At 65.9% G+C, this 110713-nt stretch carries 123 protein-coding genes and 2 tRNA genes (2 of these 125 cut by a window edge); 41 read left to right on the forward strand and 84 right to left on the reverse strand.

Going from position 1 to position 110713, the window contains the following annotated elements; all coding sequences use genetic code 11:
• Together SR882_RS09825 and trpS are read right to left on the reverse strand one after the other, a co-directional pair.
• On the reverse strand, nucleotides 1-919 hold the 5' portion of the coding sequence (locus SR882_RS09825; RefSeq protein ID WP_322521067.1) for an NAD(P)H-hydrate dehydratase. 704 nt of this gene lie to the left of the window's left edge; the window shows 919 of its 1623 coding nt (coding positions 1-919); the start codon lies at nucleotides 917-919; its stop codon lies beyond the left edge, outside the window.
• Between the two features lie 7 nt (nucleotides 920-926).
• Nucleotides 927-1949: a tryptophan--tRNA ligase gene (gene trpS / locus SR882_RS09830; RefSeq protein ID WP_322521068.1), complete on the reverse strand. Its 1023-nt coding sequence runs from the start codon at nucleotides 1947-1949 to the stop codon at nucleotides 927-929.
• Between the two features lie 177 nt (nucleotides 1950-2126).
• On the opposite strand from trpS, the gene SR882_RS09835 reads away from it, so the two are divergent.
• The 5 genes from SR882_RS09835 (at nucleotide 2127) to mutM (ending at nucleotide 6225) form a co-directional block, all read left to right on the forward strand.
• A complete protein-coding gene (locus tag SR882_RS09835; protein ID WP_322521069.1) occupies nucleotides 2127-2912 on the forward strand; it encodes a TIGR01458 family HAD-type hydrolase in 786 nt (261 codons plus the stop codon).
• Nucleotides 2909-4705, forward strand: coding sequence for an SLC13 family permease (locus tag SR882_RS09840; protein WP_322521070.1), 1797 nt, complete (start codon nucleotides 2909-2911; stop codon nucleotides 4703-4705). The genes SR882_RS09835 and SR882_RS09840 overlap by 4 nt, the downstream gene beginning before the upstream one ends.
• Nucleotides 4706-4882: 177 nt before the next feature.
• Nucleotides 4883-5119, forward strand: a complete 237-nt coding sequence (rpmB, locus tag SR882_RS09845; RefSeq protein ID WP_125197716.1) for a 50S ribosomal protein L28 — start codon at nucleotides 4883-4885, stop codon at nucleotides 5117-5119.
• Nucleotides 5120-5157: 38 nt separating this feature from the next.
• Nucleotides 5158-5313, forward strand: coding sequence for a 50S ribosomal protein L33 (gene rpmG, locus SR882_RS09850; RefSeq protein WP_322521071.1), 156 nt, complete (start codon nucleotides 5158-5160; stop codon nucleotides 5311-5313).
• Nucleotides 5314-5400: 87 nt separating this feature from the next.
• On the forward strand, nucleotides 5401-6225 hold the full coding sequence (mutM, locus tag SR882_RS09855; protein ID WP_322521072.1) for a bifunctional DNA-formamidopyrimidine glycosylase/DNA-(apurinic or apyrimidinic site) lyase: 825 nt from the start codon (nucleotides 5401-5403) through the stop codon (nucleotides 6223-6225).
• A gap of 122 nt (nucleotides 6226-6347) precedes the next feature.
• Here mutM and SR882_RS09860 read toward each other — a convergent pair whose 3' ends face one another.
• A complete protein-coding gene (locus SR882_RS09860; protein WP_322521073.1) occupies nucleotides 6348-7634 on the reverse strand; it encodes a TlpA family protein disulfide reductase in 1287 nt (428 codons plus the stop codon).
• A gap of 438 nt (nucleotides 7635-8072) precedes the next feature.
• On the opposite strand from SR882_RS09860, the gene SR882_RS09865 reads away from it, so the two are divergent.
• The 7 genes from SR882_RS09865 to SR882_RS09895 all read left to right on the forward strand — a co-directional run bounded on the left by SR882_RS09865 (nucleotide 8073) and on the right by SR882_RS09895 (nucleotide 15040).
• Complete coding sequence (locus tag SR882_RS09865; protein WP_322521074.1) at nucleotides 8073-8990, forward strand: phosphoribosylaminoimidazolesuccinocarboxamide synthase; 918 nt, start codon at nucleotides 8073-8075, stop codon at nucleotides 8988-8990.
• Entirely contained in the window at nucleotides 8987-9712 is a 726-nt protein-coding gene (gene bioD / locus SR882_RS09870; RefSeq protein WP_322521075.1) for a dethiobiotin synthase, read from the forward strand. The genes SR882_RS09865 and bioD overlap by 4 nt, the downstream gene beginning before the upstream one ends.
• Before the next feature lie 190 nt (nucleotides 9713-9902).
• A complete protein-coding gene (locus tag SR882_RS09875; protein WP_322521076.1) occupies nucleotides 9903-10292 on the forward strand; it encodes a c-type cytochrome in 390 nt (129 codons plus the stop codon).
• 3 nt (nucleotides 10293-10295) lie between these two features.
• The gene (locus SR882_RS09880; protein ID WP_322521077.1) at nucleotides 10296-11648 is read left to right on the forward strand and encodes an NAD(P)/FAD-dependent oxidoreductase; all 1353 of its coding nucleotides are present in this window, start codon (nucleotides 10296-10298) and stop codon (nucleotides 11646-11648) included.
• A gap of 31 nt (nucleotides 11649-11679) precedes the next feature.
• A complete protein-coding gene (locus tag SR882_RS09885; protein WP_322521078.1) occupies nucleotides 11680-13095 on the forward strand; it encodes a cytochrome c in 1416 nt (471 codons plus the stop codon).
• Nucleotides 13095-14318, forward strand: a complete 1224-nt coding sequence (locus tag SR882_RS09890) for a hypothetical protein (protein ID WP_322521079.1) — start codon at nucleotides 13095-13097, stop codon at nucleotides 14316-14318. Before SR882_RS09885 ends, SR882_RS09890 begins: the two co-directional genes overlap by 1 nt.
• Nucleotides 14319-14332: 14 nt before the next feature.
• Nucleotides 14333-15040 (forward strand): c-type cytochrome, encoded by a 708-nt coding sequence (locus SR882_RS09895; RefSeq protein ID WP_322521080.1) that lies wholly within the window; start codon nucleotides 14333-14335, stop codon nucleotides 15038-15040.
• 226 nt (nucleotides 15041-15266) lie between these two features.
• Here SR882_RS09895 and SR882_RS09900 read toward each other — a convergent pair whose 3' ends face one another.
• The 5 genes from SR882_RS09900 to SR882_RS09920 all read right to left on the reverse strand — a co-directional run bounded on the left by SR882_RS09900 (nucleotide 15267) and on the right by SR882_RS09920 (nucleotide 22252).
• Nucleotides 15267-16130 (reverse strand): universal stress protein, encoded by an 864-nt coding sequence (locus tag SR882_RS09900; protein ID WP_322521081.1) that lies wholly within the window; start codon nucleotides 16128-16130, stop codon nucleotides 15267-15269.
• 16 nt (nucleotides 16131-16146) lie between these two features.
• A complete protein-coding gene (locus SR882_RS09905; protein ID WP_322521082.1) occupies nucleotides 16147-17637 on the reverse strand; it encodes a SulP family inorganic anion transporter in 1491 nt (496 codons plus the stop codon).
• Nucleotides 17638-17966: 329 nt separating this feature from the next.
• Complete coding sequence (locus SR882_RS09910) at nucleotides 17967-19880, reverse strand: tetratricopeptide repeat protein (protein ID WP_322521083.1); 1914 nt, start codon at nucleotides 19878-19880, stop codon at nucleotides 17967-17969.
• On the reverse strand, nucleotides 19868-21262 hold the full coding sequence (locus SR882_RS09915) for a glycosyltransferase (protein WP_322521084.1): 1395 nt from the start codon (nucleotides 21260-21262) through the stop codon (nucleotides 19868-19870). Before SR882_RS09915 ends, SR882_RS09910 begins: the two co-directional genes overlap by 13 nt.
• Before the next feature lie 9 nt (nucleotides 21263-21271).
• The gene (locus SR882_RS09920) at nucleotides 21272-22252 is read right to left on the reverse strand and encodes an NAD-dependent epimerase/dehydratase family protein (RefSeq protein WP_322521085.1); all 981 of its coding nucleotides are present in this window, start codon (nucleotides 22250-22252) and stop codon (nucleotides 21272-21274) included.
• A gap of 253 nt (nucleotides 22253-22505) precedes the next feature.
• Between SR882_RS09920 and SR882_RS09925 the strand changes: the two genes are divergently transcribed.
• A complete protein-coding gene (locus SR882_RS09925; protein WP_322521086.1) occupies nucleotides 22506-22967 on the forward strand; it encodes a hypothetical protein in 462 nt (153 codons plus the stop codon).
• A gap of 95 nt (nucleotides 22968-23062) precedes the next feature.
• On the opposite strand, the gene SR882_RS09930 is transcribed toward SR882_RS09925, so the two are convergent.
• From SR882_RS09930 to SR882_RS09945, 4 genes are all read right to left on the reverse strand, one after another.
• Entirely contained in the window at nucleotides 23063-23272 is a 210-nt protein-coding gene (locus tag SR882_RS09930) for an acetyltransferase (protein ID WP_322521087.1), read from the reverse strand.
• Nucleotides 23273-23323: 51 nt separating this feature from the next.
• Entirely contained in the window at nucleotides 23324-23809 is a 486-nt protein-coding gene (locus SR882_RS09935; RefSeq protein WP_322521088.1) for a host attachment protein, read from the reverse strand.
• A 225-nt stretch (nucleotides 23810-24034) separates the two neighbouring features.
• Entirely contained in the window at nucleotides 24035-25030 is a 996-nt protein-coding gene (locus SR882_RS09940; protein ID WP_322521089.1) for a sulfurtransferase, read from the reverse strand.
• A 62-nt stretch (nucleotides 25031-25092) separates the two neighbouring features.
• A complete protein-coding gene (locus SR882_RS09945) occupies nucleotides 25093-25791 on the reverse strand; it encodes a DUF6969 family protein (protein ID WP_322521090.1) in 699 nt (232 codons plus the stop codon).
• A gap of 266 nt (nucleotides 25792-26057) precedes the next feature.
• On the opposite strand from SR882_RS09945, the gene SR882_RS09950 reads away from it, so the two are divergent.
• Complete coding sequence (locus SR882_RS09950) at nucleotides 26058-26267, forward strand: hypothetical protein (protein WP_322521091.1); 210 nt, start codon at nucleotides 26058-26060, stop codon at nucleotides 26265-26267.
• A gap of 67 nt (nucleotides 26268-26334) precedes the next feature.
• Here SR882_RS09950 and SR882_RS09955 read toward each other — a convergent pair whose 3' ends face one another.
• The 3 genes from SR882_RS09955 to SR882_RS09965 form a co-directional block, all read right to left on the reverse strand.
• A complete protein-coding gene (locus SR882_RS09955) occupies nucleotides 26335-27000 on the reverse strand; it encodes a DUF6691 family protein (protein WP_322521092.1) in 666 nt (221 codons plus the stop codon).
• Nucleotides 27000-27512, reverse strand: a complete 513-nt coding sequence (locus SR882_RS09960) for a YeeE/YedE thiosulfate transporter family protein (protein ID WP_322521093.1) — start codon at nucleotides 27510-27512, stop codon at nucleotides 27000-27002. Before SR882_RS09960 ends, SR882_RS09955 begins: the two co-directional genes overlap by 1 nt.
• Before the next feature lie 122 nt (nucleotides 27513-27634).
• A complete protein-coding gene (locus SR882_RS09965) occupies nucleotides 27635-28660 on the reverse strand; it encodes an MBL fold metallo-hydrolase (protein WP_322521094.1) in 1026 nt (341 codons plus the stop codon).
• 247 nt (nucleotides 28661-28907) lie between these two features.
• Here SR882_RS09965 and SR882_RS09970 point away from each other — a divergent pair, with 247 nt between their 5' ends.
• Nucleotides 28908-29369 carry a transcriptional repressor gene (locus SR882_RS09970; protein ID WP_322521095.1) on the forward strand — a complete coding sequence of 154 codons (462 nt, stop codon included), beginning with the start codon at nucleotides 28908-28910 and terminating at the stop codon, nucleotides 29367-29369.
• Nucleotides 29370-29403: 34 nt separating this feature from the next.
• The gene (locus tag SR882_RS09975) at nucleotides 29404-30003 is read left to right on the forward strand and encodes a class I SAM-dependent methyltransferase (RefSeq protein WP_322521096.1); all 600 of its coding nucleotides are present in this window, start codon (nucleotides 29404-29406) and stop codon (nucleotides 30001-30003) included.
• Nucleotides 30004-30063: 60 nt separating this feature from the next.
• Here SR882_RS09975 and metW read toward each other — a convergent pair whose 3' ends face one another.
• The 5 genes from metW to SR882_RS10000 form a co-directional block, all read right to left on the reverse strand.
• Complete coding sequence (metW, locus tag SR882_RS09980; RefSeq protein ID WP_322521097.1) at nucleotides 30064-30669, reverse strand: methionine biosynthesis protein MetW; 606 nt, start codon at nucleotides 30667-30669, stop codon at nucleotides 30064-30066.
• On the reverse strand, nucleotides 30666-31874 hold the full coding sequence (metX, locus tag SR882_RS09985) for a homoserine O-succinyltransferase MetX (RefSeq protein WP_322521098.1): 1209 nt from the start codon (nucleotides 31872-31874) through the stop codon (nucleotides 30666-30668). The genes metW and metX overlap by 4 nt, the downstream gene beginning before the upstream one ends.
• Nucleotides 31875-31900: 26 nt before the next feature.
• Nucleotides 31901-32452 carry a YggT family protein gene (locus tag SR882_RS09990; protein WP_322521099.1) on the reverse strand — a complete coding sequence of 184 codons (552 nt, stop codon included), beginning with the start codon at nucleotides 32450-32452 and terminating at the stop codon, nucleotides 31901-31903.
• Nucleotides 32453-32512: 60 nt separating this feature from the next.
• Nucleotides 32513-33352 (reverse strand): pyrroline-5-carboxylate reductase, encoded by an 840-nt coding sequence (gene proC, locus SR882_RS09995; RefSeq protein WP_322521100.1) that lies wholly within the window; start codon nucleotides 33350-33352, stop codon nucleotides 32513-32515.
• Between the two features lie 75 nt (nucleotides 33353-33427).
• Entirely contained in the window at nucleotides 33428-34090 is a 663-nt protein-coding gene (locus SR882_RS10000) for a YggS family pyridoxal phosphate-dependent enzyme (protein WP_322521101.1), read from the reverse strand.
• Between the two features lie 131 nt (nucleotides 34091-34221).
• Here SR882_RS10000 and SR882_RS10005 point away from each other — a divergent pair, with 131 nt between their 5' ends.
• From SR882_RS10005 to thiO, 5 genes are all read left to right on the forward strand, one after another.
• Nucleotides 34222-35271 (forward strand): type IV pilus twitching motility protein PilT, encoded by a 1050-nt coding sequence (locus tag SR882_RS10005; RefSeq protein ID WP_322521102.1) that lies wholly within the window; start codon nucleotides 34222-34224, stop codon nucleotides 35269-35271.
• Between the two features lie 146 nt (nucleotides 35272-35417).
• A complete protein-coding gene (locus SR882_RS10010) occupies nucleotides 35418-36563 on the forward strand; it encodes a PilT/PilU family type 4a pilus ATPase (protein WP_322521103.1) in 1146 nt (381 codons plus the stop codon).
• A 32-nt stretch (nucleotides 36564-36595) separates the two neighbouring features.
• The gene (locus SR882_RS10015; RefSeq protein WP_322521104.1) at nucleotides 36596-37750 is read left to right on the forward strand and encodes a PilT/PilU family type 4a pilus ATPase; all 1155 of its coding nucleotides are present in this window, start codon (nucleotides 36596-36598) and stop codon (nucleotides 37748-37750) included.
• Between the two features lie 59 nt (nucleotides 37751-37809).
• Nucleotides 37810-37883: transfer RNA gene (locus tag SR882_RS10020), tRNA-Gly, on the forward strand.
• A 136-nt stretch (nucleotides 37884-38019) separates the two neighbouring features.
• A complete protein-coding gene (thiO, locus tag SR882_RS10025; RefSeq protein ID WP_322521105.1) occupies nucleotides 38020-39096 on the forward strand; it encodes a glycine oxidase ThiO in 1077 nt (358 codons plus the stop codon).
• Nucleotides 39097-39123: 27 nt separating this feature from the next.
• Here the strand turns inward: thiO and SR882_RS10030 are convergent, their stop codons facing one another.
• Nucleotides 39124-39462, reverse strand: coding sequence for a P-II family nitrogen regulator (locus tag SR882_RS10030; protein WP_125199332.1), 339 nt, complete (start codon nucleotides 39460-39462; stop codon nucleotides 39124-39126).
• A 116-nt stretch (nucleotides 39463-39578) separates the two neighbouring features.
• On the reverse strand, nucleotides 39579-41825 hold the full coding sequence (locus SR882_RS10035; protein WP_322521106.1) for a primosomal protein N': 2247 nt from the start codon (nucleotides 41823-41825) through the stop codon (nucleotides 39579-39581).
• A gap of 207 nt (nucleotides 41826-42032) precedes the next feature.
• On the opposite strand from SR882_RS10035, the gene rpsT reads away from it, so the two are divergent.
• Complete coding sequence (gene rpsT / locus SR882_RS10040) at nucleotides 42033-42293, forward strand: 30S ribosomal protein S20 (protein WP_322521107.1); 261 nt, start codon at nucleotides 42033-42035, stop codon at nucleotides 42291-42293.
• A gap of 131 nt (nucleotides 42294-42424) precedes the next feature.
• Here rpsT and pyrE read toward each other — a convergent pair whose 3' ends face one another.
• Both pyrE and SR882_RS10050 read right to left on the reverse strand, forming a co-directional pair.
• Nucleotides 42425-43072 carry an orotate phosphoribosyltransferase gene (pyrE, locus tag SR882_RS10045; protein ID WP_322521108.1) on the reverse strand — a complete coding sequence of 216 codons (648 nt, stop codon included), beginning with the start codon at nucleotides 43070-43072 and terminating at the stop codon, nucleotides 42425-42427.
• A gap of 103 nt (nucleotides 43073-43175) precedes the next feature.
• A complete protein-coding gene (locus SR882_RS10050) occupies nucleotides 43176-44162 on the reverse strand; it encodes a TIGR00341 family protein (RefSeq protein WP_322521109.1) in 987 nt (328 codons plus the stop codon).
• 215 nt (nucleotides 44163-44377) lie between these two features.
• Here SR882_RS10050 and SR882_RS10055 point away from each other — a divergent pair, with 215 nt between their 5' ends.
• The 7 genes from SR882_RS10055 (at nucleotide 44378) to SR882_RS10085 (ending at nucleotide 52621) form a co-directional block, all read left to right on the forward strand.
• On the forward strand, nucleotides 44378-45595 hold the full coding sequence (locus SR882_RS10055; RefSeq protein ID WP_322521110.1) for a TolC family protein: 1218 nt from the start codon (nucleotides 44378-44380) through the stop codon (nucleotides 45593-45595).
• A gap of 62 nt (nucleotides 45596-45657) precedes the next feature.
• Nucleotides 45658-46686, forward strand: a complete 1029-nt coding sequence (locus SR882_RS10060) for an efflux RND transporter periplasmic adaptor subunit (protein WP_322521111.1) — start codon at nucleotides 45658-45660, stop codon at nucleotides 46684-46686.
• A 145-nt stretch (nucleotides 46687-46831) separates the two neighbouring features.
• Entirely contained in the window at nucleotides 46832-49930 is a 3099-nt protein-coding gene (locus tag SR882_RS10065) for an efflux RND transporter permease subunit (RefSeq protein ID WP_322521112.1), read from the forward strand.
• Entirely contained in the window at nucleotides 49927-50229 is a 303-nt protein-coding gene (locus tag SR882_RS10070) for a DUF3240 family protein (protein ID WP_322521113.1), read from the forward strand. Before SR882_RS10065 ends, SR882_RS10070 begins: the two co-directional genes overlap by 4 nt.
• A complete protein-coding gene (locus tag SR882_RS10075) occupies nucleotides 50226-50612 on the forward strand; it encodes a PepSY domain-containing protein (RefSeq protein ID WP_322521114.1) in 387 nt (128 codons plus the stop codon). Before SR882_RS10070 ends, SR882_RS10075 begins: the two co-directional genes overlap by 4 nt.
• Nucleotides 50613-50615: 3 nt before the next feature.
• On the forward strand, nucleotides 50616-51293 hold the full coding sequence (locus SR882_RS10080) for a response regulator transcription factor (protein WP_322521115.1): 678 nt from the start codon (nucleotides 50616-50618) through the stop codon (nucleotides 51291-51293).
• Nucleotides 51290-52621 carry a sensor histidine kinase gene (locus SR882_RS10085; protein ID WP_322521116.1) on the forward strand — a complete coding sequence of 444 codons (1332 nt, stop codon included), beginning with the start codon at nucleotides 51290-51292 and terminating at the stop codon, nucleotides 52619-52621. Before SR882_RS10080 ends, SR882_RS10085 begins: the two co-directional genes overlap by 4 nt.
• Before the next feature lie 175 nt (nucleotides 52622-52796).
• Here the strand turns inward: SR882_RS10085 and clpB are convergent, their stop codons facing one another.
• The 7 genes from clpB to rluD form a co-directional block, all read right to left on the reverse strand.
• On the reverse strand, nucleotides 52797-55388 hold the full coding sequence (clpB, locus tag SR882_RS10090) for an ATP-dependent chaperone ClpB (RefSeq protein ID WP_322521117.1): 2592 nt from the start codon (nucleotides 55386-55388) through the stop codon (nucleotides 52797-52799).
• 102 nt (nucleotides 55389-55490) lie between these two features.
• Complete coding sequence (locus tag SR882_RS10095) at nucleotides 55491-56318, reverse strand: UDP-2,3-diacylglucosamine diphosphatase (RefSeq protein WP_322521118.1); 828 nt, start codon at nucleotides 56316-56318, stop codon at nucleotides 55491-55493.
• An 86-nt stretch (nucleotides 56319-56404) separates the two neighbouring features.
• Nucleotides 56405-57265 (reverse strand): DMT family transporter, encoded by an 861-nt coding sequence (locus tag SR882_RS10100; RefSeq protein ID WP_322521119.1) that lies wholly within the window; start codon nucleotides 57263-57265, stop codon nucleotides 56405-56407.
• Nucleotides 57266-57387: 122 nt separating this feature from the next.
• Complete coding sequence (def, locus tag SR882_RS10105) at nucleotides 57388-57879, reverse strand: peptide deformylase (protein ID WP_125199342.1); 492 nt, start codon at nucleotides 57877-57879, stop codon at nucleotides 57388-57390.
• Nucleotides 57880-57881: 2 nt separating this feature from the next.
• Nucleotides 57882-58406 carry a glycine cleavage system protein R gene (locus tag SR882_RS10110; RefSeq protein WP_125199327.1) on the reverse strand — a complete coding sequence of 175 codons (525 nt, stop codon included), beginning with the start codon at nucleotides 58404-58406 and terminating at the stop codon, nucleotides 57882-57884.
• Nucleotides 58407-58422: 16 nt separating this feature from the next.
• Nucleotides 58423-59196: a peptidoglycan editing factor PgeF gene (gene pgeF, locus SR882_RS10115; RefSeq protein ID WP_322521120.1), complete on the reverse strand. Its 774-nt coding sequence runs from the start codon at nucleotides 59194-59196 to the stop codon at nucleotides 58423-58425.
• Complete coding sequence (gene rluD, locus SR882_RS10120) at nucleotides 59177-60169, reverse strand: 23S rRNA pseudouridine(1911/1915/1917) synthase RluD (protein WP_322521121.1); 993 nt, start codon at nucleotides 60167-60169, stop codon at nucleotides 59177-59179. Before rluD ends, pgeF begins: the two co-directional genes overlap by 20 nt.
• A gap of 220 nt (nucleotides 60170-60389) precedes the next feature.
• Here rluD and SR882_RS10125 point away from each other — a divergent pair, with 220 nt between their 5' ends.
• Entirely contained in the window at nucleotides 60390-61211 is an 822-nt protein-coding gene (locus SR882_RS10125; protein ID WP_322521122.1) for an outer membrane protein assembly factor BamD, read from the forward strand.
• Between the two features lie 370 nt (nucleotides 61212-61581).
• Complete coding sequence (locus SR882_RS10130; protein WP_322521123.1) at nucleotides 61582-62871, forward strand: SEL1-like repeat protein; 1290 nt, start codon at nucleotides 61582-61584, stop codon at nucleotides 62869-62871.
• A 400-nt stretch (nucleotides 62872-63271) separates the two neighbouring features.
• Here SR882_RS10130 and rpsI read toward each other — a convergent pair whose 3' ends face one another.
• Together rpsI and rplM are read right to left on the reverse strand one after the other, a co-directional pair.
• On the reverse strand, nucleotides 63272-63664 hold the full coding sequence (gene rpsI, locus SR882_RS10135) for a 30S ribosomal protein S9 (protein WP_322521124.1): 393 nt from the start codon (nucleotides 63662-63664) through the stop codon (nucleotides 63272-63274).
• A gap of 12 nt (nucleotides 63665-63676) precedes the next feature.
• Entirely contained in the window at nucleotides 63677-64105 is a 429-nt protein-coding gene (rplM, locus tag SR882_RS10140; RefSeq protein ID WP_125199321.1) for a 50S ribosomal protein L13, read from the reverse strand.
• A 405-nt stretch (nucleotides 64106-64510) separates the two neighbouring features.
• On the opposite strand from rplM, the gene SR882_RS10145 reads away from it, so the two are divergent.
• Entirely contained in the window at nucleotides 64511-65764 is a 1254-nt protein-coding gene (locus tag SR882_RS10145) for a (Fe-S)-binding protein (RefSeq protein WP_322521125.1), read from the forward strand.
• Between the two features lie 14 nt (nucleotides 65765-65778).
• Here the strand turns inward: SR882_RS10145 and speD are convergent, their stop codons facing one another.
• The 7 genes from speD to SR882_RS10180 form a co-directional block, all read right to left on the reverse strand.
• Nucleotides 65779-66615, reverse strand: a complete 837-nt coding sequence (gene speD, locus SR882_RS10150) for an adenosylmethionine decarboxylase (RefSeq protein ID WP_322521126.1) — start codon at nucleotides 66613-66615, stop codon at nucleotides 65779-65781.
• Between the two features lie 163 nt (nucleotides 66616-66778).
• Nucleotides 66779-67201, reverse strand: a complete 423-nt coding sequence (locus tag SR882_RS10155) for an OsmC family protein (protein WP_322521127.1) — start codon at nucleotides 67199-67201, stop codon at nucleotides 66779-66781.
• Nucleotides 67202-67211: 10 nt separating this feature from the next.
• Entirely contained in the window at nucleotides 67212-68021 is an 810-nt protein-coding gene (trpC, locus tag SR882_RS10160; protein WP_322521128.1) for an indole-3-glycerol phosphate synthase TrpC, read from the reverse strand.
• A gap of 83 nt (nucleotides 68022-68104) precedes the next feature.
• Nucleotides 68105-69127, reverse strand: a complete 1023-nt coding sequence (gene trpD, locus SR882_RS10165; RefSeq protein ID WP_322521129.1) for an anthranilate phosphoribosyltransferase — start codon at nucleotides 69125-69127, stop codon at nucleotides 68105-68107.
• A 196-nt stretch (nucleotides 69128-69323) separates the two neighbouring features.
• Nucleotides 69324-69743, reverse strand: coding sequence for a hypothetical protein (locus tag SR882_RS10170; RefSeq protein WP_322521130.1), 420 nt, complete (start codon nucleotides 69741-69743; stop codon nucleotides 69324-69326).
• A gap of 108 nt (nucleotides 69744-69851) precedes the next feature.
• A complete protein-coding gene (locus SR882_RS10175; RefSeq protein WP_322521131.1) occupies nucleotides 69852-70445 on the reverse strand; it encodes a hypothetical protein in 594 nt (197 codons plus the stop codon).
• Between the two features lie 107 nt (nucleotides 70446-70552).
• Nucleotides 70553-71470: a hypothetical protein gene (locus SR882_RS10180; protein WP_322521132.1), complete on the reverse strand. Its 918-nt coding sequence runs from the start codon at nucleotides 71468-71470 to the stop codon at nucleotides 70553-70555.
• A gap of 627 nt (nucleotides 71471-72097) precedes the next feature.
• Between SR882_RS10180 and glyQ the strand changes: the two genes are divergently transcribed.
• The 6 genes from glyQ (at nucleotide 72098) to SR882_RS10210 (ending at nucleotide 78976) form a co-directional block, all read left to right on the forward strand.
• Nucleotides 72098-73024: a glycine--tRNA ligase subunit alpha gene (glyQ, locus tag SR882_RS10185; RefSeq protein ID WP_322521133.1), complete on the forward strand. Its 927-nt coding sequence runs from the start codon at nucleotides 72098-72100 to the stop codon at nucleotides 73022-73024.
• 73 nt (nucleotides 73025-73097) lie between these two features.
• Entirely contained in the window at nucleotides 73098-75176 is a 2079-nt protein-coding gene (gene glyS / locus SR882_RS10190; RefSeq protein ID WP_322521134.1) for a glycine--tRNA ligase subunit beta, read from the forward strand.
• On the forward strand, nucleotides 75173-75940 hold the full coding sequence (locus SR882_RS10195) for a lysophospholipid acyltransferase family protein (RefSeq protein ID WP_322521135.1): 768 nt from the start codon (nucleotides 75173-75175) through the stop codon (nucleotides 75938-75940). Before glyS ends, SR882_RS10195 begins: the two co-directional genes overlap by 4 nt.
• On the forward strand, nucleotides 75903-76829 hold the full coding sequence (locus SR882_RS10200; RefSeq protein WP_322521136.1) for a fructosamine kinase family protein: 927 nt from the start codon (nucleotides 75903-75905) through the stop codon (nucleotides 76827-76829). The genes SR882_RS10195 and SR882_RS10200 overlap by 38 nt, the downstream gene beginning before the upstream one ends.
• 68 nt (nucleotides 76830-76897) lie before the next feature.
• A complete protein-coding gene (locus tag SR882_RS10205; RefSeq protein ID WP_322521137.1) occupies nucleotides 76898-78214 on the forward strand; it encodes a GGDEF domain-containing protein in 1317 nt (438 codons plus the stop codon).
• 3 nt (nucleotides 78215-78217) lie between these two features.
• The gene (locus SR882_RS10210) at nucleotides 78218-78976 is read left to right on the forward strand and encodes an SDR family NAD(P)-dependent oxidoreductase (protein ID WP_322521138.1); all 759 of its coding nucleotides are present in this window, start codon (nucleotides 78218-78220) and stop codon (nucleotides 78974-78976) included.
• A gap of 334 nt (nucleotides 78977-79310) precedes the next feature.
• On the opposite strand, the gene SR882_RS10215 is transcribed toward SR882_RS10210, so the two are convergent.
• Nucleotides 79311-80075, reverse strand: a complete 765-nt coding sequence (locus SR882_RS10215) for a DNA adenine methylase (RefSeq protein ID WP_322521139.1) — start codon at nucleotides 80073-80075, stop codon at nucleotides 79311-79313.
• A 519-nt stretch (nucleotides 80076-80594) separates the two neighbouring features.
• Here SR882_RS10215 and SR882_RS10220 point away from each other — a divergent pair.
• Together SR882_RS10220 and SR882_RS10225 are read left to right on the forward strand one after the other, a co-directional pair.
• Nucleotides 80595-81116, forward strand: coding sequence for a DUF4124 domain-containing protein (locus tag SR882_RS10220; RefSeq protein WP_322521140.1), 522 nt, complete (start codon nucleotides 80595-80597; stop codon nucleotides 81114-81116).
• Nucleotides 81113-81592, forward strand: a complete 480-nt coding sequence (locus SR882_RS10225) for a hypothetical protein (protein ID WP_322521141.1) — start codon at nucleotides 81113-81115, stop codon at nucleotides 81590-81592. Before SR882_RS10220 ends, SR882_RS10225 begins: the two co-directional genes overlap by 4 nt.
• Here SR882_RS10225 and SR882_RS10230 read toward each other — a convergent pair whose 3' ends face one another.
• From SR882_RS10230 to SR882_RS10325, 20 genes are all read right to left on the reverse strand, one after another.
• Complete coding sequence (locus SR882_RS10230) at nucleotides 81593-83305, reverse strand: hypothetical protein (protein WP_322521142.1); 1713 nt, start codon at nucleotides 83303-83305, stop codon at nucleotides 81593-81595.
• Nucleotides 83302-83631 (reverse strand): hypothetical protein, encoded by a 330-nt coding sequence (locus SR882_RS10235; RefSeq protein ID WP_322521143.1) that lies wholly within the window; start codon nucleotides 83629-83631, stop codon nucleotides 83302-83304. The genes SR882_RS10230 and SR882_RS10235 overlap by 4 nt, the downstream gene beginning before the upstream one ends.
• On the reverse strand, nucleotides 83631-84050 hold the full coding sequence (locus SR882_RS10240; RefSeq protein WP_322521144.1) for a hypothetical protein: 420 nt from the start codon (nucleotides 84048-84050) through the stop codon (nucleotides 83631-83633). The genes SR882_RS10235 and SR882_RS10240 overlap by 1 nt, the downstream gene beginning before the upstream one ends.
• 3 nt (nucleotides 84051-84053) lie before the next feature.
• On the reverse strand, nucleotides 84054-86195 hold the full coding sequence (locus tag SR882_RS10245) for a hypothetical protein (protein ID WP_322521145.1): 2142 nt from the start codon (nucleotides 86193-86195) through the stop codon (nucleotides 84054-84056).
• A 6-nt stretch (nucleotides 86196-86201) separates the two neighbouring features.
• The gene (locus SR882_RS10250; RefSeq protein WP_322521146.1) at nucleotides 86202-86786 is read right to left on the reverse strand and encodes a hypothetical protein; all 585 of its coding nucleotides are present in this window, start codon (nucleotides 86784-86786) and stop codon (nucleotides 86202-86204) included.
• Between the two features lie 93 nt (nucleotides 86787-86879).
• Nucleotides 86880-87191, reverse strand: coding sequence for a hypothetical protein (locus SR882_RS10255; RefSeq protein ID WP_322521147.1), 312 nt, complete (start codon nucleotides 87189-87191; stop codon nucleotides 86880-86882).
• On the reverse strand, nucleotides 87188-87574 hold the full coding sequence (locus tag SR882_RS10260; protein ID WP_322521148.1) for a hypothetical protein: 387 nt from the start codon (nucleotides 87572-87574) through the stop codon (nucleotides 87188-87190). Before SR882_RS10260 ends, SR882_RS10255 begins: the two co-directional genes overlap by 4 nt.
• On the reverse strand, nucleotides 87571-90732 hold the full coding sequence (locus SR882_RS10265; RefSeq protein ID WP_322521149.1) for a phage tail tape measure protein: 3162 nt from the start codon (nucleotides 90730-90732) through the stop codon (nucleotides 87571-87573). Before SR882_RS10265 ends, SR882_RS10260 begins: the two co-directional genes overlap by 4 nt.
• Nucleotides 90733-90866: 134 nt before the next feature.
• Nucleotides 90867-91235 carry a hypothetical protein gene (locus SR882_RS10270; RefSeq protein ID WP_322521150.1) on the reverse strand — a complete coding sequence of 123 codons (369 nt, stop codon included), beginning with the start codon at nucleotides 91233-91235 and terminating at the stop codon, nucleotides 90867-90869.
• Nucleotides 91236-91238: 3 nt separating this feature from the next.
• A complete protein-coding gene (locus SR882_RS10275; RefSeq protein ID WP_322521151.1) occupies nucleotides 91239-92015 on the reverse strand; it encodes a phage tail tube protein in 777 nt (258 codons plus the stop codon).
• Nucleotides 92012-92176 (reverse strand): DUF7210 family protein, encoded by a 165-nt coding sequence (locus SR882_RS10280; protein WP_322521152.1) that lies wholly within the window; start codon nucleotides 92174-92176, stop codon nucleotides 92012-92014. Before SR882_RS10280 ends, SR882_RS10275 begins: the two co-directional genes overlap by 4 nt.
• Complete coding sequence (locus tag SR882_RS10285; RefSeq protein ID WP_322521153.1) at nucleotides 92161-92604, reverse strand: phage tail terminator protein; 444 nt, start codon at nucleotides 92602-92604, stop codon at nucleotides 92161-92163. The genes SR882_RS10280 and SR882_RS10285 overlap by 16 nt, the downstream gene beginning before the upstream one ends.
• Complete coding sequence (locus SR882_RS10290; RefSeq protein ID WP_322521154.1) at nucleotides 92604-93029, reverse strand: gp436 family protein; 426 nt, start codon at nucleotides 93027-93029, stop codon at nucleotides 92604-92606. The genes SR882_RS10285 and SR882_RS10290 overlap by 1 nt, the downstream gene beginning before the upstream one ends.
• Nucleotides 93030-93032: 3 nt before the next feature.
• Complete coding sequence (locus SR882_RS10295; RefSeq protein ID WP_322521155.1) at nucleotides 93033-93455, reverse strand: HI1506-related protein; 423 nt, start codon at nucleotides 93453-93455, stop codon at nucleotides 93033-93035.
• 65 nt (nucleotides 93456-93520) lie between these two features.
• Nucleotides 93521-94423: a Mu-like prophage major head subunit gpT family protein gene (locus SR882_RS10300; protein WP_322521156.1), complete on the reverse strand. Its 903-nt coding sequence runs from the start codon at nucleotides 94421-94423 to the stop codon at nucleotides 93521-93523.
• 48 nt (nucleotides 94424-94471) lie between these two features.
• On the reverse strand, nucleotides 94472-94873 hold the full coding sequence (locus SR882_RS10305; protein ID WP_322521157.1) for a hypothetical protein: 402 nt from the start codon (nucleotides 94871-94873) through the stop codon (nucleotides 94472-94474).
• A gap of 63 nt (nucleotides 94874-94936) precedes the next feature.
• A complete protein-coding gene (locus tag SR882_RS10310) occupies nucleotides 94937-96028 on the reverse strand; it encodes a phage protease (protein ID WP_322521158.1) in 1092 nt (363 codons plus the stop codon).
• Nucleotides 96029-96098: 70 nt separating this feature from the next.
• A complete protein-coding gene (locus SR882_RS10315; RefSeq protein WP_322521159.1) occupies nucleotides 96099-96743 on the reverse strand; it encodes a hypothetical protein in 645 nt (214 codons plus the stop codon).
• A complete protein-coding gene (locus tag SR882_RS10320; protein WP_322521160.1) occupies nucleotides 96704-97699 on the reverse strand; it encodes a hypothetical protein in 996 nt (331 codons plus the stop codon). Before SR882_RS10320 ends, SR882_RS10315 begins: the two co-directional genes overlap by 40 nt.
• Nucleotides 97700-97854: 155 nt before the next feature.
• Nucleotides 97855-98310, reverse strand: coding sequence for a phage virion morphogenesis protein (locus tag SR882_RS10325; protein WP_322521161.1), 456 nt, complete (start codon nucleotides 98308-98310; stop codon nucleotides 97855-97857).
• Between the two features lie 23 nt (nucleotides 98311-98333).
• Here SR882_RS10325 and SR882_RS10330 point away from each other — a divergent pair.
• Nucleotides 98334-98454 (forward strand) — tRNA-OTHER (locus tag SR882_RS10330).
• On the opposite strand, the gene SR882_RS10335 is transcribed toward SR882_RS10330, so the two are convergent.
• The 23 genes from SR882_RS10335 to SR882_RS10445 form a co-directional block, all read right to left on the reverse strand.
• Complete coding sequence (locus SR882_RS10335; RefSeq protein ID WP_322521162.1) at nucleotides 98452-99843, reverse strand: phage head morphogenesis protein; 1392 nt, start codon at nucleotides 99841-99843, stop codon at nucleotides 98452-98454. The two genes, SR882_RS10330 and SR882_RS10335, sit on opposite strands and share 3 nt — an antisense overlap.
• Entirely contained in the window at nucleotides 99836-101428 is a 1593-nt protein-coding gene (locus tag SR882_RS10340) for a DUF935 domain-containing protein (RefSeq protein ID WP_322521163.1), read from the reverse strand. Before SR882_RS10340 ends, SR882_RS10335 begins: the two co-directional genes overlap by 8 nt.
• A complete protein-coding gene (locus SR882_RS10345; protein WP_322521164.1) occupies nucleotides 101403-101690 on the reverse strand; it encodes a hypothetical protein in 288 nt (95 codons plus the stop codon). The genes SR882_RS10340 and SR882_RS10345 overlap by 26 nt, the downstream gene beginning before the upstream one ends.
• On the reverse strand, nucleotides 101690-103180 hold the full coding sequence (locus SR882_RS10350) for a hypothetical protein (protein ID WP_322521165.1): 1491 nt from the start codon (nucleotides 103178-103180) through the stop codon (nucleotides 101690-101692). The genes SR882_RS10345 and SR882_RS10350 overlap by 1 nt, the downstream gene beginning before the upstream one ends.
• Before the next feature lie 93 nt (nucleotides 103181-103273).
• Complete coding sequence (locus SR882_RS10355; protein ID WP_322521166.1) at nucleotides 103274-103822, reverse strand: DUF3486 family protein; 549 nt, start codon at nucleotides 103820-103822, stop codon at nucleotides 103274-103276.
• On the reverse strand, nucleotides 103809-104075 hold the full coding sequence (locus SR882_RS10360) for a hypothetical protein (RefSeq protein ID WP_322521167.1): 267 nt from the start codon (nucleotides 104073-104075) through the stop codon (nucleotides 103809-103811). Before SR882_RS10360 ends, SR882_RS10355 begins: the two co-directional genes overlap by 14 nt.
• Nucleotides 104072-104365 (reverse strand): VpaChn25_0724 family phage protein, encoded by a 294-nt coding sequence (locus SR882_RS10365; protein ID WP_322521168.1) that lies wholly within the window; start codon nucleotides 104363-104365, stop codon nucleotides 104072-104074. The genes SR882_RS10360 and SR882_RS10365 overlap by 4 nt, the downstream gene beginning before the upstream one ends.
• Entirely contained in the window at nucleotides 104366-104698 is a 333-nt protein-coding gene (locus tag SR882_RS10370; protein WP_322521169.1) for a DUF2730 family protein, read from the reverse strand.
• 9 nt (nucleotides 104699-104707) lie between these two features.
• Entirely contained in the window at nucleotides 104708-104911 is a 204-nt protein-coding gene (lysC, locus tag SR882_RS10375; RefSeq protein ID WP_456152243.1) for an Rz1-like lysis system protein LysC, read from the reverse strand.
• Entirely contained in the window at nucleotides 104835-105239 is a 405-nt protein-coding gene (locus tag SR882_RS10380; protein ID WP_322521171.1) for a hypothetical protein, read from the reverse strand. Before SR882_RS10380 ends, lysC begins: the two co-directional genes overlap by 77 nt.
• Nucleotides 105236-105886 carry a lytic transglycosylase domain-containing protein gene (locus SR882_RS10385; RefSeq protein WP_322521172.1) on the reverse strand — a complete coding sequence of 217 codons (651 nt, stop codon included), beginning with the start codon at nucleotides 105884-105886 and terminating at the stop codon, nucleotides 105236-105238. The genes SR882_RS10380 and SR882_RS10385 overlap by 4 nt, the downstream gene beginning before the upstream one ends.
• A gap of 1 nt (nucleotide 105887) precedes the next feature.
• Complete coding sequence (locus SR882_RS10390) at nucleotides 105888-106199, reverse strand: putative holin (RefSeq protein WP_322521173.1); 312 nt, start codon at nucleotides 106197-106199, stop codon at nucleotides 105888-105890.
• A gap of 107 nt (nucleotides 106200-106306) precedes the next feature.
• Nucleotides 106307-106807 (reverse strand): hypothetical protein, encoded by a 501-nt coding sequence (locus SR882_RS10395; protein ID WP_322521174.1) that lies wholly within the window; start codon nucleotides 106805-106807, stop codon nucleotides 106307-106309.
• A 20-nt stretch (nucleotides 106808-106827) separates the two neighbouring features.
• Entirely contained in the window at nucleotides 106828-107253 is a 426-nt protein-coding gene (locus SR882_RS10400) for a Mor transcription activator family protein (protein WP_322521175.1), read from the reverse strand.
• Nucleotides 107246-107611 carry a hypothetical protein gene (locus tag SR882_RS10405; RefSeq protein ID WP_322521176.1) on the reverse strand — a complete coding sequence of 122 codons (366 nt, stop codon included), beginning with the start codon at nucleotides 107609-107611 and terminating at the stop codon, nucleotides 107246-107248. The genes SR882_RS10400 and SR882_RS10405 overlap by 8 nt, the downstream gene beginning before the upstream one ends.
• Nucleotides 107604-108059, reverse strand: a complete 456-nt coding sequence (locus SR882_RS10410) for a zinc ribbon domain-containing protein (protein WP_322521177.1) — start codon at nucleotides 108057-108059, stop codon at nucleotides 107604-107606. The genes SR882_RS10405 and SR882_RS10410 overlap by 8 nt, the downstream gene beginning before the upstream one ends.
• Entirely contained in the window at nucleotides 108059-108271 is a 213-nt protein-coding gene (locus tag SR882_RS10415; protein WP_322521178.1) for a hypothetical protein, read from the reverse strand. The genes SR882_RS10410 and SR882_RS10415 overlap by 1 nt, the downstream gene beginning before the upstream one ends.
• Nucleotides 108272-108306: 35 nt before the next feature.
• Entirely contained in the window at nucleotides 108307-108732 is a 426-nt protein-coding gene (locus tag SR882_RS10420; RefSeq protein WP_322521179.1) for a gp16 family protein, read from the reverse strand.
• Nucleotides 108729-108935 (reverse strand): DUF551 domain-containing protein, encoded by a 207-nt coding sequence (locus tag SR882_RS10425; RefSeq protein WP_322521180.1) that lies wholly within the window; start codon nucleotides 108933-108935, stop codon nucleotides 108729-108731. The genes SR882_RS10420 and SR882_RS10425 overlap by 4 nt, the downstream gene beginning before the upstream one ends.
• A gap of 80 nt (nucleotides 108936-109015) precedes the next feature.
• Complete coding sequence (locus SR882_RS10430; RefSeq protein ID WP_322521181.1) at nucleotides 109016-109201, reverse strand: hypothetical protein; 186 nt, start codon at nucleotides 109199-109201, stop codon at nucleotides 109016-109018.
• The gene (locus tag SR882_RS10435) at nucleotides 109198-109440 is read right to left on the reverse strand and encodes a hypothetical protein (RefSeq protein ID WP_322521182.1); all 243 of its coding nucleotides are present in this window, start codon (nucleotides 109438-109440) and stop codon (nucleotides 109198-109200) included. The genes SR882_RS10430 and SR882_RS10435 overlap by 4 nt, the downstream gene beginning before the upstream one ends.
• A 14-nt stretch (nucleotides 109441-109454) precedes the next feature.
• Nucleotides 109455-110150, reverse strand: coding sequence for a DUF3164 family protein (locus SR882_RS10440; RefSeq protein ID WP_322521183.1), 696 nt, complete (start codon nucleotides 110148-110150; stop codon nucleotides 109455-109457).
• Nucleotides 110147-110713, reverse strand: partial view of a hypothetical protein gene (locus tag SR882_RS10445; RefSeq protein WP_322521184.1) — the 3' portion only. Its footprint extends 144 nt past the window's final position; 567 of the gene's 711 nt are visible here — the last part of the coding sequence; the start codon falls outside the window, past its right edge; the stop codon is at nucleotides 110147-110149. The genes SR882_RS10440 and SR882_RS10445 overlap by 4 nt, the downstream gene beginning before the upstream one ends.

The following is a 110713-nucleotide window of genomic DNA, read 5'->3' on the forward strand; positions in this document are numbered from 1 at the left end:
CGATATTGAGCGTCGCGGCATGATCGGGATGGGTGGCAACGATCACCTTGCCCGCCCCCGCGCGCAGGGCGGCCTCGGCCGCCAGTCGCGCGGCACCGGGCATGCCACGATTGCCGGCGGCAACCAGCACCGTACCGAATCGCCCCTTGTGCCCATCACGAGGGCGGGGCGCGAACCGCAGGCCGCCGTGCAGCAGTTCGATGCTCGTCTCGTCCGCAGCCGGCGGGAAACCGAGATCGGCCAGTACCCGCTCACCACAGGCGGCCACGGCAGGGCCGGTCGTCAATCCATGCTTGATGCCGAGAAAGGTCACGGTGCAGTCGGCCGCCGGGGTGAGCGGATCGACCGCGCCGGTATTCGCATCCACGCCGGAGGGCAGGTCCACCGCCAGCACACCGGGTCGTTCGGCACGCGAGGAGAGCGCCACCTCGAGGCGACGCAGAAACGCCGCTGCCTCCCCCTCGATCGCCCGGGACAGGCCAATGCCGAACAGGGCATCGACCACCACCTCGGCCGCTTGCAGGGCCTCGTCGACGGCCGCCGGCTCGGTCTGCACCTCGACGGCAGGCTCCACTGACGCCAGTGCCGTCCAGGCATGCGCGGCACTGGCCTGGAAGGTCGGGCGAGACCAGCCGAGCAGGTCGACCGTCAGGCCGGCCTGATGTGCCAGACGGGCGATCACCAGCCCGTCACCGCCGTTCTGCCCCGGTCCGACCAGCACGGCGAGGCGCCGGGCCGACGGCCAGCGATCGCGCAATACGGCAAACGCCGCCCCACCGGCCCGCTCCATCAGCCCGTAGGCATCCACGCCCCCCGCAAACAAGGCGCGTTCGTGGGCCTGGATCGCTTCCACCGACCAGGCTCGCGCCAGGCCCGGATCAACGAGGGGACGAATCAGCGCTGGGGCGTTGGTCGGCATGGATCCGTTAACCGAGGATGTCGGGGCGCGGCAGAAAACCGAGTGCGTCAAAGGTGCGCTGGAGCGTCGGCCGAGCCCGCTCGGCGGCGCGCTCGGCGCCCTTGGCGAGGATGGCATCCAGCCCCGCCTCGTCGGCCCGGATCTCGCGGTAGCGGGCCGTGATCGGCTCGAGATGGGCGATGACCGCCTCGCCGGTCTCGACCTTGAGCTTGCCGTAGCCCTCGCCCGACAGGCGACTCTCGATCGACTCGATCGACTCGTCGCCGAAGATCGACAGCAGCGTCATGAGATTCGAGATACCCGGCTTGTTCTCGGGATCGAAGCGGATGTCCATGTCCGAGTCGGTCACCGCCTTCTTGAACTTCTTGAGGATCTTCTTCGGCTCGTCGAGCAGGCCCACGTAGCTGGCCTCGCTGGGATCGGACTTCGACATCTTCGTGGTCGGGTCCTGCAGCGACATCACGCGCGCGCCCGCCTTGGGGATGAACGGCTCGGGCACGGTGAAGACATCGCCGTAGAGCTTGTTGAAGCGCATGGCCAGATCGCGGGTCAGCTCGAGGTGCTGCTTCTGGTCGGCGCCGACCGGCACGTGGGTGGCCTGATAGAGCAGGATATCGGCGGCCATCAGCACGGGGTAGTCGAACAGGCCGGCGTTGATGTTGGCCTGGTGACGCTGCGACTTGTCCTTGAACTGGGTCATGCGCTCGAGCTCACCCATGTAGGTGTAGCAGTTGAGCACCCAGCCGAGCTCGGCATGCGCCGGGACGTGCGACTGGACGAACAGGGTGCTCTTGTCCGGGTCGAGTCCGCAGGCGAGATACAGGGCGAGGAAGTCATAGCAGCGCGAGCGGAACTCGGCCGGATCCTGGCGCACGGTGATCGCATGCAGGTCGACCAGCATGAACAGCGCATCGTGCGTGTCCTGCATGGTCACCCAGTTGCGGATCGCGCCGACGTAGTGACTGATCAGCAACTGGCCGGAGGGCTGGATGCCGGAGAGCACCACCGGCGGCTTGTCGTTCTTGGACATAGATGTGACTTCTTGAATCGGGTGAGTACGGCATGTTCCGGGCCGGAGCGGATGGTTTTCCCCGCCCGGCCGGGCAAAGGCGGGTCATCATAGCAAAGGCCCGGCAAGGGTCATCGGACGCCGCCCCTGCTATACAGAGAGGCAGGCCACGGGCAGAAGACAACGGATAGATCAACGATGCAGGCGATCCTCTTCGACATGGACGGCGTGCTCTACGTCGGCGACCGGCCCATCGACGGCGCGGCCGCGACCCTCGAATGGTGTCGCCGCCGGGCGATTCCGTTCCGTTTCGTCACCAACACCACCTCCCGCCCCCGGGTCGCGCTGGTCGAGAAACTGCAGGGAATGGGCATCGAGGCGAGCGAAGAGGAGATCGTCACGCCACCGATCGTTGCCAGACGTTGGTTGACACAGCAAGCCGACGGGCCGGTCGGTCTGTTCGTCCCCGCGCCCACCGAACAGGATTTTGCCGCACTCAGACACGCCCGCTCGGAGGAGGACCCCGTCTCGGCCGTCGTCCTGGGGGATCTGGGCGATGGCTGGGACTTTGCCACCTACAACCGGGCGTTCCGCTGGCTGAAGAAAAACCCCGACGCGGCGTTGGTGGCACTGGGTATGACACGCTTCTGGGAAGCCGAAGACGGCCCCCGGCTGGACGTCGGCCCGTTCGTGCGCGGGCTCGAATACGCGCTCGACCGGAAGGCGGTGGTGCTGGGCAAGCCCAGCGCCTCGTTCTTTCGGCTGGCCATCGAGGAGATGGGCGCCCGTGTCGATCAGGCAGCGATGATCGGTGACGACATCATGGGTGACATCGACGGCGCCCAGCAGGCCGGGCTGCGAGCAGTGCAGGTGCGTACCGGCAAGTTTCGCCCGCAAGACCTCGAACGAGGCATCTCGCCCGACGGGGTGATCGACTCGATCGCGGACCTGCCAGCGTGGTGGCAGCACGAGTCGAGCCGATGACCGGGGATCAGATACTGCTGTTCGTCATTCTCGGTCTGACGCTGGCCGGTTTCGCGTGGGGGCGGCTGCGTTACGACGTAGTCGCGCTGCTCGCGCTGCTGGCGACCGGGCTGACCGGACTCGTCCCGCCCGGGGCGATGTTCAGCGGGCTCTCCCACCCGGCCGTCGTCACCGTGGCGGCCGTACTCATCCTGAGCCGGGCGCTGCTGAACGCGGGCGTCATCGACGTACTGGCCCGGCGACTGACCCGGGTCGGCGACCGCCCGATGGTCCAGGTGATCACGCTGACCAGCGTCGTCGCCCTGAGCTCGGGCTTTATCAACAACGTTGGCGCCCTGGCGCTGTTTATGCCGGTGGCCGTGTGGATGGCGCGACATGCCGGGCGCTCGCCGTCGTTCCTGCTGATGCCCCTGGCCTTCGGCTCGCTGCTCGGTGGCACCCTGACCCTGATCGGCACCCCACCCAACATCATCATCGCCGCCTACCGGTCCGACACCGGCACGTCGGCCTTCGGCATGTTCGACTTCCTGCCGGTCGGGCTGGCCATCACGCTCGTCGGGGTCGCCTTCATCGCGTTGATCGGCTGGCGCCTGACGCCACGTCGCGACCAGCCGAACGATGGCGACGGCCTGTTCGAGATCGAGAACTACCTGACGGAGCTGCGCGTCCCCGAATCAAGTGCCTACGCGGGGCGTAGCGTGCACGAACTGATCGAATCGGTCGCCGACGACACCGACGTGATGGTCACCGCCCTGCTGCGCGAGGACGAGCGCCGCCGGCTGCCCTCGACCTACGAGGTGCTCAAGCCCGGCGACATCCTGCTGATCGAGGCCGACTCCGACGGACTCGAGGCCCTGATCGAGGTCACCGGGCTGGAGCTCGCCGCCGGCGAATCGAGCGAATCATCGCAGGAAACCGACAAAACGGCCGGCGAGTTGACCATGGCGGAGGCGATCGTCGCCCCCAATTCGCGACTGATTGGCACGTCGGCGGGCGCGCTGGACCTGCGCGAGCGCTACGGGGTGAACGTGCTGGCCGTCGCCCGACAGGGCAAGCGACTGAAACAGCGCATCAGCCATATCCGCTTTCTTCCCGGCGACATCCTGCTGCTGCAGGGGCGCGAGGAGAACCTGCCCGGTGCGATGAGCCGACTCGGCTGCCTGCCGCTGGCCTCGCGCGGCCTGAACATTGCCCGCCCGCGCCGCGTCGCCCTGGGGGCGGGCATCTTCGCGGCCGGCCTGGCGTTGGTCGCCTTCGATCTGCTGCCGGTCACCACCGCGCTCGTCGGCGCGGCCGTGGCGATGGTGATCGCCGGGCTGCTGCCCTCCGACGATGCCTACCGGGCCATCGACATGCCGGTGATCGTGCTGCTCGCCGCCATGCTGCCGGTGGGCCAGGCCCTGGAAACCACCGGCGGCTCGGCCATGATCGCGGCGTCCCTGCTCGGCATGGCCGACCACCTGCCGGCCTTCCTGACGCTCGCCCTGCTCATCATCGCCGTCATGCTGCTCTCGAACATCGTCAACAACGCCGCCGCCGCGGTACTTGCCGCCCCGATCGCCATCCAAGTCGCACAAGGCATGAACGCCTCGGCCGACCCGTTCCTGATGGCGGTGGCCATCGGCGCCTCCTGCGCCTTCCTCACGCCGATCGGCCACCAATCCAATACCCTGGTCATGGCGCCGGGCGGCTACCACTTCGGTGATTACTGGCGTATGGGATTGCCACTGTCGCTACTGGTGGTGATCGTTGCCGTGCCCATGATCCTGTGGGTGTGGCCGCTGGCCGGCTGAAGCAACCGACCGACGCCCCGCCACCACCCCTCTCAAGCCGCGAGCACGGTATTGCATTCGTGCAGGCCTTCACTTATCCTACGCGGCCTTTGAATTGACCCGCCCGCGTGCCGGCCGCCGGAATGGCTCCGATCCCTCGGTACGCGCGCAAACAGACGAGTCGCTCAGGAGACAATCATGGCCCGAGTTTGCCAAGTAACCGGGAAGCGCCCGGCGGTCGGTAACAACGTATCGCACGCGAACAACAAGACCCGGCGTCGCTTCCTGCCGAACCTGCACAAGAAGCGGTTCTGGGTAGAGAGCGAGCAGCGCTTTGTCAGCCTGCGTGTTTCCAGCCACGGCCTGCGCACGATCGACAAGGTCGGCATCGAGACGGTCATCGCCGAGATGCGTGCACGCGGCGAGAAGGTCTGAAACACCGCTCACCACCATATTTCGACAGGTAATACGACATGCGCGACAAGATCCGACTGGTATCCAGTGCCGGCACCGGCCACTTCTATACCACCGACAAGAACAAGCGGAACATGCCGGAAAAGATGCAGATCAAAAAGTATGATCCGGTAGTCCGCAAGCACGTCATGTACAAGGAAGCCAAGATCAAGTAAGGCGCTTGGCCGTCGCCAGACGGCCAGCCCTCTCTTGACGGCCCTTGATGGACCCCGCAGGGATGCCTCGCGGGGTTTCTTCGTGTCATGCCCGAACTCCCTGAAGTCGAGACCACCCGCCGCGGCATCGAGCCGTTCGTCGTTGGTCACCGCATCGCGGGCGTCACCGTGCGCGACCCGCGACTGCGCTGGCCGGTGCGCGAGGATCTGGCCGACTTTCTCAGCGGCCGCCCGATTCAAGCGGTCGAGCGCCGCGCGAAATACCTGCTGCTGCGCCTCGATGACGACGACCGGGTGCTGATCCACCTGGGCATGTCGGGCAGCCTGCGCCTGGATGATCCGAGCAACCCGCCACGCAAGCACGATCACGTTGAATGGCATCTCGACAACGGACGGGTTCTGCGCCTGCATGACCCGCGGCGATTCGGCGCCGTGCTGACCGACCGGGTCGAGGCACCGCACCAGCGTCTGCAAAAACTCGGCCCCGAACCACTCGATCCGGGTTTCGATGGGGACTATCTCGCCACCCGACTCGCCGGCCGGCGCGTAGCCGTCAAGCAGGCCATCATGAACGCCGACATCGTGGTGGGCGTGGGCAACATCTACGCCTCCGAGGCGCTGTTTCTCGCCGGCATTCATCCCATGACCCCGGCGGGCCGCCTCGACCACGACCAGTGCCGCAGCCTTACCGCCGCCATCCGGCAGGTGCTCGCCGCGGCCATCGACCAGGGCGGCACGACGCTGCGCGACTTCCTCGCCCCGTCGGGCAACCCCGGCTACTTCCGCCAGACACTCAATGTCTACGAGCGCACCGGTCAGCCCTGCCGACGCTGCGGCACGCCGGTCGAGCGCATCGTAATGGGCCAGCGATCGACCTGGTTCTGCCCGGCGTGTCAGCCTGAGAGCGAATAGCTGGAAGCAATGGTTGCCGCGACATCGGCGGCCGTGCCCCCCCCCTGCAGCCCTCTTTGAGCCATCGCGGCTTAAGCCGCTCCTACGCACCCTCTTCACGCTTCAAGGGGTCAGCGTCGAACTCATTCCACCTCGATCTCCAGCAGTTCCCGCACGATCGCATCGACCTCTTCGGTATCCCAGATAATGCCCGCGTTCACCGAGTAGTGAATGCGGCCGTCGGCGGCCACCAGGAACGAGGAAGGAAAGGCGAAGGCATCGTATTTCGCCGCCACCTGGCCGTCGGGGTCGACCGGCACCGGAAAGGAAACGTCAAAGTCCTGCATGAACTCGCGCAGGTGATCGGGCGACTGCTTGAACGCGATCGCGTAGATCTTCAGTTGGTCGGGATACCGACTGGCCAGCCGCTCCATCGACGGAATCTCCTCGACGCAGGCCGGACACCAGGTCGCCCAGAAGTTGACGATCTGCACCCCGTCGAAGTCGGGATCGAGGCCCTGGGGGTTGCCCTCGAGATCGGTTAGCTCGAAATCCGGCGCCTCCTGCGGCTCGACCGGCTGCAACCCGGTCTGGCGATCCACGGGCGTGGTCCGTTCGGGGTCGATCGGACGCACCGTGCTCGGATGATCGGCCCCCGCCAGCAGGGGTATCGACCGCAGGATGTCGCCGGGCAGTGCCTGGACGGCACGGGCCTCGGCCGGGTCCTCCATGACCGTCGCGAGCTGATCGAGCGAATCAAGCTGCGGCTGCTCGAGGTGCATGTGGTAGTAGTCCCGCACGCCCGGGATCACCTGGACGAACAGATCGCTGCCCGCCTGGAGGAAGCGTTCACGCAGGTCGAGCAACCGATGCCGATACACCCCCCGCTCCGGCTGGAACAGCATCACCGGCAGGTTGGTGGCATCGATGATCGAGAACAGCTCCGGCTCCTCACCGGCCACCGGCGCCCCTCGATACAGGCTGGGGAAGATCAGCACGGCGCCCGCGAGCGCGTCGGGATCATGCGTGCGCTCCTGCCACCAGCGCATCCCGCGCAGGGTCGGCACGGCCATCCGGTCGGCCGCCACCACCACGGTGGGACGGTCTTCCTCAATGGCCCGTTGAATCAGGGACCCGACCGGTTTGCCATCGACGTTACGGACGTTGACGTCCGTGCGCGGCAGGAATAGCGAATCCATCACATCCACCATCCAGACGGTCGCGCCGCGCCGCGCCAGGGCATGGGCGACGCTGTCGGGGCCGGCCATGTCGCCGTACTGGTTGACGACCCAGAGCACCAGCGGGCCGTCGGCGGAGACGCCCTCGGGCGGCTCGATCACCCGCACGTCCAGCTGGTCGCCGCTCTCGCCCAGGGGGATCGCCAGCTCTGCCCGAGCCATGCCGGCCAACGCCAGCAACAGGGCAGCCAAAAGCCCGCCTTGCCACCACCCTGCCCACCACAGGCGAACACCCCACCTCATACTCGTACTCCAGGTCATTGCGCATCGCATCGTGCGGCGCGCTCTCGTACAATAAGGAACCTCTGCACAAATAGTAATACCGCTCTGCGCGCCTTGAGCCGGGCAGATGCAAGGCGCTCGTCCGCCGCGGAAGGGCGACTCCCTTTCCAAGGACGACAACGCCGCAGATGCCCGGCTCAAGGCGCGCCCGGCGGGGGCTTGCCGAGTCGTCCGCCCTCCGCGTTGCGCTGTCTTGACGTGGCCACCGGCACGCCGGCAACAGCGCGCCTTGATGGCGGACGACTCGGCAAGCCAGAGTGGCATTACTATTTGTGCAGAGGTTCCATAACCAACTGCCCGAAAACCTACCGGGCGGCAAATCCTTAGCATGCTAGCAGTTGAACGCCCATGACACACTCGGCCCCCGCCGTTTTCGAAACGCAAATCGACGCCCTGGAACTGATCCATCGCGGCAAGGTGCGTGACCTCTACCGCATCGACGACGAGCGGATGCTGATCGTCACCACCGACCGGGTTTCGGCCTTCGACGTGATCCTGCCCACGCCGATTCCCGACAAGGGCCGGGTGCTGACCGAGATCTCGCGCTTCTGGTTCGAGAAGAGCCGCGACCTGGTACCCAACCATCTCTGCGAGGCACAGGACCTCGCCGCGATCGTGCCGGACGAGGCGCAACGCGCGCAGCTCGAGGGCCGCAGCGTGATCGTGCGCAATCTCAAGGCCCTGCCGATCGAGGCGGTGGTGCGCGGCTACCTGATCGGCTCGGGCTACAAGGACTACCAGGCGACCGGCTCGGTCTGCGGCATCAAGCTGCCCGAAGGGCTGCAACTGGCCGACAAGCTGCCCGAGGCGATCTATACCCCGGCGACCAAGGCCGATGTCGGCGACCACGACGAGAACATCGATTTCGCCGAGACCGAGCGCCTGATCGGCCCGGACATGGCCGCCCAGGTGCGCGACACCGCCATGCGGTTGTATCGCCTGGCGGCGGACTATGCCGCCCGACGCGGCATCATCATCGCCGACACCAAGTTCGAGTTCGGCCTGGACGAGTACGGCACGCTGCACCTGATCGACGAGGCGCTCACCCCGGATTCCTCGCGCTTCTGGCCGGCGGACGAATACCGTCCGGGCATCAGCCCGCCGTCGTTCGACAAGCAGTTCATCCGCGACTGGCTGGAAACGCTCGACTGGGACAAGACCGCCCCCGGACCGGCCATTCCCGACGAGATCATCGCCCAGACCCGTGAGCGCTACCTGACCGCCTACCGTCGCCTGACCGGCGAGGACCTGCCCGGTATCGCATGAACCACGGGAACGCTCGGACGCCAGGGCACGACGCGCGCGGCTGGGTGGTGCTTGCCACCGACACCGGTGTGGGCAAGACCGTGGTTTCCTGCGCGCTCGCCCGCCTTCTGATCGACCATGGGCTGCTGCCGCGCGTGCGCAAGCCCGTGGAAACCGGTTGCAAGATCGTCCATGGCGAGCGACTGCCGGCAGACGGCATTGCCCTGCGCGAGGCCGCCGACGGGCGCGAATCCCTCGAGGCGATCTGCCCGATACGCTACCTGACCCCGGTTGCCGCCCCGGAGGCCGCCCGACGCGAGGGCGAGACACTGAGCTTCAAGCGCGACCTGGCCCCGATTCTCGACCGGTCGCTGGCCGACCTTCCCGCCCGGGAACGCGTGATTATCGAGAGTGCCGGCGGCCTGCTCTCGCCACTGGCAGACGATGCGCTGAATGTGCGCCTGGCCGAGTACGCCGACCTGCCGTCGATCCTGGTCACCCCCGATCGGCTCGGCACCCTCTCTTCTACGCTGACCGCCGTGGAATCGCTGCACCAGCGCCAACTTCCCATCGCCGCGATCATCCTCAACCGCCGCCCGAACGACCCCACAGGTCCGGATTGCCCGGACAACGCCGCCTCACTACGTGAGTGGCTCCCCCGCCTTGTCCCCACGCCCCCGCCGGTCATCGCCTTCCACGACCCGCAGCGCCCTGACGCCCTGCTTCCCCTGCTCGACCACTGACCCCCCCCGCTCGGCCGACACGGAAGCGATCGCAAGCCCCTCCCCCCCTGGATCAACGGCCCGAGCTTGTCATAAGCAGGGTTTATGTTGCATATTGCCAATGTGATAAGTACATTTAATCCCGCTATTACCCGGGAGCGAGTGCATTACTGCCTGCGCCAGGAAGGCAGCCGATCGAGGGGGAGACACCATGAACAGACAAATCAGCAAGGGCGCGATGGTCGCCCTAATGGTCGGTGGCACGGCCATGACCCTGCCGCTGTACGCGGAAACGACGACCACGGCCGATCCGAAGGGGCTGATGGCCGCGCAGACCTGTGCCGGCTGTCACGGCACCAAGGGTTACATCGAGGATTCGGCCTACGTGCCGCTTGCCGGCATGCCGCGCGAACGGTTCATCACGGCCATGGAATCGTTCGCGGACGGCTCACGGCCATCGACCCTGATGGGGCCGCTGGCCCGCGCCTTCACCGACGAAGAAATCGCCGCCATGGCCGACTACTTCGCCGCCCAGCCGAAGGGGCGTGCCCAGGCAATTGGCCAGGCAAAAGGTCAGACCGTCGAGCAGGGGGAGGACTGAGCCATGAATCGTCGCGACTTTCTCAAGATCCTCGGCGCCAGCGCCGCCGGCACATCCACACTGACCGCCCCGCTGGCACGTGCCGAACGCGCGCCTCGGGTGGTCATCATCGGCGGCGGTGTGGGTGGGGCCACCACCGCCAAGTACCTGAAGCTCTACGCCCCACAGACCCACGTCACCATCATCGAGCCCAAGCGCGAATACCAGCGCCCCTACGGCTCGTCCGAGGTGATCACCGGGCAGATCGAGCTCGAGGACATCGTCATCTCCTACGACGACCTCCAGACCCGGCATGGCGTGGAATTCGTCCATGAGGCGGTCGAGTCGATCGACTATGACGCCAGGCAGGTGCAGACGAACGGCGGCACGCGTCTCGACTACGACCGGCTGGTGGTCTCGCCGGGCGTATCGTTCGACTTCGACGCGATCGAGGGGCTGACCGCCGAGCTCGCCGAGACCAAGCTCCCGCATGCCTGGGATGCCGGCGATCAGCTGCTGGTGCTCAAGGAGCAGCTCGAGTCCCTGCCCGAGAACCCGACGGTGGTCATCGGGCCGCCGCCCAATCCCTACCGCTGCCCGCCGGGACCCTACGAGCGCGCCGGGCTGATCGCCCAGTGGCTGCTCGACCGCGGCGACACCGAGGCACGCGTGGTGATCCTCGACCCGAAGAACGGCTTTACCACCGACTACACCATGCTGCACGCCTGGAACGACCTCTACGACTTCAACCTGCCCGAACCGGCCCGTTCGAAGTACAGCGACGAGGAGTGGGCGCAGTTGACGGTCCACGAGAAGACCGGCCCGATCGAGTGGGTCATGGGCGAGCTGGGCGGACGCATCCTCTCCGTGGATGCCGAGGCCATGACCGTCGAGGCCGAGGCCGGCACCTTCAAGGCGGACATGATCAACATCATCCCGCCACTGAAGGCCGGCCAGATTGCCATCGACCAGGGCCTGGCCGACGACTCGGGCTGGTGCCCGGTCGATCAGCGCACCTTCGAGTCCACCCGTCACGCGAATGTCCACGTGATCGGCGACTCGTGCATCGCTGGCGCCATGCCCAAATCGGGTTACGCGGCCAACAGCCAGGCCAAGGTGCTCGCCATCCAGCTCAAGGCGCTGCTCGCGGGCAACGAGCCGGTCGAACCGGTATTCCAGAACACCTGTTACGCGCTGGCCGGCAACACCGACGTGGGCATGTTCGTCGCCGACGTGTTCCGCATGGACGGCGACACGATCGCCCGAGTGGAGGAGCAACGCTACCTGCCGTTCGATGCCACCGAAACGGAGTATCGACTCGCCGCGCTCTACCAGCACAACTGGATGAAGGCATTCACCGAGGACTGCTTCTCATGAATCGGCTCCACGCTCACAGGAGGATCCCGACATGGATCTGATCGGACTCTTTCCCACCTGGTACGAGCCGGCGATCGGCTCGGGCTGGGTAATCGGCCTGATCGCCACCATCCACGTGCTGTTCTCGCACACGGCGGTGGGCGCGGCGATCCTGTTCGCGGTGCTCGCCTATATCGGCATGCGCGACGACCGGCCGGAACTGATCGACTTCATCAAGAAGTACGGCCTGTTCCTGCTGGTCTTTTCCTACATCCTCGGCTCGATCACCGGGCCGGGGATCTGGTACTCGACCACGGTGGGCAGCCCGCGGGGCATCTCGGCACTGATCCACAACTTCGTCTGGAAGTGGGCCACCGAGTGGGTCTTCTTCGTGATCGAGGTGATCGGCGTCTACATGCTGGTGTATCTCGCCGGCAAGCTCGAGCGGCGCACCTACATGAAGGTGGCGGTGATCTTCGGCCTGACCTCCTACACCACCATGCTCGCGATCGTCGGCATCCTCTCGTTTATGATGATGCCGGGCCGCCCCGAGCAGTGGTTCGCCGAGGGCGGCTACCTGTACGGCTTCTACGGCCCGAACACCTTCGCCCAGTTGATGATCCGCACCGCCTTCATGTTCACCATGACGGCCGTGGTGGGCGGCATCGTCGCCGCCGGACTCAAGGACGAGGTCTTCAAGCGCTGGCTGCTCAGGCGCCTGGCCATCGTCGGCGGGCTGTCCGCGATTGTCGGCATCTCGCTGTACCCCTGGTACCTGGGGACCCTGCCGAGCATTGCTCACCTGGTGATGGAAAACCGCCTGCCGGACTACTTCACTCCGTCGATCCTGATCGTGCTCGGCGCGATGCTGGCCTACTTCGCGATGACCTTCTTCCGCCCGAAGCTGGTCACCGCCACCGTGGCCGGTTTCGCCACCCTGGCGATCCTGGTGCTCGGGTTGTGGCCGGGCGAGACCGTGCGCGAATCGGTACGCAAGCCCTACATCGCCGGGCAGTACCTGTACTCCAACCAGGTCATCGGCCATGACGTGCCGGGCATGGGCGTGAAATCGGAGATCCCGACGCTGGAGAAGGTGGGCTTTACCCACGCGCACGTCTTCTGGCCGGAATCGCAGAAGGAGATCACCCGCGAGAACACCATGGACGTGGGGCGCAATCTCGCCATCACGGCCTGCAGCAACTGCCACTCGCTTTCCGCCACAGGCATCCGCCCGCTGAAGAACTACTTCCCGCAGCAGGCGGACGTCGAGGGCATCAAGAAATACCTGCTGGGTGCGCTGGCGACCGGCAACACCATGTACATGCCGCAGATCCCGCTCAAGGACGATGAAGCCGAGGCCCTGGCCGTCTACATCGCCAGTCTCAATGACCCCGAGGCCGCCGCGGCGCACCTCGATGGCGACACGACGGCACTGCTCGACAACCCCAGCCGTGAGGAGGACCAGTAATGGATACCGCCATGCTCTACGCCCTGCGCGACCCGCTGGGCATCCCGGCCCACCCGCTGATCTTCCTGATCCTCGGGGTGGCCACCTGGGCGCTGCATATCGCCGCGGTCCACGTGCTGCTCGGCTCGTCCGCGCTGGCGATCCGCGGGGCCTTTTCCGGAAACGACCACTGGCGCCGCCTGGCCGACGCCATGGTCAACACCGCCAAGGTGGCCGTGTCGGTGGCCATCGTCATCGGCGTCGCGCCATTGCTGTTCGTCCAGGTCATCTACGACCCGTTCTGGTACACCTCCAACGTCCTCTCGGCGTGGTGGGTAATCGGGTTCATCTTCATCCTGATCGTGGCGACGCTCACGTTGTTCATCTTCTACGCGCTCAACCATGGCCTGCGCACCAACAAGACCCGTTGCCCCGGCTCGATGATCGTCGCGGTGCTCCTGTTCCTGGTGGTCGGTTTCATCATGCACGCGCTCTCGGTGCAGATGCTCGAACCGGACCAGTGGCAGGAGTGGTACGCGCCCAACGGCGTGATCGATGCCTCGGGCCGGTCGATTCATGCCTTCAACCTGTGGCGCTTCGGCTTTTTCATCGCGCTGTCGATCCCGGTCATCGGCATCTGGCTGTTCGGCTATCGGCGTTACCTGCAAGGGCGCAACGAGGAGGACTCGGGTTACCTCGAGTTCCTCAAACGCACCGGCACCCGCCTGGGCGCCATCGGCACCCTGATCGCCCTGGTCCTGCTGGTGGGCTGGATGCGCGGCCTGCCCGAGGACATCGCCGGATTCGCCACCGGCATCTGGCCGATCGCGGCAGCGGCCGCCCTGATCGTCGCCGCCGCCTTCCCATTGTTGCTGGGCAGGCGCCTCGATCAGGGGCTGTGGGGCTACGCGCCGATCCTCGTCGCGACCGTCGCCATGATCGTGGTCGCCACGATGCGCGAGGCGGTGCGCTGGGTGACCCTGTTCGGCGTCCATGGCTACAACCCGCTGGATTACAAGATCGCGATGGACTGGTACTCCACCGGCCTGTTCTTCCTCACCTTCGGCGTACTGGGCGGGGCGGTGGTCACCTACCTGCTCACCGTGGCCTGGCAGGCCGGGCAGACCGAAGGCACCTACACCCCGTCCCGGGCCGTCAACCGTATCGGCACCGCCGGCATCGTCTTGCTGCTGCTGTGGATTGCCCAGTACTTCGGTTTCGGTCTGTGGACCGCTTACGCTTGAGGAGGAGTCACGAGATGACACGCAACCATCCCACTCGGTGGGCCGCCGCGGCGCTCGCCGGTGCCCTTCTCGCCGGTCTGGCGATTGCCGGCGCGCAGGCCGCCGAGCCGTCGAACGACGTCGTCACGTGGTCGCCCGCGACCTGGCACCAGGCCATGCGCGACATGCCCAGCGGCGATACCGCCCGTGGCAAGGAACTGCACGACCAGCGCTTCTGCGCCTCGTGCCACGGTGAGCACGGCGAATCGCTGACCGGCAACTGGCCGCATCTGGCCGGTCAGCGCGCCGAATACACCTACAAGCAACTGGTGGACTACGCCGAGCATCGACGCCGCGAGGACAATCGCGCCCACCTCATGAATGTGGTCAGCGAGGGTCTGAGCGAGCAGGACATGGCCGACCTGGCGGCGTTCTACGAGGCACAAGGGCTGCCCGACAAGGCCAAGCCGGCGAAATCGCATCCGGCCGATCAACTGGTCAGCGTCGGCGATCCCAGCCGACTGATCACGCCCTGCGCGGCCTGTCACGGCAGCAACGGCTCCGGCGGCATCAACGAGTCACCCAGCCTGCGCGGCCAGCCGGTGGACTACTTCGTGCGCACCATGGAGCTGTTTCGTGATGGCAAACGCCACAACGACGTGGCCCACGGCATGTCGCAGTTCGCCGAGCCGCTGACCGACGAGGAGATCGCCGCACTGGCGGAATACTACGCGGTCGACTGACGGGGCAACCCTCACCCCGACCGGCTTTCGAGACCGCACCTTCGGGTGCGGTTTTTTTGTGCGCAACGCCCCGGACCGGGCCGGCAGATTCGCCCGCCCGACGTTCAGCCGGTCATCCGCAACGACTCGGCGCCCACGGGAACTCATTGAGCGACAACGAACTGGCAAAGAAAAAGGGCCGCGTCTCTGACGCGGCCCTCGTCGCCCCGGCAAGCGCCGAAGGGCGTCAGCGCACTACCAGCAACGGCACGTTGGCCTTCATGATCATCTTGGTGGTGGTGCTACCCAGCACCAGATAACGGATCGGGCTGTGACCATAGGCACCCATGGCCAGCAGGTCGATGTTCTTCTCCTCGATGTACATCGATACCGCCTCGTCCACCTTGCCCTGGCGGATCGCCACCTGGGTGTCGAAGCCGGCCTTCTGCAGCTTGGTGTTGGCCGCCTGGATCTTGTCCCAGTTGGTCTGCTTCTCCTCGCCGACCATCAGGATGTGCACCGGCAGGCCCTGCAGCAGCGGCGTGTTGGCCGCCATCTCGACGAGCTTGTAGGCCGAGGGACTGCCGTCGTAGGCGATCAGGAAACTCTCGGGCTGCTTGAATGCCAGCGGCGTGACCAGGGTAGGCTTGTGGATCATCGACAGGATGCTCGACAGGTGGCTGCCCACGTGCATGGCCTCCATGTCCCCGTCGCGGCCCTGCTTGCCGATCACCAGCATCTGCATGGCCTCCTGGAGCTCCAGGATCACCTCGGTGATATCACCGTTGCGCAGCAGCTCGGCCGGCTCATCGAAGCCGCGGTCACGCGCCCGCGAGAGCACGTCGGCCAGCAGGGCCCGACCGCGCTCTCGCTCGAGCTTGCCGCGCTTTTCCTCCAGCTCGACCATCTCCTCGAGCAGCTTCTCGCGCCCGCCCAGGGTCATGTTGCCGGAAAGATTGGTCTTGGATGGGGCATGCGGATTGTTGATCGCGTGCAGGAACGTCAGCGGTGCCTCGAGGGCCTGCGCCGCCCAGACGGCAAAGTCGGTGGCCGCCTCGGAGGAGCGCGAACCGTCGATGCAGGCGAGTACCTGGTCCTTGTTGTCGGTCATGTTCTCGTTTCCCATGTCAGTGCCCCATCAGCTTCTCGGCGGCGTCCGGATCGTTGTGCACGCCATGCTTGTCGACGATCGTGGCGGTCGCCTCGTTCATGCCGATGACCTCGACCTCGATGCCTTCCCGGCGGAAGTCGACCACGACCTTGTCGAGCGCGTGCACCGCGGTGATGTCCCAGAAGTGCGCCTTGGACAGGTCGATCGATACCTTATCCACGTCGTCCTTGAAATCAAACGACTCGAGGAATTTCTCGGTCGAAGCGAAGAACACCTGCCCGATCACCTCGTAGGTGCGATGACGTGGGTCGTTCTCGTCCTCGGACAGGCGCGAGGAGACGTGCATGAACTGGCCGACCTTGTTGGCGAAGAACATCGCCGCCAGCAGCACGCCGGTGAGCACGCCGTAGGCGAGATTGTGGGTGGCGACCGTGACGATCACGGTCATCACCATGACCACATTGGTGCTCATCGGGTGCTTCTTGAGATCGCGTATCGAGCCCCAGCTGAAGGTGCCGATCGAGACCATGATCATCACCGCCACCAGCGCGGCCATCGGGATCAGGGTGAGTACCGGCGCCAGGAAGACCACCAGGATCAGCAGGTAGATCCCGGCGAGGAAGGTCGACAGGCGTCCCCGACCGCCGGATTTGATGTTGATCACCGACTGGCCGACCATCGCGCAGCCGGCCATGCCACCCATCGAGCCGGAGACGATGTTGGCGATGCCCTGCCCCTTGCACTCGCGCGCCCTGCTGGTCTTGGTGTCGGTCAGCGTGTCGAGCAGGTTCTGCGTCATCAGCGACTCGAGCAGGCCGACCACCGCGATCGCCGCCGAGTACGGCAGGATGATCATCAGCGTCTCGAGATTGAGCGGGATGTCCGGCAGGAAGAACACCGGCAGGGTATCGGGCATCTCGCCCATGTCGCCCACCGTGCGCACGTCGATGTTCATCAGCCAGGCGATGATCGTGAGCACCACGATGGTCACCAGTGGCGAGGGAATCACGTTGGTGAGCTTCGGCAGGCCGTAGATGATCGCTAGCCCCGCGGCGGTCATGGCGTAGACATGCCAGGTGACGTTGGTCAGCTCGGGCAGTTGCGCCATGAAGATCAGGATGGCGAGCGCGTTGACGAAGCCGGTCATCACCGAGTTGGAGATGAACCGCATCAGCCGGTCGAGGCGGATGTAGCCGGCGCCGATCTGCAGCACCCCGGCGAGTATCGTGGCGGCCAGCAGGTATTCCAGCCCGTGGTCCTTGACCAGGGTAATCATCAACAGCGCCGTGGCCGCCGTGGCCGCCGAGATCATCCCCGGCCGTCCGCCGGTGAAGGCGATCACCACGGCGATGGCGAACGAGGCGTACAGGCCCACCTTGGGGTCGACGCCAGCGATGATCGAGAAGGCGATGGCCTCCGGAATCAGCGCCAGGGCGACGACCAACCCGGAAAGGGCATCCCCGCGCATGTTGGAAAACCATTCCTGCTTGATGCGGTACCAGTTCATCGTGACTCTCTGTCCAGCGGATTCGGATACGACAGGATCGCCACTCCGCCCGGACTCGCCCGGTTCACCTTTCGCGATGACGACACGATGCCCCGTTCCCGCCGTCGACGGGAAACGCCGCCCACCCGACGGCACCGGCGACGGTACCAGGCAGTGGGCGCCATTCCGTGGCGCAATCGGTTTCAAAAGGACGAGTCGGACGAACGGCGGGAGCGCCCTCGCGGGCAAGCCGGAAGGCGGCGCAGTCCTGCAGACAAGGGCGCGACTCTACCAGATCAGGGACTTGCCTTCACCCGGAGGGAGGACCAGCCCGGGCATTGGCGCCGGCATCAGAAGCGGCGCACCAGTTCCCAGTTGATCGAATAGGCGTCATAGCGACCGGTGGTCTGGGAGCGGTCGCTGTAGGACACGCCCAGCCGGCTGTACCAATCCCGGTAGATGCCGTTGATCAACTCGACCGAAACATCCGTGCCGAACTCGTACTGGGGCAGGCTGTCATCGGTGTGCCAGCCCGGGCTGAGCGAGACATTCAGTCCGTCATCATCGGAAAACTTCCAGTAGCCCACCGCCGTGAGCGCAAAGCGCCGGTAGTTCGACGGGTCGTAGTACCCGTTGTCGAGATCCTGGTCGTAATCCTGCCAGTGCGCCGAGACGCCCAGGTCCAGGTTGAAGCGCTCGGTACGCAGCATGGCCCGGTAGGGATTGACGAACAGCTCGTTGCGCCGATTACCGTCGTTGAGCCGGCCGTGGGCCACCTCGGCGTTGACGAAATGGCGCAATGTCGGCTGCCACTGAATGCGTGCGCGATGATCCCGTATCGCCAGCCCCAACGAGGCAGACCTGGGCGAGATGTCCCAGACGCGACGGGTGGCCGAGAGATCGACCCAGAGGTTATCCAGCGGGCGCAGGTCGGCATACAACCCGTACAGCCCCACATCACCACCCCCGCCGTCGATACTGGCCGCACCGACGTCCGCGCCGATTTCGAGCAACGGGCTGAAACGGTGGCGCGCTCCCACCCAGGCCTGTTCGATGTCGATCGAGGTATCGCCTTCCACCCCGACGAACGGGCTGCCGGCCTGCGCGCGGATATCACGGTGCTCGGCCCGACCGTAGAGGTAGGTTTCCGGGGTCAACGACCAGCGCCCCTTGACCGCGAAGCGACGCATGCTGATGTCGTCAGCGTCGTCGCGCCAGCCGGCCTCGATGCCGACGTTCGAGCGCAGGAAGGCATGCGTGCTACGGATCGCATCGAGCGTGTCCGTCGATTCCGGTCGCAGGCGCTTGAGGGGTTCGAGCGCCGCGATCGCCGCACTGTGACGCTTCTCGCCACGCAGTATCAGCATGCGGGTGTAGAGGTATTCGTAGTTGTCGGGCTCCGCGGCCAGCAGCTGCTCGTTGAGCGGCCGGGCCCGGCTGGGGCGATGTGCCCAGGCAAGCAGCCGCGCGCTGCGCGCGGCCCATTCGTCATCCTCGCCGTGCACCTCGCGATAGTGAGCGAGCGCATCGGCACCGTTGGCATAGTCGCCGCGCCAGGTCTGGATGGTGGCATAACCGAGCAGCGCCTCGGCATCATCCGGATGCGCCGCCAGGTACTCGTGGTACAGGGCGACCGACTCGTCGAGCTCGCCGGCACCGCCCAGCGCCCGGGCATAGGCCTTCAGATCCTCGGCATCCCCGCTGATGGCGTAGAGGCGTTCGCGCATCCGGACCACCGCCTGCGAGTCCCCCGCCCAGTTGGCCTGCTGGGCACAAGTGCGCAGCACCGAGGCATCATCCGGGCGCACATCGGCGGCGGCCTGGCAATGCTCGAGTGCTCGCCCCGGCTGCTCGGCCTGCGCCCAGGCGGCACTGGCCTCCAGGCGCAGGTCGGCATCGTCGGGCTCGGTCTCGACCGCCTGGTCCAGCGCCTCTGCAGCGGCGACCGGCTGATCGGCGGCGGCCAGCACGTCGGCCAGCCGGCGCCACAAGTCGGTGCGGTCCGGATCGGCCTCGAGCTCATCGCGATAGACCGCTGCGGCGGCCGACCAGTCCTGTTGCATTTCCGCGGCCAGGGCCGCTTCGGGAACCGCCTGGCCATCAACCTGGCCATCAACCTGGCCATCAACCTGGCCATCGACCTGGCCCTCTGCCTGGGCGAAGGCCGGCGGGGCAAGGGCCAGCGTGGCTATCAGCGCCAGGGCGCCGAGCAGGCCGGCCGAGTCCGACGGGCCGCGAAGGGGAAAACGAGTCATTTGTGCCATTTTCTGTTCCCCGTAATCCAGAGATCCGTGGCAAAGCGGCCGATGGTCACCAGGTCGTAGAGCAGGCTCGCGTAGCGGATCGGGGTCATCAGGATGCCCTGCAGGAAGGCCTTGAAGCGCCGCCCCTTGGAGATGTAGGTGAGGATGCCCACCGCGACGATCATTTCGGCGATCAGGGTGACGACCAAAGGCTCCCACAACTGCAGGAGGATCATGATCAGCAGGGCTGTCGGGAAGGCTACCTTCTCGAACGCGGCCAGGAACGGAATCCAGCCGGCAGGCCGTCCCTGCTCTTCGGTATAGACCACACCAAACGGCTGGCGATAGGGTTCCCGGATCTTGCGCTGGGCGACTAGTTTCCTGACCTCCGCATCGTGCTTTTCCCGGTACCGTTTCCGAATCCGGCGCAGGACCTTGAAGGGACTGCCCAGCAAACCGTCGAAGTAATAGCAGCTCTGCAGGAACGAGGACGACCACATGTAGATCTGGCGCGGCAGGTTGCGCATCTCGGGCTCCATCGAATGCGCGGTGACGTCCTGGAGCTGGATATTGCGGTAGCCCTCGTTCATCAGCGCAAAGCCGATAAAGATGTCCTCGGAGTTGGTCAGGTCGTCGCCCATGACCGGCTCGTACTTGTCGAACAGGTCCTTGATGAACTTGCGCCGGTAGGCGACCGCACAGCCCACCGGGTTGGTGATGCTGCCGAAGAACTTCATCTGGCCGACGTAAACGAATCGCTGCAGGAAGGTGTAGAGCTGCTGGCGATAGACCGCCGTAAGGTTGCGGTTGAGCCGGTGCCACCAGTTACCCAGTGGCTGATGAAGGTCCACCTCCTCCTTTGCATCCAGGAAGGCGCTAATCGCCGGCTCGTTGATACGCCGGCGACGATCCTTTTCCCGGGTGGGCAGGATGACGCCACAGGCGCTGGCGATGCCGGCACCCTTGTAGAGCTCCTCAACGGTGCGCGCGATGTAGTTGTCCGCATCGAGATAGGTATCGGCGTCGAGGATGAACTCGACATCCGCATCGTACTCGCGCGACTGGCGCTTGATCGTGGGGGTTTTACCGATGGGATGGTCACGCTGGATCACGGTCAGCGGCATGTCGTGATGCTCGGCGAAGGCACGGGCATACTCGATGGTGCGATCGCGACTGCCATCGTCGACGAGAATGATGTTGCGCGGCTGCTTGGTCTGCCGCCGCACCGACTCCAGTGCGAGCACCACGCTAGCCTGCTCGTTGAGCGCCGGGATCACGACATCGACCACCGCGTCACGCCAGTCCTCGGGGGGAGTGGGGTCGGTCTTGTCCGGCCCGCGAATCAGCCCGATGATGCTGAGCGCGGCGCTCGGACTCAGGACGAAATAAGGGGTGGTTGCCATGCGCCCTCCTCAGGAGGCTCCTTCTCTGTGCCGGACCCGAGCGATCAGATCGTCCAGGGTGGCGTCCAGTGTCCATTGTGGGCGGTATTCGATCAGTCCATGCAATCGGGTTAGATCCGGGCAGCGATGCGGGATGTCCACGTATTCCTGACCATAAGCCACCTCGTAGGGCAGATGCTCGACAGGGGAGCTCGAACCGGCTCGCTCGATCGCGCGCTCGGCCAGCTCATTGATGGAAATCTCGTGGTTGCCGCCGACATTGACGATCAGCCCGTCGGTGGTCGCGCACCCCGCCAGCTGGTCGAGCATCTGCACGGTATCGCGGACATCGGTGAACGAGCGGCTTTGCGTCCCGTCACCGAACACGGTCAGCGGGTCACCCGCCACGGCCTGGCTGACGAATCGCGGCACCACCATGCCGTAGCGCCCCCTCTGCCGCGGCCCGACGGTGTTGAACAGGCGCACCACCGTCACGGGAATCGCCTTCGTCCGCGCGTAGGACAGGGCGAAGGCCTCGTCGGCCAGCTTGCTGATGGCGTAATTCCAGCGCGGCGGGGCATCGGCCTGCACGATCAGATCCATGTCCTCGCGCAGGCATCCATCGACACGGGGACCGTAGACCTCGGAGCTGGACGCGAGCAGGACCTGTGGCCGCCAGCCGCAGTGATCGACGGCGCGCAATAACCGTTCGCTGCCCGCGATATTCGTGGCCATGACATCGATGGGACGTTCGAGCACCCGGAACACCCCCACCACGGCAGCAAGGTGATAAATCCGATCGGCCCAACCAACCGCTTCATCCAACGAGGGCCAAGTGACGATATCGGCCTCGGTAAAGTGGAAGTCGGCCCGATCGAGGTGCGAGGCCAAATTGTCCCGTGAGCCGGTACTGAGATTATCGACGACATGTACCTTGTCACCTCGACCAAGGTGAAGATCGACCAGGTGGGAACCGATGAATCCGGCACCGCCAGTGATCAGGACGTGCATGTCTAGCCTCCATTCGTACCCGATTGCCGGGCTAATGCGGACAGCAAACCTTGCCATCTCACTGAAAGTGTAGTCGAGCCCACCGCCGCCGTATGTCGTTCGTGCGCGACGGCAGCTATTCGCCTGCCGTGGCAGGTTCGTCCTGCTATCTTTATAACCACATGCCGCGTCAGTGCTGCCGAGACCGTCCGAGCCGCTTGAATCCAGCCGACTCCGGCGTGACGCGGCCAACCCGACTCGGGAGGAGCCTCCAATGACCGAACCGACCGTCAACCGCCCTGCCCTTGCGCTGTGGATGAGCGCCAGCCTGGCCGTGGCCGTCCTGCTGCTGTGGCTCGGCGCCGATCTTCATCCGCCCGGCGCCGCGAGCGCGCGCACGCTGCCCGCCTCCCCTCTGACCGGCGCCATGGGATTTGCCTTCCTGCTCGCCTGGGCGGCCTTTGCCTACGCCGCGTCGATCACCACCCCACACCGGGGAGCCGAACATGTCGGCCTGTGGGCCTCACTCCTCCTGCCGCTGGCCATCGTGGTGCTGCTCGGTGGCGGCCAGTCCCTGATTGCCCTGCTGCTCGCGATCGCCTGGCTGGCGACCTTGATCTGGACGGGTTGGCAACTCGCCCGCCGCGAGGCGCTTGCCGGGCTGATGATGTTGCCGGTAATCGGCAGTGCGATTGCCAGCATGCTGCTGTCGCTCACGCTTTGGGTACTTCCCTGACGCGCAACCGCCCGACTCGAACCGGTCCTCCAGACAGAGAAAGGCCGCCAGATCCCCGATCGGCGGCCTTCTTGATTTGCCGTTGGCGAACGGCTTCAGTCTTCTCGCCAGTGCAGGTCGATCCAACAGCGTGGCAATGGCTCGCCGGACGGAAACTCCAAATCTTCCTTCTCGAAGCGTTCCTCGTCCTGCATCTCCTCACCCGCATGTTGCCGCCCCATCACGCTCGGCAGGGCAGGGTCGGCGAGGGTTTCCAGATCGATGATCTCGATCATGTTGTCGTTATCCTTGCGCTTGAGAAACATGCGCCCCCCTCCTTGTTCGGGAAATTGTCTGTAGTCCGCTGTGAGCCCGACTCATAGGCGTTCCGGCAGGGCGGCACGGATTTCCTCGGGCGACCGGGCCGAGAAATCCTTGGCCTGATCGGCCACCAGTGCATCCTCCAACCCCTTGCCCATCGCTTCGCGCAACAGGCCGAGAAAGTCGGGCGCGGCCATCAGGTAGAACCGTTCCATCCGCCCCTTCTGCAGGGCTTGCTCGAGCTCGGTGCTTACCTCGCGGGCGAAGCGCTTGGCCTCCACGTCGCGCACACTGTTGGCCGGTTCGTAGGCATGCATCGCATCCCCCTTGCGATCGGCGGTCGAGCCCGGTCGATCCGTCTCCAGGTCCGCGTCCGACAACCGAGCCGCGGGGTTGGACAACGAGACCACCTCTTCGAGCGCCCCCTTGGGAGCGGGACGGCTGGAGGGATGCGCCTCGCTGCCGCGATAGGCCCCGCTGTTGTCACGCAGCGCGAAAAAACGCGCCCGGGCCTCATCGGCAACCACTACCCAGGTACTCATAGGCTCGACCTCCTTGGTGTGTCATGTTGACCTGTCCGGAGTGTATACGCTGATCCTGCCACCTGCCGCGGAAACCCACGGGCACGGCGATCTCGTGCCACGGTTGGATGCGGCCGACATCGATCAAAGACGCGGGCCGCCGAGTTCCGCCTCCCGATGAGCATCACCCATCACAAAAAACCCCGCCGGATGGCGGGGTTGGCGAATCATGACGCGTTGCTGGGCTCAGTAGAGCTGCGCCGGGTTGACCGAGGTGGCCCCGTCATCGACATACATGCCGTATTCCTTCATGGAACCGTCGTATAGAGAGACATCATCGTTACCCATGATCTCGCTCGCGACGAACCACACACCCGAGGCCAGGTTGCCCGAGTTGCAGTACGTGATCGCCGCACCGCTCGGATCGATGTCCTTGAACTCCATGATCGAACGATAGCTCGATGCCGGCAGGAAATTGGCCGCCGCGCCGTCGGCACGCACGAGCACGTCGGTCGGCAGGTTCTTCGCGCCGGGCAGGTGGCCAGGCACCGTCTTGGACTTGCTGAACACACCCAGGTACTGGTTCGGCGGACGGGCATCCAGCAGCTGGACCTTGCCATCCGAATCGACCGCCTCGCGCACCTCGGCGTATGTCGCGAGGATCTCGTCACGCTCGTCGGTGGCCATCCAGTCACCGGCCTCGATCTTCTCCGACTGACCCGTGCCGGCATCGAAGCCCGCCGCCAGCCAGTTGGCCAGGCCGCCGTCGAGCAGGGCCATGTCGTCGTGACCGAAGTACTTCATCTGCCAGTACAGGCGAGTGGCCTTGGTGTAATCCGAGCCGGACAGGCCCAGCGGCACGATCACCACCGTGTCGTCCTGATCCACGCCCAGGGCCTGGACGAAGGATTCGAAGTCGGCCTTTTCCGGGATCAGCTTGCCGACCTTCTTGCCGTTTTCCATGCGCTCGACGCGCACCTTGCCCCAGTCGACGAACTGCGCACCCGGCACGTGACCGGAGACGACGGAAACGACTTTCTTGCCCTCGACGGTCTCGTACTTCGGCGCCATGGCAAACGCCTTTTCCGACCCGGCAATCTGCAGAACCGTGACCTGTTCCAGGTTGTCATTCAGCCACTGCGGGTCGACCACCGGACCCGGCACATCCAGTGCCCAGGCCCCTTGCGCGACGGCCAGCGCGGCCGCCCCGGCGGGCACTGCGAGAAACCGCTTGAAATTCATATGACTCAACTCCTTCTTCGTGCATCAACAAACGGCGCCAGCCGGCGCCGGAAAAGCCGCCCTCAGCCGGGCGGGGAAATCAGTTGCGCTTGCATGTCCACGAGTCGCCGTGACCACGTGGCCAACACCGCGTCCATGTCCAGCGAACACTCGCTCAGGACATGCCGGTCGCGATCGGCCAGCACCTCCGGATCGGGCCAGTTGCCGGAATCGGTCGTCAAGGCACGATCGCGCGCCTCGAGCAAGTCGCGAATTTGCGGCATCAACAGGGCGACCAGGGCCGTCAACCAGCGCCCTACCAGCCACGACGGGCGAGCCCGGTTGATCTCGAACCCGTTGGGCAGCTGCGCCAGCAACGCCGCGGCGGGACGGACCGTTTCACCGGTCACCCAGCCATTGGTGGTGAACAGACGCTGCGCACGCCCCTGGCTGTCCATAGACACCGCGACCACATGCGTAAAGCCCGGCTCGTCCTCGTCGGCAACGAACAGGTGGAAGTGGCCGTGTTCGTTCGAGGTCCACTCGGCCGGATCATGCGCGTGATAATAAAAACGGGCCCCACTGACCGGATCCCGGGCGTCGTCCCCGGGAAAGTGCGCCCAGTAGTCGAAGCCCTCTTCCGGGTGATCCCGGAACAGTTCGGTGAGCACGGTCTGGTTATCGGCGGCCAGCGCCGACTGGATCGAGCGCCATTCATCACCGGCTGCCAGACCGGCATCAAGCCAGTCGTCGGGCACGGAATGGAACGGCACGTCACTCATCGAGACAACTCAGACCGTGCGCAATGCTCGGTCACTGACCGCCCGGGGCACAGGGATTGGCGCCGCGAGCCGACGGGGCACAGGGGTTGCCACCACGGGCCGAGGGCGCACAGGGATTACCGCCACGAGCGGATGGCGCGCAGGGGTTGCCGCCCCGAGCCGAGGGCGCACACGGATTACCGCCACGAGCCGATGGCGCGCAGGGATTGCCGCCCCGAGCCGATGGTGCACATGGATTACCGCCACGAGCCGATGGCGCGCAGGGGTTGCCGCCGCGGGAAGACGGGGCACAGGGGTTGCCACCGCGCGCGGACGGGGCACAGGGATTCCCGCCGCGGGTCTGCGCGGCGGCCGACAGCGGCACCATCGTGGTCGCGGCAAGCGAGGCACCCACGGTGAACGCCATTGCCGGCATAGACAACTTAAGCGCGCGGCGGGCGCGCGCCTGTCGGGCGACCTTCTTCGATTCCATCTAATCCACTCTCCTCTGACAAGGGCGGGCGGCCGGAAAGCCAGCCCGCAAAATCACGCGGTGCTCTCCGCTCAATCGGCGTCGGTGCGGCGCGCGGCGCTGGCCTCTCGACCCAGGTCGCGACCGAGTTCATCACTCTCGCCGGGGTCACGCCCTTCGGTGATGTCCTCGGCGCTGTAGACACCGTGACTGCGCTGCTCGAGTGCGCGACCGGCAAAGAAGCCGCCCGCCAGCACCAGGAGCATCGCGGTCACGACCAGCCACGGCGAGACGCCCAGCAATTCCGGCACGGTGCGGGCCGATACCTGCGCCCCGGTAACCGCGGCCTGAATGAAATCGCTGTCATAGACGCCGGCGAAGGCCCAGACACCGATGACCATGCCGAGCATGAATACCAACCCGTCGATCCGGCCGCTGCCCAGCCCGACCACGGAGGTGCCGGGACAGTAGCCACCAATGGCAAAACCGGCCCCGATCAGCACCGCGCCAAGCACGGTGCCCCAGAGATACATCTCGGACACGTAGAACCCTTGTGCTCCGAAGGTGTTGTTCACCTGCAGCAAGAGTATGCCGATCGCCGCGACAATGATGGCCGAGAACATGACCTTGAATACCGACCAGTCCGTCAGGCGAAACTGGGCGGTGAGTTTGCAGGGGGAGCCAAAGCCGGCCTGCTCGAGCACGAAACCGAACAACAGGCCAGTGGCCAGTGCGGTACCCGCGGTGCCGTAATCCATTACCAGACCCTCCGCATCAACAGACTGATCAGAATCCCGACCACGAAGAACACGATCAGGAAGACGAAACCGGCCACGCCCAGCATGGCCGTGTTGGAAAGGCCCACGCCGCTGGTGCAACCGGCCGCCAGCCGCGAACCGAAGCCCGCCAGCAGGCCGCCACCCAACGCGAGCAGCAGGCGCGGTGCGACACCGATGCGCCCCGAGCCACGATCGACCTTGACCCGGAAGCGCCCGGAGGAAACCGCCGCGAGGATCGCGCCAATCAGGGTGCCGATCGCGGCGACCACGATCCACGCCGCGAGCGGATTGCCCTGGGCCATGCCACCGAGATAGGCGTTCTCACGGGTGGCTTCGGGCGCAACCTGAAGTCCGACCTCGGTGGCCACGCGGGCGAAGGCACCGGACGAACCCATGCCGTTGCCCACCAGCACGAAGGTGAGCAAGACGACCAGGCCGAGCACGATGCCGGCGATAAAGGGGGGCCATAACGGCCGAACTTGGCAAGACATTCCCTGCTGGACCTCCTGGAATCAGCAATTGAAGAAAACATTCCTTTAAGGCCCGCCAACCCGGCGGGCCTGTCGACATCAACGCTCAGTGGGCGGGGGCTCTCCCCCGCCATCGCGACCCGTTAAAAGGCGGCCGCTTCGGCCTCGAGAAACGCGAGCGAGGCGTACTTGCCGATATTCTCGTCGAAACCGTTGGTCACGCGGGCGTAGTACTGCACCCGTTCGTCCTCCAGTGCATAGGCCTTCGCTGCGCTCGGCGCGGCCATGTCGGCCACGGCCTTCTCCGCCGCCTCGTAGATCCCCTGGAAGAAGATCCGGTTGTGCTCGATCAGGTCGTTGGCCGGGAAACCGTGCGCCGGGATCCAGTAGGCACCCGGCACGCTCTGCTCCAATGCATCAAACGCCTTGAACGTGCCGAGGAAACTGCCGTCGTCCATGAAGGCGATGCGGTTGTTCATCGCGATATCGCCGACATGCACGATCTTCTTCTCTACCAGCTCGAGGCTGATGTCCGACGGGGTGTGTGCGGTGCCATAGAAGTGAACGCGCACCGTAAGATCACCGAAGTCGAATTCATCGCCGTGACCGACCACCTTGTTCGGCGGCGTCACCACCGTGCCCTCGATCGCGTTGCCCGTGGAGCGCTCCATCAGGCTGACCCAGAACTCGCCCTGATTGGTGCGAATCGCCGAAGCGGTCTTCTCGTGCGCGTAAATCGGCACGTCCGGATTCTCGTTGACGAAGGCGTGGTTACCCAGCCAGTGATCGCCGTGATAGTGCGTGTTGAAGACCGCCACGATGGGCTTTTCGGTGATTTCGCGGATCTGGCGCAAGGCCATGCGACCGATCTGCAAGGAGGCGCCGCTGTCGATCACCACGACGCCCTTTTCCGTGACCGCGAAGGTGACGTTGCTCATCATCCCCTGATTGTCCTCGGAGGGAAATCCCCAGGGTGAGACGATCACGTAAACGTTCTCGGTAATCTCGGTGGCCGGGATATCCGGCATGGGCGGCCCTTCGATCACCAGTTCTTCCTCGGCGAACACACGCGAGGACCACGCCAGAGGCGCGGCGGCCAGGCCCGCGGTAACCCCGATGTTGCGCAAAAAGCGGCGGCGCGTTGCCAGGAACTGCTCTTTGAATTCCATTGCCTTCTCCTCCAATGTGCCCGCTTTCGCCATCGGGGGACTCCACGCCGGACCGGCCATTCGATCGGACCGGTCCGGGGGCGAGCAGGCCATGTTTATTAGCTGTCTCTAAATAATGATCGCCGTGCCCCGAAATTTCAACGTTGTGGCGATCGACATTGTTGATCCGACGTCAGGTTTGCTTCTGTCCAGGATGCCGGGCAACTACACTATGATGCCTCATTGATTACTGGATAGCGGCGAATTCATGTCCTGCGCGAATCACGACCATTGCATCGACGATGCCCTCGCCCGCGCCGAGGCGATCTGCGCTCGATCCGGCGCGCGCCTGACCCCGATCCGGCGCGACGTGCTGCGCGAGGTCTGGTCCAGCCACGAGGCCACCAAGGCCTACGACCTGATCGAGCGCCTCTCGAGGCACGGCGAACAGGTCAAACCCCCCACGGTCTACCGGGCGCTCGACTTCCTGCTCGAACAGGGCCTGATCCACCGCATCGAAAGCCTCAATGCGTTCGTCGGCTGCGAACACCCACAGGAGCCGCACCAGGCCATCCTCATGATCTGTGAGCGCTGCGGCGACATCCGCGAGGAAGACGACCCGGCCGTGCATGCGGCATTGAGCGACCTCGCCAACCAGACGGGTTTCACCCCCCGTTCGGCGGTCATCGAGCTGCGCGGCCTGTGCCGGGTCTGCCGCACCGCCCATTAATCCCCTGTCACACCCCATCAAGCGATCCCACCGCATGAGTCCAGCACCCAACGCCAAAGCCATCGCCACCCTGCGTCGCGACCAGATCATCGACTGCGAACTGCTCGGCCAGCGTCTGACCCTGCATTCCACCTGGGGACTGTTCTCCCCGCGGGAGATCGACGCCGGCACGCGCCTGCTGCTCGAACACACCCCGATACCGCCGGCCGGCAGCAGCATCGTCGATCTGGGGTGTGGCTACGGCCCCATCGGGGCCAGCATGGCCAAGGCCTGCGCGGATAGCCGCGTGATCTTGCTGGACAAGGACTTCGTCGCGATCGACTACGCCCAGGGCAACCTGGGTCGCAACCGATTGGAGAACGCCGAGGCCCGGTTGTCGAACGGCCTGTCGGCGGTGGATGGCGAGGGGTTCGACCGGCTCTACTCGAACGTCCCCGCCAAGGTGGGCAAGGAGATGTGGCAGATCATGCTGTTCGACACCTGGCGGGGCCTCAACCGCGGCGGCGAGGTCTGGTTCGTGTCGATCAACGGCCTGCGCGAGTACTTCAAGCGGACGATGAAGGAGCAGTTCGGCAACTACGACAAGGTCAAGCAGGGCAAGACCTACACCGTTCATCGCGCCGTGAAGACATAAAACCGACCCAAGAGCATCTTGAGAAACGGCCTGAGCCGCGGCGCGCCCTCCCGGCGGGCTTCAAACCACCCGTTTGCGGATGCGATAGATGGCGTGCTCGCCGAACCAGTTGGGCAGCGCGCGCAGCAGCGGCGAGCTGCGGCGATTCTGATCGACCACCGCGCGGTCGAGTATCTCGATGCCCAGCCCGTCGCAGAGCGACTCGAAGTCGCGCAGGGTACAGAGGTGGATATTGGGCGTGTTGTACCAGGGATTGGGCAGTGCCTTGGTGGTCGGCATCATCCCCTGCACGCCCAGCTGCCAGCGATTACGCCAGTAGCCCATGTTGGGGAAGGTGACGATGCCCTCCGAGGCGATATCGAGCATTTCCCCGAGCAGGCGCTCGGGGTGGCGAATGGCCTGGATGGTCTGGCTGACCAACACGTAATCGAAGCTGTGCGCGCCGAACCAGTCGCGGATGCCGTCGTCCAGGTCCGCCTGGATGATGTTCAGGTCGGCCGCCACGCCGCGGGCAACCCGCTCGTCGTCGACCTCCATGCCCACGCCGCGCACCGAGCGCTCGGCGATCAGGTGGCGCAACAACGCGCCATCGCCGCAACCCAGGTCGAGCACGCGGGCGCCTTCGCCAATCCAGCCGGTGACGATATCCCAGTCAGGACGGTTCATGCGGCGCCCTCCTCGGCGGCTGCCTCCTCGGTCATGCGGCGGGCGATATTGTCGAAGTAGCCTCGCAGCACCTCGTGGTAATAGGGAATCGGCATCAGGAAGGCGTCGTGGCCCTGATGCGCCTCGACCTCGGCGTAGGACACCGACTTGCCGGTGGCCAGCAGCGCCCGGACGATTTCCTTCGAGCGTACCGGCGAGAAACGCCAGTCGGAGGTGAACGACACCACCAAAAAGCGAGCCGTCGCCGGGGCCAGCGCGGTGGCCAGATCGTCATCGGCCTCGGCGGCCGGATCGAAGTAGTCCAGCGCCTTGGTCATCAACAGGTAGGTATTGGCGTCGAAGCGGTCGACGAAACTGGTGCCCTGGTAGCGCAGGTAGGACTCGACCTGGAACTCGACATCGAAGCCGTACTGCACCTTGCCCGAGCGCAATTCCCGGCCGAACTTCGCCCGCATGGCGTCATCGGAAAGATAGGTAATGTGACCCAGCATGCGCGCAAGCATCAGGCCGCGCCTCGGGATCACGCCATGCTCGGCGTAGCGTCCGTCGTGGAAGTCCGGGTCGGTGATGATCGCCTGACGGGCGACCTCGTTGAAGGCGATGTTCTGCGCCGAGAGTTTGGGCGCGGCGGCGATGACCACCGCGTGGGCGACCGCCTCCGGGTAGCTGATCGTCCACTGCATCACCTGCATGCCACCCAGGCTGCCACCGGTCACTGCCGCCCAGCGGGAAATGCCGAGCTTTCGCATCAGCGCATGCTGGCTGTTGACCCAGTCACGCACCGTCAGGATGGGGAAGTCCGGCCCGTAGGGACGCCCCGTTTCCGGGTTGGTGGACAACGGCCCGGTCGAGCCCTTGCAGCCGCCCAGGTTGTTCACGCAAACGACGAAGAACCGATCGGTGTCGATCGGCTTGCCCGGACCGATGGCGGTGTCCCACCAACCCGGCTTGCGGTCCTCGGGGCGGTGCCGACCGGCGGCGTGATGGTCGCCCGACAGCGCATGACAAATGAGCACGGCATTGTCGGCCCGCTCGTTGAGCTCGCCGTAGGTCTCGTAGACCAGTTCGTATTCCTCGATCCGGCGGCCACAGTCGAGCAGCAGCGGCGTATCGATGGCCGCAGTCTGCGGCTCGACCAACCCGACCGAACCGGACGGTGGCGTCGCGCCGTCAACCGGCGGATTCGTTGTGGTGGATTCGCTCATCAACGTCCTCTTGGCCTGGTTGGCATTCAGCCCATCAGCAGGTTGCCGACCACCATCTGGGCAACCTGGATGATCAGCAGCACGGCCAGCGGCGAGAGATCGATTCCGCCGATCGGCGGCAGTACACGGCGAATGGGATCGACCACCGGGTCGGTCAGATCGGCGAGGAAGGCCACGCCCGGCGAGCGGTCATTGCCCAACCAGGAGGCCACCGCGCGCAGCAGTACCGTCCAGAAGAACAGGTTGGTCACGGTCAGAAACGTGAAATAGATCGTGCCGATCAATACGCCGGTGCCGGTCATGCCGACACCCCGCATGGCGGTGATCGCCCAGACCATCAGGGCCACCATCACGATGCCGAACACCAGCGCCGCGAGATCGTGGCGGCCGACCGGCTTGATCACCGTACGCAGCGGGTTGAGCACCGGGTCGGTGATCTTGACGATCGCCTGGGTGACCGGGTTGTAGAAGTTGGCCCGAAACAATTGCAGGAAATACCGGGCGAAGGCGACGAAGGCCACCAGTTCGAAAAGCACCCGGACCAGGAAAACGCTCGGATCCCCGAAGCTACCGCTCATTCAGAACTACTCGACAGGTTAATGGTTGGGGCCGGCAGACCGGCCCGAAAACGAACCGTTTCAATCGGTCGCACGATCCTCGACGTCGGCCGCCAGTTCCCGGCTGCGATCACGCGAGGCGCGAATCGCCCGGGCAAAGGCATCACGCACGCCCGCCTCGTCCAACGCGGCAATGGCCCGCTCGGTGGTCCCGCCCGGCGAACTGACCCGGCGGCGCAGTTCGGCCGGCGAGTCGTCTGCGGCCAGGGCGAGCTTGGCGGCGCCGAACACGGTCTCCAGGGTCAGCAGGCGGGCCACGTCGGACGCCATGCCCATGTCCTCGGCCGCGGCCTGCATGGACTCCATCAGGTAGAAAACGTAGGCGGGACCACTGCCGGACAACGCCGTGACCTCGTCGATCTGCGATTCGTCGTCGAGCCACTGCACCACGCCAACCGCCCTCATCAGCGATTCGGCATCGCTATGCTGCTCGCGGCTGACCGCCTGAGCGGCGAACAATCCGGTGGCACCGCAGCCGACCATCGACGGGGTGTTGGGCATGGCGCGCACGATCGCGGCATGCCCATTGAGCCAACGAGCCAGGGCGGCAACCGGAATGCCCGCGGCAATCGACACCACCAACTGCCCCGCCGTCAGGTGAGGGGCCAGATCTTCGGCGACCGTCTGCATCACCTGCGGCTTGACCGCCAGCACCACCAACTGGGCACCGTCGATCGCCGCATGGTTGTCCTCGGTCGTCTGCGCACCGAGCTGCTCACCCAGGGCGCGTCGCCGGTCGGCATCGGGCTCGGCCACCACGATCGACGGCTTGGCGCCGGCCGGTGCGTCCTTGAGCATGCCACCAATGAGCGCGGCGGCCATGTTGCCGCCACCGATGAAAGCGATCCGCGAGGCATTCATTGTCTCACCTGCTCTATGTGCGTGAATCCGGGACCGACAAAAATAACATGGATGGCGACCGCCAGCCGCCGCCCATCAGGAATCGCGCGCCCCGAACAGGGCCGTGCCGACCCGCACGATGGTCGCCCCCGCGGCAATCGCCGCCTCGAAATCACCGCTCATCCCCATCGACAGGTCGGGCAGGGGCTCGGCCAGCGAGGCGTTGAGCGCCGCGAGCTGGCCGAAGGCCGCGACATTCCCCGGTCGCGGGATACACATCAACCCGCGCAGGCGCAGCGTGGGGTACTCGGCACAGGCGGCGACGATGCCGGGCACATCGGCGGGCTCGGCGCCGGACTTGCTCTGTTCGCCGTCGACATTCACCTGGATCAGCACGTTCAGCGGTTCCATCGCCGGGTCGCGCTGTTCGCCCAGGCGGCGGGCGATCTTGGCGCGATCGACACTGTGCACCCAGTCGAACTGGGCGGCGATCGCACGGGTCTTGTTGGACTGGATCGGGCCGATGAAATGCCAGGTCAACGGCAGATCGGTCAACTCGGGCTGCTTGTCGATCGCCTCCTGCAGGTAATTCTCGCCGAAGTCCCGCTGCCCCAGGTCGGCGAGCGCGCGGATGGCCTCGATCGGCTGGCGTTTGCTGACGGCCACCAGCTTCACCTCGCCCGAGCCGCCGGGACGATCGGCACCTGCCGCCTCAATGCGCTCGCGAATGCCGTGGTATGCGCTTTCTCGATTTCCCATCTTGCACCTTGTGCGTGTTCGTTTTACCTTGTCTGCAACGAAGGCCGAGCCGCGCCACTGCGGCGCTCCGGGCCTTCGGCAGGCACCACCAATGGACTTGTAACGGGGCCTCCCCCGCAAAGGACGATCGCATGGCCGAATCCCGAGATATCGACTCCCTGCTGATGTTCACCGTCAAGAACGGGGCATCGGACCTCCACCTGTCGGCCGGCGAACAGCCCCGCGTGCGCATCGACGGCGACATCCGCAAGGTCAACGTGCCGGTGATGGAGCACAAGGATGTCCACACCATGGTGTACGACATCATGAACGACCGGCAGCGCAAGGAGTACGAGGACAACCTCGAGGTCGACTTCTCCTTCGAACTGCGCGGCCATGCCCGCTTCCGTGTCAACGCCTTCAACCAGAACCGCGGCGCGAGTGCGGTCTTCCGCACCATCCCGAGCAAGGTTCTGACCCTCGAGCAACTCGACACCCCCAAGGTGTTCCAGGATCTGTGCGACTACCCCAACGGCATCGTGCTGGTCACCGGCCCGACCGGCTCGGGCAAGTCGACCACGCTCGCGGCGATGGTCGACTACATCAATGATCACCGCAACGACCATATCCTGACCGTCGAGGATCCGATCGAATTCGTCCACGACTCGAAAAAGTGCCTGGTCAACCAGCGCGAGGTCCATCGCGACACGCACAGCTTCAACGCCGCGTTGCGCTCGGCGCTGCGTGAGGACCCGGACGTGGTCCTGGTCGGCGAATTGCGGGACCTCGAGACCATCCGTCTGGCGCTGACCGCCGCGGAAACGGGCCACCTGGTGTTCGGCACGCTGCACACCAACTCGGCGGCCAAGACCATCGACCGGATCATCGACGTCTTCCCCTCGGCGGAGAAGGACATGGTGCGCGCGATGCTCTCCGAGTCCCTGCGCGCGGTCATCTCACAGACCCTGCTCAAGAAGATCAGCGGTGGCCGGGTCGCGGCGCACGAGATCATGCTGGGCACGCCGGCGATCCGCAACCTGATCCGCGAGAACAAGGTCGCGCAGATGTACTCCGCCATCCAGACCGGTCAGGCACAAGGGATGCAGACGCTCGACCAGAATCTCAAGCAGCTGGTCACCCGTGGCGTCGTCTCCAAGGAACTGGCCCGCGGCCGGGCGAAGAACAAGGACGACTTCAGGTAACGCACCCCGAGGCAATCGCCAGCGCTCGGGCGGGTCGCCACGGCGGCTCAAAAGGCACCCCGTAGCGGCTCACGCCTCAGTCCACTATCTCCTCCACGTCGGCCGGCCAGGGCGGCCGGGCGGACAACGCAAGCCGGGAACTCACGATGGACCGTCAGCAAGCAGCCAACTACGTACAGGCCCTTCTCAAGCGGGCCGTCGAACGCGACGCCTCCGACCTGTTCGTCACCGTCGGCGCGCCGCCGTCGGCCAAGATCGACGGCAAGGTCGTCCACCTGACCGACCAGAAACTCTCGGTGGAAAACACCCAGATGCTGGTCCGCTCGATCATGACGGACAAGCAGGTGGCCCATTTCGAGGAATCGCACGAAGCGAACTTCGCGATCGCCCTGCCCGGCGTGGCGCGCTTTCGCGTCAACGCGTTCATGCAGCGCGGCAGCGAGGGCATGGTCCTGCGGATGATCCGTTCGGACATACCCAACTTCGACGATCTCAAGCTTCCCGACGTGCTGGGCGAAATCGCCATGACCGCCCGGGGCCTGGTGATCTTCGTCGGCGCCACCAGTTCGGGCAAGTCGACCTCGTTGGCGGCGATGCTCGACTACCGCAACGAGAACTCGCGCGGGCATATCGTCACCATCGAGGATCCGATCGAGTTCGTCCACAAGCACAAGGGCTGCCTGGTCACCCAGCGCGAGGTGGGCGTCGACACCGACTCCTTCGCCGCGGCGCTGAAGAACACCCTGCGCCAGGCCCCCGACGTGATCCTGATCGGCGAGATCCGCGATCGCGAGACCATGGATCACGCCATCGCCTTTGCCGAGACCGGTCACCTCTGTCTGGCCACGCTCCACGCGAACAACACCAACCAGGCACTCGACCGCATCATCAACTTCTTCCCCGAGGAACGGCGACAGCAGTTGCTGATGGACCTGTCGCTCAACTTGAAGTCGGTGATCTCGCAGCGACTGCTGCGCAAGGCCGATGGCGAGGGCCGTGTCCCGGCCGTCGAGGTGCTGATCAACACGCCCCTGATCGGCGACCTGGTCTTCAAGGGCGACGTCTCCGAGATCAAGGAGGTCATGAAGCGCTCGCGCGAACTGGGCATGCAGACCTTCGACCAGGCCCTGTTCGACCTCTATGACAGCCACCAGGCCGATTACGACGAGGTCATCAGCAAGGCCGACTCGGTCAACGACCTGCGCCTGCGCATCAAGCTCGAGAGCAAGCGCGGCCTGCCCAAGAGCCGCCAGGACGATTCCGAAGACGATCTCAAGGTCGAGGCCGACTGAGCCGACCCACGACCGAAACAGGACCCCACCCCATGAGCCAATTGAGCCTCGAACCCTACCTGAAGCTGCTCGCCGACAAGGAAGGCTCCGACCTGTACTTCTCCAGCGGCACCACGCCCGCGATCAAGATCCAGGGCGAGATGCGCTTTATCGGCAAGGACCGGCTGCGCAGCGGCCAGGTCGAGGAACTGGCGCGCTCGGTGCTCAACCAGCACCAGATCGACGACTTCCTCGAAAACCTCGAGCTCAACGTCGCCCTGTCGCGCTCGGGTATCGGTCGCTTCCGGATGAACGTCTTCATGCAGCGCGGCGAGTGGTCGCTGGTGATCCGCTTCATCCAGGCCGAGATCCCGCGCGCATCCGACCTCAACCTGCCGATGGTGGTCGAGGACCTGATCACCGAACGCCGCGGCCTGATCCTGGTGGTCGGGTCGACGGGCTCGGGCAAGTCCACCACGCTGGCCGCCATGATCGACCACCGCGCCGAGGCGCGTCCCGGGCATATCCTCACCGTCGAGGATCCGATGGAATTCGCCTTCAAGCACCGCAACTCGGTGGTCAACCAGCGCGAGGTGGGGGTCGACACCCGCTCGTACGCCGCGGCCCTCAAGGAGGCCCTGCGCGAGGCACCGGACGTGATCATGATCGGCGAGGTGCGCGACCGGGCGACCATGGAACACGCACTGGCCTATGCCGACACCGGCCACCTGTGCCTCAGCACCCTGCACGCAACCAACGCCAACCAGGCGCTCGACCGCATCATCCGCTTCTTCCCGTCGGAATCCCGCGACCAGCTGCTGATGGACCTGTCGCTCAACCTCAAGGCGATCATCTCCCAGCGCCTGATCATCGGCAGCGGCGGCAAGCGCCTGCCGGCGGTGGAAATCCTGATCAACACCCCGCTGGTCTCCGACCTGATCAAGCGCGGCGAGGTCGACGCGATCAAGGAGTCGATGGAGAAGAATGCCTCCAGCGGTGCCATGACGTTCGACATGTCGATCCTGGAGCTGTTCAAGCAGGGACTGATCTCGCGCAACGAGGCGCTGGAAAACGCCGACAGTCGCAGCAACATGGAATGGCTGATGAGCTTTGGCGGCGGGCAGGACGAACTCAAGGCGGCGGCCGCCGACTCCAGCGGCATCAAGAACGACAAGTCGGACAGCAACGAACTCCCACCGCTGGACTGATCCACTCCGCCGCCAGTCCCTTGCGTTTACCCTTGGGGGCCATGATAATGCGGCCTCCTGCGGGTGTAGCTCAATGGTAGAGCAGAAGCTTCCCAAGCTTAAGACGAGGGTTCGATTCCCTTCACCCGCTCCAGTTTTCCCGGACGAAGCCCCGGAGGGGGTCGCCGCTTCGGCGCGGCACCGACACATCTGCCCGCCCCTGATTCATCACCGGCCGCGGGTGGCCCGCCGGCTCGTCCGAATCAGCCGCCTGGTGGCATGATCCTCCCGTGAGCTCGACCCGCTTCGACATCATCGTCGTCGGCGCCGGCATCGCCGGCCTGACCAGCGCGCTCGCCCTGCAGCGCGACGGCACCCGGGTGGCCGTGCTCGACCGTCACCGCGCTGGCACCGAGGCCTCATGGGCCGGCGGCGGCATCCTCTGCCCGCTGTATGCCTGGCGCTACCCTGCCCCCGTGCTGGCCCTTGCCGCCGAGGGCATGCGCCGCTACCCCGCCCTGCTCGCTTCGCTCGACTCCGGCATCGATCCCGAACGCTGGGTCACCGGCATGGAAATCCTCGACCCGATCGGCGACGACGAGACCGCCGAATCGATCAGCGCGACGCTCGCATCGGCCGACATCGCGCACCAGTGGCGCCGACAAGGAAACGCTGATGCCCTGTGGCTGCCCGAGGTGGCCAACGTGCGCAACCCTTACCTGCTGGACGCGCTGATCGACACGTTACCCGCGCGCGGCATCGAGCTGCGCGAGCAATGCGCGGCGAACGGGTTGTTACTGAACGCCGGACGCGTGGCCGGGGTAGCGACCAGCCAGGGTGACCTGCACGCCGACCGGGTAGTGATCACGGCCGGTGCCTGGAGCGAGGGACTGATCCCGGGCCTGCCGACAGGCAGCCTGTTCCCGGTGCGTGGCCAGATGCTGCGTCTCGAGCCCCGGCCGGAGAACCAGCTCGATCGCATCCGGATGGATGACGGCGTCTACCTGATCCCGCGGCGGGACGGCTCGGTGGTGGTGGGCTCGACGGTGGAATACGCCGGCTTTGACAAGACGGTGGATAGCGAGGCGCAGCAGCGGCTGCACGCCCACGCCTGCCGACTCTGGCCGCAACTGGCCGAGGCACGCATCACCCATCGCTGGGCCGGCCTGCGGCCGGGCTCGAGCGACGAGCTCCCGCTGCTGGGGGCGCATCCCTCGATTGCCGGGCTGTGGGCCAACACCGGCGGCTTTCGCAATGGGCTGGCCATGGCGCCGGCCAGCGCGGAACTGCTCGCCGCCCAGATGGCCGGGCGACCCACCGCCGTCGACCCGGCACCCTATCGCCTGGAGCGCCTGATCGAGGGTTGATGCCGCCCCGGCGAACGAGGCAACGCGTTAAAGCGCGTCCTCGTTCTCCTCGCTGGTACGGATGCGCACCGCACGCCCCACCGGCGAGACGAAGATCTTGCCGTCGCCGATCTTGCCCGAGTAGGCCGCCTTGACGATGGCATCGACGACCGGGTCTTCCTGGTCGTCGCTGACGACCACCTCGAGCTTCACCTTGGGCAGGAAGTCGACCACGTACTCGGCACCGCGGTAGAGCTCGGTGTGCCCCTTCTGCCGGCCGAAGCCCTTGACCTCGGTGGCGGTCAGGCCGTTGATACCCAAATCCATCAGGGCAGTCCGCACATCGTCCAGCCGAAACGGCTTGATAATCGCTTCGATCTTCTTCACGTCGCTTTTCTCCAGATCACGGGGATTTCCCCACAGTGTAATGCACTCGATCGACCAGCAGAGCAAGCGCCCCGGGGAGGCCAGGCAGGGAAGCCAGGCCAAGTAAATCGGGGAGGTTAGGCCAGATCGATCGGGTCGACATCGATCGACCACCGCAAGCGCCCACCCAGCCGACGACTGCCGACCGAATCATCCACCTGCCACAGGGCACGGTGCAGGGTACTGCGCACCCGCGCGAGCAGTAACAGCTGGAAACGATACCGCCCGGCCCGACGTGCCAGCGGTGCCGGCACCGGCCCCCAGACGGACAATTCCTCGCCGAAGTGCTCGCGCAGCTCCTCGGCGACCTTGGTCAGGAAGGCGCGGGCCGTATCCGCTTGCGGTGCATCCGCGCGGATCAGGCCGGCAAAGCGCGTCGGCGGCAACTCGGCCTGTTCTCGCTCGGCCAGCTGGGCGGCCATCACCGCCTCGTAGTCCTCCGTCAATAACCGGCGCAGCACGGGATGATCCGGGTCATGCGTCTGCACCAGCACCTCACCCGGGCGCTCCGCGCGCCCCGCCCGTCCGGCCACCTGCAGCAACGACTGCGCAAACCGCTCGGGGCCACGAAAATCCGAGGCGAACAGCGCCTGGTCGGCATTGACCACCCCCACCAGCGTCACCCCGGGGAAATCGTGCCCCTTGACCAGCATCTGCGTGCCCACCACCAGCCGGGCCTCACCCCGAGCGATCCGCCCCAGGCTCTCGGCCATCACGCCCTTGCCGGCGGTGGCATCCCGATCCAGGCGCACGATACCGAACCCCGGGAAGCGCGCGGCGAGCACGTCTTCGAGCTGTTCGGTGCCCAGTCCGCGCACCGACAGCGGCGCCTGGCACGACGGGCAGTCCGCCGGCACGCCCTGCTCGAACCCGCAGTGATGGCAACGCAGCCGACCGATCTGCCGGTGCCAGGTCAGAAAGGCATCGCAATGGGGGCACCCGGCGACATAACCGCAGGCATGGCAGAGCAGGCTGGGGGCATAGCCACGCCGGTTGAGGTAGAGCATCACCTGCCCGCCATCGAGCAGGTGTCGCTCAATCGCCCTGAACAGGGCCGGCGAAAGCCCCGCCTCCATCGTCTGTCCTCGCACGTCCAGGCAATGGATCGCGGGCATGCGCGCGCCGGTGGCCCGTTGGTTCAGGCGAAGGTGGCGATAACGCCCCGCCCAGGCATGACGCAGGCTCTCCAGCGACGGCGTCGCCGAACCCAACAGAATGGGGATAGCCAGTTGCCGCGCCCGCCAGATCAGCACATCGCGGGCGTGATAGAGAAATCCTTCCTGCTGCTTGAGCGCGGCATCGTGCTCCTCGTCGACCACGATCAGGCCCGGCCGGGCCAGCGGCACGAAGGCCGCCGAGCGCGTACCGATCACCAGCCCGGCGGTGCCGGCGGCCACCGCTCGCCACGCGGCCAGGCGCTCGCCGTCGGCCAGCCCCGAATGCAGGACGGCCGGCCGCACCGCCAGTCGCCGGGCAAAGCGGTCGATCAGTTGCGGGGTGAGCGAGATCTCGGGCACGACCACCAGCACCTGCCGACCGGCGGCCAGCTCGCGCTCGATCAGGGCCAGGTAGACCTCGGTCTTGCCGCTGCCGGTCACCCCGTGGAGCAGCCAGGCCTGGAACCCGTCAGCGCCCGAGACGAGGGCCTCGACTGCCTCTTGCTGCTGGGCATTGAGTGCGGGTGCGGTCTCGCTCCCCGGCTCGGCCGGCGCAGGCCAGTCGGCCGGCGCGGTGACCCGGGTCGCATCCGCCCAGCCTTTTTCCAGCAGCCGGCGGCGCACCGCCGCCGGACCCAGCCTGGTCGCCGGCACGGGGCGCGTCGATGCCGCCAGCGCCTCCAGTGCCTCGCGTTGCCGCTCGCCCCGCGCCGCTCCATCTCTCAATGCCTCCCGACCAGCGGGGGTCGATGCCAGCGCCTCGACCTCGAGGCGGCGCTCGCCGCGCAGGATCTTGGGCAAGGCGGCGAACACCACGTCGCCCAGGGGGTGGTGATAATAGGCCGCCGCCCAGCGCAGGCAGGCCAGCGTCTCGGCATCCAGCAACGGCGCCTCGTCCAACACCTCGAGGATCGGCCGGGTCTCCTGCTCGCCGCTCGACGTCGGCTCGATCACCAGCGCCACCCGCTCGGACTGACCGAAGGGCACGCGCACCCGCACGCCGGGCGCGGGTATGGGGCCGGTGGCGGGATCGAAATGATAGGTAAAACCACCGAAGAAAGGCCCCGGCACCACCACCGTCCAGGCACTCAGGGCGCCGGCAGGCGTATCGGGGCGTACCGGTGTACCGGGGTGGTCAGCGGGATGATCGGGGGCGTCGAGATCCATGAGGCGGAGGATACCGCAGGCGCGTCGGTCGCCGTTGCCCGGGAATGGGGCGACGCCGGGAAAGGCATCCAATCATCCAAGCAACCCTGTCGACCTTCCGAGCGTCGGCTGCTTGACTATCCCCGACCGTATGGCATAATCCCGCGCCTTGAATTGATATTTACATCAAGCTCATCCGACCTTATAGCCGAATCGAGGAGTTTACCCGTGGCCAATACCGCTCAAGCCAAAAAGCGCGTTCGCCAGGCGGAGAAAGCCCGCCAGCACAACATGGCAATGCGCTCGCAGGTACGCACCGCCTACAAGGCCGTCATCTCGGCCGTGAAAGACGGTGATGCGGAAAAGGCGCAGCAAGCCTACAGCGCTGCCCAGCCGGTCCTCGACCGGATGGTGACCAAGGGCATTCTCAAGCGCAACACCGCTGCGCGTCGCAAGTCGACCCTGGTCAGCCGCATCAAGTCGATCTGATCTCGTCCGGTCAGTAGCGCCCGGGTTTCCCCGCCGCGCCATCACCGGAACGCAAGAGGCCCCGCTTTTCAGCGGGGCCTTTTCTTGTGCGGTAACCAATCGGTTGCAATCGGCGGTCGCGGTCGGCGGTCTCAGTCGGCCACGCCGAATTCGCGTCGGTAGGCCGCCATCGCCTCGGCCGACTCGGCCAGGCTGGCATCGTTGGCACAGAACTCGATCAACCCGTCGAGGTTGGCAATCGCCACGACATCGAGCGCGTGATCGCGCTTGAGCTCGCCAATCGCCGACAACTCCCCCTGGCCGCGCTCCTGACGATCCATCATCACGGCCACGCCCACCGCGGTCGCGTCGTTCGCCCGGATCAGGTCCAGCGACTCGCGGATCGCCGTGCCGGCGGTGATGACGTCGTCGATGATCAGCACCCTTCCTGCCAATGGTGCCCCCACCAGGTTGCCGCCTTCACCATGGTCCTTGGCCTCCTTGCGATTGAAGCACCACGGCACCGGCTCGCCGGTGCGCTCGGCCAGCGCAATTGCCGTGGCCGCCGCCAGCGGAATGCCCTTGTAGGCCGGGCCGAACAACACGTCGAACTCGATCCCGGCATCCAGGATGGCATCGGCATAGAACCCGCCCAGCGCGGCCAACGCCCGCCCGTCGGCAAACGCGCCGGCATTGAAGAAATACGGACTGGCGCGCCCGGACTTGAGCGTGAACTCACCAAAGCGGAGCGCCTGATGCTCCACGGCAAACTGGACAAAGGCCTGACGATAATCCTGCACGGGTCGATTTTCCTCGTGATGCAAAAAAATGGATGGCGAACGGGCGCCGGGGGCGCTCTGCGCGCCTTGCGCGCAGAGGGGCATCCAATGCGCGCAAGGGTCCCTAGTACTTCGCCAGCCAGATCAGCCCGGCGAGCACCAGCAAGGAGATGCCCCAGAAGGCGAAGGACCAGCGCATCGAGCGACGGGCGCGGGTCTTCTCCGGCCAGTGCCGCGGCGAGATGCCCTTGAGCACGAACACCAGCTTGGCCGACAGATTGATGGCCGCGATGTTGATCGCCAGCATCAGACCGGCCGAGATCGCATTGTCCCACTGCCCCCAGCCGACGAACAGCCCCAGGGCGGCCGCCGGCGGCATCAGGGCCACGGCCACCATCACCCCGACCAGACCCGCCGCCGCCCCGGAGGTCAGCGACAGCACCGCTGCCGCCCCGGAGGCAAGCGCCAGGATCATCGCGGGGTAGCTGACATTGGTGCGATCAAGCAACTGGCTATTGGTGACCGGATCGAGCACCAGCCCCATCAACAAGGCCAGGCCGACGGAAAGAGCCAGCCCGGCGAAGTTCGCCGCGACCGCGCGACGAGACAGGTCGGGGTCACCGAGCGTGGTCCCCAACGCCAGCGCCAGGTTCGGACCCAGCAATGGCGCGATCACCATCGCCCCGATCACCACCGCCGCGCTGTCCTCGAGCATGCCCATGGCGGCAACGACCGCCGAGAGCCCGCAAAGCAGCAGGTAGGTCGAGGTAATGGTGCCACCGCCGGCGACCTCGGCGTATAGCTCCTCGCGCGAGCGCGAGGCGGCGGTTCGCCGAGGCTCCTCTTCGCCCTGCTCGTCACCGGCGGCGGGCAGGGTCGCCTGCACGCCGCGGATAATGATGCGCGCATTCTCGCAGCGATCGAGGATCTGCTGCAGATCGTCGAGCACCTCCTGCTGCCCCTCGGGTCGCACCACCAGCTCGGTGGAGAAACGCTCGTCCTCGAACGAGGAGGTACGCCACCAGTCGACCACCTCGTGCGAATCGGCAATGCGGGCGATCGCGGCCTTCTCGCTGGCCGGCGCGACGATTTGGATGATCTTGAGGGCCAACAGAGCCTCCCTGGACAAATCCGGCCTCGACACCCTCGGCCCGCCGGTCGCGGCCATGATAAGGGAAGCCCCCGGCGAATCCGAACCCCGCCCGCCAGGGGCTCCCCGCAACGCCCCCGAACTGCCCCCCTCCAACTGCGACAAGCAAAGACAGGCGTTCAGCCAGGATTCAGGCGGCCATGCTGGAATCGTGCTCCCTTTTCGAGGAGCGATTCATGACACGACTGCAGCGATTCCTTGTTCTGGTGCTGGTCATCGCCCCGTTACCCGCCCATGCCGGCGACATGATTCCGACCACAACGGAACTCGACCTGGCGGCGGTGGTGGCGGCAGCGACCGGCAATCGTCCCGAACAATCCGTGTACGAGGCCGATTACCGCCATGCCGAGGCCATGGGCGCCCGGGCGCAAAGCTTCCTCGATGCCGCCCCGTCCGTCGGCTTTTCTCACCAGACCGACGCCCTGGGCAGCGATACCGGCATGCGCGAATGGGAGGGTTCGATCCAGCTTCCCCTGCGACTGCCGGGGCTGCAGGCCGCCGCCGAGCAGCATGCCAGCAGCCTTGCCTCGGTCGCCGAGCGGGGAGACGCCCGCTGGCGCCTGGAAGTGGCGGGACAGATCCGCGCCCTGCTCGCCAGCCTGGCCGAGGCGGACGAGGCCGTGCAAGTGGCCGAGAGGGCCGTGAAGACCGCCGAGGAACTGCAAGCCCAGGTGCAGCGACGGCTCGAGCTCGGGGACGTGCCGCGTACCGACCTGATCCTCGCCCGGGAGGAGACCCTCCAGCGCCGCGCCGAGGCACGCGAGGCGCATCTGGCCCGCGCCCGCCTGGCCGAGGAATATCGCGCGATCACCGATCTCAATACCCGCCCGGCGGACTGGGCCGAGACACCCGCCAGCCGGGACCGGCTCGAGCAGCACCCGGCGCTGCTCGCCGCCGACGCCACCGTGCAGGCCAGTGAGGCGCAGCGCGTCATGATCCGCGAGCGCGGCACACCCCAGCCCACGCTGGGCATGAACATCCGCCGCGAAGAGGACGGAACCGACTCGATCGACAGCGTCGGCGTATCGGTGTCCATCCCGATCGCCCTGGGCAGCCTGCGCGCCCCCGAGCGCAGCGGCGCCGAGCAGGATCTGGCCCGCGCCCGATCGCAGGCGGCCGTGATCGAGCGCCAACTGGGCATCGCCCTGCGCCAGGCCGAGAAGGCCCTGACCGCTGCCCGGCACGAGCGGGAAATGGCACTCGAGCACCGCGACCTGGCCGAAGAAAGCCTGGCTCTGGCTCGGCGTGCCTACGCACTGGGCGAATCCGACCTGGCCGACCTGTTGCGCGTGCGCTCACGCGCCCTGGCCGCCGAACGCCGGGCCGCCATGAGCGGCATCCGGCTCGACCGCAGCATTTCCGAATTCAACCAGGCCATGGGGATCATGCCGTGAAGCACCTTCTGACATCCTGTCTGCTCTTGCTCGTCCCGGCCGTCCAGGCCGCGGACGTATCGATGAATTCCGCTCAGATCGACGCCCTGGGAATCGAGACGACCCAGGCCACACCGGTCGACAACGTGGCCGGACATGCCTACCCCGCTCGGGTCCGGGTGCCGCCGGCAAACGAGACCGTTCTGGCCGCGCCGGTCGACGGCCTGGTCGAACGGGTTGCCGTTGCCGAGGGCGAGGCCGTGACACAGGGACAAGCGCTGGTCACCCTGGCGAGCCCCGGGCTGGTCGAACAGCAACGCGACTACCTCGACGCATTGGCATCGCACCGGGTGGCCGCGCAGGCGCTGGAGCGAGACCGGGCACTGTCGGCCGAGGGCATTATCGCCGAGCGCCGCCTCGACGAGACCCGCGGTGCCTACAACCGCTCCCGCTCCCGGATCGATGCCCTGGAACAGAGCCTCGCGCTGGCCGGCATGAGCGAGTCGGCGATCGCCCGACTGCGCGAGAGCCGTTCGGTCGACGCGCGGCTGTCACTGACCGCCCCGGTCGATGGCACGGTCATGGAAATGATGGCCACGGCCGGCGAGCGCCTCGACGCCGCTTCACCGCTGGTGCGCCTCAGCACGCTGGACACCCTGTGGCTGGAGGTGAGCCTGCCCGTTGAACGCCTCGGCAACGTGGCGGTGGGCAGCCGGGTCGACGTGGTCGACCCGGCCCTGACCGCCGAGGTGATCCTGATCGGCAGTCGCATCGATCCCGAAGACCAGACGATCCTGATCCGGGCGAAAACCGACGACCACGGCGGCCGCCTGCGCCCGGGACAGTTCCTGCGGGTACGGATCGAGGCCGAAGCGGTCGCCGGTCTGGTGCAGGTGCCCTCCTCGGCCGTGGTCCGTCAGGCGGACGGCTTTTTCGTCTTCGTCGCCACCGACGATGGCTTCGATGCCTTGCGCGTCGAACGGCTGGGCCAGACCGATGACCGCGTGACCGTGCGCGCCCTGGAGGGTGAGCTGACCTCATCCAGCCGGGTGGCCTCCGAAGGCGTTGCCGCCATCAAGGGTGCATGGCAGGGCATGGGAGGCAACGAATGATGGGAACCTCGAAAAACCTGCTGCGCCACCCGATTGCTGCGTCGCGTGCTCGCTCACTCCTCACCTATCTCCTTGATATGTCTCGTCGCTCGCTGTGCGGCTCCTTGCACTCGGGCGGCTCACTACGGTTTTTCGAGGCCCCATAATGCTGTCCGCACTGATCCGCTTTTCCCTGACCCAGCGCCTGTTCGTCCTGCTCCTGGTGGCCCTGGCCGCCGGCCTGGGCACCCGGGCGTTTCTCGGCCTGCCGATCGATGCCTTTCCGGACGTGTCGAACACGCAGGTCAAGATGATCATCAAGGCGCCGGGCATGACCCCCGAGGAGGTCGAGCAGCGCATCACCGCGCCGGTGGAAGTCGAAATGCTCGGCATTCCCGACCAGACCATGCTGCGCTCGGTGGCCAAGTACGGCCTGACGGCGATCACCATCGACTTTGCCGAGGGCACCGATATCTACTGGGCGCGCCAGCAGGTATCCGAACGCCTTACCGCGGTCTGGAGCGACCTGCCGCCCGATGCGACCGGCGGCATGGCCCCGATCACCACGCCGCTGGGCGAGATGTTCATGTTCACCATCGATGGCGGCGACCTCTCGCTCGCCGAGCGGCGCTCGCTGCTCGACTGGGTGATACGCCCCGCCCTGCGCACCGTACCGGGCGTGGCCGAGGTCAACGCCCTGGGCGGCTACGTGCGCACCTTCGAGGTCTCGCCCGACATGGCGAAGATGAGCGCCCGCGGTGTCACGCTCGAACAAATGCGCGACGCGCTGGCGCGCAACAACAAGAACGACGGCGCCGGCCGCCTCCGCGATGGCGAGGAGACCCTGCTGGTGCGCGTGGAGGGAAGCGTCACGCAACTGGACGACCTGCGCGAGATCGTCGTGGCGACCACGGCGGGCGGAACCCCCATCCACGTCACCGACGTCGCCGACGTGCAGATCGGCAGCCTGACCCGCTACGGGGCCGTCACCAAGAACGGCGAGCGCGAGGCCGTCCAGGGGCTGGTGCTCGGCCTGCGCGGGGCGAACGCCCGCGAGGTGGTCGCCGGCGTCCAGGCCAAGCTCGACGAGCTCGCCCCCACCCTGCCGGAAGGCGTCACTATCGATGTCTTCTACAACCGCGGCAACCTGGTTGACCGGGCCGTCCACACCGTCACCAAGGCGCTCACGGAGGCGATCGTCCTGGTGCTGATCCTGCTGGTGGTGTTCCTCGGCAACCTGCGCGCCGCGATCACGGTCGCCCTGATCCTGCCGCTGGCCGCCTTGGTGACCTTCATCCTCATGGATCGGATGGGCATGTCGGCCAACCTGATGAGCCTCGGCGGGCTGGCGATCGCGATCGGCATACTGGTCGACGCGGCCGTGGTGGTGGTCGAGAACGTCGTCGCGCACCTGGCGCGGGAGAAGGAGGCCAAGCGCCTCCCCCGCCTGCACGTGATCTACCGGGCCGTGCGCGAAGTCGCCGCGCCGGTGACCGCCGGGATCCTGATCATCGTGATCGTCTTCCTGCCGCTGCTCACCCTGCAGGGGCTGGAAGGCAAGCTGTTCAAGCCGGTCGCCCTGACCATCGTCTTCGCCCTGGGCAGCTCGCTACTGCTCTCGCTCACGGCCATCCCGGTGATCAGTTCGTACTTGCTGCGCAACGTCTCGCACGGCGAGCCCTGGCTGGTGCGCCAGCTGCACAAGATCTACACCCCGGCCCTGGGCTGGTCGCTGGCCCACCCGAAGGTCATCGGCATCGTCGCCGTGGCCGCCCTGGGTGCCACGGCCGCGGCCTACACCCAGATCGGCAAGATCTTCATGCCCACCATGAACGAGGGCGACGTCATCGTGCAGCTGGAAAAGCTGCCCTCGATCTCGCTGGAACAATCGGTCGCCCTGGACAAGCGTTTCCAGCAAGCCCTGATCCAACGGGTGCCGGAAGTCACCGGCGTAATTGCCCGCACCGGCTCGGACGAGCTGGGCATGGACCCGATGGGACTCAACGAGACGGACGGCTTTTTGGTGCTCAAACCGCGCGACCAGTGGCGTTTCGAGACCAAGGAGGAACTGATCGACGCCATCCGCGCGGTCCTGGCCGACTTTCCCGGTATGGCACACGCCTTCACCCAGCCGATCGAAATGCGCGTCTCGGAAATGCTCACCGGCGTGCGCGGGGACCTGGCCATCAAGCTGTTCGGCCCGGATCTGGACGTACTCAACGAGAAGGCCCAGGCCATCGCCGAGACCGTGCGCGGTGTCGACGGCGCCTCGGATGTCTTCTACAGCCGCAACGAGGGGGTGCAGTACCTGAAGATCACGGCCGACCGGCAGGCCGCCGGCCGTTTCGGTCTGGCCATCGAGGAATTGCAGACCCTGCTGCGGGCGCAACTCGAGGGCAAGGACGTCGGCACGGTCTACGAGGGCATGCGACGCACGCCGTTGATGATCCGCGGCAGCCGCGAGATAGCCGACTCGCCGGAGGCCCTGCGCGAGATGCTTATCAGCCTGCCGGACGGTCGCCAGGTGTCATTGACGGCACTGGCCGGCATCGAACGGGTCGAGGGCCCGGTGCAGGTCGAACGCGAACTGGGCGAACGTTTCGTCGTGGTCGCTGCGAACGTCAGCGGTCGCGATCTGGTGGGCTTCGTCGAGGATGCCCGCCAGGCGGTGGCCGACAACGTCTCTCTGGACACCGGCTATCGCCTGGCCTGGGGTGGCCAGTTCGAGAACCAGCAACGCGCGGCCAAGCGGCTCGGCCTGGTCGTACCGGTCTCGATCGGCCTGATCTTCCTGCTGCTGTTCACCACCTTCGGCTCGATCCGCCAGGCCATCCTGGTGCTGCTCAACATCCCCTTCGCGCTGATCGGCGGCGTATTCGGCCTGTGGATCTCCGGGGAATACCTGTCGGTACCGGCATCGGTGGGTTTCATCGCCCTGCTGGGCATCGCGGTGTTGAACGGCGTGGTGCTGGTGAGCTACTTCAACCAGTTGCGGGCACTGGGGCTGTCGCTGCACGAAACCGTGGTCGAGGGCGCCAAGCGACGCCTGCGCCCGGTGCTGATGACCGCCTTTATCGCCGCCTTTGGTCTGATCCCGCTGCTGTTCGCCACCGGCCCGGGCTCGGAGATCCAGCGGCCACTCGCCGCCGTGGTCATCGGCGGGCTGGTGACCTCCACCCTGCTCACCCTGGTACTGCTGCCCATCCTCTACCGCCGCTTCGGTGAAGCGGCCCCCAAAGCCGTTCGCAAGGGAGCCGAATCATGACTGACGTACTGCTGACATTGATCGCCCGCCCGGACGTGGAGGAAATCGTGATCGACTGGCTGCTGGGCCGGGAGGAGCTGTCTGGCTTCACCGGCGAGGCCGCTTGGGGTCACAGCCGCGAGCACGGGCGCTTCAATCTCGTGGAGCAGGTCACCGGTCGCCAACGTCGCGCCGTATTCCACCTCAAGCTCGACCAGCAAGAGGCCGAGCCGCTGCTCGAGGCGATGCGGGATGATCTGGCGGGACTGGGTCTGCGATACTGGCTCGTACCCATGCTCGACAGCGGAGTGATCGCATGACTCGTCGCGATGCGCGGTTCCCCAAACGCCTGGCCCCGTGGATGCTGCTCGTGCCGGTCGCGACGGTGATGTTCGCCGGCCCGGTGGCCGTGTCGCCGGCCAGGGCCGATCACAACCAGGTGCTGGAACTCCACCAGCAGGGCAGGATCATCTCGCTGGTCGAACTGCTCGAGCGGGCGCAGGCCATCCATCCGGGACAGATGGTGGAGGCCCGTCTCGACGAGGACAGCCTGGTCTACGAGATCACCGTCTACGGCGAGGACGACCACTACCACGAGATGTACTTCGATGCCCGGGACGGACGCCTGCTCTCTGAACACGAGGAGGACGAGGAATCCTTCCATGATGACGATCATCACGAGGACCATTACCGCGATGATTAACCGATGAGGCTGCTACTGGCCGAGGACGATGCCTCGCTGGGCGCCGACCTGCAGGCGCGCCTGCGCGAGCACGGCTATGCGGTCGACTGGGTACGCGACGGCGACGAGGCCGCCTGGCTCGGGGCCGAGAAGGTCCACGACCTGGTCGTCCTCGACATCGGCCTGCCGGGCAAGAACGGACTGTCGGTCCTGCGGGAATGGCGCGACCAGGGTCTGGACCTGCCCGTGCTGCTGCTGACTGCCCGGGATGCCTGGTTCGAAAAGGTCGAGGGATTCGAGGCCGGCGCCGACGATTATCTCGCCAAGCCGTTCCACCTCGAGGAACTGGTCGCCCGGTTGCGCGCCCTGTCGCGACGCGTGACCGAGCATCCTGCCGACCTGATGCAGTCGAACGCCCGTCTCGCGCTGGACGAGGACCGCCAGCAGGCGCTCATCGAGGGCAGGCCGGTGAAGCTTACGGGCACCGAGTTCCGCCTGCTGCGCTACTTCGTCCACCATGCCGGCCACGTCCTGTCGAAGAGCCGCCTGGCCGATCACCTCTACGAGCTGGACGACGACCGCGATCCCAACGTGATCGAGGCCTACGTCACGCGCCTGCGTCGCAAGCTGGGCCGCGAGTGGATCGAGACGCGGCGCGGCCAGGGCTACGTATTCCACCGCGCACCGGACGGGCAGTCGTGAACCGCCTCAAACCGCGTCATATCCAGACCCGCCTGACACTCTGGCTCCTGGCCAGTGTGCTGGTGCTGGTCGCGGTATTCTGGCTGGTCACCGCTCGGGCACCCGTGATGCTCACCGAGCACTACGTCGTCGATCGGCTTGCCCATGACGCCGAGACCCTGGTCGTCGGTCTCGAACCCGGCGGGAACACGCCCCGACTCGATCCGACCTACGCCAACCCGATCTACGAACGTCCTTACTCCGGGCACTATTATCAGCTCGACGCGGGCGGCACCACGTTGCGCTCGCGCTCGCTGTGGGATTTCGACTTCCAGCCCAAGGCAGTCGAGTCATTCCCCGCCACCTACCATGCGGTCGGGCCGTCGGATCAGCCGTTGCTCGTCTACGCCGACCGAATGCAGAAGCAAGGCACCTGGGTCGAGGTCCACGTGGCCGAGGATCTCTCCACGCTGATGGAACGGATCGAGACCTTCCGCTGGCGTTTTGCCATCGTGGCGCTGATCATCCTCGGCATCATGCTGGTTGCCCAGCGGTTGATCGTCCGGGCGAGCCTGCGCCCGCTCGACCGGGTCCAGCGGGATTGCCGCCGCCTCCAGGAAGGCGAGATCGACCGGCTGGACGAGGCCGTCCCGCCAGAGCTTCAGCCGATGGTCGGGGAGATCAACCACCTGCAGGATGCGATGCAACGTCGGCTGTCCCGCTCGCGCAAGGCACTCGGCAACCTCGCCCACGCCCTCAAGACCCCGATCACGCTGATCGATCAGGTACTGCAACGCTCCCGCGACGACCTGCCGCCGGAGACCGCCGAGCGGCTCGCCGAAGGCGTCGCCCGCATGCGCCAGATCACGGACCGGGAATTGCGCCATGCCCGCATGGCGGGCGAATCACGCGGCGGCGAACGCTTCGACGTGGAGCGAGAGCTACCCCGGCTGCTCGGCATGTTCCGGCACCTGCACCCGGGCAAGCACTTCGCCCACCGGCTCGACTGCCCCGCAGGCGCGCTCCTGCGCGCCGACCGCGAGGACATGTACGAGCTGCTCGGCAATCTGCTGGACAATGCGGCGAAATGGGCCGACCGCCGGATCGAGGTCGAGATGAGCCTTCGGGAAGACGGCTGGCGTATCGAGATCGCCGACGACGGGCCGGGCGTCCCCGAAGGCTCGCTGCGGGAACTCGCCCAGCGCGGCACGCGCATGGACGAATCCCGCGACGGGCACGGCCTGGGACTGGCCATCGTCCGCGAGCTGGTCGAGCTCTACGGCGGGCACTTGTCGTTCTCTCGCTCACCGGCACTCGGTGGGCTTGCCGTCGAGATACGCCTGCCCTGAACGGGCGGAAAGGTGGCACCCCATTACGCAAACAGGCCGGGACAAACGCCCGGCCTGATATTTCTATGACGCTCGGCAATCGGGAAAACCACGGTGCCATGCGACCGTTGGCGACCGTTGGCGACCGTTGGCGACCGTTGGCACCGCAGGCCGATCGCCGAATCCCTGCCTACCGTCAGCCTTCCTTGCCCAGTACCAGCTCGCCATCGGCCACGTCCACCGTGACGGTCTGTTCGGGCAGGTATTCGCCCTTGAGGATGGCCTGGGCCAGCGGATTCTCGAGGCGCTGCTGGATGGCCCGCTTGAGCGGCCGGGCCCCGTAGACCGGATCGAAGCCCGCTTCGCCCAGGGCATCGAGTGCCGCGTCACTGAGCGACAGCCCGATCTCACGATCCGCCAGCCGCTTGCGCAGGTACTCGATCTGGATATCGACGATCTGGCGGATCTCGCGGCGATCCAGCGGGTGGAAGACCACCACGTCGTCGACGCGGTTGATGAACTCGGGCCGGAAGTGCTGGCCGACGATCTCGAGCACCTCGGTCTTCATCTGCTCGTAGTCGGCATCCTGACCGGCCAGTTCCTGGATCCGCTGGCTGCCGAGGTTGGAGGTCATCACGATCACCGTGTTGCGGAAATCGACCGTCCGTCCCTGCCCGTCGGTCAGGCGGCCGTCATCGAGCACCTGCAGCAGGATGTTGAAGACGTCCGGGTGGGCCTTCTCCACCTCGTCGAGCAGGATCACCGAGTAGGGCTTGCGGCGCACGGCCTCGGTCAGATAACCGCCCTCCTCGTAACCGACGTAGCCCGGCGGCGCCCCGACCAGCCGCGCCACGGAATGCTTTTCCATGAACTCGGACATGTCGATGCGCACCATCGCCTCTTCGGTATCGAACAGGAAGGTCGCCAGCGCCTTGGTCAGCTCGGTCTTGCCCACGCCCGTGGGGCCGAGGAACATGAACGAGCCGTTGGGGCGGTTGGGGTCGGACAGGCCGGCGCGCGAGCGGCGGATGGCATCGGACACCGCCACGACCGCCTCGGACTGGCCGATGACGCGCTTGCCCAGTGCCTCTTCCATGCGCAGGAGCTTGTCCTTCTCGCCCTCGAGCATCTTGGCGACCGGGATGCCGGTCCAGCGCGAGACCACCTCGGCAATCTCCTCGGTGCCGACGGTGCTGCGGAACAGCTTGGGCTGCTCGGTCTCGGTCTGCTCTTCCTGGGTCTGCGCCTCGGCCAGCTCGCGCTCGAGCTCCGGGATGCGGCCGTACTGCAACTCCGACATCCGCGTGAGGTCGCCCGCCCGGCGCGCGGTCTCCAGTTCGGTGCGCGCCCGGTCGAGCGCTTCCTTGATGTGCGTCGTGCCGGCAACCGCCGCCTTCTCCGCCTTCCAGATCTCCTCGAGATCCGCGTATTCGCGCTCGAGCTCGCCGATCTCCTCCTCGAGGTTGGCCAGACGCTTCTTGCTCGCCTCGTCGGATTCCTTCTTCAATGCCTCGCGCTCGATCTTGAGCTGGATCAGGCGACGCTCGAGGCGGTCCATCGACTCGGGCTTGGAGTCGATCTCCATGCGGATGCGGCTGGCCGCCTCGTCGATCAGGTCGATCGCCTTGTCGGGCAGCTGCCGGTCGGTGATGTAGCGCTGCGACAGCTGGGCGGCGGCCACGATCGCCGGGTCGCCGATCTCGATGCCGTGGTGCACCTCGTAGCGCTCCTTGAGGCCACGCAGGATGGCAATGGTGTCCTCGGTAGAGGGCTCGTCGACCAGCACCTTCTGGAAGCGGCGCTCGAGCGCGGCGTCCTTCTCGATGTACTGGCGGTACTCGTCGAGCGTGGTCGCACCGATGCAGCGCAGCTCGCCGCGGGCCAGCGCCGGCTTGAGCATGTTGCCCGCATCCATCGCCCCGTCGGCCTTGCCGGCGCCGACCATGGTGTGGATCTCGTCGATGAACAGGATCACCCGGCCCTCGGCCTTGCCGATGTCGTTCAACACGCCCTTGAGACGCTCCTCGAAATCACCGCGGAACTTGGCCCCGGCGAGCAGCGCGCCCATGTCGAGCGCCAGCACACGCTTGTCCTTGAGACCTTCGGGCACCTCGCCGTTGACGATCCGCTGGGCCAGCCCCTCGACGATGGCGGTCTTGCCCACGCCGGGCTCGCCGATCAGCACCGGGTTGTTCTTGGTGCGCCGCTGCAGGACCTGCACGGCGCGGCGGATCTCCTCGTCCCGGCCGATCACCGGGTCGAGCTTGCCCTGCTCGGCACGCTCGGTGAGGTCCTGGGTGTATTTTTCCAGCGCCTGGCGGGCGTCCTCGGCGTTGGGGTCATCGACCGACTGCCCGCCGCGCAGCTTGTCGATCGCTTTCTCGATCGCCCCCTTGGCCGCGCCCGCCCGGCGCAGCGTCTCCCCCAGCTCGCCCTTGTCCTCGATCACGGCGAGCACGAACAGCTCGCTGGAGATGTACTGATCACTGCGCTGCTGCGCCAGCTTGTCGGTGACGTTGAGCAGGCGCGAGAGGTCGTTGGAGATGTGCACCTCGCCGGCCTCGCCACCGGAAACAGCGGCCAGGCGGTCGAGCATCTCGCCCAGCTGCGAGCGCAGCAGGTTGACGTTGATATCGGACTGCGTCAGCAGGTGACGCACGGTGCCGCCTTCCTGGTCGAGCAGCGCCACCATCAGGTGAACCGGTTCGATGAACTGGTGGTCCTGGCCCACGGCCAGCGACTGCGCATCGGCCAGCGCCGTCTGGAACTTGGCGGTCAGTTTGTCCATCCGCATTGCGTGCACCTCGTATGCCGTCGAAATTCATGTAACTGCCTACGAATGTAGGCCCGGCATCACGGGATTCAAGAGGTGGGGCGTCCGGCAGACGGCTCAGCTCCCGCCCACGGCGACCGGCCCCTCGGGCTCCGATGCCGGCGTCCTTTCCGCAGGCGCGCCCCGCCCGGCGACAGACCGACCGTCCCACTCGATCACGTCGAGCCTGCCATCCACGTGCTCGACCAGCGCCGAACAGCCCTCGACCCAGTCGCCACTGTTGGCGTAGGTCACCCCGTCGCCGTCACGGAGGTTGGCGTGGTGGATGTGGCCGCAGACGATCACGTCCACGCCCTCGTGTCGGGCATGCGCCAGGGCCGCGGCCTCGAAACGCCCCACGTGCGCCATTGCGCCGGGGACGCGGGTCTTGATCGCGCGCACCAGGGCCCCGTGCCGCTCGCTGCCGCCCAGACGCCGGCCGAGCCGATCGAGCCGCAGCAGGCACTCATAACCCAGATTCCCCAGGCAGCGCGCGACCAACGAGGGGGCGATCTGGTCGTCGAATTCGTCGCCATGCATCACCAGCGCCCGGCGGCCATCGGCAAGCGTGAGGCGCATTTCCCGGTGGATCGACACCCCGGCGAACGTCTGACCGACGAACGCCCGGAAACAGTCGTCGTGGTTGCCTGGCACGTAGGCAACTCGCGTGCCCGCCTCGACCAGTGCACCGAGTTGCCAAAACAATTCGCTCTTGGCCGCCGACCAGCGCCAGCGACGGCGTTGCATCTGCCAGACATCGAGCAGGTCGCCGTTGAGGATCAGGGTCTCGCAGTGAATCGAGGCGAGGAAATCGAGCAGCCGGTCGGGACGGGCGTCCGGCGTACCCAGGTGCACGTCGGAAATGATGACCGTGCGATAGCGGGAACATGGGCGGTGGGCTTCCATAAGACACCTCCGTGCTGAGGGAGCCCGACCGTTATCGCGCAACCAGGTGACCGCTCCATGTCAGCCAGATCACGCGTCGACGACACTCACCGCTGCCGGATCGCCAGGGCGGTAACGGTGACGATGATGACGACCATGCCGAGCCACTGTAACGGGGCGAGCGACTGGCCCAGCACCGTCAGGCCGAAGAGCGAGGCGGTGACCGGTTCGACCGCGGCCACCAAGGCCACGGCAACCGGCGTGGCCCGTCTCAGGCCGAGCACGTAGAACACGAACGAAAGGCCCGCGCCGAACAGCCCCAGCAGCAGGAACAGGTGGACATCGTCGGACAGCGAGGCGGCCACGACCTTTCCCGGATCGACCAGCGGTGCCATTACCAGCAGAAATACCAGGAAGGCCACCGCCAGAACCTCCACCGACGAGGTGTGGAGCGCCGCATTCCGAAAGCCGAACAGGAACACCGCATAGGAGACGCCGGCGGCAATCCCCGCGGCTACACCGGCGAAGGACAGCCCCGCCAGATTTTCACCGCCGACAAGCTGGGTCAGTAACGCCACGCCCAGCAAGACCGAACCGATCGCCGCCACGAACCCGGGGGTCAGCCGCACGGCGCCGGTCGTCAGGGCGACCAGGTAGACGTAGACCGGCGCGGTGTACATGAGGGTCACCGCGACCGCGACATTGGCCTGGGAGATGCTGAGGAAGTAGAAGATGAAGTTGCCCGCGACCCCGAGGCCGGCGAGCGCCGACCAGAGGATTGCGCGCCGGTCGGGCAGCGGGATAACGGCAAACCTCGCCAACCACCAGGCAGCGAAACAGAGAAAGCCGACCACGCCCCGGTAGAAGGAAACGATCAGCGGGTCCCAGCCTCGCTCGATGAGCACGGCGGCAATCCCGCCGGATACGCCCCAGAGGAAGGCAGCAAGAATGACCAGCGCTATGCCCATGCGCACCCCTCCTCGGCGGGAGGTCGACTCCACCGCCGGCAGACGCGCGAGCCGGCTGGAGGGACCCGTACCTCAGGGAACGTAGCAGAGAGGTGCCCGGAACGCGTTCCGGTGCGACGCCATCAACGCTCGCGCAGATCCGCGTGGCGGCTCACCAGCCGGTCGAGGAACAGGATGCCATCGAGGTGATCGATCTCGTGCTGGGCGATGCGCGCCTCGAAGCCCTTCATCTTGAACGTGACCGTGCGCCCCTCGATATCCTGGGCGGTCAGCTCGATGGTCTCGGCGCGGATCACCTTGCCGGTGTAGTCGGGAATGGACAGGCAACCCTCGCGACCGACGGCGAAGCCCTTCCAGTTGGTGATCGCCGGATTGACCAGGACCAGGGGGCCGTTGTTGTCCACCGGGCGTTTGGCGCGCGTGGCGTCGACCAGGCACAGCCGCTGCATGCGGCCCACCTGCGGGGCGGCGATGCCCACGGCCGAGGGCCCCAGGTCCGCGGTGTGCTGCAGGTGTTCGGCAAATTCCCGCAACTCCGGGTCGAATTGCTCGACCGGCTCGCAGACCGTTTTCAGACGCTCGTCGGGGTACGTCAGGATCGGCAGTGGCTCCACGCTCACCCCCGCATCGTCTCGAGCGGGGTGACACGCACGGTCAGCCCCTGATCGGCGAAACGCGCCACGCATTGCTCGATCGGCTCGATGCCCTGACTGCTCTCGCCGTCGATCTGCATGATGTAGATCGGCTTGTCACTCGAGCCGCCCACGTCCGAGCGCAGGTCGAGGATATTCATGCCGGCCTCGAGCAGCGCGGCGGTGACCTCACTGACAATGCCACTGCGGTCGGCGCTGTGCACGATCACCGACACGTCCGGCTCGCGGTGCTGATGCAGGGCCGCGTCGATCTCGTCGACATGCAGCTTGAGGCCGAAATCGGCCCGGGTGGATTCGAGCAGACCGGCCACCTCCTCGGGGTTGCCGGCGCCACGCACCATCATCATGATCGCGAACTGGTTGCCCAGCCGCATCATCGCTGTCTCGCCGAGCTCGGCGCCCACGCCGAACAACACGCGGGTGACATGAGCGACGATGCCGGGCCGATCCGCCCCGACCAGGGTCAGCAGGAGCCAGGGTTGCGTCATTTCGGTCTTCCTCTTGTCAGTCTTTTTCACGCCAGACCAGGGTGGCCATCCGGCCGGTCTCGCCCTGGTCGCGGCGATACGAGTAGAACAGGTCGGACAGCGCGTAGGTGTCCCGATCGCCGCCAAACACCCGCGTGATCCCCTGCCGGCGCAGGCGGGAACGGGCCAGGGCGAACAGGTCGGCGTGGTACTTGCCGGCCTCGGCCGCGCCTCGGAAGGCGGAGGCATCGGCCGGATATTCGCGCATGAACGCCTCGCGCACCTCGTCGCCGACCACGAAATGCGCCGGGCCGATTGCCGGGCCCAGCCAGGCCATCAACTCGTCGCCGGCCACCGAGAAGCGATCGACGGTGCGCTCGATCACGCCGGCGGCCAGGCCACGCCAACCGGCATGGGCGACGGCCACCTCGCTGCCGTCGTGGCTGGCAAGCGTCACCGACAGGCAGTCGGCCGTCAGCACCGCCAGCACCTCGCCGGGGCGATTGGTATAGGCCGCATCGCCCTCGGGCCGATCCGTCGGCACCTGCGGCCCGACCACCGTGGTGCCATGCGTCTGGTTCAGCCAGCGCGGCGGTTCCGGCAGGGCGAGCATCTCGGCCAGCTCGGCGCGATTGGCCGCCACGGTCTGCGCCTCGTCACCGACGTGAGTGGCCAGGTTGAAGCCATCGAACGGCGGGCGGCTATGGCCACCGACCCGGGTGGTCACACCGGCACGCACGCCACCCGGCGCCGGCCAGGTGGCCTCGATAAAGCGACTGCCCTCGGGGGCGTCAGTCGGGATCCCTGACATAGATAACCTCGGCCTCTCCTTCGTCGTTGCCGTCGCGATAATCGCGCAGCAGTTCGATCAATTCGTCCATATCATCCGGCATCGGCGCCGTGAGCGACAGCGTTTCGCCGGTCTCGGGATGCGTTAGCGTCAACCGCCGGGCATGCAGGGCCTGACGGCCGAACTCGCGCAGCACGTCGACCAACTCGTCGTCGGCTCCCCGCGGCAGGCGCGGGCGCCCACCGTAAACCGGATCCCCCACGATGGGGTGGCGGATGTGCGCCATGTGCACCCGGATCTGGTGCGTGCGCCCCGTCTCCAGCTTGACGCGCAACCAAGTGTGCTCGCCGAACTGCTCGACGACCCGGTAATGCGTCACGGCCGGCTTGCCCTGGGCCACGACCGCCTGGCGCTGCCGATCGCGGGCATGCCGCCCGATCGGCTCGTCCACCGTGCCACCGGCGATCAGATGGCCGATCACCACCGCGTCGTATTCGCGGCCGATGTGCCGCTCGGCCAGGTCGGCGACCAACGCCTGATAGGCCGCCTGGGTCTTGCCCACGACCAGCAGGCCGCTGGTCTGCTTGTCCAGCCGGTGCACCACCCCCGCTCGCGGCAGCAGGGCCAGCTCGGGATCGTGGTGAAGCAGTGCGTTGACCAGCGTACCATCCGGATTGCCGGCCCCGGGGTGAACCACCAGGTCGACCGGCTTGTTGACCACCAGCAGGTGCTCGTCCTCGAAGACGATATCCAGCGGGATGGGCTGGGGACGGTCCTCGCTCTGCTGCTCCAGTTCGGCGTGCAGCGCGAGGGTCTCGCCGCCCAGCACCGTGTCGCGCGGCCGCACCGACCGGCCGTCCACCGTCACCTGCCCCCCCTTGATCCATTCCTGTATTCGACTACGGGAGAAGTCGGGCCACAACTGCGCGGCCGCCTGGTCGAGACGCATGCCCGCCTGCTCGGCGGGAATCAGCAAGGTGCGTTCTACATCCATCTATCGGAAATCAGCCATCCAAAGGTCACGGGAGCGCGCCGTGGCGCCGTCCGTCGAGACATGAAAAAGACGGGCAAACACCCGCCATGAGATTGGTTGGTTTTTAGGATCTTATCTGCGAAGATTATCCGCTAACGCCTGCCCCATCAACGCGCCGTACCATGCGCTTTTGGGCGGGCGGCGTCCACTCACCACTGCCAGCGGCCTTTCACTCCTGATCATGACCCAGCATCGCGACCGTAACCGCCCGGCCACTCGCCGCTCCCTCCCCCGGCACCTTGCCCGCGCGGCCCTGATCGCCGGCATGGTCACGTTCGCCAGCGGCTGCTCCTGGTTCTCGAAGTCCGACGACGACCGCGTTGACCTGTCCGATCCGACCGCGTCGGCCGGCCAGCTCTACCAGGAAGCCAACGACGCGATGCGCCGGGGCGACTACGAGACCGCGATCAAGAAGTACGAAACCCTGGAAGGTCGCTACCCGTTCGGCGCCTACACCGAACAGGCGCAACTGGAAGTCGCGTACGCCTATTACAAGTACGACGAACCGGATTCGGCGATCGCCGCCGCGGATCGTTACATCCAGCTGCACCCGCGTGGTGACAATGTGGCCTATGCCCTGTACCTCAAGGGGCTGGCCAACATGAGCCGTGGCGATTCGTTGATCAACAAGATCGCCCCGCCGGACCTTTCCAAGCGTGACCAGTCGGTCCTCGAGGCGGCCTACAAGTCGTTCGCCCGGTTGGTCGAGCAATACCCAGACAGCCAGTACGTCGACGATGCCAGCCGTCGCCTGATCGACGTGCGCAACTCGCTGGCCAAGCACGAAATCGAGGTCGCCGAGTACTACATGCGGCGCGGTGCCTGGCTTGCCGCCGCCAATCGGGCGCAATCGGCCCTCGACAAGTACAACGGCTCGACCTCGACCATCCCGGCGCTGAAACTCCTGATTCGCGCCTACGACAAACTAGGGCTGGAACAGGAACGACAGGACGCCGAACAGATTCTCGAGGCAACACGCCAGGGCAGCGCCGAGAACTCCTGACCCCCGGTCGGGTTTTCGGCTGGGCCGAGAACAGGACAAGAAAGGGCCAAGCAAAGGCCAGGCAAAGGCCAGGCAAAGGCCAGGCAGAGGAAAGGGTCGACGGTATCGCCGTCGGCCCTTTCTTTTTGTTCCGCCTCCGGCCCTCCCACGCGCAAAGCCATCGCCTCCGCCGGGAAACGCGGCGCGCCTGACCGGAAAGCGGCACACCAACTCAGGCACCTTGCCTGCCCCCAGGCACCTTACCTGCCCCGGGTGCTACGCTCGGGCCAGATGGGTGATGGCCGCCTGAACGCCTCGGCCGATCAGGCCGGCCTCCCCAACCTTTCCCTCCGTCCTGATGTGGCGGACGACAAGCCTGTCCACTGGAGGCATGACCGTGATCACCAAGACACTCGCACTCAGCTTTCTCGTCGTCGGGGCCGTCGGGCTGGCCAGCGCCGACTACAACGACGCCATGAGTTACTTCGAGCAGCAGGAGTACCACCAGGCGCTGCAGGAATTCCGTGAGGCGGCCCAACGGGGTGATGCCGATGCCCAGTACATGCTGGGTCGCATGCATGCGGCCGGCAACGGCACCACCCAAAACTTCGTGCAGGCCCACAAGTGGTACAACCTGGCCGCGTCTCGCGGTCATCGCCACGCCGCCGAGGCGCGCGATGCGCTGGCCGAACGCATGACGCCCGCGCAGATCGCCGAGGCGCAGCAGGCGGCGCGTGGCTGGCAACCGGGGGCGACATCGTCCTCCGACACCGACACGCTCTCGGAGCGGGAACGCGTGGCCGTGGTGCAGCGCGAACTGAACCGGCTCGGCTACGACGCCGGCCCGGTGGATGGCGTCATGGGAGATCGAACCCGCAGCGCGATATATCAATACCAGGCCGACATGGGCATCGCCGGGGACGGCCGCGCGTCGGCCGACCTGGTCGAACGCCTGCGTCAGACGGACCCGGAACAGGTGGCCGCGCCCTCCGGGTCGCAATCCGCCTCCTCGTCCCGGGTCGTCCTGCGGGACGACTTCAGCGACGGCGATTACCGCCGCACCCCCTCCTGGACGGTGCTCAGCGGCGACTTCGACGTCAATGCGAACGGCTTGCGCAGCGTCGTGACCACCCAACAGGCCGGCAATCGCACACCAAGCGGCCTCAACTCCGATCGCCCCGAGGAGGTCGGCCTGGCCGTGTTGGGCATGATCCTCGAACAGCGACGCAACGGCGACAACGAGGCGGCCACCCGCGTGGAACCGGCGCAAATCTTCGTCAATGCGCCGGTCGACAACGCCTTCAGGGTCGAGCTGGAACTCGCCTCCAGCCAGACCCCCGGCAGCCTGTCACTGGGGGTGTTTCAAGGCAACCGGCCCACGAACGGCACCGGCTATCACCTGGTCTATTCCGCCGGCTCGCAGCCGGCACTCACACTGGTCCGACAGATTGCCGGCAACACGGAAACGGTGGCCCGCCATGACGGCCGACTCGAGCTTGAGGACAACCGGTTCCACCGCCTCGTCTGGACCCGCGACGAGAACGGGCACATGGAGATTCGCGTGGACGACCGGCGCCTGCTGCGCGCGCAGGACAATGGCCTGCGCGACCCCTTCCAGGGCTTCGTGCTCGCCAACCAGGGCGGCGACTTCACCCTCGGCCGGATCCGGATCGAGGAATAGCCATCGGCGCCGGACGGGGTGCCGGCGCACCACGCCAAGGGGTCGTATCACCGGGCAGGGGCGATTCGGAACGGCATGCCAGTGGCACGCCATGACCCGGGGTACCCCGAGCAATGTTTGCCCAGAACGCCTCGCCCGGCAAGGGTGGCATCGGAGTCGCGCCGACCGACATGCCTTCCGCCCGGTCGCGCCCGAGCCTGACCGGCAGGCGGCAATCCGGCTCGCCCGTTGCCAGGCCGCCTGTCACTTGCCCACCGGCAGACCGGGACAGCGCGCCCGCCGACCAGATCGACGGAACGCCCACCCGCTCAGGCCCCGAAAAAAGCGACAGACAAAGCAAAAGCCCCGCACGAGTGCGGGGCTTTCGAGGTGTCCGGCTCGGGGCCGGAACGACGTTGGATCAGCGCTTGGAGAACTGTACCGAGCGACGTGCCTTGCGCAGGCCGACCTTCTTACGCTCGACCTGACGAGCGTCACGGGTCACGAAGCCGGCTTCACGCAGCTTCGGACGGTGTGCTTCGTCATAGTCCATCAGCGCACGGGTCAGACCGTGACGAACGGCACCGGCTTGGCCGCTCGGGCCACCACCAGCAACGGTCGCGACCACATCGAACTTGTCGCCCATTTCCAGCAGCTCCAGCGGCTGGCGAACGACCATCTGTGCGGTCTCGCGACCGAAGAAGTCTTCGATGCTCTTGCCGTTGATGGTGATGTTGCCGGTACCCGGACGCAGGAAGACCCGTGCAGAGGATCTCTTGCGACGACCGGTTCCGTAATTCTGTGTCATTGCCATGAGTAGTCTCTCTTAGATCTCGAGCGGCTGGGGCTGTTGCGCCTGATGATTGTGCTCGGCGTTGGCGTAGACCTTGAGCTTGGTATACATCTGGCGACCGAGTGCATTCTTCGGCAGCATCCCCTTGACGGCCAGCTCGATGACGCGCTCCGGGGAACGCTCCATCAGCTTCTCGAAGGTGAAGTGCTTCATGTTGCCGATGAACCCGGTATGGAAGTGATACATCTTGTCGCTGGCTTTCTTGCCAGTAACTTTGATGTCCTTCGCATTGACGATAACGATGTAATCACCGGTATCGACGTGCGGGGTGAACTCGGCCTTGTGCTTGCCACGCAGGCGGCGGGCGACCTCGGTGGCCAGACGACCCAGCGTTTTGCCGGATGCATCGATGACGTACCAGTCGCGTTTGACCTCGGCCGGCTTGGCGGAATAGGTTTTCATGGATCGACAGCTCCCAAACCAGAAGCGATACATTGATTTCAAGAGGGCGCGAAGTCTACCCGAAGGCATCGCACCCCGCAAGGCCGATTTTTCAACCGGCCCGAACGTGGAGAACCGCGGAGTATAAAGCGCATCGGCGCGGAAAGCGAAGGACTTTCCGCATCGGATGGCAGTCACGGTATTGCAGACAAAAAAAATGCCGGCAGAAGCCGGCAACAACAAGAACCACCAAAGGAGGATAAGCAATTCACAGTATCAATATATACTAATGATCCACGGGCCGTCAACTCCCTGCGGGAATTTTATTCTCGCCCCCGCCGACCTCGACCCGCGGCGCCCTCGACACCGGCGCGCCAGACACCACCCCGTCTTGACCGGCCACCCGGCCCGCTGCACTCTTCCGACATGAACTCGCCCGATCCCATCGCGCACGCGCCCACTCAAACGAATACGCTCGACGAGGCGATCCGCACGGATGCACTCGACTGCGTGATGTGCGGGATCTGCGTGCCGCACTGCCCCACCTTCTCGCTGACCGACAACGAGGCCGACGGTCCTCGCGGGCGGATCAGCCTGTTGCTCGGCATCAGCCAGGGCGAGCTGACGCCGGATGCCGACGTCAGCCGACACCTGGATACCTGCCTGACCTGCCGCGCCTGCGAGACCGTCTGCCCCTCGGGGGTGGCCTACGGCCGCCTGATCGACAACGGTCGGGCACGCCTGGCCCGGGAATCGGCAATGGCCACGCGCCCGCTCGCCGAGGCACGCGGTTGGCGCCTGCTGCGCGACCAGCTGCTGACCCGGCGCCGACGCCTGGGCGCCGCCTGGCGGATCTACCGCCTCATGCAGCGCATCGGACTGGGCGGCGTGGCCCGGCGGCTGGCCGGGCCGGTGGGCCGCGCCCTGCCCCGCCAGCTCACGCAGGCCGCCGTGCGGCAGTCACCCGCGCACCACGCGACGGCGTCCCGTGGGCGCGTGGGCCTGTTCATTGGCTGCACCGGCGCGGCCATGAACGCCCCCGCGGTGGCCGCCGCCCGCACGGCGATCGCCGCCTTCGGCTACGAACCGGTCATTCCGAGCGGCCAGGGCTGCTGTGGGGCGATGCATACCCACGGCGGCGAGCCGGAGGCCGGCGCACGCCAGCGCGAGCGCAACGCGGCCGCCTTCAAGGCGGCGGGCGTCGACGAGGTGATCGTGGTCGGCACGGCCTGCACGGCCGAACTGGGCGGGCTGGAGGCAAGCCACGATCTCGCGGTCCGCGAGATCACCGCGTGGCTGCTCGAACGCGAGCCGGCGGAATGGCCGCAGCTTGCCCGCATCGACTACCGCATTGCCCTGCACACCCCCTGCAGCCAGCGCAACCACGTGCGGCAGCCCAATGCCAGCCGGCAACTGCTCGAATCCATTCCCGGACTCGAGCTGCTGGAGATCGACGGCAACGAGCGTTGCTGCGGTGCGGCGGGAATGCAGGTGCTGCTCTATCCGGAACAGGCCGAGCGCCTGCGCGAGCCGAAGCTCGCCTCCATCGAGCAGCTGGCGCCCGATGCGGTGGTCAGTGCCAATGTCGGCTGCGCGACCCACCTGGCGGCGGGCGCGAGCCTGGTCGTCAAACAACCCGTGGAATTGCTGGCCGAGTCGATCGTCGCGGCCGGCCGCTGAAAGCGAGGGAAGCCCTAACTACTGGGCACGTCCGCGTCGGCCAGGTTGCGGCCATAGAAGATCTCGAACATCTCCTTTTTCAGCGCCTTCTCGATGCGGGTGCATGCCTGCGGGCTGTAATCGTCGGTGCCGTGGCCGAACAGGTAGTTGTCCAGATCGAAGTCCTTCAGGAGCATCTTGGTGTGGAAGATGTTCTCCTGATAGACGTTCACGTCGATCATCTGGTAGCGCTCGCGGGTGTCCTCGGACATGTAGTTCTGGATCGAGTTGATCTCGTGATCGATGAAGTGCTTGCCGCCGTGGATGTCACGGGTAAAGCCGCGCACGCGGTAATCGAGCGTCACGATGTCCGAATCGAAGCTGTGGATCAGGTAGTTGAGCGCCCGCAGCGGCGAGATCCGTCCGCAGGTGGACACGTCGATATCGACCCGGAAGGTGGAGATGCCGTTTTCCGGATGGCTTTCGGGGTAGGTGTGCACGGTGATGTGGCTCTTGTCGAGGTGCGCGACCACCGAGTCGCGCGCCAGCTCGCCATCGCCCGGCAGCGGCCCCGGCTCCTCGTGATAGTCGATGCCCTCGGCGATCACCGGCTCCTCGGAGATCAGGATGGTCACCGACGCCCCCTGCGGTTCATAGTCCTGCCGGGCGACATTGAGGATGTTCGCCCCGATCATCTCGGTGACATCCGTCAGGATCTGGGTCAGCCGGTCGGCATCGTAGACCTCGTCGATGTAGGCGATGTACTCGTTGACCTGCGCCCGGGTCTTGGCATAACAGATGTCGAAGATCGACATGCTCAGCGTCTTGCTGAGGTTGTTGAACCCGTGCAAGGTGACCGACGGCTCACCCATGACTACCCCCTGAAACAAAGCGCCCGACCTGCCGGCCGGGCGTGTAGATACGTCGGACGTAAAACCGACGACATGCGATTGCCGCAAAGTGTAAACCGCACGCCCGAGACTTGTCACCAATGGCCTGACCGACAAACGCGGCGGCGGACACCCCGGACAACCGTCATTCTGGCTCGCGAATCTCGAAGTCATGCGTCAGCTCGACCGAGTCGCGCAGCATCGCGGAAACCGAGCAGTACTTCTCCGCCGACAGGTTCACGGCACGCTCGACCTTCTTCGGGTCGAGACCCTCACCGACGACCACGTACCGGGTGTGGATGGTGGTGAACACCTTGGGCGCCTTCACGTCCGCCCGCTCGGCGGACAGCTCGATCCAGCAATCCTCGACCGGCTGGCGCTGCTTGCCCAGGATCATCATCACATCGATGGCGGTGCAGCCACCCAGGCCCATCAGCACCATCTCCATCGGCCGCGGCCCGGCGTTGCGTCCACCGATCTCCGGCGCGCCATCCATGACGATGGCGTGACCGCTGTCGGCCTCCGCCATGAACGCCATGCCGTCGACCCATTTCACTCGTGCCTTCATCGCGACCTCCTCAGGAGCGGTTGAGTTCGAACAGTTCGGCCAGCGCCTCGCCCGGCTCCTCGGCCCGCATGAATACCTCGCCCACCAGGAAGGCGTGCACGTCGTGCTCGCGCATCCGGCGCACGTCCTCGGCGGTCAGGATGCCGCTTTCCGTGATCACCAGGCGGTCATCCGGGATGTCGTGCAGCAACTCGAGGGTCACATCCAGGCTGACCTCGAAGCTCCTCAAGTCACGGTTATTGATCCCGATCAGGCGAGTGTCCAACTGCAGCGCGCGCAGCAGCTCGTCGTGATCATGCACCTCGACCAGCACGTCCATGCCCCAGTGACGGGCGCGATCGTGCAGGGCGTGCATGGTCTCGTCGTCGAGGGCGGCGGCAATCAGGAGGATGCAGTCAGCGCCCATCGCCCGGGCCTCGTCGACCTGGTAGGGCGCGATCAGGAAGTCCTTGCGCAGCACCGGCAAACGACAGGCGGCGCGGGCGGCCTTGAGGTACTCGGCATCGCCCTGGAAGAAGTCGCGATCGGTCAGCACCGACAGGCAGGCCGCCCCGCCCTTCTGGTAGCTCTTGGCAATGGCCACCGGGTCGAACGGATCACGCAGCACGCCGCGACTGGGCGAGGCCTTCTTGATCTCGGCGATCACCGCCGGGCGTTTTTCCGCCACCCGGCTCTCGATGGCCCGTTCGAAACCGCGCGGACGATCGGCGGCGAGCGCCTGGTCCTCCATCACGCTCGGCGGGGTCACCTGGCGAGAGGCGGCGACCTCGACGCGCTTGCGGGCAATGATCTTCTTCAGGATATCGGGGGTATCAGTCACGACAGTCACGACCGGGAATGGAAATGGGTGGGTTGGCCGAGGACAAAGAACCCATCCCCGGCCGGGCAATTCAATAGTGTGGGTCAGGCCTCGCAGGACCGGGTCATGGCGACCAGCTGCTCGAGCTTGTCGAGCGCGCGGCCCTCGGCCAGCAGGCGCTGGGCGGTGGCGATGCCCGCAACCAGGTCCTCGGCGAGATCCGCGGCGTAGATGGCGGCACCCGCGTTGAGCGCGATCATGTCGGCGACCGGGCCGGGCTCGCCGCCGAGGGCGGCGCGCACGCAGGCCACGCTCTGCTCGGGGCCGTCGACGATCAGGCGGTCGAGCGGCTGGCGCGTGATGCCGAAGTCCTCGGGCTCGATGCGGTAGCGGCGGATCGTGCCGTCCTTCAGCTCGGCCACCTCGGTCGCCTCGGCCAGTGAGATTTCGTCGAGGCCGTCGTGGCTGTGCACCACCAGCACGTGGCGCGCGCCCAGGCGCTGCATCACCTCGGCCAGCGGCTCGAGCCAATCGGCGCTGTAGACGCCCAGCAGCATCGCCGGTGCGCCGGCCGGGTTGGTCAGCGGGCCGAGGACATTGAACAGGGTGCGCACCCCCAGCTCCTTGCGCGGCACGGCGGCATGGCGCATCGAACCGTGGTGGCGCGGGGCGAACATGAAGCCGATACCCAGCTCGCGCACGCAGCGGGCAACGCAATCGCTGTCGACCTCGAGATTAACCCCGGCGGTCTCGAGCATGTCGGCACTGCCCGAGCGGCTGGTCACCGAACGGTTGCCGTGCTTCGCCACGTGCCCGCCAGCCGCGGCGACCACGAAGCTCGAAGCGGTCGAGACATTGAACAGCGCCGAGCCATCGCCGCCGGTACCGACGATATCGACCAGGTGCGGCACGTCGACCTGCACGCCCACCGCCAGCTCGCGCATCACCTCGGCGGCGGCCGTGATCTCGTCGATGGTCTCGCCCTTCATGCGCAGCGCGACCATCAGGCCGGCGACCTGCACCGGCGTGGCCTCGCCGGCCATGATCTGGTGCATGACCGCGTACATCTGCTCGCGGCTCAGGTCATGACGGTCGACGGTGCGGGCAATGGCTTCGCGAATGTCCATGGGGTGTTCGGGGTTCCGGGGTGGGTCAGGCGGGGAACGGTAGCACGGGTGGGGGATGGGGCGCAGCTATCGGGTGTCGACGGATGTCAAGGTCATCGTACGGGAAGGGACAGCTAACGCCTGGGCTAGGCCGTCGGTGCGCAGCGCAGTGGAGTACCGGTCGAATTGAGCCCCCGGTTAGGTTGACCTGCTTTGGCTATTCCAAAAAACTACCTAGTCGCTTTTCCAAAGCTTTCTTCCCGAGGGCAAATACAATCTTTACAGTTTCCGCCGGCCCTGCATCTTTGAAAGACGTCTTCAGTTGCTCAAATACGCCTGGCTTAGCAAGGTCAGCCGCAAACTGATGGCCTTGAGCGGTAAGTCGAAGGGGCTTGATTGAAACACTAAATCCGCCATCCCCCATCCTCGTAAAGCCAACCCCGGGGGAACTAGTTGAGCTCTCAATTAGCCCTTGGTCTTCCAGAATTTCCATATGGAAAACGAACTTATTGATCCTTTCCTTATCGTCGCCATCCCACAGAGGCTTGATACCTTCCTGATTTATCTTGAAGTCTGGATGGTCGTGGTCGAGCACGACATCCAGAAAATCTTTTATGTACTGAAAATCAATTCTCATTTACCAACACTCAATTATCGCAACTAACACACATAACGCGAAGCTAAGCGGCGGCCCGACAGGGGCGTCCGGTGGAGGCCAAGTGCCGGAACGAACTTGAGCGCCTTGTTAACCAAGATTGATCGCGGAGTATGCTTGCCAAGCCCCCACTCCAAAACAACCGTAGGCAGAAAAGACACCTAACACGGCAACTATGTGACCACCCACACCAACACCACGACTCCAAGAGCCAAACTCTCCACCGTAACCAGCTTGTGAGAAATACGTTGCACCTGCGGCAATGGCAGCACCAAGCACACCCCAAACGAATTGCAACAGCGCCAGGGATAGACCGCCCATACTTAGTGACGCACTTTCACTTGAGAATAAGCGACCAATAAAAGCCAATACAGCCACAGCAGCACCACCGTTTATTAACAATGCGCTTTTAAGTGCGGACTGCCCCACCGTTATGACGGACCGTAGCATCTCAAGGTTGTATTCGTATTGATGCTGGCGTGCCGTTATCCAAGCGTTTAAATCGGCCCGGTACTTTTCCATGTTTGCTTCACCGGCATGCACACCCTCTGGAGACTCATTTACAGCCTCCTCTAAGCGAGCGGTATATGCTTCAAGGTCCTCTATTGAGACCTTATCAATACCGTTTTGTTTGGTGCTTTCTATAGCACCCTTAAAAATCTCAACCACTTCTGAAGATTTCATAAATTGGTTAACGCCTGAGTTGAACCGAGCCGCGAAGCGGCGTCGGTTTGAACGAATTGTTAGAGTGACAGTCCCTTTTAATCTATAGGTTAAACTTCTTCCTCGTCTTAATCTTCGTCGTCAAAACAGACATTCGGCGCGTTGATGATTGTCATAGTTTCCAGGCGTGCGCGAGCCCCATCTTCAAGCTCAGAGTAATGATGTTCGAGTTCGTCCATGACCATCGCTTTAGCAGAGTCTGAAGCGAAGCAGGCAAGGTATTCATCGGCGAGCGCTGGATCAAAGTCTAGTGGTTCAATTTTTCGTAGGAAACCCAGATAGCCGGAGGTGGACCGCGTGTTCATGAAGAATACTAACAGCTCTTTCCACAATATGTCTTCGTTGACTATGTCAATCTCTCGAAGGAATACGGATTCTGCTTTTGACGCGTGACGAAGCTCATATGTATAGATATTAAGCCCCCTGGCCTCTTTCTGGATCACTTCATAAATTTGTCGAGTAATCTTTAAAATTGTTCTCCTAACGAATTTTCGACACTGCTCTGGATTGTCGATGCCAAAAAGCGCATTTCCATGACACAACGTTATATTTAAAGACTTTTCAAGCCAGCCCACTATTGCTTTTCGTTCTTTCCCACCACTAAAGGAGGACGCAAGCGAAAATCTGTCGTAACGGAGCGAGTTGTAGAACGTCGTGAGAATCGAAATAAGCTCGTTGTGGTTCGTGCCTAAGTTGATGGGGGCGGATGTTTTTAAGCGCGCAACCAGGTCATTCAAGCTGTGCGTTATCAACGACTTTTCCAGTGCTTCTTGGTCAGTCGTGGCTTTGTGTTCGCAAAGCACGATGGCTATTTTTGTGAGTCGCTCTAAGCCAACGCTTACATGGTAAAGAAAATCAAAAATCTCTTCATCATAATCCAAGCGTTTCATCTCGTGAAAACGCCTGAGTCCGTCATAGATGAAGTTTCCGGAGATCGCCAACTCTTCTCCGAGTCTAAAGTTTTTCCAGAACTCGTCCGGCTTCATTGAAACTATCTCCAGCGCCCTAACGACACGGATCACACACGGGGAAAAGGGGTCAGAGCCCTTTTTCTCCTTCAAGCCGCGGACCTTAGATCCTACAGCTGTGGCTGTCGGTTTCGCCCGCCAATCATCATTGGCCCACCTTAGCGGACTCATTGCCCGGCGTGCGAGCCCCTTTTCTTGCTTGTCCAAGAAAAGGGGCGAAAAGAAGGACACCCTGCGCCCTGGTCCTGCGGACCCGGGAGCCTCGGGCCGAGGCTCCCGGCCTCACGAGCGAAGGGCGGCTGATCGGGGCCGGTTCGACGCGACTTCCTGTCGCGGCGAACCTCGAAGCGACGTCCATGTCGCTTCGCCCCGGCCGCTCTTCGCTCGTGAGGCAGGACACCAACGGGACATCCCTTCGATCTGCCTTGACCAGCAACGGCGAACTGGGCTCCTTCCTTGTTTACTGCCTGCCAGTTATCGACGGGACCCTCTGGTCGTCAGCGGACATCCTCTCTGGCAACCGCCTTGCCCGTGCAGACCCACCGCCCATCGGTATACTATGGCCGCTTTGCGTTCGGCCCGTATCGCCCGGATAAACATCCGGGCGCGAGACCGCGTCCAGACACGATCTATACAAGAATTCTCATGAGTCAGCCTTCCATTGAAACGCGCTTCGACCTGTCGACCTTCCAGGGCCTGATCCTCGCCTTGCAGAGCTTCTGGGCCGAGCAGGGTTGCGCGGTCCTCCAGCCGCTGGATATCGAGGTCGGCGCGGGCACGTTCCACCCGGCCACCTTCCTGCGCTCGATCGGCCCGGAGCCGTGGCGTGCCGCCTACGTGCAGCCGTCGCGCCGCCCCACGGACGGCCGCTACGGTGACAACCCCAACCGCCTGCAGCACTACTACCAGTTCCAGGTGCTCCTGAAGCCCTCGCCGGACAACATCCAGGACCTGTATCTGGAATCGCTGACCCGGCTGGGCTTCGACCCGCTGACCCACGACATCCGCTTCGTCGAGGACAACTGGGAGTCGCCGACGCTGGGCGCCTGGGGCCTGGGCTGGGAGGTCTGGCTCAACGGCATGGAGGTGACCCAGTTCACCTACTTCCAGCAGGTCGGCGGGCTCAACTGCGACCCGGTCTCCGGCGAGATCACCTACGGTCTCGAGCGCCTGGCGATGTACCTGCAAGGCGTGGAGAACGTCTACGACCTGGTCTGGTCGCGCTCGGATGCCGGCGTGATTACCTACGGCGACGTCTACCACCAGAACGAGGTCGAGCAGTCGACCTACAACTTCGAGCAGGCCGACACCGCGTTCCTGTTCCAGCACTTCGACCATGCCGAGGGCGAATGCCTGCGCCTGGTGGAGGCCGACCTGCCGCTGCCGGCCTACGAGCAGGTGCTCAAGGCCTCGCACGCCTTCAACCTGCTCGATGCGCGCCGCGCGATCTCGGTGACCGAGCGCCAGCGCTTCATCCTGCGCGTGCGCACCATGGCCCGCAGCGTGGCCGAGCGCTACTTTGCCGCCCGTGAGGCGCTGGGCTTCCCGATGGCGAGCCAGAGCAAGGGCTGATCACGCACCGGGCGCATTTGGCCGACGGGGCCACGCCACGACGACTACGTATTGCCAACAGGTACGGAATTACATGACTGACACGGCGGACTTTCTTTTCGAACTGGGCACCGAGGAACTCCCGCCCAAGGCCCTGACCACCCTGCGCGACGCGCTCGAGGACGAGATCCGGTCGGGTCTGGACGAGGCCGGGCTGGCCCACGGCAAGCTCACCGCCTACGCCGCGCCGCGCCGACTGGCCCTGCTGGTCGACGAGCTGGCCCGCGCCACCGAGCCCAAGCCGGTCGAGCGCCGCGGCCCGGCCGTCAAGGCCGCTTACGATGCCGACGGCAACCCGACCAAGGCCCTGAAAGGCTTCGCCACCGGCTGCGGCGTCGAGCCCGACCAGCTCGAGACCATGAAGACGGACAAGGGCGAGTGGCTGGTGCACCGCTACACCGAACCGGGTCAGTCGGCCGCCGACCTGCTCCCCGCGATCGTCGAGCGGGCGCTGGACAAGCTGCCGGCGCCCAAGCGCATGCGCTGGGGCACCTCGCGCGCCGAGTTCATCCGCCCGGTTCACTGGGCACTCGCCCTGCATGGCACGGACGTGGTCGACATGACCCTGTTCGGTCACGCCGCCGGCAACCGGACCTTTGGTCACCGCTTCCACCACCCGGACGCGCTGACCGTCACCACCCCGGCCGACTACGCCGCCACCCTGCAAAAGCAGGGCTACGTGCTGGCCGATTTCGCCGAGCGACGCGCCCACATCGAGGCGCAGGTCAACGCCAAGGCCGACGAGATCGGCGGCCGGGCCCACATCGAGCCGGGCCTGCTCGACGAGGTGACCGCCCTGGTCGAATGGCCGGTGGCGGTCGCCGGGCAGTTCGAGGCCCGTTTCCTCGAGGTGCCGCACGAGGCACTGATGTACACCATGCAGGACGACCAGAAGTACTTCCCCGTCCTGGACGAGAGCGGCGCGCTGATGCCGTGGTTCATCACCGTGGCGAATATCGAGAGCCGCGACATCGAGGCCGTGCGCCACGGCAACGAGCGTGTGATCCGGCCGCGTTTCGCCGATGCGATGTTCTTCTGGGAAGGCGATCTCAAGACCCCGCTGGAGTCGCACCTCGAATCGCTCAAGCAGCTGGTCTTCCAGAAACGCCTGGGCAGCGTGTTCGACAAGGTGCTGCGCATCGAGCGACTGGCCGAGTTCATCGCCGAGCGCATCGATGCCGACCCACAGGCCGCCCGCCGCGCGGCGCGGCTGTCCAAGTGCGACCTGCAGACGCAGATGGTGGGCGAGTTCGCCGGCCTGCAGGGCACCATCGGCTATTACCTCGCCCGTCACGAGGGCATGCCCGAGGATGTCGCGGTGGCGCTGGACGACCACTATCGCCCGCGCCGCGCCGGCGACGACCTGCCGAGGGGTGGCGTGGCCCAGGCCGTGGCGCTGGCCGACCGGCTCGACACGCTGATGGGCATCTTCGCCATCGGCCAGGCGCCCACCGGCGCCAAGGACCCGTTCGCCCTGCGCCGCGCGGCACTGGGCGTGCTGCGCATCCTGGTGGAGGAAAAGCTCGACCTCGACCTGGTCGAGCTGCTCGAGGCGGCTGCGACAGGCATCGCCGACAAGGTGCCCGAGGCGAGCGATCACGTCATGGGCGTGTTCGAGTTCATCACCGAGCGCCAGCATCGCTACAGCCTCGATCGCGGCATCCGCAGCGACGTGTTCCAGGCCGTCTCGATGACCGGCACCCGTCGACCGCTGGACTTCGAACAGCGCATGCAGGCGGTCAACGCCTTTATCGAACTGCCTGAGGCCGAGGCACTCGCCGCGGCGAACAAGCGCATCGCCAACATCCTCAAGAAGCATGACGGCCCCGTTCCCGAGCGCGTCGACGAGGCGCGTCTGGTCGAGGCGGCCGAACAACGCTTGTGGGAAGCACTCGATGCGATCGGCCCGCGGCTGGAGGGGCTGCTGGCCGAGGGTGACTACACCGCCGCACTGAGCACGCTGGCCGCGCTGCGCGAGCCGGTGGATGCCTTCTTCGACTCGGTCATGGTCATGGCCGAGGACGAGGCACTGCGCGACAACCGGCTCGCGCTGCTGGCGCGGCTCAACGCGCTGTTCCTGGCCATCGCCGACGTCTCGCAGCTGCAGTCGTGACCCAACCGACGATCCTCACGTGGCTGCGCACGGCGTGCTTTTACGTGTTGGGCACGCTGTCGCTGATCCTGCACATCCCGGTGCTGCTGATCAGCCTGACAAGGCCGCTGGAACGGCGCTATTACCGGCTGTTCTCCTTCGGCCGCTCGATCCTCTGGCTCGCCCGTCACGTCACGGGCATCCGTTACGAGGTCGAGGGTCTTGACCACTTGCCCAAGGAAGGGGGCAGCCTCATCCTGGCCAAGCACCAGTCGACCTGGGAAACGATGTTCCTGCCGACGGTGCTGCGGTTGGCGGCCTTCGTGCTCAAGCGTGAACTGCTGCGCATTCCCGTCTTCGGCCGGGGGCTCCAGGGGATCGAGGCCATTGCCATCGATCGCGCCGCCGGGCGCCAGGCCCTGGATCAGATCATGGAAAAGGGGGCCGCGGCGCTTGCCCAGAAGCGCGACGTGGTGATCTTCCCCGAGGGCACCCGCACCCGCCCGGGCGCCCGGCCGCACTATCGGATGGGCGGGGCCAAGCTGGCCGTCCACGCACGGGCCACGGTAATTCCCGTGGCCATCGATTCCGGCTGTCTCTGGCCCAAGCAGGGTTTCCTCATGCGCCCCGGCACGATCCACGTCGTCTTCGGCCCGCCGATCGAGACCGAGGGGCGCACCGCCAGCGAGATCAATGCGACCGTCCAGGACTGGATTGAAACCAAGCAGGAAGAGCTCTACCAACGCCATGGCTGTCCGACCCGACTTCCAGACTCTGCTCAATGACGCCCTGACGGGCCTTCAGAACGCCGATACGCCTGCCGGGGACCTGGGGGCAAGGCTGGCCGAACACCCCCACCTCGCGCTGCGGGGACACCAGTCCGTCGGTGGGGGCTGCATCGCCGACGCCGCCCGCCTGGAAACCGATGTCGCCCCGCTGTTCGTCAAGACCCATGCCGACCGCGGTGACGGCATGTTTCCGGTCGAGGCGCGCGGACTCGAGGCCCTGGGCACCCGCATCCGCACCCCGCAGGTGATCGCCACCGGCAGCGTGGACGGCGTGGCCTACCTGCTGCTCGAATGGCTCGATCTCGGCCCGGTCGATGACACCGCCCTGGGCGAGGCGCTGGCCGAATTGCACGCCGAACCGCAGCCGGCCTTCGGCTGGCCGGAAGACAACTTCATCGGCGCCATGCCCCAGCTACATGGCGAGGACGACGACTGGGCCCGGTTCTACGGTCAGCGGCGCCTCGCGCCGCAACTCGAGTGGGCCGCCGAACGCGGACTTGCCGCCCGCACCATCGATGCCGGCCAGGAACTGATCGAGGCGTTGCCCGCCTTGTTCACCGACTACCGCCCCTACCCCGCCCTGATCCACGGCGACATGTGGGGGGCGAATCACGGCGCGCTGACCGACGGCACCCCGGTGCTGTTCGACCCGGCCACCTACCACGCCGATCGCGAGGCCGAGATCGCCATGACCGAACTGTTCGGCGGCTTCTCGCCCGGCTTCTACCGCGCCTACCAGGCCCACCTGCCGCTGGACCCCGGCTACCGGGTGCGCAAGACGCTCTACAACCTCTACCACGTGCTCAACCACTTCAACCTCTTCGGTGGCGGGTACGGCAATCGCGCCGATGGCATGATGCGCCAGTTGCTTGCCGAGATACGCTGACGGGATTGGTAATCACCGGATAAGCTGCAAGAATAGCCCCACTATCACTACCGGCATTCCCAATCGTCATGGATGACTCGAGCATCTCGCTGCTGCACGCCCTGCCCGATGCCGTCTACGTGATCGACCCGGCCACGTCCCGGATCGTCGACTGCAATCGCGCCGCCCACGACGACCTGGGGCTGGAGCGCGACGACGTGCTGGAACACTCGGTGCTTTCCCTGCAGACGGCCGTTCACGGCATGCCCGCCTGGTCGGAGATCGCCGAGGTCATCCGGCAGGCATCCCCCTATCGCTTCATTGGCTCGCACCGCCGCGCCGACGGCAGCGAGATGCCGGTCGAGGTGGTCACCTCGGTCGCCACCGTGGACGGCCACGAACGCTTCATTTCCGTGGCCCGTGACATCCGTCGCCGCCCCGGCGTTGCCGAACCGGATGCCTCCTCGCGAGATCGCTGGCAGATCCTGCACGACCTGGCCGACGGCGTCTGGGACTGGTACCCGGCCGAGGAACGCCTGGTGTTCAGTCCCCGACTGCACAGTCTGCTGGGCTACGGCCCGGAGGAGATGCCCGAGGTGATCGAGACCTGGAAGGATAACGTCCACCCCGAGGACCTGCCGGTGGTCCTGACCATGCTCGAGGATCACCTCAAGGGCGAGCGGCATCACTTCGAGGCGGTGTACCGCCTGCGCAATCGCAATGGCCATTATCTCTGGGTCCACGATCGCGGCTCCGTGGTCGAATGGGATGCCGACGGTCGCCCCTCGCGGGTCACCGGTCTCGTCCACGACGAAACGGATGCCAAGACGGTGGAATCGAGGCTGCAACGTGAGGCCGACCACGACGCACTGACCGGCCTGCTCAACCGGCGCCGGGGCATGGAGCTGCTGGGCGGGCTGTTCAGGCGCCATCTGCCTGACGGCGAACAGACCCTCGCCGTCATCGCGCTCGACCTGGATCACTTCAAGCGGATCAACGACCGTTACGGCCACCTGGTCGGTGACCGGGTGCTGCAACGGCTGGGTGCCATCATCCGGAGCGAGGTGCCGATGGAGGCCATCGCGATGCGCTGGGGTGGCGAGGAATTCCTGATCGGGCTGCCCATCACGCACGACGAGCAGCCCTTTGACCTGGTCAGCCGCCTACGGGACGCGCTGGTCGAGACGGTCTGGGACCCACCGCTGGCGAACCAAAAAATCACGGCCAGTGCCGGATTCGCCGTTCGCGAGGCCAGCGAGCAGACACTCACCGATCTGATTGCCTCGGCCGATCGCGCCCTGTATCTGGCCAAGCGCGAAGGGCGTGACCGCATCGCAGCAGACCAGCCGCACGCGGCCTCGTCCCGCCCGCTGGGCGACCACACCAAGCAACGCGCAACGAGGTAGCCCATGACGCAACCCAATGCCCTTGTCACCGGCAACAGCAGCGGCCTGGGCCTCGGCCTGAGCCACGCCCTGCTCGATCGCGACTACCGGGTCTTCGGCTGCAGCCGCCGCGGCTGTGCCGCACTGGCCGACCGGGTCGTGGACGTGCACTGCGACCTGGCCGATTTTGCCGCCATCGGTCCGGCCCTGGACCAACTGCTGGCCGGCGTGGACCACCTGGAGCTGGTGGTATTGAATGCGGGCATCCTGGGCGAGATCGAGGACATGAGCCGCGTGTCGGTCGAGCGGTTGCGCGAGATCATGGACATCAACGTCTGGTCGAACAAAATCATCCTCGACTGGCTGCTCGACTCCGGCATCGCCATCGACCAGATCGTCGCCATTTCCTCGGGCGCAGCCGTGCTGGGCAACCGCGGCTGGAGCGGCTACGCCCTGTCCAAGGCGACCCTGAACATGCTCTGCCGCCTGTATGCCCACGAATTCCCGAACACGCACGTGGCAGCAATCGCGCCGGGGCTGATCGACACGCGCATCATCGACACCCTGTGCGACATCAACGACACCGAGCGCTTTCCGGCCCTCGAGCGCATCCACGCCGCCCGCGGCACCGAGACCCTGCTATCGCCCGGCGCGGCCGCCGAGCGCATCCTCGCGGCCCTGCCGGGCCTGAAGGACTTCGAGAGCGGCCGCTTCGTCGACCTGCGCCAGATCCTCGCCCCGGAGGAATACGAGGCGCTAAGGAAGGCCTGCACGAATCGATAGCATCTCTGCGGGACCGCCATGGGGCCAGATGCAAGGCGCGGTCCGCCGTGAAGGGCCGTCGCCCTTTACAAGGGCCGCAACGCCGCAGATGACCCCATGGCGGCCCGCCCTATGGGGCTCGCGGGTTCGCCCGCACTCGGCGTTGCCGTCCCTCGGCGGGCAACGAGCCCGCCGTCGGTCCGGCGCCTTGATTGCGAACGAACCCGCAAGCCAGAGAAGCCATCGATTCGTGCAGGCCTTCCTAATGGCCGCCCGAAACCAACCGGGCCGCTGAAGTGTAAAGCGGCGCGATAGTTTGCGCAGATTTGCGAATTAACGTGCACGCCCCGAAGGCTTAATGCCATGACCGGATGAGCAGTTCCTTTGCTGCTTTGCGTTTGCCACCGACGGTGTAGTTGATGTCCAGTTCGGTCATGTCGAAGCCGCGAAAAACCTCCCGGATATCGGGGTGGTCGTTGATGCTGACCATGACCTTGGCCTTGCCGTCTCTGGCCTGCTTGGCCAGTTCCCCGTAGTGATCGAGATTCAGGTCTTTGGATTTGCCGTATCCGGCGGTCCCCCAGTATGGAGGGTCGCAGTAGAAGAACGTGCCGTGGCGGTCGTAACGGCGCATGCATTCCAACCAATCCAGGCGCTCAACTACCACGCGTGACAGTCGCAGGTGGGCTTCACTCAGATCCTGTTCCATTCGCAGTAAGTTCAGCCGCGGCGGAGTTGTTGTGGAGACACCGAATGTCCGGCCTGTCGGCTTGGCACCAAAGGTGAGCTTTTGGAGGTAGTAGAACCGCGCCGCCCGTTGAATGTCAGTCAGTCCGTCCGGGTCAGCGTGCTGGTTCCAGAGGAATGACTGGCGCGAGATTAGGGCCCACTTGAACTGACGAACGAAGTCCTCGAGATGGTGCTGAACCACGCGGTACAGATTGACCAGATCGGCGTCGACATCGTTGAGGACTTCGACCTTGCTCGGGTCTTTGCGAAAGAAGATCGCGCCGGCGCCCGCGAAGGGCTCGACGTAGCATTCGTGGGACGGGATAAGGGGGATAATTCGACGGGCGAGGCGACGTTTGCCGCCCATCCACGGGATGATGGGATTGGCCACCGGTGAAAGCTCCTTCGTGATAGGCTCCTTTTGCCGCTAGTGGCTGGAAGGGCCTTGTCTGCTCTCACGGGCGGCGTCCCGTGGGTTCAGGGGCTTGGTATTGGTGGCAGCCAATGCCAGGTCGCCCTTTTCCATTTCAGATTACGTTCCCTCCCCATCGCCCGCGCCTCGAAACCCTTCAGCGGTTTCACCCGTTGATCACCACGATGAAGAAACACACGCATGGTCCAATCCGGCGGCATAGATCGACTACCTGTGTGCATCGATGGCTGAAAGGCCGTTTTAGGTCGTGTTCTGGCATGGTCATCTCCCGTCTGATGGTCGCTTCTTCAGGTTGTCGCGCATGATGGCGACCTTCCAGAGGGACGCGGTCAGTTAGACGCTAAGTGACCGGTATAAACCAGACCCACCGGCTCAGTTGTCTTCCTATGGTTTTCTGAACAGAATGAACAGCTGATCCATAAGATCATCACCAACCAAGATCGGGCTGTGACGCCCGCATGGCACAAGGAGGACGCCATGTTGCGCTCCCTATTCACCATCGCTTTGCTCACCGCCGCCGGCGCCGCCCAGGCCGCCGCGTACAAGTGCACCGGGCCTGACGGGGCGGTGACCTTTTCCGACATGCCATGTCCAGATACTCCCAGCGAGCAGGTGCAGCTGCATGACGAGGGGCACGAGGCGCCGCTGTCGGCGGGTGACCCGCTCGAGGCGCAGCGGCGGATGGCCGAGGAGTACGATCGCCAGCGCGAGGCCGAGATCCAGTCCAATATGGACCGCCGCCGCCAGGCGGTGCTGGACAAGAAGGCCCGCGACGAGTGGGAGGCCAAGGTCCGCGACGCGAAGATGGACGACCGGGTGATCGAGGGCATGACGAAATCGGACGTGCGCGATGCCTGGGGTGATCCGGACGAGACCGACATCAACTCGGGCAGCGAGACCTGGCGATACTGGCGGCGCAACGGCTACGACTCGCTGCTGAACTCCGTTACCTTCCGTGACGGCCGGGTCTCGTACTGGTCGCAGGATTGGCAGCCGTGAGCCTGGATACCTTTTCCGTCGTCGTGGAGGCCGTGTCCGCTGCGCTGGTGCCGGTGATCGCGGGCGTGGTGGCATGGATTGCCTATGCCCAGTGGCGAACCAATGAGCTCCGACGCCGACACGAGCTACACGACGACCGGATGGCCCTCTACCGGGCCACGGCCGATTTCCTTTCCACGGTGTGCGAGCGCGGTGATGTAAGGCTTGAGGATTATGACCGCCTCATCAAGGAGAAGGTTCGCTCCCAGTTCCTGTATCGCTCCGACGTACACAGCTACGTTGAGCACATCATGGATCAGGCCAGCGTTCTCCAGTCCAAGAACCGAAAGCTAGAGAGTCGGGATCCTCTCAGCGCGGATGATCTGGATGATCGACAGCGGTTGAACGCCGAGCGCGATACGGTTTGGGGGTGGTTATCTGAAGAGCGCCTTCAATTGCCGGAAGGCCCTTTCAAGCGTTACCTCGAGATCCCGTGATCAGACCCAGCACACACGATCGAACAGCCCGCCAGACACGATCTCGCCCGTAATCGGATGGATCGAGAGTCGGCTCATCTCCAGGCCGGTTGACTCATTCTCTGCGTCAGCGAGGACGTCGGCGGGATCGCGTACGCCAAACCGAGTGTGGTACAGCCAGCGGTTTTGCTCGCCGTACGGACTCATCACCAAGGCCGCCCCAAGTCGGCATCTGATCCGCATGTCCGGGTCGTCGACGTAATCGAAATCGATGCTTTGCAGGCAACGGTACCTGGGCCAGAGATAGCCCTGGGTTTCAGCGTAAGCCGAATAGTCCAGGGCGGGCCCGGACCCTGATTCCGTTCGATCGGGCGGATTGTCAGGGTCAGTATCGAGTCGAGAGCCAGACGATGGTGCTTGGCAAGGGACGCAGTGCGTGATTTGGTCCCTCCGGCTAGTGAATTCGCGCAGCACGCCCCGAGCCGTCGACTGAATCACCAGAGCTCTCACATCGGACTCCGTGGTGGTCATCCCCCAAACAATCGTTCTCGAATCCTCGATCACGCCAGTCGGGCAGTCGGCGTCGCTGCCGTCAGGACGGGAATGCACCACCCGCCGTCCTGAGTAACTGAGGTTCTGCTCGAACGCCGCCGTAAACTCACGCTCATGCTCCAGCGTGACGAGATCGACAGCCCCCGCTTCGGTGAACCCCGCTGCCAGCAGCAGCGTTTCCTGTCGGCGTTGATAGGTGTTGTATCCCTCGCCGTCGATGGTGTCGGTTCGGGTTTCGGTGTGGGTGTACTCGTAGATCCGCTCTTCCATTGTCTCGCCGTCCTGGGCACAGGCGAACGTCGAGGTGCTGGTCAGGTCGGAGATCGGCACCTGGTATTCCGGCTGCTGATCGAGGAAGTAGGTTTCCGGGTCAGGGATTCGGTGTGGGACCGGATCGTGCAAGTACAGCGATTCGGCGGTGCCCGCTTCCAGGTCGATCAAGAGCGCACTCAGGATGGGCATCGGGGTGAACACCGGTGGGTTGTATTCCGAGCGCAGCGCGTGAACCAGAATGGCCTGATGCCCCCGTTGAGGAGCGATGTCCGAAACGAACATCGTGTGCAGCCACCGGCGTACCCCGTCTGACTTGTAGCTTCCGATGTACGGGTACGCGCCGGGGATCACCGTGCCCCCGCTCAGGCCGGAAGTGCCCGCCGGGATCGTCACCTCCCAAGGGGGGCGGGTAGCCGGGATCTCGATCGAAATTTCGCGCCAGCTTTCCCCTTCCTCGTCGGGAATGGGGCCCATGTGTCCGAGCCGGGTAAGTCGGAAAGCGACGCTGGTTGGCTGATCCGACGAGACAAGACCCGTGGGCGTTACAGTCCAGGTCCTGCCTTCCGCTTCGGCATAGACCCACTCCGAAGCGCGCTCAGCCAGATTGCGCCCCCCGTACTGGAGCCTGACTCCCGAGAAAAGCGCGGTTGCCGGCCATGTCCGACCAGCGGCTAGATCCTCTGCCGATGGATTGGCACCCTGGGCCCAAGGTGGCGATAACGCCAGCACGCGCCCCGCAAGGTCCGTTGGGGAGCTGCCAGAGCTTTCTTGCCGCTCGGGCTGTGGGTAAGGACGAGACTCGCCATTTTCCAGCCGCAACTCCCCCTCCACCACGGGCCCATGGTATGGGCAACCAAACGGCCGCTCGTCGTCGTGTTCGGCGAGGCCGTGCGGTTCCTCGACGATCATTGATCGGGCTCCGGCGCGGCGAACTCCATCACCACTTCGGCCCCGTTGGCATCCGCCATCACCAGCTTTTTCAACGGCTTTACGGGCAGCGTAAACAGCCCGTCGGCACTGGTGACGAGCTCGGTGTCGTGGTACTCACGCGCGGTCACGTCCGGCTCGGTCAGCGGGCTGGCAATGCCGGCGGTATTGCCCGTTGGCTTGGGCGCGGTCTTGGCTCGGCCTGGCTTGACCCCGTCACGTGGCCGGTGGGGCTGGAAGTCGGGCGTCTTGGCCTGGCCTCGGTCAACCAGGTCCTGGATCGCCTCCTGGAGATCCCGGCGGCTCATCAGCTGGCGTACTCGCGCACGGGGTTGAGCGTCAGGCCGAGATCCGCGCTGGATTTCGGTGTGCCGGATTCGCCGGAAAAGCGCAGCCACACGGCGATGGCGTTGGCCGATCCGCTGTCGATCTGGTCGCCGAGGTCGAGTGGGTCACCGGGCGTGGCCGAATCGAGACCGCTTTGCGTGAGCGCCAGCGCGATGTCCTCGGGGGCGAACCCGGCGCCGGCGTCACTGTCCGTGATGGTCGCGATGATCTGCGAATCGCCGCTGTTGTCGGGCACGAAGTAGCGGCCGGATGCGGTCGACCCGACGTAGACACGCACGTCGACCGGATTGCCGCCGATCTCCCGGTCGAGTGTGAGCGGGTTGCTGTCGAGCGGCGTGGTGAGCGAGCTGTCGGCGTAGAACTTGAGCGACACGGTCATGGGTCAGGCTCCTGTGAGTATCAGCGGGTCCTCGGGCAGGGTCACGGCGATGCAGCGCTCGGTGCGCAGGTCGGCGTCCTCCTGGTCGGGCAAGGTGATCGGCGGCGTGCGCACGGCAAAACCTGTCTGGTAGGTCTCGTTTTCCGGCGCGTTCGGGTCATAGGTTGATTCATCTGCCCACCACCCGGTCTCCGTGTTGGCGTTGAAGATCCAGCCCTGCCAGTCCTCGGACTCGGGCTCGGATTCGGCCAGCCCGCCGACGTAGGTGCCCGGCGCGGGCAGCGCCTCGGCGTCGTCCTCGCGGGTCGGCAGTTGGCCGATGGCCAGCGCCCCCAGGCCAGTCCAGTCAGTCTGGATGCGATCCCCGGTGCCGCCGCGGAAAACGCGCAGCTCGAGCTCGGTGGTGGCGCCGCCGGCGTCGGTGTCCAGCCGATGGACGATGCGCGCGATCTTGCCGGCCGCCTCGATGGACGGCAGCTGTGCCGTCGGGCGGTGGTGTCGCTCGATGTCCGGGCGCACCAGGGTCTCGAGCGTCAGGCTGGTGCGTCGGTGGGCCGAGGCCATCTCGCGGGTGGCGCGGTTGATCGCGTCGGTCACGATGGCTTCGACGCCGGCCTGGTCGAGCGTGTCGTGCACGTGATCCCCTCGCGGGTCGGTGGCATCCAGCGGCCCCATGTCATCGGCCAGCGGCCCTTCGGTGGATCGCCACGCCGAGTCGTCGTAGTCCTCGCGGTAGGTCAGGCGCTCGGACCGCGGGCGCTCGCCGAACCGGGACACGCTCTCGGGTGCCTCAAGCGTCAGGCCGATCTCGGCCTGCATCGATCGCGAGTACCGCCGCGAGAGTGTCCAGCTGGCCTGCCGCACCGCGTCGAACTCACCCACCAGACCGATACGCTGGCCATCGCAGCTCACCGAGCCGGTGTCGCTGCGGACGATCTGCTGCGAGTTCGCCGACTCCACCTGCCAGCCGGCCGACTCGATCGCCTCTGCAATCGTGTCGGTGCTTGGCAAGGACGGCTGGTAGCCCAGCCCACGACCGGTCAGGAACTCGCAGATCGAGTACGGCGCCGTCCAGGTCTCGTCGTGCACTCGCGCCGCCAGGCGCAGCCAGGAGAGCCGAGCGGTCAGGACGACCCGGTTGCGGATCTGGTCGGCGCTCACCAACGACAGGCTCTCGCTGCCGTCGATCGCGGCTGGGATCGGGTTGGCCAGTGGCTCGGCGTCGTCCCACCGAGTGGCGCGGAACTGGCCGTCGCGGGTCAGGTCCAGGCTGCCCGGCCACGACTCGAGGCGGTGGCGCAGGTAGTCCCAGCCTTCATCCTCGTTGTCGCGGGCGGTGGTCGCCTCCGGGGTCAGAGCGTCGATCTGCTCGCGGGAGAGCGCATCGATTCGCTGCTGGATCTGATCGGTGGCCGTGTAGGTGGTCAGGCCCCGCGCCGGGTCATACTCCGGCTCGGTGATCTCGCCACGGAACATCGGCTCGATATGATCGCCCACGTGCAGCGTCACCTCGACGCGGTGGCCGACGTCATGCGCCGGCGGGCCAACCACCGACAGCGTGCACAGCCGCGCGCTGGATTCCTCCGCCTCGATCTCGATTGCGCCCGCGGTCAGTACCTCGGCGCCGTCGATGCGCGTCACCACCGACCACCGCTGCGAGGCGGCCACGTCCGACCAGTCGATTTCACCGATGACACGCGCAAGCAGACCCCCGGTCGGCTGGTCGGCGGTGTAGGTGCGTGCCACCAACGCCGCCGACGGGCTGCCGGTGCCGATCACCATGCCGGCGCTTGTCGCCAGCCCGGCGGTGGGCTGGCCGACGGCGTAGAGCCGCGGTCGCAGATAGGCACGAGGCTGGCCGGTGGGTGCCGACACGCTGGCGGCGATCGACAGCGTGGGCGTGCCGACCGCCCACTGCTCGAGATCGAGCGTCGCGATCGGCGCACCGACCGAGTACACCGACAGCCGCAACTCGACGGCCGGCTGGCCCACCTCGTAGTCGGGTGCGGAGGGTGCCGAGGCGCAGGCCGACCCGCCGCCGATTGCTGTGCTGTTGATCGAGGCCGTGTTTAGCGCCCCGGTCGGCTGGCAATCCGGCTCCGACTCGGCATTGATCGCCGTCGAGTTGAGCGGGTGCTGGTTCATCGACGATTAGGCCGCGCCGCCACCCGGCTGCTTGAGTATGCGAGCTTTCGCTGTCAGGACGATCTGACCCGGCGGCTGCGTGCTGCCGCCGAGGGACGAGTAAACCGCCCCGAACTCCATGTCGATGCCTGCGCAGTCGGTGACATCACCGTTCACGTTGATCTCACCGGCGGTATCCATGTTCAAGCCGTCATCAAGGGCGATAAATTCTGAATCCCAAGGCCCGGAGTAGTTAATCCCCCCATTGCCGTTCAGGGCTTTGACGCGACAGGTAAAGGGCAAGTCCTGCGCTTCGAGATTCAGGGAGAAGAAGTCAACGACAACTTGACTGCCGTCACCGGCCCCATCGTGGACATACTCCCCACCGTTGGTCGGCTCTAGCATAAGATCGGTAAACCACGCCAGCGTGCCGCCACTGCTTCCACCGCCTGAACCAACCTCTTGCCAGCATTCGGCAACTGGGGCCTCTGGGTCGGTGTCCAGCCCGATGTAGGTCACACGCGGCGAGGCGGACTCGTCCACGTAGTGCTGGCCGGGGTGCTCCGGGCGGGCGCTCGGTGCGCCGCTGCCGGTGATGATGTGTTGCGCCATGAGTCGTTCTCCTCTGGGTTATTCGGTCAGGACAAGGCCGTCCGAACCGACGAGCACGTCGGTACCGTCGGTCAGGATCGCGTCGGGGTGGAGTCATGCCAGCGTGGCGGCGGTCAGGCGGGCCTCGATTAGCGTGTCGCTGGGCCAGTCGGTGTCCGTGGTGCCCTCGTCCCCGCGTTTGATTAATCCGAGTTCGCCGGTCGAACCGTCGGCCGCCGCCACCCGCACGATCTCCACGCCGCCTTGCCCGTCGTCCAGTGTCAGGAGCACCCAGTCGGCCGGGCCGTTAAGGGCCGCAGCGATCTGCGCGGCATCGGCCGCCGGGACGGTGGCCGTGGCCCCGCCGGCGGCCAGCGGGGCAGCCAGCCGCTTGCCGCTCCAGTTGTTGATGAATCGCTGGGTCATGATTCCTCCAGGGTCAGGGTCCAGCGCCATTCGGCGCGCTGTTGATCGAACGATTCCTCGGGGCCGTCGGAGAAACCGGTGACGGGTTCTGCCAGGTTCTGCCCGGCGATGGTGACCGGGCCGGACCAGTCGACGGCCGACAGGCTCGGCGGCTTCCAGCCGGTGCCACTGATCCGCACCCGGCGCTTGCGCCAGACGGTCTGCCGGGCGGCGCTGCCGTCGGACAGCCGGTGGGTGGTCGCCCCGCCCAGGGGCGAGACGCTCACCTGGGGGTCAAGTTGCTCGGTGTCGCCCAGCGCCACGCCGTTGATCGTCAGCGGGTCGAGCCAGACGGTGCCGCTGGTGGCGGTCAGGGTGCTCGGGTCTTTCCAGTAACCGGTCATCGGCGGGCCCCTCCGAACATGGCGGACGCGCGCTTGAGGTCACGGGTGACGTCCGGTTGCGCGGTCACCGGGCCGACCTGCTGGCCGCCGGGCAGCGAGAGATAGAGCGTGTCGCCTCCTGCGGCCGACGTCGGAGACGGCAGGCGTGCGGTGGGCATCGAGAGCCGGGTGATCATCCCGCCCGTGGCGAAGCCGCGCGGGAGCTGGCCGTGGCGGTTGAGGTAGTCGAGCAGCGGTTTGCCCAGGCGCTTGGCAGCGGCCGCCCGGATCATGTATTCGCGATCCGAGGCGCGGATCAGGAAGGAGTCCGAGGTGGTCGTGCCCGGTCCGCGCAGCTCGCCGCCGGTGGCATAGCCGGGCGGCTTCTCGCCGTTGCCACTAAGGTCGCTGGTGGTCACGGGGATGACCAGCGGGTTGTCCTGCAAGCGCTTCTGCAATGCGGTACGCAGCTGGTCGGCCGACTGCGTCGCCCCCTCCGTGTCGAAGCCGATGCTTATCTGCTCGAGCCAGGCGAGATCCTCTTTCACGCCCTGGACCTTCTCGATGGCCTTGTCCACGTCGGCCTGAGCCTTCTTCTCTTCTCCGGCCTGCGCCTCCAGCGCGGTCTTCTCCACGCTGGCGAGATAGGTGCGCAGCTGACGCAGATCGCCCTCGCCGGAACGGGCCAGCTGGTCGATCAGCTGCCGGGCCTGCTCGGCCTGTTGCTTGGCGGCGTCGTAATCGCCTTCTTGCAATGAAGTCCGGGCATTGCGATCAAGGTCGACGAGATCCCGCTGTTCGGGCTCGCCCGGGTCGACGCCGAAGTTGTCCAGGGCCCGGCGCGTGTCGGCGAACCCGCCCTCGATGCCCTCGCGCTCGTTCTGTAGCTCGCGGACGCGCTTGTTGGCGTCCTCATAGGCCTTGATCTCGGCATCGAGCTTGGTCTTCAGATCGTCGCGGATCTCGGTGCGCACCTGCGCTACCCGGTCGCGGTGGTCCCGCAGGGCGTCCTCGCGGTCTGCATCGAGATCCGCGAGCTCGCGATTGGCCTCGGCGTATTCGCGGGCGCGGCGGGCGGCGGCGAGCCCCGAGTCAAGAATACCCCCTGTCCACTCTTCACCTGTCGCCGACTCAAGCTCTTCGTCGGTGGGCGCGCGGCCCTTCATGTCGGCCAGCATCTGGTAGGCCTTTGCGCCGGATTCGGCAATCAGGTCGCGGCGGGCCGCCCAGTAATCCCGGGCCTCCTGCAGGCGGCGCTGGTAGACGTCGCGCTCGAACGCCGTCATGGCCTCCAGCTGCTCGCGGCTCTTGCGCTCCACGTCGGCAGACCCGGCGTTGATGTCCATGGTGGTCTGGCGTTCGGATTGGCGACGCTCGCGGGCACGGGCCAACTCTTCCTCCACCTCGGCCGCTTCCTTCATGGCATCGGCCAGGCGCAGCACCTCGATGGCGGTGAAGCCGAATACACCCGCGACACCAGCCTTGCTTAACGCAATCGAACGAAGCGCTTTACCGGTGCGACCGGCTGTCGCCCCGAGGGTCGTGAGCCGTGCGTTGTAGGTGGCCGTGGCTCCTGCAGCCACCGTCGCGCTCGTTCTCCAGACGCCTATTGGCGAGATCAGACTGCGCATCCCGGCCGTTGCCAGCCCGGCGGCGATGGCAATCGATCGGATGGCGATCGCCGCCGGGACGGCAGCACCCAGCAACAGGGCAACCGTGGCCGCTGACGCACGCACCGGCTCGGGCAACTCGTTGAATCGGCCGATCAGCTCCGTCAGCCCGTCGAGCAGCGGGGTCAGGGAGGTTGCCGCATCGCCAAGGGACAACAGAACGTCGTTTACGGCCGCCTTAAAACGGGCTTTCTTCCGGGCCGGCGTGTCCATCATCTTGGCCACCGCGTCATCGGTGGCGCCGGCGGAATCCTCCATGGCGCCCATGGACTCCGAGAACGAATCGGCGGCATTGCCAGTCAGCGCCAGGGCGGCATTGAGTCCCTCGACGTCACCGAACAGGAGGCTCATCTGCTCTGTGTTGCCCTGGGTGGCCTGCGCCACGTCCTCTAGGAAGCCGGAAAGGCCGCGGGCCTTGAGGGCTTGCGCGTCGAACTGGATGCCAAGCTCGGCAGCCAGGTCGGTGGCCTGCTTGCTCGGCTTGAGGATGTTGCTGATCGCGCTGCGGATGCCGGTGATGGCCTGCGGTGTCTTCACGCCAGCAGCCGTCAGGGCGGCGATCGCGGAGAGCAACTCGCTGAGCCCCACCTCGGCAGTCGATGCCAGTGGTGCCACCTGACCGATGGACTGTGCCAGCTCCGGCACGGTCGTCTTGCCCTGGCGAACGGCGGTAAAGAACTTGTCCGACACTTCCCCGGCTCGGGATGCCTTAATGTTGTAGGCGTTGAGCACGGAAGTAAGGCCGTCCGCGGCGATCGACACGTCGGTGACGCCGCCAATCGCCAAGCGGTTGGCGGTATCGAGCGTGCCCATGGCCTCGGCGGAACCCTCGGCACCTGCGGAGATGATGTCGTACAGCGCCTTGGCGTTCTTGTTGACGTCGCCGCCGTACTCGCGGGTGAGTGCCCGCACCTCACGGGTGAGCGCCGGCATGCCGCTGGTATCGTCGAGCAGGGTGGAGACCTCGCCCATCGACTCGCTGAACTTTGCGGACTTGTCGTACAGGGCGTTGATCCCGTACCCGAGCCCCCCCAGGGTGACGATGGCACCGGCGAGCTCACCACGCATGCGGCCGATCGAGTCGGTCCAGCCGTTGGTTTCGCGGCGCAGGTCGCGGATCTGATCATTCATGCGCCGGTTGGCGTTGGCCAGCTCGCGGGCCGAGGCTGTGCCGCTCTTGCGCAGATCCTCGTAGGCCTGGCGAACCGATCGGATCTCTCGCCGGATGGTGGCCGGGTCGCGCAGGCCGAGAATGTCGCGGGCGTTGGCGGCACGCTGACCCTGGCGCAGGGTCTTCAGGAGGCCGGCGGTCTCCTTGTCCAGCGCGTTGATGGCCACCTTGCCCTCGCGGGCATCCTTGGCCAGCTTCTCGATCGCATCGACCTTTGCACTGCTCCGGCCCATGCCTCGCAGGGCACGACGGAAGGCATTCTCGAATGCCGCGAGGTTGGTTTTACCCCGCGAGGCGTCGAGATTCAGCCGGATTGCCAGGTCGAGATCACTGTTCATCGAGGTACCGTTGGGGACGGGTCAGGTCGGTTGGTCGTCGGACAGTTCCTGAACGGCGGCCAGGTAGATGGGCCATGGGTAATCCCAGACGCCGGCGCCATGGCCCGCGCGGGCCAGGATGCAGGCATTGCGGATCAGTTCGTCGCGACGCTCGCGGAACGAACTTCCCCGGACCGAGCCAGCAGCCGCCGGCGCATCCCGAAAAAATGCGGGTTGAGCTCCCGCGCCGTGGCGGCGATCTGGTCGATTGCCGACTGGGACAGTTCATTGATGCCGTCGTGGTCGAGGCTGGTCATGCGCACCAGGTCGTCGAGGGTCATGTCCTCGAGCAGGTGCTCGTCGACCAGGTCGACCGGCTCGCTGGCTGCCTCCTCATCGAAGCTGCGCTCGAGCCGCTCGGTGAGTTCGGCAAGCCACGACCGGATCTCGGCAATGGTCAGCTCCTTGACCTCGACCCGGCGCCCGTCCTGCAGCTCTTCACATCGCGTTCTGATCAGGCTCATGGCTTACACCGGCAGCGCGTCGACGCGCATGAACGGGCCGAAGTCCGCATCGTTCTCCAGCTCGGGCACGAAAAGCGCCTGGCCGGACAGCTCCAGGGATGCGGCTTCGTCGGAGATCCAGCCGAAGTCGCCGCCCATGGCCAGGTTCAGGCGCGGGATGATCACGCGGCCCTTGTAGCCCTCCTGGTTGGTGCCGTTGAAGATGATCCCGGTCTGCACGTCCTCGGCGGAGAACGCGGCGATGTTGCCGTAGGCGCCGTACTCGTAATCGACCTTGAGCGGGCCTTCCTGGCCGGCCGGGTGCTCGATCAGCTTGCAGCGGCCATGGTCCGCGTCCTCGACGACGTAGTGCGTGCCAGCGACGTACTCGGTCGGCGTGGTGGCTGAGTCCTCGATCACCACCGAACTGACCTTCGGGTGCTTGAGGAAGAAGTAGTCGCCCGGGTTGAGCGTCGGCAAAACCTCGTCGGTGACCGTGCCGGCTTCCTTCTCGACATGCTCGCCCGCCAGCCCCTTGGCCAGCGTGCGGCCGTCGAACTGCTGCATGGCGAGGCTGACCGACAACGAGCGCGCGCTGGTCAGCTGCGCCAACGGCAACCGCTTGCCGGTGCACGATTCGTTGATGGTGTTGCGCTCAATGCTCGGCGTGGTGGTGAGCGTGCGGGTGCCACAGCCCACCTGGTACAGGCCGGTGAGGAAGCCCATCTCCGGCGTGCCGTTGTCGGGGTCGTACTTGCCCAGGAACACGGGGCCCTGGCCATCCCAGATCATGCGTTTCATCGCTTGGTCTCCTCAGTGGTGGTCGGCTTGGCCTTGCCCATGGCTTCGGCACGCTTGAGGCCGATCAGCCAATTGGCCTTGCGTTCGGGCAGGTCGATCTCCGCGCCGGCGGGATAGTCGCGGCCGGCGTGGCGGTGGGGTTTGGTCAGCTTGATGCGCATGCGTCAGTCCTCACGTTCAGTTGGGTGGTCCAGGCGATTGGCAGGTAGAAGTAGCCCGCGTCATAGCCGGCTTGGGGTGCGGGTGCGATGGCCATGGCCTTGGCGCCCGTGGGCGCCCAGCCGAGCAGGCTCTTGATGACGGCTCCAGCGATCGGTCCGGCTTCCGCTCGGGCGGCATTGCCGCTGGCGACATGCCGACGGTTGCGCACCGCGATCACCGTCCACCAGGTCTGCTCGATCACGGCGAAACCACCGGCCGCGTTGCCGTCCTTCGGGCGGTAGCCGCGATACAGCAGGTCCACGGCTGGAGCTGGCCGATTGCCGGCAGCGACACCGTCCAGATCCGGGGCGGTGAACACCTTGACCGACTCGCCAACGCCCGCTTCCAGTCGGGCCTTGATGGGTGCTTCCAATTCGAGGAAATCCATCACAGGTACCCCGTCGACTCATTGCGGCCCCAGTGGCGGCCGCCGGATTTCATCTGGACCCGGCCGATAGTCGAGTCGGGCTGCGGCGTGCCGATGTGGGCCCGGCCCGCTGCGATCTCCCGCAGGGTCTGGCGGGCGCCGTCTGCCTCGCGGCGGACGGGGTCTTCCTCGTCCAGGCGGGCGCCGTTGGCGGTGGCCAGGCGTTCGCGGGTGAGCGCGGTGGCCAGGCGGACGAGGATGCGAGGGATGTTCGTCAGCGGCAGCTTGTAGCGGCCCGCCAGGTGGGCATCGATCTCGGCGTCCACGTCGGCCAGCACGGCGGCGATGAAGTCCGGGTCGGGCTGGCCGTCGTTGTCACGGTCGGCCCACTGGACGATCTCGTCGCCATAGCGCTCGGTCAGGTCGGCCAGGGCGATGTAGGCCATCGGTTAGCCCTGCGAGTCCGCGTTGTCAGTGAAGGTGTTGCGCTCGACGATCAGGTTGGGCTCGGCCTCGAGGGCAGCCAGCTGCTCGTCGGTGAGCGCTTCCAGCGCGACCCCGGTGCCGGCCTCGTTGAAGGCCATCCCGGCGCGGCGGAAGCGGCGCACGCCGGGAACGGTGCGAACCCAGATGGCCTCGACGTCCTCGCCCTGGTCGGTTGGCGAGGCACCGGGATCCTCGGTCGCCGTCGCGCCGTCCTGTTCCGGCTGGTCGCCCTGGTCAGCCTGTTGCTGGTGAGCATCCCAGGCGGCGTCGCGCTCGGCGGCGCTGACCTTGTCGAGGCCTGCGGCCTGGGCGGCTTCGTCCACCTTGGGCTTCTCCTCGAACTGCGACATCGCGCCGAGCAGCTTCTGGTGCTTGTCTTCGTTCATCGGTGTCTCCTTCTCAGGCGTTGACGGTGGCCGTGAAGCCACCGTCATGGCCGTTTACGGGTGGGTTACTGGCCGGTGGAGCCGTACGCCAGCTGCCAGAAGCCGTAACCGCCGGCCGCGCGGGCCTCGGCGCCGAACTTGAACTTCTTGCGCATGAAGACGTTGTCGGAGCTGGTGTCCGTCTGCTCGACGAAGTTGGGCTTCTTTCGCTCCTGGTAGACGATCGGCTTGACCGGCTTGGTGGTGTCCAGGAGGAACCACGCGGTGTCGGAGGTCAGCCGGGCGTCGACCACCACCTCGGCGGTGTTCTTGTACGGGTTCGGCTTGCCGTCCTCGAGGCGGTCGACCGTCATCAGCGCATTGGCCGTGTCTTCGAGTGCCGGCGGCACCAGGAGCACGTTGGGCGTGATGTTGAGCGGGCGCCCCTCGTCGTCCTTGAACTTGCGCATCGCGGTGCGGGCAGCACCAAACGAAGCCTGCGCCTGTGCCAGGGTGGCGATCGACAGGACGGCGCTGCCCTTGTTGCTGACCGACTGGCCGTCGACCTCGTGGTCGGTGTCGAAGAACGGCTGGCCGTCGAAGCACTTGTTGGTGAATCCCTCACTGACCAGCTCGAAGACGATTTCGTCGGGCAGCTGCTTGGCCGAGTGGCCGGCCATCTGCGCCTGCGGGGCGTAGACGCCCAGGTTGTCGTCCTCGATGTCGTTGCGGTCGACTTCGACGGTGGCTTCCCAGTCGTCGTTGACGATGGTGTAGCCGAAGCCCTCCAGCGCCTTGACGTTCTTGTCGCCGATCCACTTGCGCATGCGCGGGAAGTTGGCCAGCCACTTGTAGTCGTTCTGGCTGCCGGTGGACGGCACCAGCATGGCGACCTTTTCCCAGTTGCTGGGTGCGGCCTCGAACTGCTTGGCGAAAGCCGTTTTCAGGTTCTTGAAAATCTCGGTGAGATTGGCCCGGTTGATGATCATCGTTCGCTCCTTTCGCGACTGTTAGCGGCGCTTGTTAGTGGCCCCGGGTCACTCGACCCAGATGCCGTCGGAATCCACGCCGACCACGGTGCCCGCGGCCGATCGAGTGCCGGTCCCGTCACTGGCGGCGACGGTCTCGTCGTCGACCACGTAACAGGTCTTGCCCAGCTCGGCCTGGGTGACCGGGTCCGTGCCGGAGTTGGTCCACTTGAAGGCCTTGCCACGACGAACCAGGACGGCCGCGTCGCCGGCGGCACCCGCGGCGTTGTTGACGTACTCGTCGGCACGGCCCAGGTAGGTCAGGCCGGTGGCCGTCGAGCCGGGGGCGGCGTAGCCGGAGGCGTTGGCCACCACCAGGCTGCCGGCGAAAATCTCCGACGAGGCGGCGACCGGCACGCTGACCAGCTCGCCATCCTTCATCGGGGTATTGCGGTCTTTGGTAAGAGGCATCTCGTTGCTCCTGTGACGGGTTACTGATTTCGGTGTCGGTGCGGCTGGCCCGGCGGCGCCGGCTTAGCTGTACTTCGCGAGGTCTTCGGCGGTGTTGCCGAACATGCCGGCGACCGAACGCTGCTCATCGGTGAGCGGCTCGCCGGACTCTGGCGGGGTACTGCCGCCCGACTGCATGCCGCGGAGCGCGGCGATCGGCTGGGCGGTGTCGAGGTACTTCTTGAGGGCGGCCGGGTTGGACTCGCCCAGCTCGCGCGCCCAGGTCTCCTGTTCCTTGAGCAAGCGGCCGTCCTCGAGGGCCGGCTTGACCATGTCGTCGACATCGCGCTCGTTGACGCGCTTGGTCAGATCCGCGACCTGGCCACGCAGGGCGGTGACGACTTCGTTCGGCTGGTGGCTGGACTTCAGCGCGGCCAGCTGCTCCTTGGTCTCGTCGACTTCGCCGGCCTTCGTGGTCAGGGCGGCGACGGTGGTCTTGACCTCTTCCTCGCCGGCGTCTTCCTTGAGGCCCAGCGCGGCGAGCACGTGGCCCTGCTGCGCCTTCATGGCGGCGACGGCGGTCTTGATCTCTTCGGCGCTGGCATCCTTCTTCAGGCCCAGCGCGGCAAGGGTTTCTTCATCCACGGCGGATTCCTCCGGTTGGTTGTGGTGGTCGGCGTGAAAGTGCTCGGCGCGGGCGGCCACGGCGGCCATGCCGTCGATGCCGGCGTCGTTGGTCAGGGCGGCGTGATACAGGCGCCGGACTCGGCCGTCCGGGCCATAGGAGAAAACGGGGGAGATAAAGCGGTACTCGCCGGCGGCGATCATCTGCCGAGCGCGGTCGGTCCATTCGACGTTGACGGCGAACAGGCCAACGCCCTCGCGCCATTCGAGATCGCGGAACCAGCCGGCGGCGGGCGCAGGTTGGCCGTTCAGCTCCACGTAGAGCGTCTGGTGCTCGAAGTCGATGACGTAGGGGTTGGTCCGCTGGGCAGCGGCGGCGATCAGGTTGTCGGCGACCTGGCGGTCGACGATCCAGGCGGGCACGTCCTTGGGGCGGACGTCACCGGAGCGGAACTCGCCGGCAGGCAGCAGCTGCACCTCGCCCGGAGCCCCGGACGTGCCGTCCGGGATCAGGGCCGCGAGGGCTGCGATTCGTTGGTGCTTTCGCTTCATGCGGCCCATGATCGGGCCGCGGGGGAGTTAGGTCGTGGGGAGGGGGTTCAGTGGGTTGTCGCAAATAGCGTCAGGAGGGATGGGGTCGATGGTGGTTGCCATTGGGAACAACATGCCCTTCCAACACCTCCTCATGTTGAGCTGGGCCTGACCGCTGATTTTTACGGAAAGGCTCCAGCTCCTTGATAGTCTGGAGGCGCTGCTCTTTCCTTCTTTTCTGTTCCATCAGGCGATGTTCACGCTCACCCAGAGCCTGTAGCCAGTAGGACGCAGAAAACACGAAGTGAAGAAAAAGGGCAGCCGCGCCACCAAGCGATGCCGCCAACATTTTCTCGGCAAACGGGTTCTCAATGAAGCCGATGATGCTCGGTAGAATCAAGCACCAAAAACCGATTGCCGCAGACAGCCGAACAAGGATTGAGGCCCTTCCTCGCATCTTGTCTAGGGCCATGTGACGGCGCGACATTATCTGATAGTCGGCTTGGTCACTGGCATCTGAGACAGCCTTGGCACGAAATGCGAGCGCCCCGAACATCGCCAGAGACCCAGCGAACATAGCGGGGCCGCCAAACATCGCCACGCCGGCAAACTCTAGGAGCAAAGCGTCGGGCACAAATGTCCACGCAAACCAGAACCCCACAACCGCAAAGAACACGGCGAAGAACCACCAGTTAGCTATTGGACGAGATCTTGTTCTATGCACTCTAAAAGCCATGCCCCCATTTCCTCGAACACGTGATCAACCGTCGGGACACCGTACTGGCACTTAATACTCTTGTTTGTTTTCAAGAATAGTTTGTCCCCTTTAACAGTGCCGTAGGTCCGGGTGTGTACGGTCACGTCTTCCTCATGTAGGTGGCGCAAAGTCGTGGTGATCGCTGACATCGTCTGCTGCGGCGCGTTGTCTGGGCCAGGGGTCCTCTTGCCACCTTTGCGAACAATACTGAGATGTACTTCCACATTGTGAGCACCAGCGAGGTCCGCCTGGTCAAGCTGGTCGACCCAGTCGCGTCCTAGTGCATGCCGCAACCAATCCAGCCCTCGTCCGGTTAGATTGACATTGACCTGTTTGGTTTCCGGATCCACCGTCCCTTGGGTCTCTGTTGGATCGAACAACGGCGCTCCAACAGTAACCTCGCGCACATCATTGAAGATGTTCCGACTCGCAATATCCAGCTCTTTCCGTAAGGCAATCTGTTCGCCGTCAAGCAAGACATTTCCACCCTCGGAACCAAGGAGCCAAGAAAGGTAGCGCTCTAAGTCTCGGTCACTAAGGGACTGAGACTGCATGATCGCCAAGTGATTGTCTTTGACTCCGAAATAGAGCACCGAGTCAATGAACTCTCGCGGGTGGCCATCCGGATCTTGCGGTGGTTGAATCTGGTCGACCGACAGTTCGCGTTGGCGCTGTTGAACGGTTACAACCTGCTTGTTGGTGCCAGGAACGTAGAGAATGAACTCCCCAAACAACATGTTGTCTTCATGGACCCATCGATTCAGGCAACGGTTGAGCTCATCGTCAGGATGAGCCCCCTCTACCGCCTGAGACCGCTGATCCACATAGGCATGGCTACCGCTGATTACCGGTGTCAGGAGATTCTGTAGGGTCCTTCCGTCGTGTAGACCTTCCACGCAGCGGTATTGGAGGGTCTTTCTCTTATATTCAGGCATCCATCTGTCCTATTTTCTCTGTCAATCAACGCGATGCCGAATAGAAGCACATTGGGCTAGTGTTTAAAACCCCTTTAAATCTTGCCACGCGGCGCTATCAACTGGCACCCCATGCCCACGCCCGCCGACGGCACCTGAAACGCTTACACGGCCTCTCAGGCGGTCGGGTCTAGATAGCTGCGGACGATATCGAGGATCTCGTTCTTGTCCTCGTCGCCGATGCCGAGGAACGGTCGGGCCGGGATCTCCTTGTAGGGGATCATGCTGTTCGCCTTGGTGATGCCGCCAAACTGCTGCATGGCGGCGTACACCTTGTTTGTGCCGGCGACGGCGTGGTCCGGTCCCCAGTCGCCGGTCACGCTGGCAGCCAGCTGGCCGGAGCGCTGGAGGATGGGGTGGGCATCGCCGCCGCGCATGCCGACGGTGGCCTCGGTCAGCGGGGCCCAGGGCGTGCCGGTGGCGGGGTCGGCCTCGTCCTGGAAGGCGCGTTCGGTGGCGTCGGTCAGCACGCCGGCGATGTCGCGCATCGCGGGCGTCAGGTTGGTCAGGCGATCGTCGAGGCGCTGTAGGGCGTTGAGTACGCTGCGGTCTTTGTAGTCGATCTCGATCATGGGCTATCCTTTAATCAAGCTCTGGGCGGGTGTACCCCGATGGGCAAGGGGGTATGTCCCGGCAAGCCCAACGCCGATGATCCAGGGGCCATCGGCCGCGGGTTTGGGGCATGCGGATGTGGGTTCAAGTCCCACCCCCGCTCAGAGCGCCCCATCCAACACCTGGTGTTCCCGTAGATTGATAACGGGCACCACGCGGGCCGTGTTCACCACGTTGGCCCGCACCGTTTCCTTCCCGCCTCCGGGCTTGCGCTGCCGCACACGGTAGTCGAGTTGCACCACCAGCTTCTTTCGGTCGTCGCTGCCATGGTCATGGACCAGCAGCACGGCGGGTTGGTCGTGGGTGGTGTCCAGCAGAGCGGCCCGCGGATTTGTAAGGTGCGCGGGCAGATCCAGCAGCCAGTCGCGATCCACCCCGCCGGCTTTCTTGTCGCGCGCCATGTGGATCAGATCGTTCTCTCGCACGGACACCACGCCGGATTCCGGCCCCATGCCCCGACGCTCCAGCGAGGCGATGACGTCGGTCGACAGCGCGCCGATGTGACGAACCCGGCCGTGCGGGCGCGGCTGGTCGGCATCGAGCCCGGCGAACACCTCCCGTGCCATCTCCTGATAGCCATCCTCGACCCCGCGCCGGACACGGTCATCGGCCAGTGCTTCCCTGGCAGCCAGCGACCCGAGCATGGCCGGCGCCTGGGCGCTGCCGGCGAGGTGCAGTTCGCCCAGGTGGGACAGCCCCGCCTGGCCGGGGTTGTAGCTCCAGCCGGCATCGGGCTTCATCAGCATGTCGCGACCGGTGGTCCGGTCGGTGTAGCGCACGGCCGTGACCGGGCGCAGGTCGGGGCTGCCGTCCGGCAGCTTGCCGGCGGGCACCTCGACGGTCTCGGTGCGCCCGGTCTCCGGGGTCAGGCCCTCGGCTTGAAGGCGGCGGTCGGAGAGTGCCCGCACCCGGCAGCGGCAGTTCCAGCCGTTGGGCGGATAGATCGAGGACCAGACGGGGTCGTCGGCGCGGTAGACGCGCCCGTGCAGGCCGGCATGCGATGGACGGGTGCGTGAGTCGCGCACGGCAAGGTACTGCCAGTAAGGCCGGGCCCCGCTGGCGGCCATCTCTTGCTGGTGGCGATAGCGCCCGGCCATGTAGGCGGTCTGGAGGTTCTGCCGGTAGATCAGCTTGAGGCGCCACGGACTGCCCCACTGGACCGGCCGGCCGGTGGCGTCGTATGCCTCGAGCACCTCGCCGGTCTCCTTGTCGATCGCCTGGCCCCACCAGCCCTTGCGCTGGAGCGTGGGGGTGAGCTCGCGGATAAAATCCCGCTCGGTTTTCCCCTCTTTCAACGCATCTGTAAGGCCACCGTGAATGTCCTTCAGCACGTCGATCTTGGCCAGCCGCGCAACCGTGAAGGCGCGGGCGTGCTGCGCCTGCCACAGCTCGCGCCAGTCGCCGGTCAGCTTGAGGCCCTTGGCTTCGAAGTAGCGGATGGCGTCTGCCGGCGGCAGACCGATGGCATTGCCGATGCGTGGCGATTCAGGCATCCCGCTCGGCCTCCTGTTGCGCCTCGAGGCGGCCGGCCAGTTCGGCGGCGAACATGGCACGGGCGAGCGCCTCGGTCAGGTCGGACGGGTCGGTGTCCGGGTACTGGTCCGCGAGTCGGGCGATGATCTCCTCGGGGGTCAGGCCCTCGTCGAGGGCGTCGACCATGGGGCGGATGATCTGTTGCGCCTGGTCGTGCTGGCCGGGCTGGTCGACCTCGGCGATCTCGTCCTGCAAATCGGCCGCTTCCGGCTGGGCTGCCAGCGCGGCGCGGCGCTCGCCCCGGCATCCGTCACAGCTGCACCCCTGCCCATGCGTCGCGCGCATGGCGGCCGCCGGCAGGCTGCCCGGCCGCTCGAGGATCGGCTCGTCGTCCGCTGGCGCCGGGATCCGCAGCTTGTCGTGGACCCACGACTGCGGGATCCGCACGCCGGCGTCGACCAGCTTCGACAGGCTCTGGGAGAGCGCGCCCATGTCTTCGTTGTCGGCCACGTCGAAGTAGAACTGCGGCACCGCCTTGAGCCCGGTATTCAGGCGCGCCAGCGGGGTGACCAGGTCACGGGTGAGCGTGCGGGCGATCAGGCGCAGGTCGGCGCGCATGATGTCGCTGCGTACCTCGTCGTGGGTCTGGGCCGCGGCATAGCTGCCCTTGCCGTCCACCTGGCTGGTGAGCGTGCCGCCCAGGATCGCCTTGCTGATCGACTGCTCGGCCCAGCGGACCATGGCGAGGAACGGATCGGCGGCACCACGGGCGGCTTCCTGAAACTCGATTTCCATGCCCTGCGGCAGGATGCCGGCGGCGTTGTGGCCGATGCTGACCACCGCCTGCATCAGGGTGGACTTCTCGTCGTCGGTAGCCCCACGGGGATACCGGCCGACGCGCAGTGGCAGGCCGTAGATTTCCAGGAACTCGGCGAAGTCGCGGGTGCTCAAGGCCCGGAACAGGAACGGCCAGCCGAGCACGCGCACCAGCCCGGCACGCGTCAGGTACCCGGACTTGGCCGGGTGGTGGTGGACGATCCAGCCCCATGGGCGCAATGCCTCGCCACCGGCGGCGGTGGTCCGCAGGCGCAGGGTGTCCCGATCCTCTGGGGTGACCATGAACCAGTCGGCCGGCCGGGCGTGCGGCTCGGCACGCCACTGGCCTTCGGACTGCTCCCATTCCAGCTCGATGCCGGCATAGCCCGGCAGGATGGCGCCGGCCAGATCGAGGATCAGTTGGTCGATGTCCATCTCCTCGCGGAGCATGGCCTCCAGTTCCTCGGTCGCTTTCTGGTCGGCCGCGCTGGCACCCCGGGGCGCGCGCAGTCCCCAGTCGACCGTGAGGGTGGCCAACTGGCGCTTGCTCATCTCGGCGAGCAGGTGGGCGTCCTTCTCCTGCATGTCCTCGGCGAGACGCGCCTGGGCGGTGAGATCGCCGCCCTCGGCATCCTCGTACAGACGGGCGAGCTTCGCCGGGGTCAGGCCGCGCGTGGGGTGGTCCGCCAGCTCGCGGTGCAGGCTGGCCATGCGCGCGGTCTGTGGTTCGCGCGCCAGTTTGCGCGGCGAGATGGGGGCACCGTCAGGACCGAGAATCGAATTCGCCATGGGTATTTTCCTCGAACAGTTCGGGGTGGTGTCGGGCCAGCGCGGTCTCGGCGTGGTTGGCGATGACCAGCTCGCGGCGCATGCGGACGTACTGCACCAGTGCCTGCTCTAACGCGGCCTCCTGGTCTTCTCTTGAGACGAAGACAGGGCCAGCCGTTGTCCGCAGATTCGGCGACATGTGGACTTGCACGAAGTGGCTGTCGGGATCCAAGCGACAGGCCAGTCGCAGTAGCCACCAGATCACGCGTTGACGCCACCGCATCACCACAACCCCCCGGAGGTCGGCAGGTCCGCGCGGCGCGGGGCCGGCTCGAAGGGCGCGATCTCGATGCCGTCCTTGCGGCTGGCATAAAAGGCGAGCGCCAGCGCGATCGCCGCGTCGCCGTGTCGGTTGCGCTTGTCGCCGGTCTTGATGTCCGGCAGCTTGGGCACGCCGCGGATCACCTGGAGGGCGCGCAGGTCGTCAAGCACGTCGAGGTCGCGCGGGATCTCGATCTCGCCGTCCTCGAAGGCCGCCTTGAAAGGCGGCATGTTCTCCAGGTACCAGCCCTGCGAGAGCATCACCGCCTCGACGCGCGAGGCGCCATATCGGTAGGTCGCCTGCTCGGCCAGGTACTGGCCGTTGCCGCGAGCGTCGAGCGCGCCGCCCAGCATTCGCGGCAGCCGGTCGACGATGTAGTTGAGCACCTGCTCTTGCTGGCGGAACGGGACGTTGCGCAACTCGACCAGGAACGGCGTGCGCCGGAACAGATCCTGCCCGACCTCGAGTGGCGCGATGATGGTGAGATCCCCGGAGCGGCCGAAGTCCTCGCCGAAGGCGTGCGGCAGGTCGGGGTTCAGCTCGGCGAGCAGCGGTTTCAGGTTCTCGTCGCACCAGTCGCGGATCTCGGCCTCACGGAGGTGGTCCGGCCAGCCGTTGAAGTCCTCGCTGCCCTCGAAGCGGATCACCGGCGCATCACGCATGCTCGCCTCGATCAGCGCGCGGGACAGGTAGGCGCCGCCGCCTTGCTTGGGCACGCAGTAATACTCCTCCAGCGCGTCCTCGCGGGTGGCGGTGTCGGAAAGGAGATCCTCCTTCCACCGCTCCTCGTCGGCCTGAGTCCACTCCTTGCCCTGGATCTGGCAGATGCGCCGGTAAAGGCCCATCTCGCAGGCATCATCCAGCGTGACGCGGTGCACGCTGTAACGCTTCTTGCCGGCGCGGGAATCCTTGATCAGCTCGTTGAACAGGTTGTCGACGCCGTTGTGCGTGCTGATCAGGCGGACACGTGCGCCCCACATGGTCAGTGCCATCGCGGCCTTGAGTACCTCGGCGAGCCTGTCGTGGTGGCCGGCCTCGTCGATGGTCACGTTGCCCTGGCGACCACGCAGGTTGGACGGGCGCGACGACAGCGCCTGGATCTTGAAGCCCGAGGCGAAGCGGATGTTGAAGGTGAGGATGTCCTTGTCGTCGTCCTTGAGGACTTCCTCCTCGATGGCGCTGGCTGCCCGGTCGAAGGCGCGCGCCCACATGGCGGCCGCCTCGATGAACTCGATGGCCATCTCCTTGCTGGAGCCGACGTAGTAGTGGTTCGTCCCGCCGGCGGCGCGCTGGGCCGAGGCGGTCAGTACCGCGTCGGCCGCCTCCGCCCAGGTCAGGCCCGTGCGGCGCGACTTCTCCGCGATCTTGAGCTGGGACTTGTCCTCCATCCAGCAGCGCTGGTACGGCAGGAGCAGCTCGTCTGGGTCGTAGCTGTACGGGCAGTCAGTCATTCAGGAAGCCTCGAATGAAGGCTGCAATGACGATCGCAAACGCGATAGCGTCGCCTGCTTCAACGATGGCTTGGGCGATGGTCAACTCTTCCATCAGGCAATCCCCAGGATGTCGCGCTTGATGGTGGCGATAGCCTCCTTGCTCATGCCCTGGCTGGCCATGGCGGCCGTGGCCACCTCGGCCGCCTCGGTGGCGGCCTCGCGGCGGATCTCGGCGGCCCACTTCTTCTGACTGACCGAGGCCCGGCCGGTCTGCGCGATCGCACGGGCGGCGCGCGACAGCAGCTTGACGCGCTCGCTGGTGTCGACCTCCTCGTCGCTGGCCTCTTGCAGGTCGAGCAATGCCTCGAACAGGTCGCTCTGCACCAGCGAGATCACCGCCGCCGAACGCTGGTCGGCCTCGTCGGGCGCGGCATCGGCGATGGCCTTGGCCGCTTCGGTGCTGGCCCGGATGGCGGACAGGCGGCGCTCCAGGCGCTGGCCGTAGCGGTGCAGCGTGGACTTGCCCACCTCGATGCCGTGCGCCTCGAGGATCTGCTCCTCGAGCGCCTCGTAGCCGGAGAAGCCGCGACCGATCAGGAGGCGATCGATCTCGGTGCGTACCTCGGCGGGGAGCTGGCTGATCTTGTCACGAGGAGGCATCGTCTTCTTCCTTCATGAGTCGCAGCATGTCGCGGCGCACTTCGTGGACCCGTTCCTGGAAACGCTCCCAGATGTGGCGCTGTGTCGGCGTCATGGTCTTGCGCTGGTAGTGGTCGAAAAACCCGTTCAGGCCCGCCACGTTTCGGTCGATGTCTTCCGCCACGTAGACGTGCGCCAAGGCATCGACCACCTCTTCCTGTGGCTTGCTCAGCCCAAGGCGCTTTACGGCAACTGGCTCGCGCTGCACCTTCATGGCCGCGGTCTCGCCACACCGTCAACCGCAACGCGTCCGGCGGCCGCGTCCAGCCCGCGCGGGGTGATCCGGCCGACCTGGATGTCGTCGTGGTATTCGACGGTGACCAGGCCGCGATCGGCCAGCCAGGTGAACTCCTCGCGCAGCTCGGTCTGTCCGACGGCCAGGCGTTCGCCTTCCAGCAGCCGGATCAGCACGGTCTCGCGCAGGGCGTAATCGGGCACCTCGGCCATGGCCCGCAGCATCACCAGCCGGCGGTCGGCGGCAATCAGGTCTCGGTAGTGCGTCATTTACTTGTCCTCCCGGATCAGCTTGTCTTCAACGCGACTGAGTGAGCGCTCGACCGCCCCCATCACCCCGACCAGCTTGTTGACGGCACCCGACAGGTCGTTGATGCGTGCATGCAGCTCGGCAAGATCCTGGTGGGTCGGGGCGTGGTCGGCCACCGATTCCAGCCGGTCGATGCGCCGGTCGGCCTCGGCCTGGTGGGCGGCCTGTTTGTCGATTGCATCGCGGTTGGCTACCGAGCGGCTAATCAGCCAGGTGTAGATGCCGACGGCGACCACGCCGATAGCATTCACCCCCTGCATCACATCGCCGAATGTCAGGTTCTCCAGTGCCACGTCGCTCTCCTAGTCGCGTTCGTTGTTGAGGATTCGGGCCCGGCCTTCCCGGTCGAGCTGGAACAGTTGCAGATCGGTCAGGCGGTCGGTGCAGTCGTGGTACTCGCCGGCCAGACGTGTATAGGCCTTGACGATGTCACCCACCGTCGGCCCCGGTTCCGCGATCGGCGGACAAGGGACCATCGCCTCGGCAGGGGCAGTCGTCTGGATCACGTCCAGCGGCCGCGGCCCGGACGAGGCACAGCCCGCAAGGATCGAGACGCTGGCCGTACAGATCAGGATGCGTGGCCACATGGCGGCTGACCTCCTCGGCAGTGCGTTGGTTGGTGCGACGGGCCGCCGACCGTTCGGCGGCTCGCTTGCGGAACAGCTCGGCGTTCTCCGCCGTGGCGTCTGCCGCCGTGTCGACGGCGCGCTTCATCGAGTCCAGTTGCTGGCGCTCCATCTCGGCGACGCCGGCCCGGTGCCCGAGCTGGTAGCCGCCGAAACCGGACCCGGCGGTGACGACCAGCGCGGCGACGACGAGCACCCAGCGGATCACGGGCAACCCTCCCGGCATGGCCACCCCGTGCCCCAGCCCGCGTCGACATAACGCGGTTGCAGGTCGTAGATGATCCGGCGGGGATAGCCGAGGTTCTCGGCGCAGTGCCGGGCCGACCGGCTGGCGCTGCCGCAGGCCGCGTCGACGGTGCGGTGGTCGAGCGGATCGGCGGCATTGGCGGCCTCGTTGCGGTAGTGGCCGAGCCCGCCGTTGTAGCTGCGCAGCGCGCACCAGGCGCGGTCGCAGTCGGTGTGCCCGTGGCATAGGTCGTAGAGGTGGCGGTCGTAAGTGACCAGGGCGCGCATCGCCCAGCGCGGGTTGGTGGTCTCGCAGCCCGGCAGGTCGTAGGCGCCGCAGATCCAGCGGGCAGTCGCGGGCATGAACTGGGCGAGGCCCGACGCCCCGACGGGGCTCACCACATCCGGCCGCCATGCGCTCTCGGCGTGGATCTGTGCGGCGAAGCCAGCGACCGGGGCGCCGAGGCCCCAGATGCGGTTGGCCTCGCGGGTCAGGTCGCGCTGGTAGGTTTCGGCCGCGTGCGGGATGCCGGCGGCCTGGCCGCTGGCGATCGAGAGGAACGCCAGCATCGCGGCCAAGGCGAACAGGATCAGGCCGCGCAGGAGACAACGCTGGGCGGGCGTGGCCACGTCAGGCTCCCAGCCCCACGGCGATCATGGCGGCCGCGACGATCACCGCCCGGCGGATGGTGGCGAAGGAAAAGCGCGCCGGCTCGGTCTGCGAATGCGAGTGCATCCGGTGCGGTCGGGCGTAGGGGAACAGGCCGCGGTCGATCCAGTACCCCAGCCAGGCGGCCAGGGTGACCAGCGAGAGCTTGTAGAGCGTCACCCCGATCTGTTGCGGGGCCAGCATGGCGATCACGGCCGAGGCGATCAGGCCGGCCAGCAGGATCGGGGTCATGCGCGCGAGATCGCGCAGGCGGGGGAACAGGTCGGAAAGCATGTGGTGACACCCTCTTTACGGCCCGTTTACGCGGGCAGAAACAACACACCCCGCATGCTGCGGGGTGTGGGGCTGTCAGGTCGTGGGGAGGGGGTTCAGTGGGGCGGCTATCTTCCGATCAGGTGAACCTTTGTTGCCTTGGCCTGTTGGCCGCTCACCTCGATGTCACACAGATAGTCTAGGCGCAGCTTGGCGCCAAAGCCGTTTTCCGCGTCGACGTGGGACTGGAGGAGGTACTGGCTTCCCTTGGCATGTGCGACACGGTAGTCCATCAATGCGAAGTCGGCGGTGCCAGGTGCCTTTAGCTGGCGTTCCACCAGCGTCATGCACTCGCCGTATGCGTCCTCGGCCACTTCGATCGCCGGCCGCGGCTCGTCTTCCCCGCCAACGAACAGCCAGGCAATGCCGACACCCAAGAAGACGAACAGGATGATCGAGCCGATACCCCGTGTGGCCTCAGGGTCGACCGGCCGTTTCCGTGGACGCTCCTTCGTATGTGGTTTCGCCTTGGCGTAAACCACGCCGCACGAGGGGCAACTGTCTGTCGGGTCTTCCGGGTTGGCGGCTTGGTTCACGTATCCGCATTTCGGGCAGGTCTTCTGCGTCATGGTTACCTCCTTGTGGCTCGTCAGAACAGTGCGGGCTGGTCGACCGTCGGCGGGATTGCTTTCAGGATATCCCATACGCGCCGGTCGGACAGTTGATGCTCCCGCGCCAGTTCGGCCACGGTCTGGTTGGCGCTCGCCCCGGAGCGGATGGATGCGTCGAACCGGGCGTGGATCGCGCGGTCGCGGCTTCGTTGCAGGGCGGCGTGACAACGGGGGACGTACAGCACTTCACCTCCGTAGTGACGCGTGATGATTTCGGCCGCTTCCTCGCCGACGACTTCGGCGAGGAGTTCGAAGCGAGCCACCCCCATTCGGGTTCGCCCCTTGGCCACGGGAAAACTGGTCCCTCCGAGCTGGCGCACCAGTCGCAGGGTGGCGGGCAGGCCGATGAGGTCGGCGAGATCGCGGGCCGTTTCCGGCAGATCCGCAAGCGCGACGTCATTCATGGTTGGCCTCCCGCAGGGTTTGTTGGATCTCGGCAATCCAGGCGCGCCCGGCGCGCTCGTCCCGCGGCGGGCGCGGCAGGCGCCGCTGCTGGCGACGGGGCGGCAGTCGAAGGCGCAACTGTGAGGGGGCCGGCCAGCGATCGCAGTCGCGTACCAGGCCGTGGAAGGCGACCCGGATCCGCTCGGCGTCGAGCGCCTCGATCCAGTCCTTGGTCGGCCACAGCGACTCGATCCACACCTGGGCGGTGTAGTCGATCTGGTCGGCGGCCGGGCGGCCGTCGAGGCCGAGCACGTGCAGGCTCATCAGCCCGTCGATCACGGCATCGGCAAACCAGCGCTGTGGGCGGCCTTCACTCATAGCGATTGCGAACCCCGTGCAGTGCGGTCAGGCCGGCGGCGGAACGGCTCGTGGCGCCGACGGTGCGGGGCCCGGCGGCCACCGGCAGTGTCTGGCCACGGTCGGCTACGGATTCGAGCACCCGGCGCAGGTAGTTGTGGCTGGACAGGGCCCGGTGGTCGGCGCCCTGGTCGCGCTTGGCGCGGATGGCCTCGACCGTTTCGGACAGGGAGGCGCCCAGCACGGCCGGGTCGTCGTGTAGTGCCAGCGTTTCGCGGGCGATCCGCAGAGCGCGCTCCCAGCCCAGCGCGCGGGTCTTCGGCCGCCACAGGCCGAGATAGGCGGCCAGCGGGCGGCTGGTCTCGCGCGGCAGGTCGGCGAGCAGGCCCATCATTTCGCGGGCGGCCTCGTCCTCGAGGACCGCCTCGATGGCGTGCTCTGCATGGCAGCTCGGGCAGCGAATGCGCATCACGATCCTCCGCAGATGTCGCGCCAGCGCGGGCACTGTGCCCGGCCGGCCTGGGTGAGCCGGTAGCTCACGCCCCACATGTCGTCGCGCTCGACCAGCCCCTCGCGCACCAGCTCGGAAAGCGTGCTGCTGTGGTCGCCTCCGAGGCGCTCGTCGAGTGCCTCCGACGCGGCCTCACCCGCACGCAGGGCCAGCAGGACGCGGTCGCGCATCCGGGCGTGGCTTCTATCTTGGCGGCCGCGTTGGATCATCCGCGCCTCCGGTCGTATTCCAGGGCCGCGATCACGCGGCGCAGCTGTTCGTTCGAGCACCAGTCGACCTTGTCGACCCGGCACACGCGCTTGGCGATGGCGTCGGCGTAGGCCCACGGCACCGGCCGGCCCTGGCGCTTGGCCTTGTCGGCCAGCAGGGCCTCGATCTTGGCGATCTGGTCGGCGCGACTGCGCGGCGGTTTTGGTCGACGGCCGGCGCCAGGCTTCTTCGGTGTCCAGCCCTTGGCCTGCAATTCGCGCACGACCGTCTCGAGCTGGGGCACGGTCATCTGCGCACTCGACGGGCGATCGCCGGGGGCACCGTGGCGCGCGAGGATGGCGCGGTAGGTGTCCTCGTCGAGGCCGAGATCCTTCTTGGCGATGTGGATCTTCGCCATCAGGGCGCGGCGGGCGTCTTTCATGCGTCACCTCGGATCGCCGGCGGGGCCGGCAGCGGCCGCCAATGAGTGACTTGAACCACCACATTCATGAAGCCGGAAAGAACCCAACGGCCGTCCGGCTTTCGGTAGGCCATATCCACCGCAGGTTGATCGTGAGTCGGGTAGACCAGCACATCGGTGAGTGGTGCCGGTAGTGCCTCGTCTGTCGTGTTCCATTTGTCCATTTCGACTGTCCTTCTTGTCGGCTTGGCGATGCACCCCGCGGGCGCATGGCGAAGCCGGGCGGGCCATGCCCGCCGGGTGGTTATCTTCGGGGCGACCTTTCCAGTCGCTTGAGCCGGGCGCGCAGGGCCTTCTCGACCGTGCCTTGCAGGCTGAACAACCCCAGCGCGGACCGGCACTGCTTGGCGTCGAAGGTGCGCACCATCTCGATGCGATCCGTGACGCTGACCTTCTGGCCGTGTTCGGTCTTGAATGGGTTGTCAGTCATCGGTCGGTTCCCCCCGCGCACTCGAGCCGCTCCGCCTCGTCGTCCAGGGCGGTGAGGAAGTCCTGCGTGTCTTCGCCGACGATCACCACGAACGCAGCGACAGGCCGTCCGTCTTCACCGCTGAACTTGTAGGCGATCCGGCCAGCGCCAAGCTCTAGGTCACTGGCCCGCAGGATCATTTCGCCGATCGTCGTATCGGCCTCGGGTACTTTCAGTGCGTTTTCGATGGCTTCACTCATGGCGTACTCCCCCTTCAAACGGCCGCGAGATCCAGCGGGATCGCGCGGTATTGGTCGCTGTTGCCGACGCGCTCGTAGACGCGGACGTACACGGCGGTGCCGACGGTCTGGATCGAATCCTTGAGCGCGTCCATGGCGCGGGTCCAGCCGTCGTCGTCGATGTCCAGGCGGAGGAGCTCGAGCACGGCGGCGGTCTTGATCTGGCCGGCGGCGTCGGTGCGGAAGGCCCGGTCGACCAGGACGCGGATGTTGGCGTTCGCGCCTTCGCTCCAGCGGTCGATGCAGTCGTTGATCAGTGTCTTCGCGGCCTCCAGCTCTTCGGTGAAGGCGATGCGATCGGCGACCGAGCGCTGCACCTTGTAGCGACCGTCGTAGCTGGTGACGCTGACGTTGCCCTTGCGACCGCCAAGGTGGGTGCCATAGCGGTCGGCGGCGATGGCGACCAGATCCTCGATATCGCCCAGGGCCGTCCGCTTGAAGTGCCCCAGCGCCTGGTGCAGTTCGCGGGCATTGCTGGCGATCCGGCGGGCGACCTCGTCGCGCAACTTGTCCTGTTCGCGCACCTGGCTCTCGGGCACCAGGTGGCCGGCGGCGTTCTTCATGTAGCCGGCGGGCACATCGTCGGCCGGCATGGCGTCGAACGCTTCGCGGCCGGTGTCGTCAAGGGCGCTCTTGCCTTGTGCGCTCCAGTGGTCGTTGGTGGCAGTCATTTCGGGCTCCTCTGCTGGTAGGTGGTCAGGGCGCGTTCGGCGGCATTGGCCGAGGCGATCAGGCTGGACAGCACAGGGTCGTCCAGCGAGTCGAGGTACTCGTCGAGTGCCTCGCGGGCGGTGCGGGCATGACGGCTCAACGCCTTGGTGGTGGCATCGCCGCTGCCCTTGGTCTTGGCCGGCTTGCGCTCGACCTTGATCGGCGTGGATGCGGCGGTCGCCAGCTGGTAGACGCCGTACCGCACCCGGCTCAGACGGCCGTCGCGTTCGAGGCGCATGATCTGGTTGCGGATGGTCTTCTTCGGCACCGTCGGCAGGCGCTCGGCGAGGTCGCCGGCGGTCCATTCCTGCCCGTCCGCGGCGAGGTTCATGATCAGCTCGCGCACTCGCGGCGCGGCGGATTCGGTGGTCGTGCTCATGGGTTTCTCCGTTGTCTGGTTGCCTTGGGCGGGAGGCGTGGTCTCCGGCGAGATCAGGTACGCCGGGGCGCGGTCGTTGGCCGCCGGGCGAGCCACGACACCGGCGCGGTGCCAGCCGACCCCCTCGGGCGATTCGACGGCTTC

The organism is Guyparkeria halophila (assembly GCF_034479635.1).
GTDB lineage: Bacteria > Pseudomonadota > Gammaproteobacteria > Halothiobacillales > Halothiobacillaceae > Guyparkeria > Guyparkeria halophila.

Coding starts and splice junctions, on each gene's coding strand:
- trpS (WP_322521068.1), bottom strand. CDS start 1,949: ATGTCCAAGAACGACAAGCCGCCGGTGGTGCTCTCCGGCATCCAGCCC.
- SR882_RS09835 (WP_322521069.1), top strand. CDS start 2,127: ATGCAGGCGATCCTCTTCGACATGGACGGCGTGCTCTACGTCGGCGAC.
- SR882_RS09840 (WP_322521070.1), top strand. CDS start 2,909: ATGACCGGGGATCAGATACTGCTGTTCGTCATTCTCGGTCTGACGCTG.
- rpmB (WP_125197716.1), top strand. CDS start 4,883: ATGGCCCGAGTTTGCCAAGTAACCGGGAAGCGCCCGGCGGTCGGTAAC.
- rpmG (WP_322521071.1), top strand. CDS start 5,158: ATGCGCGACAAGATCCGACTGGTATCCAGTGCCGGCACCGGCCACTTC.
- mutM (WP_322521072.1), top strand. CDS start 5,401: ATGCCCGAACTCCCTGAAGTCGAGACCACCCGCCGCGGCATCGAGCCG.
- SR882_RS09865 (WP_322521074.1), top strand. CDS start 8,073: ATGACACACTCGGCCCCCGCCGTTTTCGAAACGCAAATCGACGCCCTG.
- bioD (WP_322521075.1), top strand. CDS start 8,987: ATGAACCACGGGAACGCTCGGACGCCAGGGCACGACGCGCGCGGCTGG.
- SR882_RS09875 (WP_322521076.1), top strand. CDS start 9,903: ATGAACAGACAAATCAGCAAGGGCGCGATGGTCGCCCTAATGGTCGGT.
- SR882_RS09880 (WP_322521077.1), top strand. CDS start 10,296: ATGAATCGTCGCGACTTTCTCAAGATCCTCGGCGCCAGCGCCGCCGGC.
- SR882_RS09885 (WP_322521078.1), top strand. CDS start 11,680: ATGGATCTGATCGGACTCTTTCCCACCTGGTACGAGCCGGCGATCGGC.
- SR882_RS09890 (WP_322521079.1), top strand. CDS start 13,095: ATGGATACCGCCATGCTCTACGCCCTGCGCGACCCGCTGGGCATCCCG.
- SR882_RS09895 (WP_322521080.1), top strand. CDS start 14,333: ATGACACGCAACCATCCCACTCGGTGGGCCGCCGCGGCGCTCGCCGGT.
- SR882_RS09900 (WP_322521081.1), bottom strand. CDS start 16,130: ATGACCGACAACAAGGACCAGGTACTCGCCTGCATCGACGGTTCGCGC.
- SR882_RS09905 (WP_322521082.1), bottom strand. CDS start 17,637: ATGAACTGGTACCGCATCAAGCAGGAATGGTTTTCCAACATGCGCGGG.
- SR882_RS09910 (WP_322521083.1), bottom strand. CDS start 19,880: ATGGCACAAATGACTCGTTTTCCCCTTCGCGGCCCGTCGGACTCGGCC.
- SR882_RS09915 (WP_322521084.1), bottom strand. CDS start 21,262: ATGGCAACCACCCCTTATTTCGTCCTGAGTCCGAGCGCCGCGCTCAGC.
- SR882_RS09920 (WP_322521085.1), bottom strand. CDS start 22,252: ATGCACGTCCTGATCACTGGCGGTGCCGGATTCATCGGTTCCCACCTG.
- SR882_RS09925 (WP_322521086.1), top strand. CDS start 22,506: ATGACCGAACCGACCGTCAACCGCCCTGCCCTTGCGCTGTGGATGAGC.
- SR882_RS09930 (WP_322521087.1), bottom strand. CDS start 23,272: ATGTTTCTCAAGCGCAAGGATAACGACAACATGATCGAGATCATCGAT.
- SR882_RS09935 (WP_322521088.1), bottom strand. CDS start 23,809: ATGAGTACCTGGGTAGTGGTTGCCGATGAGGCCCGGGCGCGTTTTTTC.
- SR882_RS09940 (WP_322521089.1), bottom strand. CDS start 25,030: ATGAATTTCAAGCGGTTTCTCGCAGTGCCCGCCGGGGCGGCCGCGCTG.
- SR882_RS09945 (WP_322521090.1), bottom strand. CDS start 25,791: ATGAGTGACGTGCCGTTCCATTCCGTGCCCGACGACTGGCTTGATGCC.
- SR882_RS09955 (WP_322521092.1), bottom strand. CDS start 27,000: ATGGATTACGGCACCGCGGGTACCGCACTGGCCACTGGCCTGTTGTTC.
- SR882_RS09960 (WP_322521093.1), bottom strand. CDS start 27,512: ATGTCTTGCCAAGTTCGGCCGTTATGGCCCCCCTTTATCGCCGGCATC.
- SR882_RS09965 (WP_322521094.1), bottom strand. CDS start 28,660: ATGGAATTCAAAGAGCAGTTCCTGGCAACGCGCCGCCGCTTTTTGCGC.
- SR882_RS09970 (WP_322521095.1), top strand. CDS start 28,908: ATGTCCTGCGCGAATCACGACCATTGCATCGACGATGCCCTCGCCCGC.
- SR882_RS09975 (WP_322521096.1), top strand. CDS start 29,404: ATGAGTCCAGCACCCAACGCCAAAGCCATCGCCACCCTGCGTCGCGAC.
- metW (WP_322521097.1), bottom strand. CDS start 30,669: ATGAACCGTCCTGACTGGGATATCGTCACCGGCTGGATTGGCGAAGGC.
- metX (WP_322521098.1), bottom strand. CDS start 31,874: ATGAGCGAATCCACCACAACGAATCCGCCGGTTGACGGCGCGACGCCA.
- SR882_RS09990 (WP_322521099.1), bottom strand. CDS start 32,452: ATGAGCGGTAGCTTCGGGGATCCGAGCGTTTTCCTGGTCCGGGTGCTT.
- proC (WP_322521100.1), bottom strand. CDS start 33,352: ATGAATGCCTCGCGGATCGCTTTCATCGGTGGCGGCAACATGGCCGCC.
- SR882_RS10000 (WP_322521101.1), bottom strand. CDS start 34,090: ATGGGAAATCGAGAAAGCGCATACCACGGCATTCGCGAGCGCATTGAG.
- SR882_RS10005 (WP_322521102.1), top strand. CDS start 34,222: ATGGCCGAATCCCGAGATATCGACTCCCTGCTGATGTTCACCGTCAAG.
- SR882_RS10010 (WP_322521103.1), top strand. CDS start 35,418: ATGGACCGTCAGCAAGCAGCCAACTACGTACAGGCCCTTCTCAAGCGG.
- SR882_RS10015 (WP_322521104.1), top strand. CDS start 36,596: ATGAGCCAATTGAGCCTCGAACCCTACCTGAAGCTGCTCGCCGACAAG.
- SR882_RS10035 (WP_322521106.1), bottom strand. CDS start 41,825: ATGGATCTCGACGCCCCCGATCATCCCGCTGACCACCCCGGTACACCG.
- SR882_RS10055 (WP_322521110.1), top strand. CDS start 44,378: ATGACACGACTGCAGCGATTCCTTGTTCTGGTGCTGGTCATCGCCCCG.
- SR882_RS10060 (WP_322521111.1), top strand. CDS start 45,658: ATGAATTCCGCTCAGATCGACGCCCTGGGAATCGAGACGACCCAGGCC.
- SR882_RS10065 (WP_322521112.1), top strand. CDS start 46,832: ATGCTGTCCGCACTGATCCGCTTTTCCCTGACCCAGCGCCTGTTCGTC.
- SR882_RS10070 (WP_322521113.1), top strand. CDS start 49,927: ATGACTGACGTACTGCTGACATTGATCGCCCGCCCGGACGTGGAGGAA.
- SR882_RS10075 (WP_322521114.1), top strand. CDS start 50,226: ATGACTCGTCGCGATGCGCGGTTCCCCAAACGCCTGGCCCCGTGGATG.
- SR882_RS10080 (WP_322521115.1), top strand. CDS start 50,616: ATGAGGCTGCTACTGGCCGAGGACGATGCCTCGCTGGGCGCCGACCTG.
- clpB (WP_322521117.1), bottom strand. CDS start 55,388: ATGGACAAACTGACCGCCAAGTTCCAGACGGCGCTGGCCGATGCGCAG.
- SR882_RS10095 (WP_322521118.1), bottom strand. CDS start 56,318: ATGGAAGCCCACCGCCCATGTTCCCGCTATCGCACGGTCATCATTTCC.
- SR882_RS10100 (WP_322521119.1), bottom strand. CDS start 57,265: ATGGGCATAGCGCTGGTCATTCTTGCTGCCTTCCTCTGGGGCGTATCC.
- SR882_RS10110 (WP_125199327.1), bottom strand. CDS start 58,406: ATGACGCAACCCTGGCTCCTGCTGACCCTGGTCGGGGCGGATCGGCCC.
- pgeF (WP_322521120.1), bottom strand. CDS start 59,196: ATGTCAGGGATCCCGACTGACGCCCCCGAGGGCAGTCGCTTTATCGAG.
- rluD (WP_322521121.1), bottom strand. CDS start 60,169: ATGGATGTAGAACGCACCTTGCTGATTCCCGCCGAGCAGGCGGGCATG.
- SR882_RS10125 (WP_322521122.1), top strand. CDS start 60,390: ATGACCCAGCATCGCGACCGTAACCGCCCGGCCACTCGCCGCTCCCTC.
- SR882_RS10130 (WP_322521123.1), top strand. CDS start 61,582: ATGACCGTGATCACCAAGACACTCGCACTCAGCTTTCTCGTCGTCGGG.
- rpsI (WP_322521124.1), bottom strand. CDS start 63,664: ATGGCAATGACACAGAATTACGGAACCGGTCGTCGCAAGAGATCCTCT.
- rplM (WP_125199321.1), bottom strand. CDS start 64,105: ATGAAAACCTATTCCGCCAAGCCGGCCGAGGTCAAACGCGACTGGTAC.
- SR882_RS10145 (WP_322521125.1), top strand. CDS start 64,511: ATGAACTCGCCCGATCCCATCGCGCACGCGCCCACTCAAACGAATACG.
- speD (WP_322521126.1), bottom strand. CDS start 66,615: ATGGGTGAGCCGTCGGTCACCTTGCACGGGTTCAACAACCTCAGCAAG.
- SR882_RS10155 (WP_322521127.1), bottom strand. CDS start 67,201: ATGAAGGCACGAGTGAAATGGGTCGACGGCATGGCGTTCATGGCGGAG.
- trpD (WP_322521129.1), bottom strand. CDS start 69,127: ATGGACATTCGCGAAGCCATTGCCCGCACCGTCGACCGTCATGACCTG.
- SR882_RS10170 (WP_322521130.1), bottom strand. CDS start 69,743: ATGAGAATTGATTTTCAGTACATAAAAGATTTTCTGGATGTCGTGCTC.
- SR882_RS10175 (WP_322521131.1), bottom strand. CDS start 70,445: ATGAAATCTTCAGAAGTGGTTGAGATTTTTAAGGGTGCTATAGAAAGC.
- SR882_RS10180 (WP_322521132.1), bottom strand. CDS start 71,470: ATGAAGCCGGACGAGTTCTGGAAAAACTTTAGACTCGGAGAAGAGTTG.
- glyQ (WP_322521133.1), top strand. CDS start 72,098: ATGAGTCAGCCTTCCATTGAAACGCGCTTCGACCTGTCGACCTTCCAG.
- glyS (WP_322521134.1), top strand. CDS start 73,098: ATGACTGACACGGCGGACTTTCTTTTCGAACTGGGCACCGAGGAACTC.
- SR882_RS10200 (WP_322521136.1), top strand. CDS start 75,903: ATGGCTGTCCGACCCGACTTCCAGACTCTGCTCAATGACGCCCTGACG.
- SR882_RS10205 (WP_322521137.1), top strand. CDS start 76,898: ATGGATGACTCGAGCATCTCGCTGCTGCACGCCCTGCCCGATGCCGTC.
- SR882_RS10210 (WP_322521138.1), top strand. CDS start 78,218: ATGACGCAACCCAATGCCCTTGTCACCGGCAACAGCAGCGGCCTGGGC.
- SR882_RS10220 (WP_322521140.1), top strand. CDS start 80,595: ATGTTGCGCTCCCTATTCACCATCGCTTTGCTCACCGCCGCCGGCGCC.
- SR882_RS10230 (WP_322521142.1), bottom strand. CDS start 83,305: ATGATCGTCGAGGAACCGCACGGCCTCGCCGAACACGACGACGAGCGG.
- SR882_RS10235 (WP_322521143.1), bottom strand. CDS start 83,631: ATGAGCCGCCGGGATCTCCAGGAGGCGATCCAGGACCTGGTTGACCGA.
- SR882_RS10240 (WP_322521144.1), bottom strand. CDS start 84,050: ATGACCGTGTCGCTCAAGTTCTACGCCGACAGCTCGCTCACCACGCCG.
- SR882_RS10245 (WP_322521145.1), bottom strand. CDS start 86,195: ATGAACCAGCACCCGCTCAACTCGACGGCGATCAATGCCGAGTCGGAG.
- SR882_RS10250 (WP_322521146.1), bottom strand. CDS start 86,786: ATGGCGCAACACATCATCACCGGCAGCGGCGCACCGAGCGCCCGCCCG.
- SR882_RS10255 (WP_322521147.1), bottom strand. CDS start 87,191: ATGACCCAGCGATTCATCAACAACTGGAGCGGCAAGCGGCTGGCTGCC.
- SR882_RS10260 (WP_322521148.1), bottom strand. CDS start 87,574: ATGACCGGTTACTGGAAAGACCCGAGCACCCTGACCGCCACCAGCGGC.
- SR882_RS10265 (WP_322521149.1), bottom strand. CDS start 90,732: ATGAACAGTGATCTCGACCTGGCAATCCGGCTGAATCTCGACGCCTCG.
- SR882_RS10270 (WP_322521150.1), bottom strand. CDS start 91,235: ATGAGCCTGATCAGAACGCGATGTGAAGAGCTGCAGGACGGGCGCCGG.
- SR882_RS10275 (WP_322521151.1), bottom strand. CDS start 92,015: ATGAAACGCATGATCTGGGATGGCCAGGGCCCCGTGTTCCTGGGCAAG.
- SR882_RS10280 (WP_322521152.1), bottom strand. CDS start 92,176: ATGCGCATCAAGCTGACCAAACCCCACCGCCACGCCGGCCGCGACTAT.
- SR882_RS10285 (WP_322521153.1), bottom strand. CDS start 92,604: ATGGATTTCCTCGAATTGGAAGCACCCATCAAGGCCCGACTGGAAGCG.
- SR882_RS10290 (WP_322521154.1), bottom strand. CDS start 93,029: ATGGCCTACATCGCCCTGGCCGACCTGACCGAGCGCTATGGCGACGAG.
- SR882_RS10295 (WP_322521155.1), bottom strand. CDS start 93,455: ATGAACGAAGACAAGCACCAGAAGCTGCTCGGCGCGATGTCGCAGTTC.
- SR882_RS10300 (WP_322521156.1), bottom strand. CDS start 94,423: ATGATCATCAACCGGGCCAATCTCACCGAGATTTTCAAGAACCTGAAA.
- SR882_RS10305 (WP_322521157.1), bottom strand. CDS start 94,873: ATGCCTCTTACCAAAGACCGCAATACCCCGATGAAGGATGGCGAGCTG.
- SR882_RS10310 (WP_322521158.1), bottom strand. CDS start 96,028: ATGAAGCGAAAGCACCAACGAATCGCAGCCCTCGCGGCCCTGATCCCG.
- SR882_RS10315 (WP_322521159.1), bottom strand. CDS start 96,743: ATGGCTTTTAGAGTGCATAGAACAAGATCTCGTCCAATAGCTAACTGG.
- SR882_RS10320 (WP_322521160.1), bottom strand. CDS start 97,699: ATGCCTGAATATAAGAGAAAGACCCTCCAATACCGCTGCGTGGAAGGT.
- SR882_RS10325 (WP_322521161.1), bottom strand. CDS start 98,310: ATGATCGAGATCGACTACAAAGACCGCAGCGTACTCAACGCCCTACAG.
- SR882_RS10335 (WP_322521162.1), bottom strand. CDS start 99,843: ATGCCTGAATCGCCACGCATCGGCAATGCCATCGGTCTGCCGCCGGCA.
- SR882_RS10340 (WP_322521163.1), bottom strand. CDS start 101,428: ATGGCGAATTCGATTCTCGGTCCTGACGGTGCCCCCATCTCGCCGCGC.
- SR882_RS10345 (WP_322521164.1), bottom strand. CDS start 101,690: ATGCGGTGGCGTCAACGCGTGATCTGGTGGCTACTGCGACTGGCCTGT.
- SR882_RS10350 (WP_322521165.1), bottom strand. CDS start 103,180: ATGACTGACTGCCCGTACAGCTACGACCCAGACGAGCTGCTCCTGCCG.
- SR882_RS10355 (WP_322521166.1), bottom strand. CDS start 103,822: ATGCCTCCTCGTGACAAGATCAGCCAGCTCCCCGCCGAGGTACGCACC.
- SR882_RS10360 (WP_322521167.1), bottom strand. CDS start 104,075: ATGAAGGTGCAGCGCGAGCCAGTTGCCGTAAAGCGCCTTGGGCTGAGC.
- SR882_RS10365 (WP_322521168.1), bottom strand. CDS start 104,365: ATGACGCACTACCGAGACCTGATTGCCGCCGACCGCCGGCTGGTGATG.
- SR882_RS10390 (WP_322521173.1), bottom strand. CDS start 106,199: ATGCTTTCCGACCTGTTCCCCCGCCTGCGCGATCTCGCGCGCATGACC.
- SR882_RS10395 (WP_322521174.1), bottom strand. CDS start 106,807: ATGACGCAGAAGACCTGCCCGAAATGCGGATACGTGAACCAAGCCGCC.
- SR882_RS10400 (WP_322521175.1), bottom strand. CDS start 107,253: ATGAATGACGTCGCGCTTGCGGATCTGCCGGAAACGGCCCGCGATCTC.
- SR882_RS10405 (WP_322521176.1), bottom strand. CDS start 107,611: ATGAGTGAAGGCCGCCCACAGCGCTGGTTTGCCGATGCCGTGATCGAC.
- SR882_RS10410 (WP_322521177.1), bottom strand. CDS start 108,059: ATGCGCATTCGCTGCCCGAGCTGCCATGCAGAGCACGCCATCGAGGCG.
- SR882_RS10415 (WP_322521178.1), bottom strand. CDS start 108,271: ATGCGCGACCGCGTCCTGCTGGCCCTGCGTGCGGGTGAGGCCGCGTCG.
- SR882_RS10420 (WP_322521179.1), bottom strand. CDS start 108,732: ATGAAAGACGCCCGCCGCGCCCTGATGGCGAAGATCCACATCGCCAAG.
- SR882_RS10425 (WP_322521180.1), bottom strand. CDS start 108,935: ATGGACAAATGGAACACGACAGACGAGGCACTACCGGCACCACTCACC.
- SR882_RS10430 (WP_322521181.1), bottom strand. CDS start 109,201: ATGACTGACAACCCATTCAAGACCGAACACGGCCAGAAGGTCAGCGTC.
- SR882_RS10435 (WP_322521182.1), bottom strand. CDS start 109,440: ATGAGTGAAGCCATCGAAAACGCACTGAAAGTACCCGAGGCCGATACG.
- SR882_RS10440 (WP_322521183.1), bottom strand. CDS start 110,150: ATGACTGCCACCAACGACCACTGGAGCGCACAAGGCAAGAGCGCCCTT.